The 115,343-nt window shown below is 44.9% G+C and carries 108 protein-coding genes, 14 pseudogenes and 2 riboswitches (1 of these 124 running past the window's edge); of the genes and pseudogenes, 57 read left to right on the top strand and 65 right to left on the bottom strand.

Annotation, left to right across the window (positions count from 1 at the left end):
* The 19 genes and pseudogenes from DW996_RS10575 to DW996_RS10670 form a co-directional block, all read right to left on the bottom strand.
* Positions 1–274 (bottom strand): annotated as a pseudogene (locus tag DW996_RS10575) (sensor histidine kinase); the annotation flags it as partial.
* Positions 271–963, bottom strand: a complete 693-nt coding sequence (locus tag DW996_RS10580; protein ID WP_005361153.1) for a response regulator transcription factor — start codon at positions 961–963, stop codon at positions 271–273. The pseudogene DW996_RS10575 and the gene DW996_RS10580, both read right to left, overlap by 4 nt.
* Before the next feature lie 86 nt (positions 964–1,049).
* On the bottom strand, positions 1,050–3,458 hold the full coding sequence (locus tag DW996_RS10585) for an ABC transporter permease (RefSeq protein ID WP_117686259.1): 2,409 nt from the start codon (positions 3,456–3,458) through the stop codon (positions 1,050–1,052).
* Between the two features lie 847 nt (positions 3,459–4,305).
* Positions 4,306–4,791, bottom strand: a complete 486-nt coding sequence (locus tag DW996_RS10595) for an NUDIX hydrolase (RefSeq protein ID WP_223385983.1) — start codon at positions 4,789–4,791, stop codon at positions 4,306–4,308.
* 2 nt (positions 4,792–4,793) lie between these two features.
* Entirely contained in the window at positions 4,794–5,450 is a 657-nt protein-coding gene (locus DW996_RS10600) for an HAD family hydrolase (RefSeq protein ID WP_005361145.1), read from the bottom strand.
* Entirely contained in the window at positions 5,440–6,081 is a 642-nt protein-coding gene (gene thiE / locus DW996_RS10605; RefSeq protein ID WP_077326105.1) for a thiamine phosphate synthase, read from the bottom strand. The genes DW996_RS10600 and thiE (DW996_RS10605) overlap by 11 nt, the downstream gene beginning before the upstream one ends.
* A gap of 11 nt (positions 6,082–6,092) precedes the next feature.
* Positions 6,093–6,896: a bifunctional hydroxymethylpyrimidine kinase/phosphomethylpyrimidine kinase gene (gene thiD, locus DW996_RS10610; RefSeq protein ID WP_118535719.1), complete on the bottom strand. Its 804-nt coding sequence runs from the start codon at positions 6,894–6,896 to the stop codon at positions 6,093–6,095.
* On the bottom strand, positions 6,893–7,567 hold the full coding sequence (locus tag DW996_RS10615; protein ID WP_118535721.1) for a TenA family protein: 675 nt from the start codon (positions 7,565–7,567) through the stop codon (positions 6,893–6,895). The genes thiD (DW996_RS10610) and DW996_RS10615 overlap by 4 nt, the downstream gene beginning before the upstream one ends.
* A 223-nt stretch (positions 7,568–7,790) precedes the next feature.
* Positions 7,791–7,890: riboswitch (TPP riboswitch) on the bottom strand.
* A 57-nt stretch (positions 7,891–7,947) separates the two neighbouring features.
* Positions 7,948–9,357 carry a relaxase/mobilization nuclease domain-containing protein gene (locus DW996_RS10620; RefSeq protein ID WP_118535723.1) on the bottom strand — a complete coding sequence of 470 codons (1,410 nt, stop codon included), beginning with the start codon at positions 9,355–9,357 and terminating at the stop codon, positions 7,948–7,950.
* Between the two features lie 88 nt (positions 9,358–9,445).
* Positions 9,446–9,736 (bottom strand): CD1845 family protein, encoded by a 291-nt coding sequence (locus DW996_RS10625; RefSeq protein ID WP_117567363.1) that lies wholly within the window; start codon positions 9,734–9,736, stop codon positions 9,446–9,448.
* Positions 9,737–9,821: 85 nt separating this feature from the next.
* On the bottom strand, positions 9,822–10,166 hold the full coding sequence (locus DW996_RS10630; RefSeq protein WP_117468891.1) for a plasmid mobilization protein: 345 nt from the start codon (positions 10,164–10,166) through the stop codon (positions 9,822–9,824).
* Complete coding sequence (locus DW996_RS10635) at positions 10,163–10,861, bottom strand: hypothetical protein (protein WP_118427316.1); 699 nt, start codon at positions 10,859–10,861, stop codon at positions 10,163–10,165. The genes DW996_RS10630 and DW996_RS10635 overlap by 4 nt, the downstream gene beginning before the upstream one ends.
* A complete protein-coding gene (locus DW996_RS10640) occupies positions 10,861–11,781 on the bottom strand; it encodes a DUF4316 domain-containing protein (protein ID WP_117504575.1) in 921 nt (306 codons plus the stop codon). Before DW996_RS10640 ends, DW996_RS10635 begins: the two co-directional genes overlap by 1 nt.
* A gap of 13 nt (positions 11,782–11,794) precedes the next feature.
* Complete coding sequence (locus DW996_RS10645; RefSeq protein ID WP_182438755.1) at positions 11,795–12,388, bottom strand: hypothetical protein; 594 nt, start codon at positions 12,386–12,388, stop codon at positions 11,795–11,797.
* Positions 12,389–12,581: 193 nt separating this feature from the next.
* Positions 12,582–12,950: a cysteine-rich VLP protein gene (locus DW996_RS10650; protein ID WP_117567357.1), complete on the bottom strand. Its 369-nt coding sequence runs from the start codon at positions 12,948–12,950 to the stop codon at positions 12,582–12,584.
* Positions 12,951–12,955: 5 nt separating this feature from the next.
* Positions 12,956–13,339, bottom strand: coding sequence for a hypothetical protein (locus DW996_RS10655; RefSeq protein ID WP_117567355.1), 384 nt, complete (start codon positions 13,337–13,339; stop codon positions 12,956–12,958).
* A complete protein-coding gene (locus DW996_RS10660; protein ID WP_118427312.1) occupies positions 13,336–15,444 on the bottom strand; it encodes a DNA topoisomerase 3 in 2,109 nt (702 codons plus the stop codon). Before DW996_RS10660 ends, DW996_RS10655 begins: the two co-directional genes overlap by 4 nt.
* Positions 15,445–15,447: 3 nt before the next feature.
* Positions 15,448–15,573 carry a DUF3789 domain-containing protein gene (locus tag DW996_RS10665; RefSeq protein ID WP_081017347.1) on the bottom strand — a complete coding sequence of 42 codons (126 nt, stop codon included), beginning with the start codon at positions 15,571–15,573 and terminating at the stop codon, positions 15,448–15,450.
* 65 nt (positions 15,574–15,638) lie between these two features.
* Positions 15,639–16,148 (bottom strand): SLOG family protein, encoded by a 510-nt coding sequence (locus DW996_RS10670; protein WP_117514300.1) that lies wholly within the window; start codon positions 16,146–16,148, stop codon positions 15,639–15,641.
* 149 nt (positions 16,149–16,297) lie between these two features.
* Between DW996_RS10670 and DW996_RS10675 the strand changes: the two genes are divergently transcribed.
* Positions 16,298–16,612: a helix-turn-helix domain-containing protein gene (locus tag DW996_RS10675; RefSeq protein WP_005361112.1), complete on the top strand. Its 315-nt coding sequence runs from the start codon at positions 16,298–16,300 to the stop codon at positions 16,610–16,612.
* Positions 16,613–16,731: 119 nt separating this feature from the next.
* On the opposite strand, the gene DW996_RS10680 is transcribed toward DW996_RS10675, so the two are convergent.
* The 31 genes and pseudogenes from DW996_RS10680 to DW996_RS10825 form a co-directional block, all read right to left on the bottom strand.
* Positions 16,732–17,145: a dUTP diphosphatase gene (locus DW996_RS10680; protein WP_118427310.1), complete on the bottom strand. Its 414-nt coding sequence runs from the start codon at positions 17,143–17,145 to the stop codon at positions 16,732–16,734.
* Complete coding sequence (locus DW996_RS10685) at positions 17,142–17,909, bottom strand: FAD-dependent thymidylate synthase (protein ID WP_256372856.1); 768 nt, start codon at positions 17,907–17,909, stop codon at positions 17,142–17,144. The genes DW996_RS10680 and DW996_RS10685 overlap by 4 nt, the downstream gene beginning before the upstream one ends.
* Positions 17,905–18,222, bottom strand: a complete 318-nt coding sequence (locus tag DW996_RS10690) for a hypothetical protein (RefSeq protein ID WP_029676883.1) — start codon at positions 18,220–18,222, stop codon at positions 17,905–17,907. Before DW996_RS10690 ends, DW996_RS10685 begins: the two co-directional genes overlap by 5 nt.
* Before the next feature lie 83 nt (positions 18,223–18,305).
* Positions 18,306–19,304 (bottom strand): nucleotidyl transferase AbiEii/AbiGii toxin family protein, encoded by a 999-nt coding sequence (locus DW996_RS10695; protein WP_025577928.1) that lies wholly within the window; start codon positions 19,302–19,304, stop codon positions 18,306–18,308.
* Complete coding sequence (locus tag DW996_RS10700; protein WP_025577929.1) at positions 19,301–19,918, bottom strand: DUF6088 family protein; 618 nt, start codon at positions 19,916–19,918, stop codon at positions 19,301–19,303. The genes DW996_RS10695 and DW996_RS10700 overlap by 4 nt, the downstream gene beginning before the upstream one ends.
* A 188-nt stretch (positions 19,919–20,106) precedes the next feature.
* Positions 20,107–20,589, bottom strand: coding sequence for a hypothetical protein (locus tag DW996_RS10705; protein ID WP_071144309.1), 483 nt, complete (start codon positions 20,587–20,589; stop codon positions 20,107–20,109).
* A gap of 62 nt (positions 20,590–20,651) precedes the next feature.
* Complete coding sequence (gene srtB, locus DW996_RS10710; RefSeq protein ID WP_118535725.1) at positions 20,652–25,562, bottom strand: class B sortase; 4,911 nt, start codon at positions 25,560–25,562, stop codon at positions 20,652–20,654.
* Positions 25,563–25,601: 39 nt separating this feature from the next.
* Positions 25,602–26,081, bottom strand: a complete 480-nt coding sequence (locus DW996_RS14480; protein ID WP_330428924.1) for a DUF4366 domain-containing protein — start codon at positions 26,079–26,081, stop codon at positions 25,602–25,604.
* Complete coding sequence (locus DW996_RS14485) at positions 26,078–26,713, bottom strand: hypothetical protein (protein ID WP_330428925.1); 636 nt, start codon at positions 26,711–26,713, stop codon at positions 26,078–26,080. Before DW996_RS14485 ends, DW996_RS14480 begins: the two co-directional genes overlap by 4 nt.
* Complete coding sequence (locus DW996_RS10720) at positions 26,703–26,948, bottom strand: DUF4315 family protein (protein ID WP_025577937.1); 246 nt, start codon at positions 26,946–26,948, stop codon at positions 26,703–26,705. The genes DW996_RS14485 and DW996_RS10720 overlap by 11 nt, the downstream gene beginning before the upstream one ends.
* Positions 26,949–26,966: 18 nt before the next feature.
* Positions 26,967–29,644, bottom strand: a pseudogene (locus DW996_RS10725) (CD1108 family mobile element protein).
* 50 nt (positions 29,645–29,694) lie between these two features.
* A pseudogene (locus DW996_RS10730) lies at positions 29,695–31,952 on the bottom strand (VirB4-like conjugal transfer ATPase, CD1110 family).
* Positions 31,953–32,049: 97 nt separating this feature from the next.
* Entirely contained in the window at positions 32,050–32,484 is a 435-nt protein-coding gene (locus tag DW996_RS10735) for a PrgI family protein (RefSeq protein WP_071144312.1), read from the bottom strand.
* A gap of 36 nt (positions 32,485–32,520) precedes the next feature.
* Positions 32,521–33,261: a hypothetical protein gene (locus DW996_RS10740; protein ID WP_330415222.1), complete on the bottom strand. Its 741-nt coding sequence runs from the start codon at positions 33,259–33,261 to the stop codon at positions 32,521–32,523.
* A gap of 2 nt (positions 33,262–33,263) precedes the next feature.
* Positions 33,264–33,820, bottom strand: a pseudogene (locus tag DW996_RS10745) (MT-A70 family methyltransferase).
* The gene (locus DW996_RS10750) at positions 33,820–34,272 is read right to left on the bottom strand and encodes a SpoVG family protein (RefSeq protein ID WP_117442477.1); all 453 of its coding nucleotides are present in this window, start codon (positions 34,270–34,272) and stop codon (positions 33,820–33,822) included. Before DW996_RS10750 ends, DW996_RS10745 begins: the two are co-directional and overlap by 1 nt.
* A 38-nt stretch (positions 34,273–34,310) precedes the next feature.
* Positions 34,311–35,174 (bottom strand): VirB6/TrbL-like conjugal transfer protein, CD1112 family, encoded by an 864-nt coding sequence (locus DW996_RS10755; protein ID WP_117442478.1) that lies wholly within the window; start codon positions 35,172–35,174, stop codon positions 34,311–34,313.
* 10 nt (positions 35,175–35,184) lie between these two features.
* Positions 35,185–35,400 (bottom strand): Maff2 family mobile element protein, encoded by a 216-nt coding sequence (locus tag DW996_RS10760; protein WP_005361081.1) that lies wholly within the window; start codon positions 35,398–35,400, stop codon positions 35,185–35,187.
* 245 nt (positions 35,401–35,645) lie between these two features.
* Positions 35,646–37,489: pseudogene (locus DW996_RS10765) on the bottom strand (VirD4-like conjugal transfer protein, CD1115 family).
* Positions 37,486–37,956: a PcfB family protein gene (locus tag DW996_RS10770; RefSeq protein WP_029731785.1), complete on the bottom strand. Its 471-nt coding sequence runs from the start codon at positions 37,954–37,956 to the stop codon at positions 37,486–37,488. Before DW996_RS10770 ends, DW996_RS10765 begins: the two are co-directional and overlap by 4 nt.
* A 51-nt stretch (positions 37,957–38,007) precedes the next feature.
* Positions 38,008–38,823 carry a hypothetical protein gene (locus tag DW996_RS10775; RefSeq protein ID WP_117442480.1) on the bottom strand — a complete coding sequence of 272 codons (816 nt, stop codon included), beginning with the start codon at positions 38,821–38,823 and terminating at the stop codon, positions 38,008–38,010.
* A gap of 17 nt (positions 38,824–38,840) precedes the next feature.
* Positions 38,841–39,257 (bottom strand): DUF3846 domain-containing protein, encoded by a 417-nt coding sequence (locus tag DW996_RS10780; RefSeq protein ID WP_064786913.1) that lies wholly within the window; start codon positions 39,255–39,257, stop codon positions 38,841–38,843.
* A complete protein-coding gene (locus tag DW996_RS10785) occupies positions 39,254–40,084 on the bottom strand; it encodes a hypothetical protein (protein WP_118427274.1) in 831 nt (276 codons plus the stop codon). The genes DW996_RS10780 and DW996_RS10785 overlap by 4 nt, the downstream gene beginning before the upstream one ends.
* Positions 40,085–40,102: 18 nt before the next feature.
* Positions 40,103–42,031: an LPD1 domain-containing protein gene (locus DW996_RS10790; RefSeq protein ID WP_223387514.1), complete on the bottom strand. Its 1,929-nt coding sequence runs from the start codon at positions 42,029–42,031 to the stop codon at positions 40,103–40,105.
* Between the two features lie 126 nt (positions 42,032–42,157).
* Entirely contained in the window at positions 42,158–43,060 is a 903-nt protein-coding gene (locus DW996_RS10795) for a hypothetical protein (RefSeq protein ID WP_118427270.1), read from the bottom strand.
* Between the two features lie 31 nt (positions 43,061–43,091).
* Complete coding sequence (locus DW996_RS10800) at positions 43,092–43,862, bottom strand: DUF6674 family protein (RefSeq protein WP_117514319.1); 771 nt, start codon at positions 43,860–43,862, stop codon at positions 43,092–43,094.
* A gap of 3 nt (positions 43,863–43,865) precedes the next feature.
* Positions 43,866–44,147 (bottom strand): helix-turn-helix domain-containing protein, encoded by a 282-nt coding sequence (locus DW996_RS10805; RefSeq protein ID WP_118535727.1) that lies wholly within the window; start codon positions 44,145–44,147, stop codon positions 43,866–43,868.
* A 32-nt stretch (positions 44,148–44,179) separates the two neighbouring features.
* Positions 44,180–44,404 carry a hypothetical protein gene (locus DW996_RS10810; protein ID WP_117514323.1) on the bottom strand — a complete coding sequence of 75 codons (225 nt, stop codon included), beginning with the start codon at positions 44,402–44,404 and terminating at the stop codon, positions 44,180–44,182.
* A gap of 13 nt (positions 44,405–44,417) precedes the next feature.
* Positions 44,418–45,317 (bottom strand): DUF3991 domain-containing protein, encoded by a 900-nt coding sequence (locus DW996_RS10815; RefSeq protein ID WP_243098758.1) that lies wholly within the window; start codon positions 45,315–45,317, stop codon positions 44,418–44,420.
* A 157-nt stretch (positions 45,318–45,474) separates the two neighbouring features.
* Entirely contained in the window at positions 45,475–46,347 is an 873-nt protein-coding gene (locus DW996_RS10820) for a DUF6017 domain-containing protein (RefSeq protein ID WP_117514327.1), read from the bottom strand.
* A gap of 29 nt (positions 46,348–46,376) precedes the next feature.
* Positions 46,377–46,898, bottom strand: coding sequence for a DUF5720 family protein (locus DW996_RS10825; RefSeq protein WP_117514329.1), 522 nt, complete (start codon positions 46,896–46,898; stop codon positions 46,377–46,379).
* Between the two features lie 257 nt (positions 46,899–47,155).
* Here DW996_RS10825 and DW996_RS10830 point away from each other — a divergent pair.
* From DW996_RS10830 to DW996_RS15055, 8 genes and pseudogenes are all read left to right on the top strand, one after another.
* Positions 47,156–47,338, top strand: a pseudogene (locus DW996_RS10830) (site-specific integrase); the annotation flags it as partial.
* A pseudogene (locus DW996_RS10835) lies at positions 47,328–47,662 on the top strand (plasmid mobilization protein). The pseudogenes DW996_RS10830 and DW996_RS10835, both read left to right, overlap by 11 nt.
* Before the next feature lie 180 nt (positions 47,663–47,842).
* The gene (locus DW996_RS10840; RefSeq protein ID WP_330428926.1) at positions 47,843–48,805 is read left to right on the top strand and encodes an AAA family ATPase; all 963 of its coding nucleotides are present in this window, start codon (positions 47,843–47,845) and stop codon (positions 48,803–48,805) included.
* 355 nt (positions 48,806–49,160) lie between these two features.
* A pseudogene (locus DW996_RS10845) lies at positions 49,161–50,299 on the top strand (plasmid recombination protein).
* Between the two features lie 26 nt (positions 50,300–50,325).
* Positions 50,326–50,703: a TnpV protein gene (locus DW996_RS10850; RefSeq protein WP_009247523.1), complete on the top strand. Its 378-nt coding sequence runs from the start codon at positions 50,326–50,328 to the stop codon at positions 50,701–50,703.
* Between the two features lie 453 nt (positions 50,704–51,156).
* Complete coding sequence (locus DW996_RS10855; protein WP_009247522.1) at positions 51,157–52,701, top strand: ATP-binding cassette domain-containing protein; 1,545 nt, start codon at positions 51,157–51,159, stop codon at positions 52,699–52,701.
* An 84-nt stretch (positions 52,702–52,785) separates the two neighbouring features.
* Positions 52,786–53,283, top strand: coding sequence for a nucleotidyltransferase domain-containing protein (locus DW996_RS10860; RefSeq protein WP_009247521.1), 498 nt, complete (start codon positions 52,786–52,788; stop codon positions 53,281–53,283).
* Positions 53,284–53,505: 222 nt separating this feature from the next.
* Positions 53,506–53,574: a hypothetical protein gene (locus DW996_RS15055; RefSeq protein ID WP_442969957.1), complete on the top strand. Its 69-nt coding sequence runs from the start codon at positions 53,506–53,508 to the stop codon at positions 53,572–53,574.
* 231 nt (positions 53,575–53,805) lie between these two features.
* Here the strand turns inward: DW996_RS15055 and DW996_RS10870 are convergent, their stop codons facing one another.
* From DW996_RS10870 to DW996_RS10895, 6 genes and pseudogenes are all read right to left on the bottom strand, one after another.
* Positions 53,806–54,705 (bottom strand): sensor histidine kinase, encoded by a 900-nt coding sequence (locus tag DW996_RS10870; RefSeq protein WP_118535731.1) that lies wholly within the window; start codon positions 54,703–54,705, stop codon positions 53,806–53,808.
* Positions 54,706–54,714: 9 nt separating this feature from the next.
* Complete coding sequence (locus DW996_RS10875) at positions 54,715–55,452, bottom strand: ABC transporter permease (protein ID WP_118535733.1); 738 nt, start codon at positions 55,450–55,452, stop codon at positions 54,715–54,717.
* 14 nt (positions 55,453–55,466) lie between these two features.
* Positions 55,467–56,162: an ABC transporter permease gene (locus tag DW996_RS10880; protein ID WP_118280159.1), complete on the bottom strand. Its 696-nt coding sequence runs from the start codon at positions 56,160–56,162 to the stop codon at positions 55,467–55,469.
* Positions 56,140–57,078 carry an ABC transporter ATP-binding protein gene (locus tag DW996_RS10885; protein ID WP_118535735.1) on the bottom strand — a complete coding sequence of 313 codons (939 nt, stop codon included), beginning with the start codon at positions 57,076–57,078 and terminating at the stop codon, positions 56,140–56,142. Before DW996_RS10885 ends, DW996_RS10880 begins: the two co-directional genes overlap by 23 nt.
* Positions 57,079–57,180: 102 nt before the next feature.
* Positions 57,181–57,867, bottom strand: coding sequence for a response regulator transcription factor (locus DW996_RS10890; protein ID WP_118280157.1), 687 nt, complete (start codon positions 57,865–57,867; stop codon positions 57,181–57,183).
* A 169-nt stretch (positions 57,868–58,036) separates the two neighbouring features.
* Positions 58,037–58,450 (bottom strand): annotated as a pseudogene (locus DW996_RS10895) (conjugal transfer protein); the annotation flags it as partial.
* Between DW996_RS10895 and DW996_RS10900 the strand changes: the two are divergent.
* From DW996_RS10900 to DW996_RS10995, 21 genes and pseudogenes are all read left to right on the top strand, one after another.
* A pseudogene (locus DW996_RS10900) lies at positions 58,442–58,810 on the top strand (hypothetical protein); the annotation flags it as partial. The pseudogenes DW996_RS10895 and DW996_RS10900 overlap by 9 nt on opposite strands.
* A 38-nt stretch (positions 58,811–58,848) precedes the next feature.
* Positions 58,849–59,808: a plasmid recombination protein gene (locus tag DW996_RS13455; protein WP_243098769.1), complete on the top strand. Its 960-nt coding sequence runs from the start codon at positions 58,849–58,851 to the stop codon at positions 59,806–59,808.
* Positions 59,809–59,934: 126 nt separating this feature from the next.
* Positions 59,935–60,147 (top strand): helix-turn-helix domain-containing protein, encoded by a 213-nt coding sequence (locus tag DW996_RS10910; RefSeq protein ID WP_118535737.1) that lies wholly within the window; start codon positions 59,935–59,937, stop codon positions 60,145–60,147.
* A 5-nt stretch (positions 60,148–60,152) separates the two neighbouring features.
* Complete coding sequence (locus tag DW996_RS10915; protein ID WP_118535845.1) at positions 60,153–60,617, top strand: very short patch repair endonuclease; 465 nt, start codon at positions 60,153–60,155, stop codon at positions 60,615–60,617.
* Positions 60,610–61,611, top strand: a complete 1,002-nt coding sequence (locus DW996_RS10920) for a DNA cytosine methyltransferase (RefSeq protein WP_118535739.1) — start codon at positions 60,610–60,612, stop codon at positions 61,609–61,611. Before DW996_RS10915 ends, DW996_RS10920 begins: the two co-directional genes overlap by 8 nt.
* Positions 61,601–62,683: an HpaII family restriction endonuclease gene (locus tag DW996_RS10925; protein ID WP_243098759.1), complete on the top strand. Its 1,083-nt coding sequence runs from the start codon at positions 61,601–61,603 to the stop codon at positions 62,681–62,683. Before DW996_RS10920 ends, DW996_RS10925 begins: the two co-directional genes overlap by 11 nt.
* A gap of 44 nt (positions 62,684–62,727) precedes the next feature.
* Complete coding sequence (locus DW996_RS10930) at positions 62,728–63,903, top strand: FRG domain-containing protein (RefSeq protein ID WP_158575322.1); 1,176 nt, start codon at positions 62,728–62,730, stop codon at positions 63,901–63,903.
* Positions 63,904–63,914: 11 nt separating this feature from the next.
* A complete protein-coding gene (locus DW996_RS10935; RefSeq protein ID WP_118535743.1) occupies positions 63,915–65,132 on the top strand; it encodes a DUF262 domain-containing protein in 1,218 nt (405 codons plus the stop codon).
* Positions 65,133–65,853: 721 nt separating this feature from the next.
* A complete protein-coding gene (locus DW996_RS13460; protein ID WP_243098760.1) occupies positions 65,854–66,066 on the top strand; it encodes an N-terminal phage integrase SAM-like domain-containing protein in 213 nt (70 codons plus the stop codon).
* 65 nt (positions 66,067–66,131) lie between these two features.
* Positions 66,132–66,263: a hypothetical protein gene (locus DW996_RS13660; RefSeq protein ID WP_279220164.1), complete on the top strand. Its 132-nt coding sequence runs from the start codon at positions 66,132–66,134 to the stop codon at positions 66,261–66,263.
* Entirely contained in the window at positions 66,260–67,321 is a 1,062-nt protein-coding gene (locus tag DW996_RS10950; protein ID WP_118535745.1) for an FUSC family protein, read from the top strand. The genes DW996_RS13660 and DW996_RS10950 overlap by 4 nt, the downstream gene beginning before the upstream one ends.
* 107 nt (positions 67,322–67,428) lie before the next feature.
* Positions 67,429–68,469: a hypothetical protein gene (locus tag DW996_RS10955; protein ID WP_243098761.1), complete on the top strand. Its 1,041-nt coding sequence runs from the start codon at positions 67,429–67,431 to the stop codon at positions 68,467–68,469.
* Positions 68,451–68,954, top strand: coding sequence for a hypothetical protein (locus tag DW996_RS13465; RefSeq protein ID WP_243098762.1), 504 nt, complete (start codon positions 68,451–68,453; stop codon positions 68,952–68,954). The genes DW996_RS10955 and DW996_RS13465 overlap by 19 nt, the downstream gene beginning before the upstream one ends.
* Before the next feature lie 396 nt (positions 68,955–69,350).
* A complete protein-coding gene (locus DW996_RS10960) occupies positions 69,351–70,574 on the top strand; it encodes a hypothetical protein (RefSeq protein ID WP_118535747.1) in 1,224 nt (407 codons plus the stop codon).
* 95 nt (positions 70,575–70,669) lie between these two features.
* Positions 70,670–71,884, top strand: a complete 1,215-nt coding sequence (locus DW996_RS10965; protein WP_243098763.1) for a DNA cytosine methyltransferase — start codon at positions 70,670–70,672, stop codon at positions 71,882–71,884.
* Positions 71,885–71,960: 76 nt separating this feature from the next.
* A riboswitch (TPP riboswitch) is annotated at positions 71,961–72,069 on the top strand.
* Between the two features lie 158 nt (positions 72,070–72,227).
* Positions 72,228–72,875, top strand: a complete 648-nt coding sequence (gene thiE / locus DW996_RS10970; protein WP_118280151.1) for a thiamine phosphate synthase — start codon at positions 72,228–72,230, stop codon at positions 72,873–72,875.
* Positions 72,876–72,993: 118 nt separating this feature from the next.
* Positions 72,994–73,797, top strand: coding sequence for a bifunctional hydroxymethylpyrimidine kinase/phosphomethylpyrimidine kinase (gene thiD, locus DW996_RS10975; RefSeq protein ID WP_118535751.1), 804 nt, complete (start codon positions 72,994–72,996; stop codon positions 73,795–73,797).
* On the top strand, positions 73,790–74,974 hold the full coding sequence (gene cytX, locus DW996_RS10980; RefSeq protein ID WP_118280149.1) for a putative hydroxymethylpyrimidine transporter CytX: 1,185 nt from the start codon (positions 73,790–73,792) through the stop codon (positions 74,972–74,974). Before thiD (DW996_RS10975) ends, cytX begins: the two co-directional genes overlap by 8 nt.
* A 47-nt stretch (positions 74,975–75,021) precedes the next feature.
* Entirely contained in the window at positions 75,022–75,534 is a 513-nt protein-coding gene (thiW, locus tag DW996_RS10985; RefSeq protein WP_118535753.1) for an energy coupling factor transporter S component ThiW, read from the top strand.
* 18 nt (positions 75,535–75,552) lie between these two features.
* Positions 75,553–76,344 (top strand): hydroxyethylthiazole kinase, encoded by a 792-nt coding sequence (gene thiM, locus DW996_RS10990; protein WP_118535755.1) that lies wholly within the window; start codon positions 75,553–75,555, stop codon positions 76,342–76,344.
* Between the two features lie 142 nt (positions 76,345–76,486).
* On the top strand, positions 76,487–77,074 hold the full coding sequence (locus DW996_RS10995) for a 50S ribosomal protein L25 (RefSeq protein WP_118535757.1): 588 nt from the start codon (positions 76,487–76,489) through the stop codon (positions 77,072–77,074).
* 61 nt (positions 77,075–77,135) lie between these two features.
* Here the strand turns inward: DW996_RS10995 and DW996_RS11000 are convergent, their stop codons facing one another.
* Positions 77,136–78,035 carry a LysR family transcriptional regulator gene (locus DW996_RS11000; protein WP_118535759.1) on the bottom strand — a complete coding sequence of 300 codons (900 nt, stop codon included), beginning with the start codon at positions 78,033–78,035 and terminating at the stop codon, positions 77,136–77,138.
* A 118-nt stretch (positions 78,036–78,153) separates the two neighbouring features.
* Here DW996_RS11000 and DW996_RS13470 point away from each other — a divergent pair, with 118 nt between their 5' ends.
* The 3 genes and pseudogenes from DW996_RS13470 (at position 78,154) to DW996_RS11015 (ending at position 82,362) form a co-directional block, all read left to right on the top strand.
* On the top strand, positions 78,154–79,578 hold the full coding sequence (locus DW996_RS13470; protein WP_243098764.1) for an SGNH/GDSL hydrolase family protein: 1,425 nt from the start codon (positions 78,154–78,156) through the stop codon (positions 79,576–79,578).
* Between the two features lie 209 nt (positions 79,579–79,787).
* Positions 79,788–80,544, top strand: a pseudogene (locus tag DW996_RS11010) (tRNA threonylcarbamoyladenosine dehydratase).
* Positions 80,545–80,595: 51 nt separating this feature from the next.
* A complete protein-coding gene (locus DW996_RS11015; protein ID WP_118535761.1) occupies positions 80,596–82,362 on the top strand; it encodes a diguanylate cyclase domain-containing protein in 1,767 nt (588 codons plus the stop codon).
* On the opposite strand, the gene DW996_RS11020 is transcribed toward DW996_RS11015, so the two are convergent.
* Positions 82,359–83,069, bottom strand: a complete 711-nt coding sequence (locus DW996_RS11020) for a GDSL-type esterase/lipase family protein (RefSeq protein ID WP_243069478.1) — start codon at positions 83,067–83,069, stop codon at positions 82,359–82,361. The two genes, DW996_RS11015 and DW996_RS11020, sit on opposite strands and share 4 nt — an antisense overlap.
* Positions 83,070–83,088: 19 nt before the next feature.
* Positions 83,089–84,455, bottom strand: a pseudogene (locus DW996_RS11025) (MATE family efflux transporter).
* A gap of 198 nt (positions 84,456–84,653) precedes the next feature.
* Here DW996_RS11025 and cls point away from each other — a divergent pair.
* From cls to DW996_RS11085, 12 genes are all read left to right on the top strand, one after another.
* Positions 84,654–86,264 carry a cardiolipin synthase gene (gene cls, locus DW996_RS11030; RefSeq protein ID WP_118280132.1) on the top strand — a complete coding sequence of 537 codons (1,611 nt, stop codon included), beginning with the start codon at positions 84,654–84,656 and terminating at the stop codon, positions 86,262–86,264.
* A 27-nt stretch (positions 86,265–86,291) separates the two neighbouring features.
* Positions 86,292–89,105, top strand: a complete 2,814-nt coding sequence (locus tag DW996_RS11035; protein WP_118535763.1) for a histidine kinase N-terminal 7TM domain-containing protein — start codon at positions 86,292–86,294, stop codon at positions 89,103–89,105.
* 37 nt (positions 89,106–89,142) lie between these two features.
* Positions 89,143–89,937 (top strand): HAD-IIB family hydrolase, encoded by a 795-nt coding sequence (locus tag DW996_RS11040; RefSeq protein ID WP_118535765.1) that lies wholly within the window; start codon positions 89,143–89,145, stop codon positions 89,935–89,937.
* Positions 89,938–90,007: 70 nt separating this feature from the next.
* Positions 90,008–90,712: a 4Fe-4S binding protein gene (locus DW996_RS11045; RefSeq protein ID WP_118280124.1), complete on the top strand. Its 705-nt coding sequence runs from the start codon at positions 90,008–90,010 to the stop codon at positions 90,710–90,712.
* Between the two features lie 9 nt (positions 90,713–90,721).
* A complete protein-coding gene (locus DW996_RS11050) occupies positions 90,722–91,300 on the top strand; it encodes a M48 family metallopeptidase (RefSeq protein ID WP_330428931.1) in 579 nt (192 codons plus the stop codon).
* 108 nt (positions 91,301–91,408) lie between these two features.
* Positions 91,409–91,951, top strand: coding sequence for a metallophosphoesterase family protein (locus DW996_RS11055; protein WP_330428932.1), 543 nt, complete (start codon positions 91,409–91,411; stop codon positions 91,949–91,951).
* Between the two features lie 36 nt (positions 91,952–91,987).
* Positions 91,988–92,563 (top strand): FKBP-type peptidyl-prolyl cis-trans isomerase, encoded by a 576-nt coding sequence (locus tag DW996_RS14505; protein WP_118280118.1) that lies wholly within the window; start codon positions 91,988–91,990, stop codon positions 92,561–92,563.
* A 14-nt stretch (positions 92,564–92,577) separates the two neighbouring features.
* The gene (locus DW996_RS11065) at positions 92,578–93,603 is read left to right on the top strand and encodes an aldo/keto reductase (protein ID WP_118535767.1); all 1,026 of its coding nucleotides are present in this window, start codon (positions 92,578–92,580) and stop codon (positions 93,601–93,603) included.
* A gap of 3 nt (positions 93,604–93,606) precedes the next feature.
* Entirely contained in the window at positions 93,607–93,834 is a 228-nt protein-coding gene (locus DW996_RS11070; protein ID WP_178010674.1) for a hypothetical protein, read from the top strand.
* 19 nt (positions 93,835–93,853) lie between these two features.
* Complete coding sequence (locus DW996_RS11075) at positions 93,854–94,792, top strand: NYN domain-containing protein (protein ID WP_118280113.1); 939 nt, start codon at positions 93,854–93,856, stop codon at positions 94,790–94,792.
* Positions 94,793–94,843: 51 nt separating this feature from the next.
* Entirely contained in the window at positions 94,844–95,572 is a 729-nt protein-coding gene (locus DW996_RS11080; RefSeq protein WP_243069477.1) for an alpha/beta hydrolase, read from the top strand.
* Positions 95,573–95,614: 42 nt separating this feature from the next.
* Positions 95,615–96,601: a 2-hydroxyacid dehydrogenase gene (locus DW996_RS11085; protein ID WP_118535769.1), complete on the top strand. Its 987-nt coding sequence runs from the start codon at positions 95,615–95,617 to the stop codon at positions 96,599–96,601.
* On the opposite strand, the gene DW996_RS14910 is transcribed toward DW996_RS11085, so the two are convergent.
* Positions 96,582–96,899 carry a helix-turn-helix domain-containing protein gene (locus tag DW996_RS14910; protein WP_334294521.1) on the bottom strand — a complete coding sequence of 106 codons (318 nt, stop codon included), beginning with the start codon at positions 96,897–96,899 and terminating at the stop codon, positions 96,582–96,584. The genes DW996_RS11085 and DW996_RS14910 overlap by 20 nt on opposite strands.
* Before the next feature lie 53 nt (positions 96,900–96,952).
* Positions 96,953–97,246, bottom strand: a pseudogene (locus tag DW996_RS14915) (cyclic nucleotide-binding domain-containing protein); the annotation flags it as partial.
* 106 nt (positions 97,247–97,352) lie between these two features.
* On the opposite strand from DW996_RS14915, the pseudogene hcp reads away from it, so the two are divergent.
* Positions 97,353–98,989, top strand: a pseudogene (gene hcp / locus DW996_RS11095) (hydroxylamine reductase).
* Between the two features lie 27 nt (positions 98,990–99,016).
* Positions 99,017–99,772 (top strand): TraX family protein, encoded by a 756-nt coding sequence (locus tag DW996_RS11100; protein WP_243098765.1) that lies wholly within the window; start codon positions 99,017–99,019, stop codon positions 99,770–99,772.
* Positions 99,773–99,852: 80 nt separating this feature from the next.
* Here DW996_RS11100 and DW996_RS11105 read toward each other — a convergent pair whose 3' ends face one another.
* Positions 99,853–100,707, bottom strand: coding sequence for a hypothetical protein (locus tag DW996_RS11105; RefSeq protein WP_118535771.1), 855 nt, complete (start codon positions 100,705–100,707; stop codon positions 99,853–99,855).
* 190 nt (positions 100,708–100,897) lie between these two features.
* On the opposite strand from DW996_RS11105, the gene DW996_RS11110 reads away from it, so the two are divergent.
* The 7 genes from DW996_RS11110 (at position 100,898) to DW996_RS11140 (ending at position 109,530) form a co-directional block, all read left to right on the top strand.
* Entirely contained in the window at positions 100,898–101,224 is a 327-nt protein-coding gene (locus tag DW996_RS11110) for an ArsR/SmtB family transcription factor (protein WP_334294522.1), read from the top strand.
* A gap of 59 nt (positions 101,225–101,283) precedes the next feature.
* Positions 101,284–101,502 (top strand): cation transporter, encoded by a 219-nt coding sequence (locus DW996_RS11115; protein ID WP_118280100.1) that lies wholly within the window; start codon positions 101,284–101,286, stop codon positions 101,500–101,502.
* 60 nt (positions 101,503–101,562) lie between these two features.
* Positions 101,563–103,440: a heavy metal translocating P-type ATPase gene (locus DW996_RS11120; protein WP_118535775.1), complete on the top strand. Its 1,878-nt coding sequence runs from the start codon at positions 101,563–101,565 to the stop codon at positions 103,438–103,440.
* Between the two features lie 121 nt (positions 103,441–103,561).
* Positions 103,562–105,487: a glycoside hydrolase family 2 protein gene (locus tag DW996_RS11125; RefSeq protein WP_118535777.1), complete on the top strand. Its 1,926-nt coding sequence runs from the start codon at positions 103,562–103,564 to the stop codon at positions 105,485–105,487.
* Between the two features lie 243 nt (positions 105,488–105,730).
* A complete protein-coding gene (locus DW996_RS11130) occupies positions 105,731–107,497 on the top strand; it encodes an ABC transporter ATP-binding protein/permease (RefSeq protein ID WP_199642647.1) in 1,767 nt (588 codons plus the stop codon).
* Complete coding sequence (gene cydC, locus DW996_RS11135; RefSeq protein WP_118535779.1) at positions 107,494–109,152, top strand: thiol reductant ABC exporter subunit CydC; 1,659 nt, start codon at positions 107,494–107,496, stop codon at positions 109,150–109,152. The genes DW996_RS11130 and cydC overlap by 4 nt, the downstream gene beginning before the upstream one ends.
* Positions 109,153–109,161: 9 nt before the next feature.
* Complete coding sequence (locus DW996_RS11140; RefSeq protein ID WP_118280089.1) at positions 109,162–109,530, top strand: nitrous oxide-stimulated promoter family protein; 369 nt, start codon at positions 109,162–109,164, stop codon at positions 109,528–109,530.
* Here DW996_RS11140 and DW996_RS11145 read toward each other — a convergent pair.
* Positions 109,523–110,896: a sodium-dependent transporter gene (locus DW996_RS11145; protein WP_118535781.1), complete on the bottom strand. Its 1,374-nt coding sequence runs from the start codon at positions 110,894–110,896 to the stop codon at positions 109,523–109,525. The two genes, DW996_RS11140 and DW996_RS11145, sit on opposite strands and share 8 nt — an antisense overlap.
* Positions 110,897–111,133: 237 nt before the next feature.
* On the opposite strand from DW996_RS11145, the gene DW996_RS11150 reads away from it, so the two are divergent.
* The gene (locus DW996_RS11150; RefSeq protein WP_158575323.1) at positions 111,134–112,840 is read left to right on the top strand and encodes an EAL domain-containing protein; all 1,707 of its coding nucleotides are present in this window, start codon (positions 111,134–111,136) and stop codon (positions 112,838–112,840) included.
* Here the strand turns inward: DW996_RS11150 and DW996_RS11155 are convergent.
* Positions 112,837–113,436 carry a helix-turn-helix transcriptional regulator gene (locus DW996_RS11155; RefSeq protein WP_118535785.1) on the bottom strand — a complete coding sequence of 200 codons (600 nt, stop codon included), beginning with the start codon at positions 113,434–113,436 and terminating at the stop codon, positions 112,837–112,839. The two genes, DW996_RS11150 and DW996_RS11155, sit on opposite strands and share 4 nt — an antisense overlap.
* A gap of 77 nt (positions 113,437–113,513) precedes the next feature.
* Complete coding sequence (locus tag DW996_RS11160) at positions 113,514–114,137, bottom strand: hypothetical protein (protein ID WP_118535787.1); 624 nt, start codon at positions 114,135–114,137, stop codon at positions 113,514–113,516.
* A 216-nt stretch (positions 114,138–114,353) separates the two neighbouring features.
* On the opposite strand from DW996_RS11160, the gene DW996_RS11165 reads away from it, so the two are divergent.
* The gene (locus DW996_RS11165; protein ID WP_118535789.1) at positions 114,354–115,079 is read left to right on the top strand and encodes a hypothetical protein; all 726 of its coding nucleotides are present in this window, start codon (positions 114,354–114,356) and stop codon (positions 115,077–115,079) included.
* A gap of 255 nt (positions 115,080–115,334) precedes the next feature.
* On the top strand, positions 115,335–115,343 hold the 5' portion of the coding sequence (gene tsaA, locus DW996_RS11170; RefSeq protein WP_243098766.1) for a tRNA (N6-threonylcarbamoyladenosine(37)-N6)-methyltransferase TrmO. The gene runs 693 nt beyond the window's last position; only the first 9 of its 702 coding nucleotides appear in the window; its start codon is at positions 115,335–115,337; its stop codon lies off the right edge, out of view.

Here is a 115,343-nt window from a genome sequence, read left to right on the forward strand (position 1 = left end):
TGTCCTCTGGCCGCTGGGGCGCTTCATTCCCGGCGATCATGTGGTCTAAGGTCTGGCACAGGTCAGCGGTAAACTGCGACAGCCGCTTTCCAAACGCCTGCGTCAGTACGAAAATCCCCACAAGGGCGCACAGCAGCAGCGCCCCGCCTGTCAGCAGCACCGCCGTCTGTTTTGTCACAAAAAACAGGACTATGGTAATCCCGGACATGGAAAGGACAAGCCCCATTGCTACCCGGCCAAACAGCCGCTTTACCGAGAGGTTTTGCAACTTCATTTTGCCTCGCCTCCCGTCCATTGATAGCCCATGCCGTAAACAGTTTTGATGTAGGGCGCGCCGCCGTCGGATTCGATCTTACTCCGAATCCGGCTGATGGAGGTTGTCAGGGTGTGTTCGTCCACAAACTTCTCGTCTATATCCCACAGCTTTTCCAAAAGCTGCCCACGGGTCAGCACTTGCCGGGGATTTTTACGGAACAGGTTCAGCATTTTGTACTCCATCGGGGATAGGGTCAGGGGCTTGCCGTTTAAGGAAGCCGTCTGCTCCGAGAAGTCCAGAAACAGCCGCCCGTCGTCGTAAATGTCCTTGGCCGGTTTGTGGTGTTCCAGCATGGCGAACATGGCTTTGATTTTTCGCTGCAAGGCCCCGATCACAAAGGGCTTTGTGATGTAGTCCACCGCGCCCACCTCATAGCCCCGTATCTGGTCGCTCTCCTGATCGTTAGCGGTCAGGAAAATCACAATGGTGTCCGGGTGCTGGGGCTTTATCAGTTTGCACAGCTCAAAACCGTTGCCGTCCGGCAGGTTGATGTCCAGCAGCACTAAGTCAAATTCCCGCTGGCGTATGGCTTCGGCTGCGGTTCTGGCGTTTAGGGCAGAAGTCACGCCGTAGCCGTCTGCGGTCAGGTTATAGGCCACCATCTTATTCAAAAAACTGTCGTCCTCGACAATTAAAATCTGCTTCATATCCTCACTTCCTTTGCTTCTTGTAGATAGTATAACAGGCAAATGTCCTTTGTTGCAGAAAACACAATTTTCTGATAAAGGAAAATTTACTCCATTGTTTTAATGCGCTCGATCACAGGATGTCTTTTGCTATATCGTACAGAGAAAACGGAGTAAGCGGCCAGTATGAAGAAAAGCGCTACAAAACATATGCTTATTTCTAAAACTGGAAAATGATAAGTCAATGTCCCGAATGTCCCAACCTGATTGAAAACTTTGCAAAGTACAAATCCTGTTAAAGTTCCAATCGTTAAAGTTAAAATAGCCGTACCAGAAACATAATAGAAACATTCTGTTTGCAGCATTTTGGAGAATTGCTTACTGCTCAATCCCACAGACTGTAAAATACCAAATTCCTGCTGTCTTGATATAATGTTTGTCATTAGCGTGTTGATAAGGCTGATTAGTCCAAAAACAGCAATGAAAAATACCAATCCGTATAACGGCATTTTTATGTTATCCATTTCCTCTTGCAGATAAGTAATAATATCGCTGATACTGAAAACTTCTATACCTCCACGATTTTCCGCCAACTGGAAAATCTTATTCTCAACTTCTGTAAGCTGATCTCTTTCCACATCTACAATGCAGGTTATGTTGAAGTTGGAAACATTTTCTTTCATCATAGGTAAGAGTTCCTGCGGAAAATAGAAAGAAGCTGAATCCCCACCGAGATTAGGAGCTTTCCCAATCCCCATTACAGTAAATTCTTCCCATTGTCCATCCGCTGTTTCCACTTTGACTATATCGCCAATTTGAGGAGTGTAATTATAATAGTCGCTTAACAGCTTGGCGGAATTATCTACAATAACTCCTTTTCCGTTGATAAGTTTCTGGCGGTCTGCGGTTCCCTCAATTAGTCCTTGTGAAAAGGCCTCGTACTGATTTTCGGGGATTCCAATTTGGGTAAAGAAATGGCTGTTACCATCCTTGAAAGGAGTGGGAAATTCCATATTTGAAACACAGCCCTGTATAAATTCAATATTCTTTACGCCATCCATATCTGAAATCGTTTCTTCCAAAACTTCATCCAATGGATTTTTCGTTTGAAGTGCATTGATCCCGGCGGGGCGATCTTCCGCATTTGTGTTGGCGGGATCAAGGGAAAGTACAATGTCGCCATTTGCAAATTGCTGTTTTGCCATGCTTTCTACATCAGTTGAATTAAGGTAGGTGGCGGCACACATCAGTAAAACTCCGGCAAATCCCAAAGACAATACGGTTAGTATAGCTTTTTTCTTGTTCCGGGCAAAGCTCATTCGGGCAAGCGAAGATGGCGTAATTTTTCGATGTTCGATCCGCGTTTTTTCTGTCGCCGGTGTATCAGTCGTATTGATTCGCAGCGCCTCAATAGGCGATACCATAGAGGCTTTCTTTACAGGGGTATGGACAGCAATTTTCAAGGCAATTTCTGTAACAAGGGCAATCACAACGGCACATTCCAGTGTAGTCATCCAATGCCAGCCGTCCGGGACGAAACAATAGCCCAAAACACTTCCCAATACAACACCGATAGGAATTGCAGCACAGGATAACAAAAAACTTTCTTTTCGCACGATACGCTTGATCTGAACCGATGTAGCCCCCAGCACACGCAGTCTGCCATATTCATGTGTTTTCCCGATAACAGAAATGTAGAACAGGCTGTAAATAACCAAAGAACAGGCCAGTACAATTAAACTGCTTGCTCCGATAATCACCAATAGCTCCAGCGTGGATTTTTCTTCTGCCAATCCAAAGTAGGTAGAGCTATACATAACATACTGTTCAGGTACACCGCTTTGTTCCGCAATTTCGTTTATCAGCAGTTTCAAAGTTTCGCTGTCCATATTTTCGGTATTTTTCACGCGAACCAAAAGATCGTAACAGTTTGCTTTTTCATACCGGCTATATAAGCCATCCGATACAATGACTTGATAAATACGGGACGCATTACTGCTTTGAATAATGCCGCAAACATGATATGTCTGATTTTTTCCAAAAGGCATATCCAGTGTAACGGTTTGATCCAGTTGAACCGGCAACCCTAAATGCTCCAAATAGGACTGTTCCACAATGATTTCATTTTCTGCCTCCGGCATTTTTCCCAGCAAGTCAGTAACGCCTTTTAGTTCAAGTGCATTTTGATCTCTGTAATACACATCCAAAGTATAGTCATTGATACGGCTCGTTCCCATTGCAGCCTCTTTGCCGACTGCTTCAATCTGGTTGTTATGTTCCAGTTTTTCAAAGACGGTACTGGTACTGTTAATAAAGCTGCCCTGATAGCGTCCTTGCAGATAAAGCCTATTTTCACGGTCTGTTCCGAGATTATATAGTGCTAATACCATCATCAAACTAACTGCAAAAGCAATCGTTATGATAATAAACGCATTGCGTCTTTTATCCGCTTTCATGCTTCGGTCTGCTAATTTTTTTACAATGGCGCTGGTGTCATTCTCAAAAGGCCATGTCATAGTTGTATCACCTCCATATTTGATAAGGCCATTGTAAACCCCAAATGTCCGCGAAATGTTACAGCGGACAAAAAATTTTATTTTTTTGCATTTCTCTGTTATAGCAGTTCAAAATAATAACTCTATTATAGGCAGTTATCAAAGGTTTATCAATGCGGCAACTGTAAACAGATTCTCTGCCAAAGACTCTTAAAACTACTGGCAAGCAATGCAATCTTACGTAAGATTGCGTATTTAGCAGAAATCCCGTTTCCGGAATTCCTGCTAATGCTTGTTGGTGACATATCCCCAAACCCCTGAGATCATTGCCGGTGGCAATGGCTGCGCGTTCCGTTGGAACGCTGAAAACCAAAAGCAGACAAATCTTATTGACGGGATTTTTCTGTGCTGCGCTGCGGTTGTGGTGGGGAAGAAATCTCTAATAGATATTCCACATTGGCCCGAACATTATGAAGTTCTTTCATATCATTTTTGGCCTGCTTATAGGCAGAATAGGCTTTCCGTTTTTGTTCCAGAAGATCGGTGTATTCCTCTCGGAGAGATTTGACAGAGGGGAGCTTTTTGATTCCCAGTTCGTCAAAATGATTCTTCGCTGTCTGGTGCAGTAAGATTTCCGCCTCATGTGCAACACGGAATTAAAAGGCTGAGCGCCAGCGGAAAAGATACCTCCTGTCTACGCATTTAGGGCGTTAAAAGTCCACGGAAATCAAGGGTTTTTCCGCATGGCAGGCAGGCAGGTGGATAAAGTTATCCTGTTCCCCGCAAAACGGGGTTCTAAATGCGGGAAAAATGACAAAAAAGAAGCGCCAGATGCAGAGGCTTTGATACCTCTGCGCCCGGCGCTTTTTCAGCCTATTAGCTGATCTACATAGGTAATTAGAGGGTGCAGATGTTTCAGGCGAAACATCTCAAATAACTTATCTGGATTTACCCATTGAACATCCACAACTTCTGTTTCCTGTAAACGCATTTCTTCAATCTTTATATCCTTATGAAATAGCCAAACATCGTAAAAATCCTGCACATTTTCCCGTCTGCTCTGATAAATCAATTTTTCACTTCCGGGAGTAAGCAGTATTCCTAATTCTTCTTTTACCTCTCGGATTGCTCCTTGTAAACTGGTTTCCCCGGAAAGTACAGAACCACCCGTACATTCCCAATAAAGAGGGTATTGCTTTTTCGGATGCCGCTGTGATAAAAGATACTGCCCCTGCTGGTTGACGATCCATACACTCACAGATAAATGATACAGCCCTTTGGGTATGATTTCTCCACGGCACACTGTTATTCCAGACTTTTCCCGTTTTGCATTATATAAATCCCATTTTTCCATTTTCATACCTCTTTGTGTGGGATCGGTGCTTGCCGAAAATCAAGTAAGTAAATATCCGCAATCCTTTCTATTTCTGTACGCTGATCTGCGGAATACTTATCATAAATCCCGCCTGCTAACATACGGGCTGCCTTTGCGCTTTTAATTGCTGGAAGCACATCATCAAACACAATACAGTGTTCAGGTGCAACCCCTAATTTTCTTGCGGCCAATTCAAAGACATCCGAATATTCTTTTCCCCGCTGAACCTCATCTGTTGAACATAGAGCGTCAAATAATTCTAAAATAGAATTGTTCTTTAAGCATGGAATATAGAGCTTTTCCGGCAACCCCGTAGCAACTGCAAGTTTTATTCCATGTTCTTTTAAGCGCAGAAGATAATCAAGGGCATGGGGCAGCAGACCGACATGGTTACTGTATTCCTCGACCGCCATATTATTCCATTCCTCAATAATTCCCTCTACCGTTTCCTGCAATCCAAAAAGATCAATGGTATATTGTGCGGCTTCCTCAAAACTCCTTGCACATATTTCAGTTACATAATTTTCCGGGACGGGAAGATTTCTCTTTTTCAAAAACTGAATATCTATATGCTCCCATACATCCATTGAATCCAGAATTGTTCCATCTAAATCAAAGATTGCCGCATTAAAATCCATTTTTCTTTTCCTTTCCGCAAAATAAATCTTTCAGTTCCGCAGCAGCAGCTTTTATATCAGACTGCGCTATGATGGCAGATACAACAGCCAGCCCGTCAATTCCCATGGGCTTGAAACGCCCTGCATTTCCCTTATTGATACCGCCAATAACAACTATCGGCAAAGAAACGGCTGCGCGGATTTTCTGTAATTCTTCCATTGATACAGAATCAGCGTCGGTTTTAGTTCCAGTAGGGAACATTGCGCCAACTCCCAAATAATCCGCACCATCCTGTTGTGCCTGTATTGCTTCTACAATGGAAGAAGCAGATACCCCCAACAGCATATTTTCTCCTATTACTTTGCGGACGGCAGCCGCAGGTAAATCATGCTGTCCAATATGTACTCCCGCAGCCTGCACAGCCATTGCAATATCTATTCTGTCGTTTATGATGAGGGGAATATGGTATTTATCCGTAACCTGTTTCACGGCAACAGCCTGATTGTAAAATTCTAATGAGGACAATTCTTTTTCTCGGAGTTGTATCATTGTGCAGCCTCCTAAAATTGCCTGTTCTACCGCTTCTGTCAGGCTATCGCAGCTCATTAGTTGACGATCAGTAACAAGATAAAGTGTATAATCAAAGTTCATTTTGCACCTGCCTATTCTTTAGATAAACCATGCTGATACAATTCGTAGAAATGGTGCGTCGGGCCACAGCCTTTTCCAATCGCAAGAGAGTGTTCGATTGCCATTGTGACATAAGCCTTTGCAGATTCGACTGCAAGCGGAACACTTTTTCCCTTTGCAAGCTGGGAAGCGATTGCAGAAGAAAAGGTACAGTCTGTCCCATGAGTATTTTTCGTATCAATGCGGGATGTTTCAAAATGGTAGAAATTTTCTCCATCAAATAGGACATCAACAGCATTTCCTATATGATGTCCACCCTTGACAACAATCGCCTTACAACCCATGGCATATATTTTTCTTGCGGCAGCCTCCATATCTGAAACTGTGGAAATCTGCATATCCGCTATTTTCTCTGCCTCTGGAATATTTGGAGTAAGTACATCGGCAAGTGGAATTACTGTGTCTATCAAGGTGGAAACCGCCGTAGGATTCATCAATGGGCAGCCATTTTTGGCATACATAACCGGGTCGATTACAACATTTTGGGGCTTATATTGTAATAGTTTCTTTGCCACCGCTTTCATACATTCTGGTGTAGAAAGCATACCGATTTTTACTGCGTCCACTTCAATATCTTCAAATACGGCGTCAATCTGTTTTTCAATCATATCCGGGGTAATATCTTGGATGTCGATAACACGGCTGGTGTTCTCTGCAACAACAGAAACAATAACACTCATTCCAAATACACCGTGAGCAGAAAAAGTTTTCAAATCAGCCTGAATACCTGCACCTCCGCTGCAATCTGATCCGGCAATGGACAATACTTTTTTCATTTTGCATTTTCCTCCATTCTCTCGTTCCGATAGGCCATCTTCCAAAAAGCAAGCTCTAACAAACTTGCTTTTTCAAAAATATCAGCCAGATACTTTTTATTTGCTACTGATAACCCGGCACATTTATGCTCTGCAAAAGCAGACCATTCTTTGCAGCTTTCTGCATATTGTTCATCCGCATGATCTTTGATAAAGTCCCAATATCTTGACTGTCTGCTTGTAGGAACAGCCGCCAATTTGCGGAATATATAGCTGTAACTTAGCATACAGGGAAGAACCGCCATTAAAATTTCTTCATTCTTTCCATGTGACGCAATCTCAAACATGAAATCAATGTAATTTTGATTTTCAGGCAGAGGAGCGATCAGTTCAATATCATTATCCGTCATGCAAAATTGCTTTAGATAATCCAGACGCACTTCTGATTCCGTATCATTTACAAAATTCAGCATGGAATAGTAAAGCTGAATTTCTCTTAATGTATCAGCATGAAAAATTGCCTTGCCGTATATACGGGCATAGTTTTTCAGATAGATACTATCCTGAATCATATATCTCTTGAACTTTTCAAGAGGTAGCTTTCCAGTTTGCACTTCCTGCACAAATGGGGTAGCTGCACATTCTTCCCAAATGGGGATGTTGCGGGTTAAAATGTCTTTCATAAATGCCATGTTTGTTCCTCCTAAAATAAAAAAATAGAGCCTCTAAAACAATTAGAAGCTCTTTCAGACGCAATACGAGCGTAAGAAATTGCTTCCCTACGCCGGTATTAGCCGACAGGTCCAGAGGTCAGGTCTTACCTTTTTCAACTTGTTCAGTTCCCTCGCAAACACATATCATATCTTATTCAATTAAAAAGGACATTCCCAAAACAGAGAATGTCCAAAAAATACGAATCTGTATTCTTTAGCTCCCTGCGTTGGTATTAGCCAACAGGTTCAAACGGTCAGGTTTTAACCTTCTCAACTACAAGGTAGTCCCCCTGCTTGAGTATTATTATAGTTAAGAAGTCCAGGAAAGTCAAGGTCTATAGAATTCAAGTTAGCAAACCTTATTGACGGGATTTTTCTGTGCTGCGCTGCGGTTGTGGTGGGGAAGAAATCTCTAATAGGTATTCCACATTGGCCCGAACATTATGAAGTTCTTTCATATCATTTTTGGCCTGCTTATAGGCAGAATAGGCTTTCCGTTTTTGTTCCAGAAGATCGGTGTATTCCTCCCGGAGAGATTTGACAGAGGGGAGCTTTTTGATTCCCAGCTCGTCAAAATGATTCTTTGCCGCCTGGTGCAGCAGAATTTCAGCTTCATGTTCTGTTCGGAATTTTTTGCTGTACCCGGCTTTGCGATATTCTACATAGACAGCCCGCGTTTTCGCATAGTTTACGATCTGTTTTTGCAGCTCGGCATTGGCGTTCATTTTTGACTCCAGATCTTTGATCTGAACGGATAAGGTATTGAAATTAGTGGTAGTGGCGTTGGCTTTTTCCAGAAGATCCTCATAACCCATATCGCCATGTTCTTTTAAGTAGAGCACTGCCTGAGAAAGCTGCTTTAGGTTGAACACTTTTGCCCAGCGCTCATAACCAGGGCCCTTGCCGGAACGGATTGCAACTTCAATATCAACCAGCAATCCAACTTTGGAAACCGTTTTTTTAGAAAAGGCATGGCGGGGTTTTACTGTCCGTGTACCGGCAATCCGTTCTTTGATGGCTTGTTCTGTATAATCGCCTTTGAGCGTATCGCATCGGGTATAATTTTCTTGTCCCGGAACTCGGAACCGAAGATGTTTTCTTTCACGGTTGACTTCCAGCCCAGCAGTTTCCAGCTTCTGTAGAAGTTCCTCAAAATCTTTTGGCTTTTCCTCTAATGCAGCATCAATAGCAATGCGTATCTGCTCCTGAAAGGAAGGCTGCTTTTTATTTCCCAGCCATGTGCCATAATGCTCCCGGCTGGGTTTCGGATTTTCTACAATCGAAAGTCCATGCTCCAAACACAGCTTGTCATTCATTCGCCGGATTGCCCAGGTAGAACCCCAGAAGTTGCGAAATTTTTTCTGACAGTCCAGTGTAGTAGAGTTGATAATGATGTGATTATGGACATGGTGCTTATCCACATGGGTGCAGACAACAAAGGCATGGTTTCCTTTTGTGAGCTTCAGTGCCAGCTCCCTGCCGATCTGATTAGCTTCTTCTGGCGTAACTTCGCCGGGCTTAAATGCCTGACGGAGATGGTAGGCGATCACATCATCTGCACCCTGATTTCTGCCGGTCAGATTTGCATACTGTCGTTTGGACAGAAGAAACTCTGCATCAGCAAGCCGGGTATCACACTCATAGCCATAAATGAATTTTCCCAAATCGGTTTTCTGCGGATTTTCTACATAATCAATAATATCTGCAATCGCAGTAGAAATATCCCGGCCTTTTCCTATGTGCAGCGGCATCAGTCTTGTGGTCGCCATTTTCGTCACCTCCTTAACTTAATTTCAATCAGAGAAGTTATAATTGCAGAAAAAGAGCGGGGCTGCCTATGCGCCCCGCCAAATCTGCTTAACCAAATATAAAATCCTTTAAGGCACTGTTTGTCCCACCAATGATCCCTACCAGCCATGCAGCCGCCAGAGGCAGACCGTATGGACTGATAAGAAAGGCGATCATAAGCCAGGCAAGACCCGGCAAAAATCCTGCGACAAAGAACAGCACCAATGCTGCCAAAAAGATGATCCCGGAAAGAATCCCAAGTACCGCACCGGAAAGGACCACCAAAAATTTACATACCAGATAAAGAATTCCCGTAACCAGCATAAAAGGAAGTGCCAGTAATTTACCTATCAAACGCATACGCTTTGCCTCCTTTCAGAAGGGTATCTGCCCTTATAAAAATTTTACCGTGACGGCAAAAAGAAAGCAACGGCTTTCCGGATGTTTATGAAATGTTTGCAAATCCCCGGATCAGTTTGTCCATGCCATCCCAAAGGCTGTCCAGACGGGTGCGGATGTCCTCTATATCTGCGGCATAAATATTGCCGGTCTCATTGGCCCGTCTGGTATATTGGTTTAAGTTATTGGAACAAATGCGGAGAAGCCGGATCATTTCTTGAATGTCTCCCATATCAAGGTGAATGATGTAACCGTCTACGGCCATCTTTCGCAGATATGCCGACAGATTGGTAATGCCAAGTTCCGCCATGCGTTCTTTTACCAGTTCGGCCTCCGCTTCGGACATGACAAATTCGACGCGGACAGATTTTTTGTTATGCCTGCCCTTCATCGTTCCAACCCTCTTTTATGAGATGAGACCTCCTGTGTTGAAACCACCGTCTTTGCTCTTTTGAGTTTTTCCCGCAAGGTGGTCTTTTCCAGCTTATCAAGATATTCCTCCAGATTTCCGGCTGTTGCATGATAGCTGCGTTTGAAGCGTTCCCGTTTTAGGATCATCATCAACTCCGGCTCATTTTCTGGCAGATACGTCATTGTTTTAGGTGCTCCATGCTCTGGCATAAGCCGGTTCATAAGCTGTCTCCGTTCCTGATAGGGAATCGTGATAATATTTCCATCCTCAAATGCAACGGCTACATTTCCGATTGGACAGGTCAGTTTTTTCATCCGTTCCACATGTTCTCTGTAATTTAGCGGATAGAGATCGCCAAATATTTTTCCGTCCCTGACTTCTTTCAAAGAGATAGCATAAGCCAAAACGGGATCATTTGTATGTTCCTGGTAAAACCGCCACACTTTGTTTTCATGGCTGCCCTCCAGATAAACTTCCCGTTCACGCAGGGTATAGGTTCCGCAGGGGCGTGACATCCAAAGAAGCTGTTTATCCTCTGAACGGTCTGACACAGCCAGTTTTGAGATCAGTTCTTTATCCAGGTCAAAGTCCTCTTTATAATGTTGGGTATGAAGATCTACGATACGGGAAAGAGCACCCAGAAGATCTACATCCTCAAATCTTACCCCAGCCATCAGCGTTCCCTTTCCGGCACCGGAGGGATCATCTGCCTTGCTTCATGCTCCGGTTTATCTGCTTTCAGACGGTCCATCAAGGACGGCTTTGCTTCCGGCACCAGCTCCCGGATTTCTTCATCCGTCTGTCCATCTGTCAGATCCGGACGCACAAGAGGTTCGTTGTTCAGCCTGCCATCCAGCATATTGTAGTTGCCGGTTTGTCCTTCCTCATAAAGTTCCGCATTGCGAAGATAACTTTCTGGCGCTTGAAATGGCTGTCCGGCAAACAGGATTTCTCTTTGTGTGGTAAACTGTGCAAGGACGCCATTTTGCAGTCTCGCAAATTCTTCATACTGGCGCAGGGTAAGCCCTCGTTCCAGCATTTCCGTCTGGGTATGCGCCCAGCCTTCTCCATAAAGAAAATAATACATGTCGGGCTGATCACAGACAAAGCACAGGGAACCATCCTGATTGTCATAGTAAGATGGCTGCATATCCTGACAATGGCAGCGTTCCTCACGCCCCAAATACACACGGTTGTCCGCACCCAGCATAGCGACCATGCCTGCGTAATTACTATGAACCGCAGAGCGGATTTCTACCAGCGGATCTGTTTGAGAAGGAATCTGTCTGCCCGGAATCTCATTTTGTTTTTCCGATGCATCATTTCTTGGTGTCACTTCTTCATGGCTGCGTGCATCCAGCTCCGGTTGAGATGTTCCTTTCCGAACAGCACCGGGTTCCGGTTCTTTTTCTTTCACATAGTATCGGACATTTGCTGTCGTATGCTCGTTGGCTTCCTTTGCATAGTTTTCAGCATCGGCTTTGCTATCAAATTCCAACGGTTTTCCATTTTCCTTGCACCAGCTTTGTGCCGGTCCGAAAATAGAAGTGCTGCTTCGTACCGCCCATACACCATAGGTCAGTTTCTTTTCCATTCCGCATCCCTCCTTATCGTTCCTGCTGTTTGGAAGTTTGCTGCTTTTTTACCGGGTCTGCCGGTTTTGTTGCTTTTAGCTGCTGACGGAGAGAATTCTTATGCTCCGGTTCGGAATCTGTGATGTTGACATATTCGCCAATGATACAGAGCGCTTCTCCATAACTGCCGGAAGCAAATACCCGATCAGACATTTCTTTTGCCTGTTCTTTCAGACCATGCTCCCGCAAAGTACGGGAAGCAATACCCAGCAGATTAAAAATGTTCCCATCTGCTCCGATCAGTGGACAATCCGGTTTATCTGCCAACGCTTCCGGTGTTTCTATAAATCCGCCTAAATAATTCGGCACAAAGTCCGACAGCCATGTGCCGCCATAGACTTCATGGGTCTGTAAACGCCACAGGGCAAGTTTTCCTATATCCAGTTTCACATCATCAAACGGGTAAAGCAAACAGGTCAGTTCTCCGTGCTGAAAAGCAAACACATTCTCAAACTGACTGCCATCTTTCAATATGCCTGCCTGTGTCAGCATTTCATTGATTCCGTCTACCCATTCTGTCAGATCCCCGCCACAGCCCTGTAAAATCAGTCCTTCCTTATCCGGCATGCGGCGAAGATCCTCCGCAGTAATCGTGTTGATATTCAAAAAAATCGCCTCCTATCGTTTTTGTTAAAATATATGTTTTGTCCGCAACTTAACCTCATTTCAAAGCACTGGAGTATTCTTATACAGCGCCCTTGAAAACAGGTGCAAAAAGCCCTTGAAAATCAAGGACTTTTGGGGCTAAGTTGCGTACATATCATAGTTGGTTTTGCCGCTTCCGGCGTTTGCGTTCCCGCTCGGATTTCCGTCTTGCATAGATCCGGCAGGCATCAGAACAATATGCCTGGCTGGTTATAGGAAGATACACTTTTCCACACACAGGGCATATTTTCTGTCTCATGGAGGTGTCCTCGCCGGTAATGGCTGATTCCAGTGCTGCATCCACCGGCAGCACCGCTTTTTCAAAGTACCTGCAATAAGCACCGGTCCACCATTTATTCAGCATATAGCAAGGACTGTCCAAAGGAAGGCAGATCTTATCCTGAGAGTCATAGTTGGCGCAAAGCTCCGTAACCAGCTTTCGGATCGCAGCCCGCTCCGAGCGGTTCAATTCTCTCTCTGCCATAACGCCTACCTTTCCGGGGCACTTCTTTGCCGGCCGCTGGAAAATCCGGTTATATCAGTAACATTCCTGGACTGTGAAAGGGCATCGGCAATAGAGTTCCGCTTTTTCTGTTTTGGTTCATGGTAAATAAAAAGTTCGTTTTTCCCCGGCACATACAACAAACCATTTTCTTCGCACCGGAAAATGTCACATTCTTTGTCGGTTGCGACGGTATAAAAGTCTTTGTAATCATAAGGTGCTTTTTGCCGATCCTGATAGGTACACAACCCTAAGTTGAAGTCACTTGCCAGCCGTTTCGATATGACGAAAAAGTCGCCTTCTTTTTTGTGAAATTTTCGTATGGGCGTGAAGTGATAACCGCCATATTCAAAGGTTTTTCGGTCACTCATTTACGCCTGCCTTTCTTTACGGGAAATTCCAGCTTGAAATTCACATATTTACCGCCGGTATCATCCAGGATCACTTCCGCATCATAGGTCTTTCCTGTTTTTTCACTGTAAAGCCCGGACATAGAAATACGGCCCTCTTTCAAAAGAGCCGCTGCCACAGACTTTGTGATGGACTTTTTCTTGCTGGAAAAGAAACGGTTATCTTTCCAAAGAGCAAAAGAACATTCCCTGTTGTCGCAGAAAAAACCTTTCTTTCCTTCATATACCGGGGCTCCGCAGCGAGGACATACCCCCACGGCTTCATGTGCAGTTTCTCTGGAAGAAGGGAACAGATCCGCAAAACGTTTCTCCGGGGCGGTATGTTCTTTTACCAGCGTCCGGCTCATATCTGCAATCTGATCCATAAAAGATGTTGCCGACAGTTCGCCATGTTCCACTTGTTTCAGCATAGATTCCCATTCTGCAGTTAAAATGGGAGATTTGATATTGTCCGGCAGGACTGCGATCAGGTTCCTTCCTTTTTCCGTAGAAATGAGCTGCTTTTTCTTTCTCTGTACAAATCCGGCAGAAACCAGCTTTTCCAGTGTTGCCGCACGGGTAGCCGGAGTACCCAATCCTTTACGCTTGGCATCGTCCGGCATATCTTCCGCACCGGCCGTCTCCATAGCGGACAGCAGCGTGTCCTCCGTATAATGTTTCGGCGGTGAAGTTTTCCCTTCACGGAGACTTGCTGACACAGTTTCAAAAGTCTGTCCTTCCTTCAGCACAGGGAGAGCGGCATCTTCATTTTCTCTGTGTTCCGTTTCACTCTGCCTGATACTCATACGGTGAATCCGTTCCACCTCTTTCCAGCCGGACTGTAAGATGGTCTTTCCTTTTGCCGTAAAAGTATATCCCTGGCAGTCTAACATAGCGGTGACCGCTTCAAACCGGTTTGCCTGCGTTGTGGCACAAAGCAGTCTGACGGCAAGCAGGGTAAGCACATCCCGCTCCCCGGAAGGAAGCTCCGACAGGTCTGTCCGTGCAATCTCCACAGTTGGGATGATGGCATGGTGGTCGGTCACTTTGCTGTCGTCTGTTACCCGGTCAATGTCCGGCTCTCCGGCGCAGCCTTTTCCAAAGGGCATATTGTCACGCAGCCATAGGATCAGGGAAGCGGCGGTTGCCTGCATGTCCTTCGTCAAATACTGGCTGTCCGTTCTCGGATAGGTTGCCAGCTTCTTTTCATAGAGAGATTGCACATAATCAAGGGTCTGTTGAGCCGTATAGCCATAAATACGGTTACATTCCCTTTGCAGAGTTGTAAGGTCATAAAGGCGGGGAGGCTGTATAGTTTTTACCTGCTTTTCCACAGAACGCACAAAAGCGGAGTTGTGGTCACAGTCCATACGGATTTTTTCAGCCTCGGATCGTTCCGTCATTTTTTCGCCGGAAGCAGTAAAACCTCCGCAGGTGATTTCCGGCACATAAAAAGGCTTACTGATGAAGGATTCAATATCCGACTCACGCTGTACCAAAAGTGCCAGTGTCGGTGACATAACACGGCCGACATTTAGGGTGACACCATACAGGACAGAAAAAAGCCGGGTGGCATTGATCCCGATCAGCCAGTCGGCTCCTGCCCGGCAGACCGCCGCATCATAGAGTTTATCGTAATCACTGCCGGGACGGAGATGGTCAAAACCCTCACGGATCGCCGCATCCTCCATACTGGAAATCCAAAGGCGTTCCATAGGCTTATTACATCCGGCATATTCATAGACCAGACGGAAGATCAGTTCTCCTTCTCGTCCGGCATCCGTAGCGCATACCACGGAATCCACCCGTTTGTCCTTCATCAATCGGCACAAAAGGGCAAGCTGCGTTTTCTTATCCTTTGGCACTTCATATTTCCAGTTTTCCGGTAGGATCGGAAGATCCTCATACCGCCATTTGGCGTACTGTTCTTTGTAAGCCTCCGGCTGTGCCAGTTCCAAAAGATGTCCCACGCACCAGCTCACCAGATAGCCGGAACCTTCGAGATAACCGTCTTTTCTTTCCGTTGCGCCTAATACTGCTGCCAGTGACATAGCAACAGAGGGCTTTTCTGCAATCACAAGTTTCAATTTTTATTCCTCCTTCATAGTTTCAAATTCTTTATCCGCAAGTTTTCCGGTTTGCATAAGACACATCAACATAACGCCGGAAGCCATTCCTCCGGCAAAGGTAAGGAAATGTGAAATCAGGTTCCACATAAGCATTCCTCCTAAAAATGGGTAAAGAAAAACGCCCACTTCAAAGTGAGCGCATCAACAGGTATCTATTTTGTTTTTGGTTTCAAGTGATCCGGCAGGACGATTTCTCCAACTGGGATTTCCCGCAGTTCCTTCTTCATCCGGTGGGTAAAGCGGATCGTCTTTGCTATACCTCCGGTTTCCCGTCCGTCATATACAGCGATCACTCGGTCGGAGTGTTCCACCATATAACGATTTCTGTGGGAGTAGACGCTTGGGAGATATTTTTCCTGTATCACAACAACATCCGCACAAGCCTCCAGCAGTTCACGGGTTCTTGTTTTCTTATTTAGGCTGTCCAGACGCTTGCGGTAAGGGATCACTGCGATCAGCTCCAGTGCCGGGGTGGTCTGCTTTCTTTCCAGCACCAGCTCCACAAAATACTGGTCTACGCCATCTGCAAAACCGCTCATAAAACAGGTGAACCCATCTGTAACAGCAGCATCGATCTCATGTGCCAAGGCTGTTTTTATTTTGTTGATCTCATTCTGCGGTAAATCCCTGTGTCCGGTAACACAGCAAGTTTTTCCTTTCATCGGTCATCCCTCCATCTGATAGGTAAAATTCTTCACTTTTCATATAGTAATAGATTTAATTTAGCAAGTCAACGATAATACCCTTTTTCCTTTTGCGGATAATAAAGGGGCGTGAGGTACAATCTATTACAGAATGGGAGGTGAAGGCGATGTATGAAGATTTTGTCCCGGAACGATTAGCGAAACTGCGGACACAAAAAGGAGTTTCCGCACGCGATATGTCTTTATCGTTAGGTCAGGCAAACAACTACATCAATAATATTGAGAATAAAAAGTCACTTCCCGCTATGCAGTCTTTTTTCTACATCTGCGAATATCTGGGTGTGACACCGCAGGAATTCTTTGATGAAGGAAATACCTACCCGGAAACCTTAAAGGAATTCATTGCAGAGGCAAGACAGCTTGATCCTCAATCCATGCAATATATCCTCGGTATTATGAAAGAACTCAATAGCAGAAAGTAAGCGGTCACGGTAAAGGCCGCTTTTTTCGTGACTTTCTTTATTATATTTTATAATGTTCTCGAAATGTCCGCTCCCTATACCGATAAGTATTCAAAAACTGTTCTCCAAACAGCCTTTTTCTATTCGCCGGTACTGCCAAAGCTGCCGGTTCCTCGTTCTGTTCCCAGATCGGTTACAAAATCCGCAATGACGATCGGCGTGATCACAAGCTGCCCGATACGGGCTCCCTTAAAAAGAGACTGCGCCTGATTGCTTACATTGCTGATGATCGCATGGATCTCTCCACAATAGCCGGAATCCACAGGCGGCAGTTCACAGACCAGACCTTTTACCGCCATGCTGGTACGGGGAAAGATATATCCCGCATATCCATCCGGTATTTCCAGTCCAAAACCCAAAGGAATTTTGGCGATTTCTCCGGGCTGTAAGGTACAGTCATAGGGCAGATAAACATCCGCTCCGGCATCATTGCCATGCGGACGGTAAGGACGCTGGTGCTCCGGCACGCCAAAGTCGATCAGTTTTATTTTCATCGGCAGTCTCCTTCCCAAAGAGCAGGATAATCTTTTTCCAAAATATCCTCTGGCGTCATATTTGCCTGCAGTTTTCGTCCGCAGGTCATTTTCCCTTCCAGACATCGATCCATCTGACAAAAAGGCCCGGTCAGTGATGGGGCAAACAAAGCAGGGCTTAGTTCATAAAGTTCTTTCCAGACCTTTAGCAGCACGATCCTTGTTTCATCTGTATTTCTCCGGCATACCCGCTGGCTGATGATATGTTTCCACTGATAAGGGGTGGCGCTGATGAGCAGTACATTCCGCAATCCCTGGGGCGTGGCATAGCCGGCCGCATCGTGCCCGCTTCCGGCAGTGCACAGGGCTTCATAACATTTCATGCTTTCATTACAGCTTTTTAAGTACAGTTCCCGTACCACTGCCGGAGCCGTCATAATAGAATACGGGACAGCGAAATCCGCCTGTCCCGTATAGTTGCTGTACTGCAGCGATGCACTCATAAATTTTACTTCGTTCTGGTGGCGGGTGATCTGCGCCAGAAAACGCCTGCTGGCGCCGACAATGGCTACCGTGATCACCGCAAATTTCTGGATGGTAGGATGGGGAAGCGCCCCCATAGCCGCTACTGTCTGAACGCTGAATGATTTTTCGTAGAGCTCCATCAGGTCGTCCATTGAGGCAATCTTATGTCCCTGCTGGGTAAGCCTTGCCGCAAAGACCATGTTTTTTTCTGCTTCCGCTACCGCCTGGCAGTTCAAAATTTTTACTTCAATCTGTTTAATTGGTATGTCCCTCCTTTACAATCGCTTTCAGTAAGAACAGATAGTTAAGACTGTCTGTGATCTTTTCGTCCCATGTGTCCATCGGATAAACCACTTCTTCGGCAAAGCACATATCGTATAGAGAAACAATATGCTTTGCCAGCATACCGGCAAGGGCACGCTGGGGCGTTGTGTGCTGTAAAGCTGCCGCTGCCTTAAATGCACCCAGCCGGTCCGGGTCATCCCCGGTGTATTCTTTGGTTTTCCGTTTCAAGGTATCAGCACAGAGCCGCACCTGTTCGTCAAAAACGGCATTGACTTCATTTTGCGTAATATAGCATCCCTCCTTTGAAAACAAGAAACCGGCTATTCTAAAGCATCTTAGAATAGTCGGCAAATAAATGGATATGTAATTGTTTATAGTGTATTGATCTCTTTTTCCAGTTCCTGGACCGCTGCTATGACTGTCTCAAATGTCGGAACATCCCCATACAACATATCCTGCATAGAGTTATAGTCCGCTTCCAATGCTGCAAACCGATATTCCGGCGGGAGTAATTTTAATGTGCCCGGCACAGCCTCCGGGTACTTCGCCCATGATCTGGGATAGAATTTCATTTTGAAATCTACAACTTTCTTCAGGAGATCCAGCCTGGAAAAAGCAGCTTCTTTAACCGGTGTTGCAGCCATGCGGTAGAGATCATAATAATGTCTGGAATATCGCTGCGGCATTTCCAAATGTTCCGGTCTGTTCGCTTCATGGTGCAGGATTGTGGCTTTTTCCCAGAAGGTCCGTTCCGGGGCAACGGTAAGGATTGCGGTTTCTTTTTGCTCAAAAATCTTCGGATAATATTTTGCCGCGTAAGGTTCGATCTGCGCTGTTTTTGCAGGAGTCCACGCTGCCAGCGCACCAATCTCTAAACGGATCACCTGTAAGGTCGCCGTATTTGTAAAAAGGTGCGGATAGGCGAAAATGACCGTCTGTTTATCCTTTTCATCTATGTAGACATTTGCTTCACAACCGATTTCCTGGGATAAGCCGGCTTTGACTGCCGGGCAGAATGTTTCGGACAGAAATACCTCCGCACGCGCATTGGCTTCTTTGTTAAAAGCATCCTGTTTTGTATTGGAACGTTTCTCCCATGGTTCATCTTTGCCATATCCCAATACACGCCAGTCCAGAATCAAATCAATATCTTCTGAAAACCGGCTGATCAGGTGAAAGGCTTTTGAAAGGCTGGTACCTCCCTTAAAGGTGATGGACTCTTTCCATGGTGAGCGGTGAAATAAATAATCCAGCGTAAAACATACCCAAAAGTCTTTTTCTACGATGGCATCATTCAGTCCCATTTTATCTGCTGTATTTCTGAACAGCTCCCTGCGGTCGTTATCTGAAAGTCTTGCTATATTTCTCATTGTACCTTTTCACCTCCACAAATCTGTCGTATCGTATCGTAAACCCAATCCGTAGACTCTGTTGCTTCCTTCAAACAAGCCTGTTTATCCTTGTCTGTCAGTTTTTCGGAAAGCATCTGTATGACTTCTGGCGTAACATTCGATTTGCCAAGCGTTTTTAATGCCTGTATAACCAAACTTGTCATATAGGACAATCCGGTAATCTCCTTATTGGTCCGGTGCTTAAATTCCAGCTTTGTAGAGTTCCACTCGTAGGTCTTATATGGACCATCGCTGATATAGGACCATACTGCTGTTACCTGTGTTGAAAGACCTAACAGGTTCAATGCTGTATTCCCACATGGGGCAATCGTCCAGTGATAACTTCGTGCCAATGCGTTCGCCACCGCTTCCGGGTCTGCCGCCACATATTCATCCAGAAGTTTGCTATATTTTGGTTTTTCATAAACACCTTTCAAAATGCGGCGAAGCATACCTGCCTGTGTAAGCCGGTTTAAGTTCCGTCTTATGGTTTCCGTATCGGCAATATCCGCAAAATCAGAACTGATGAAAATAGTTCCTTCCGCCGCTGCTTTTATCTGCTCCTGAATCTGTTTGGAATAGCCATTTGCCATATTGCTCACCTCCTTTTGTCCCGAATATTATATATTATTCGGGACAAATTTTCAATAGGCTTCAAGAGTTTTAGCAATAGTATTCCACATAGAACAGAATTTATACATCAGTTTCAAATTCTATATCAGGAGATGGGAACTATCGTATTCTTATTTTGTCCCGAATATTGTGTATTATTCGGGACATTTTAAGCACTCGGCAGGTAGATCCAGTCGTGCATCAGGCACACGCTGGGTTCGTCCTCCCTTGGAACCAGACGGTAGGTACATTCCCCATAGACCGTGCGTTTGTCCTCGATCTCCATGCCATAGGCTTTATAAAAGCGGTATTCCAGATTGGAGATGATACAGCGCAGGGTTTGCAGAGCCTCCCTCTGAGCTGATACGATCAGGTCACGGTCAATGCTGCGCTTCAAAAACAGCAGCGACTTGTAAAGCTGTACCTCTGTGCGGTAAGGGCGGCAGTCTTTCGTTTCCAGCCATCCGCAAAAAGCGACCGGTCCGCTCTGGATCACACTGCGGTCCGGGTGATAATACTCGTAGCAGTCCAGGTTTGCCGTATTCAGAAGATAGAGCATTTCCCGGACTTCATTTTCCGGCATGTCGTAAAACCGCAAAAGTGAGCGGTAAAGATGGACATAGCCGGGAATGGAAATCATGGTATTTACCATAAAATAAAATCCTCCTTGTAAACAGCAGGTGCGGGAGCTTTTGCCCCCGCACCGTCTAAAATCTATATTTCGTTATCTACTTTCACGAGTTTTCCCATGACAAGGAAGCGTCCTGTGCCGCCCGGCGTACAGGTAGAAAGGGTCAGTACCTTATCGCTGCAGGTCACAGTCACATCACTTTCCACCGCAGAACGTTCCTTCATAGCTGTAAGCCAGGTAGTATAAGCACCGTCATCCTTCCAGGAAAGCTGCCAGGGAGAAGTTTCACTGCCGGATTCTTCCGGCTTTGCTGCAAAAGCCGCAAAGATCTCCATGACATAATCCCCCTTCGGAGTAACGAGATACATCTGCCTGTGAGCATCAAAGTAACTTTGTTCATCGTACCGGTTCAGCAGCGCAAACATGGAACCATCCCGCATATTATGACCATAAATGATCGTATTGCGGTCTGAAAAATCTGCCCGGTTTTCATAATCGGCAAACAGGCAGCCAACCTTGTTATAGGTTCCGTCATAAAGATGGTTCAGGTAATATTCGTTGTTGTCGGTCTGCGTTACCGGATAATTGAGCACCGTATCAGGAAGGGAAAGCCATCCGATGATGTCCGGTCCATTTTCACGGAGCGTTTCAAAGTCTACCGAAGGCAGGACAATATCGGCATCGTCCCGTTTTGGTTCTGTCGGATCGGGTGCCGACTCCGGGGAAGCTGTCTGCTCCGGTACTTCCACATATCCGGCAAGATCTCGATAGGCATCTTTACTCTCAGCATACTGGTTCAAGTCACGGAACACCAAAAAACCGCTGCCAAGAGCCACCAGAACGCAGAGTGAAAGGACAGAAACCCCGACAGCCGTTCTTTTCGGGGAAGTCCTGCTGTATTTTCCCTTTTTGAAATAATACACAGCAAATACGCTGCCGCCGATCAGTACGGCTGCCAGCAGTCCGCCATACAGGAAAATATACGGATCATCCCCGGTCTGCGGTACCGGCTTTTGAGGGGTGGAAGGATTGGAGGGAACAGAAGGCTTTTCCGGGTTCTTTGGGTTATCCGGCTTTTCCGGTTTTTCATTAAAGAACTGGACTGTAGATGTCTGATCTGCCTTAATCTCCACCGTGGCGGCATCAGGAATGATGTAATCCTTGCTTGCCCGGTTTGCAACTTCTGTTACGGTATAAATACCGACACGAAGGCCCTTAACTTCAATCACGCCGGATTTTGGAGTGGTGAATGTCTCGCAGTAGGAGCCGTCCGCACTCTTAACCTCGATGGCAAAACCATCTTTGCGCCCGTCGCTGGAATCCTTTGTGATCTTTAAGTTGCCGCGGTAAGCCTCATTGGTAAATCCGTGCCCGGCTTCTCCATTTTCCACAACTGCGACCTGTCCATCTTCTGTGATGGAAAAATAGTAAGCGTTTGAGTCAGGCTGATAGCCCTCCGGCGCTTTGCTTTCTTTGATAAAGTAGCCGCCAGCCAGAAGGTTTTCCGCCGTATGATAGCCTGCATCGGTTTCTTTCAGCGTACCGATCTTTTGATCGTCAGGATCATATTCCTGGTTGGCGTTGAAATCCGCATACAGGTCGAACACTGCACCGGGCAGGAAGCGCAGGAAAGAATTCTTGTCTTTCTTATCCTCCTTTTCCACAGGGGACGGTTCCTCCACAGCTTCGGTTTTAGTTACCTGCACACTGCCGCGGATCAGGGTGTTTTCCACACGGATCTCGATATGCTGTCCGTCTGCACCGATATATACATGGTGCTGCTGCGGGCTTACCGTATAAAGGTCAGGGGCAGAGATCTCCTTGACGATCCAGTGTCCGTAAGGAATGTTCTCAAAGGAAAAACTGCCGTCTTTTCCGGTAATAGCAGTAAGCAGCGCATTTTCTTCAGTAAATTCTTCGGTATCAGGTCTAAACAGACCCATGAGCGCACCGGCAAGCGTGACATCCTCGCCGCCTTCCGGGTTTTCCCCGACTTTTACACCGTCTACACGCCCACGGAGAAGTTCATTGGAAACAGCCTCGCCTTCATTGACAAGGATCTGTACCAGGGCGGTTTCCTGACCAGCATACTCAAAGACAACCGGATATTCCTGATTCGAAAGGATATAGGCGCCGTTGGTTGTGCGTTCCTTGACATAATAGCTGCCAAAAGGCAGGTCGGAAGCGAAGGAAGCGCTGTAACCGCCGGATTCCTCAGACGAAACAGAGACCACTTCCAGAAGTCCACCTGCCGGGATTACGCTGCCATCTGCCGCCGTCAGGTCTGCGGAAGCATAAAGTCCAAAGGAAATATCCTTATATTCCTCGTTCATGCCAAGACCGAACAGGTCATCGGTCTCCATTGCCTTGAAAAGTGTGACATCCACTTTCTGGCGTTCGTCATAAAGACCGGCCGCTGTCTGTGTAACCTCTACGGTCTCACCCGCATAGGTCAGTTCCACATATTCCGGTTGAGGATTCAACACACAGCCGGAAGGCGCCTGACGTTCCTCCAGACGATAACGGCCAAGATAGAGAGACCCGCTTTTCGCTGTGCCGTCCTCGCCGGTCGTAAGTGTTTCCACAACCGTATCTTTTTCTGCCCGCAAGGTACCGTCACCGGTATAAATATCTTCATCTGCGATCACATCATAGACCGCTCCGGGAAGTCCGGCAACCTCATATACCGGTTGGTACAGTCCGTCGTTTTCCTGGACAGAAGCAAATACTTCTCCGGTCTTTGTGATGGTAAGCTGGCCTTTCTGCGGCATATTGTACTGAGTGACCGTCACAACCGCCTCGCTGCCGTCAATGGTAAACGGTACCGGCTGATCGGAAAGCACATAGCCATAAGGGGCAGCCACCTCATAAAGTTCATAATCCCCGGCGGCCAAAGGCTCCGGCAGCATCAGCCAGCCCTCGTCAGAAACATAGAAGGTATCCAGTGTTTCCGGGTTCGGATAGTAGACGGTCTGGGTGATAAATTCCCCGGTGGAAAGATCCTTGATCTGAAAACCGGTTCCGGTCACAGGGATAATCTTTCCGGTCTCTGCGTCACATTTTTCAACTTTCAGACGGGCTGTGATGGTGCGGTTGTTCAGGATATAGCTGTAAGTCTTTCCGTCAGAGGAAATGAATACCGTAAAGTCCGGGACAAAGGCTTTGCCTTCCTCGCCTGCGATCTGATGGACCGTATAATGTCCATAAGGAAGCGGTTTACTGGAAGCAAAACCATCCGCATCCGTGGTAAGAAGGTCACGTTCACTTTCCTTTGCCGCGTCATAGCTCCCGGCTGCCTTTAAGTAAACTTCAAAGACTGCGCCTGCTTCCGGGCGTTCGATGATACCAGCATTGGGATCGTCGGTATTTTCGCCCTCAGGCACATCCGGGTCCAGGTCATCGGTGTGCTTGACAAGCTGGATATTTCCGTAAATAACCGTTTCCGTCACCTGATTTTCTGTGGTATTGAGTTCCACTTCATACAGGGAAGGGGATGCACCCACTTCATAAATGGTTTCATTCAGAAGATACCCGGTGCTCGGTTCGATTTCCCGGATCGTCCAGCCATCCCCGCATACATAATAGCGGGTCATAAAGCTGCCATCCGGTCCGGTAGTATAAGTGTCGATCAGTTCGCCATCACGGAAGATCCCATAGGCCGCCCCTGCAAGCGTGGCATCCCCCTGAGCATTTCCGGTGTCAGCATCACTCTTTACCACATGGACGCGAAATTTCTTCAGAATATTGCTGAAATGTACCGAAGAAGTCTGCCCGCTTTCAATGGTCACGTACTGTGCGGAAGGGGTCACATAGCGGTCCACCGGAAGTTCTTTTACCAGATAGGTTCCCGGCAGGAGCTTCTTTTCAATCTGGCCGTTTTCTCCGGTCGTAACTTCCTCATTGACTTCATTTCCCAAAATGTCCGTACCGGAGATATGGAAGGTGATACCGGAAACAATGCCGTCCTCACTGGTCTTGACAAGTTTTGCGGTACCGTAAGTTTCCGTTTTGAATTTTACAAAGAAGGAAACCGGATCGCTGGCGCCGGTCATCATGGTCTGGTAGCCGGGTCTGCCCCAGATCAGCATGTCGTTTGCCACCGGGATATTCTTTCGGAATTCAAACAGCACCGGGTCCATCATCATCTGCCTGCTGGTAAAGGTGTATTCATTTCCGTTTCTTGTCACAGAAACGCCGCTGCCTTTCAAAGCCTCCAGATCGATCTTCAAGTTATTGGTATCTGTGACCGTCAGGGTATAGACCTTTTTTTCTACATCCCATTTCAGTTCCAGTTCCGGTGCTTCGCTTTTCTTAGAAGAAGTAAAGGAAGGTACTGTGGAATGGGAAGCGACCTGTGCAAGAATCCAGTCATAGGCTTTTTCTGCCGGTCGTCCGGCGATCACGCTGAAATACTGGTCGGCGTCTGCGTGGCCGTTTCCGTGGCGGCTGTACGGATCGCTTCTAAGTTGCTGCTGGTATTCCCAAAGGATGATCTGGGTTGCCATCTTATAGTCATCCTCGTTGATTCCGGAAACAGGGAGCGCCGCACCGGGTTTCCAGCCATAGATCGCAGTCAGGGTGATCCCCCTCCTTGCCTCGGCAGGAAGCAGGTTCAGGTATTGGCTGTTGGTCCCGCTTTCCGAAACATAGGTATTTTCCGAAGTATGGTAAGGAATCCCGCTCTCCACACAGTAAACCTGGTGGCTGATCCCGTCAGAATCCGTCAGCATATAGTGCCGGTAAGCATTGCCCCCGGAACTGGTGTGTACATCGATGGTTCCGTCTGCATGGTAGGCAAGATAGGTGTAAGGCGCCGGGGCACGGTAGTGGTTCCCATCAGAGCCCACATACTGGTCGCCCAGCCAGGAGCTTGCCGTCTGTCCGACAGACATGGCAAAAGCCTGAGCCGGAAGAAGCCCCAAAATGCTTGCCATACAAAGCAAAAACGCCAACAGCTTGCGAAAGCCGCGGCGTCTGGTTATGATATGTTCCATGAAAAAATCCTCACTTTCATAAAATCTAAAAGGACGGCCTTATTTGCTGTCCTTGTCGTCAAAATCATCCTCGGAAAGATATTCCGGTTCCCCGTATGCCTCATCCGGGTCAAAGCCTTCGCCATAACCGTCATCCTCAAATTCCGCATCGTCCTCGGCCTGCTGTTTCGGACGCACGATTTTTACATAGTAACCGATCCCGCCGACCGCAAGTAAGGCAGCAAGGATAAACAGGATCGTGCCGACGCTGCCGGTTTCTTTCTTCGGCTTTTCCGGTTCTGCCGGTTTTTCAGTTTCCGCCGGCTTTTCTTTTCCTTTGCAGCCATTTAAGTCATTTTTGCAGACCGGACAGCCGGTATTAACCTTTCCTGCCTCACATTTTTCTGTGCAGTTACAGCTTTCTTCCTGGGGGATCATGCTCATGCTGCCATTGTTCTTTTCTGCAAGTGCCATCAGGTCGGACTCTGTGACGCCGTTTAAGAAGTAGACATTGTTATCTTCCCGTTTCCCGTCGATCACCAGATAAAAGACATTGCCCGCGTCCGTAGTGATGGTGTAAACTGTTTTTCCCCATCCGTACCGCTGATGTTGTCCTGTACCGTTCCGGTGCCTTCCGGGGTAAATGCACCTTCCGGGATCGCAGAAGTATTTTCCTGCTGTCCGGTACTGTTATCTGAACCGGAAGAATTTCCGCCGCCGGAAGGGGTTGCAGCGTTTGAGCCGGAAGGTTTTTCTTCCTTAGGCGGTTTTGTCTGTGTACCGGACGGACTCTGGGGTGCTGTCGTAGCAGGTTTCTTTTCAGGAGCCGGTTCTTTGTAATACGGATTATCCAGCTTTACCACATCAGAACGGTTGCCGGCATAATCTTTTGCGTATATGCTTACCTGTTTTTCTGTTCCGGCATAATCTTTCAGTGCGACCGACGCTTTCCCGTCGGTGAGGGAGTTGATACGGTTTTCATCAACAAAGACCGCCTCCACGCCGGATAGATCGTCACTGCTTTCTATTTTCAGGGCATCGCCCTCCATGGAAGCAGTCAGCGTTGGCGGTGTGGTGTCTTTGGAACCGCCGGCATGAGCCGTTACAGGTAATGCGCTGACACTTACAAGAAGCGTAAGCGCCAGCAGCAGGGAAAGTTTTTTAAGCCTCATGCACATCCTCCTTCTCCTGCGGTAAAACAGTTTCCGAAGGGGCTGCCTGCTGTGATTTCAAAAAATCCGCAAGCTGCTGGGGCGTCAGTTTGAAACTGCGCGCCACCGCTACATAATCGGTATTTTCCAGCTCTGTTTTCTGTTCCTCCAGTTTATGGAGCTTTGCCTGCATTTCCGCAATCTTTGTTTTGGTCTTTTCAATTTCCTTTTCCAGTTTTTCAATTTTAGGATTCAATTTATTACCTCCAATCTGTTAAGGCAGACGCCCAAATGTATAAAAATGCTGCTGCCAGTAGCTTGTATTGATGTTTGCATAAGAAATCGGGTCTCCACAGTGGATCATCATTCCATTTCCCACATAGATCCCTACATGGCTTGCGCCGCTGGTGTTGTAGGTCCCCTGGAAGAAGATCAGGTCGCCCGGTTTTGCATCCGCACTTGATACCGGCGTACATACACCTAAAAGACCATCCGCGGTCAGCCTTCCAAAATTCCAGCCAACGCCGCAGTTGTTGATTACCCAGGACACATAGCCGGAACAGTCAAAGGAAGTGGAAGGCTTGCGCCTCCCCATACATACGGATAGCCAAGATATTTTTCCGCCTCGGCCATCATTGCGGCAAACTGTTCATCTGCAAGGGCTTCCGGTGGAATGTCATAATCGAAGTAGTTTCCTGTGCCGCCTGAACCAACTTCCGGCAGGTGCCGTTCGCTGGTATCGCCGGTATCGGCAAAATACAGGGGATTCAAATACTGGCCGTCAACCAGGACTTCTAAGTGCAGGTGGGCCCCGGTAGAATTTCCGGTATTCCCGACCTTTGCAATCACATCCCCGGCTTTGACCTCCTGCCCGGCAGAAACAAGGATCTGGGAACAGTGCCCGTATTTGGTCGTCAGGGTATGTTCTTCGTATGCCTCGCCTTCAATAGCGACACACAAGCCATAACCGCCGGCATTTCCCGCAAGGGTGACCGTTCCGTCATGCCCGGCAAGGATCTCTGTGCCCTCCGGCATCCCGATGTCCACACCGGTGTGATAGTTCTTTTCCCCGCTGATGGGATGTACCCGATAGCCGTAGTAGCTGGTCACATAAGGAAGCCAGTTGGTGCCAAAGACATTTTTGACATACTGGCGGTTTCCTTTTGTCTGCAGCAGGATCTCGCAGATCTCTTTCTGGTCTGCGTTCATCCGGGAAACGACCAGGTTTTCCAGAGGTGTGACTGTGAGCTTGACATTTAAGATGCGCCATTCATAAGGCACTTCCTCCTGGGTTTCTTCCCCGGTTTCCGGGTCAACGGAAGTTTCTGTGCGATAACGGATCTCGGTTTCTTCTGAAAAGGACAGGGTATATTGTTCCTGAAAAAGCTGCCGCAGCACGCTTTCCACTTCATCGTAAGTAAATCCCTGATAAGCAGAAGTCAGATACCCCATCAGCACATACGGGTCATGCTCGATCGCGCCCAGGTTATACCGGTATTCGTCATAGCCGGGGCGGTCTGATTCCACCCGGTCTATTTCCATTTGCAGATCTGTTTCCCACTCGGTATAGGTAAGCTCCGCCTGATTGATGTCCTGATCGTCTGCAAGATAGGTAGAAGCAGCCAGACTTCCCAGACCGCCGGTTCCGATATTGGAGAATGTAGAAAACAGGGACATGATCAGGAAAATTACCAAAAGGAGAAGCAGGAGAACAAGGCAGATCACAGGGTGCTGTTTGACCGCATGGACAATACCGACGCTGACCCTCTCTGTTGCGACTGCGGCATTTTTGGCCTGTTTCCCGGCTTCACGGGCAGCCTTGGCATACTGCCTTTTCAGTTTTTGTTTCTGCCACATCCGGGCAATCGCATGTTTCTTCAACTCCGGGTGGTCGCTAAGAGCCTGCCGGTGGGCAAGTCTTGCGTTTGCCTTTGCTGATTTTTGCTGTAATTTCGCTGCCTTTCGGTAGGGGGCAGTTTTATGCCGGTGATATGCCGTGCGAAGCCCCGCCTCGCCCACAAGTTCAGAGCGGTGGGCTGCCTTGATCCCCACATTTTCATCCTCTGCCTCATAAATCTTTTTATGAGCGTAACCAATGGCAGTATTGGCGCCCGCCTTGACCGGACGCAGAGGTACAGGTCCTTTTACATGGGCCTTTTGGGATTTAACCTCCTTTTCAAATTTTAAGTGTTTTTTGGCTTTTCCGGTCTCCGGGTCGGAAACCGTCTCCATGCGCAGTTTCTTCCGGGCTGGCAGACGGTCTTGTGCCTGCTCTGCTTTTTGTGCAGTCCGTTCCGCCCTCCGTCTTGCATGGGTGAGCTTTTTATCCTTTGGCTCCGGCGGCAGTTCATCCGCAGTAAATTCCAGTTTGGATGTTTTCGGCGGTTCGCTATCCATACCCTTTTCCTTCTGCGCTGCCTGTTCCTCCGCCTGTGCCGCTTCCTGAAAACGCTGCTGATATTTGTTCCCATGCTGGTGTGTTCGGTAACGGTGTTCCTGACCGGATCTGTCTGTGCCGTTCGGTGGGGCTGAGCCTTCGGAAGAAGGAGCATATTTTCCGGTATCATGGTCTGTCACATCCTCTGTTACAAAAGAACGCCTGGAAGCCTCCTGCCGGAAATTGCTTCGCACGTTGTCCTGTATCGGGGGCGCTGTCCTGGTAGCATCCGGTGTCTCAAAGTGTTCCGAAAAACCATCCAAAGCGGTTGCATACGCTTCGCCCTGTTCCAGCAAGGACGCCGGTGTTTCCGGTGACAGATGGGAAAATTCCGTCTGTACAGGGATGTCCTGCCTGTGTGTCTTGCCGTTGACAGAAGAAGGGGTGTCCCGTGCCCTGCGCAGGTCAAAATTCTGTTCGGTCTGCCTGGCTGCCGGTTGATCCTCCCCGTGGGAATCACGCACCGGCATCCGGGTATCTTTGCGCCTCCTTTGAAATTCCCTGTCGTGTGCCATTGTTCTCACCTCCGATCCATTTTAATTTTTGTCTCACGCTTTGGTCCCCGCTACTTCATCCGGTCTTGTGGTAAGCACGCTGTACAAGAGTGTGTCCTTCGGGAAGTGGTCCACAAAAGGATGATCACATTTCCAAAGAACAAAAGCCCCTCGCCGGGACCGGAATGGGTCACATACGAAAGCTGGTGCGGGGAGATTCCCAACTGCTTTGCCAAAATCTGACGGTCTCCCTGGGCCTGGTTGAGCATATAGATAAAGTCCGAGTTCTCAAAAATATTTTCGATCTCACGGGAAGCCAGAAGGTCCTTGACATTCTGCGTTAAACCTGATGGGATTCCGCCCCATTTACGGAAGCGTTTCCAGATCTCCACGCTGAAACTTCCTGTCTGCCCTTTCAAAAGAAGATGGAATTCGTCGATATAGAACCAGGTTGTTTTATGTTTGGAGCGATTGGCCGTGACACGGTTCCACACCGCATCCTGCATGATCAAAAGCCCGATTTCCTTTAAGGCTTTTCCCAGTGACTTAAGCTGGAAACACAGTACCCGGTGTTTATCCATCTGGATATTGGAACGGTGGTTGAACACGTTAAGGGAACCATTGACATAGATTTCCAGCGCCGTTGCGATATTCTGTGCCTCCGGTTCAGACTGTTTCAAAAGCAGCTCGTAAAGATCACCTAAGATCGGCATATTTTCCGGGCACGGGTCCTGCAGGTATTCCCGGTACACCAGTCTGGTACAACGGTCGATGATCGTCCTTTCAATGGGGGAAAGTCCTTCTTTGCCGCCGATGATAAGGTCACACAGCGACAGGATAAAATCACTTTTCAAAGTGATCGGGTTTTCATCATCGGAATAGTCCAGATTGATGTCCATCGGGTTGATGTAGTTCGTGGAAGTAGGGGAAATATCAATGACCTGCCCCTGGGAACCGAACTGCTGTACCAGCGGCCCATACTCATTTTCCGGGTCGGCGATAATGATGTCGTCCTCCGTCAGAAGGAACACATTGACGATCTCACGCTTGGCAGAGAAAGATTTGCCGCTTCCTGGGGTACCGAGAAACAGCCCATTGGGGTTTTTCAGCGTTTTTCTGTTCGCCATAATCAGGTTATTGGAAAGGGCGTTCAGGCCGTAATACAATGCCTCGCCCTCCTGGAACAGTTCACAGGTGGTAAACGGTACAAAGATCGCTGTGCTGCTAGTCGTAAGCCCGCGCTCAATCTCAATCTGGTTCGTACCAAGAGCAAGCGAGGACATAAGCCCCTGTTCCTGCTGGTAATCCAGCCGTTTAAGGCACAGTTGTATTTCTGTGCCACACCCGAAGCGGCAAAAATATCATTGAACAGCTTCTGACGTTTGGCAGCGATATTTTCCACCAGTACCGTCACAAGGAACATGCGCTCATTGCGGCTCTGTAAATCCTGCAAAAGATTTTTGGCTTCTTCTCCATAGGTGGCAAGGTCGGTGGGAATGATGTCCATGTCATACCCAGATCGGACCGCTTTCTTTTGTTCCTCAATGGTCATTTTCTGCAGGTCCGACATTTTACGCTTGATGTTTCGGATCGCCTGCGCCTGGTCGATAGACTGGATATGCAGGTTGACGGTCACGGCGTCGTTTAAGTCAAGAAGATCCGCTAAAAGCCGGTCGGTAAGCTCCGGCGCCAAAATCTGCAAAAAGGAGACAGCACCGGAATGATCGCCTACCCGGAATGTCTTTCCATCCTTTGAAAAAGACAGCCCGGATGGGGAAATGAAGTCTTTGGTAGAAAGACCGGTCTTAGGCAGATCCGACCACTGGAAATGAAACTTTTCCTGACCGTCCGGGTGAAGCTGGCTGTGAAGAAGCTCCAGACGTTCCAGTCCGTTTAAGGATCTTGCCTGGACTCCAAGGGTCTTGAAATTTGCCAGCACATCCGTTTCAATGCGTTCCAGACGCATTTTCGCAGTACGCAGGTCATCTGCCTCGATCCCAAAGGTAATGTATTTACGTTTGGTGAGACCGTTATTTCCTTTCTGCAACTGGTTCTTTAACATATCCCCGTATTCCCTGCGGATTCCGTCATACTCGTCGCCGCGGGGAGGGATGTCAATGCTTCTGGTAAAATCCTGCATATTGGCCCGCTGGTTGATAAAGGTAAGCTGCACATGGATCGAGGCGTCGAAGTAATTTAAGAAATCGCAGTAACCCTCGAAGATCTGTGCTTTATCATCTGCCTGTGCAAGCTGATAGTTAATATCAAAAAACTGCACCGTTTTGGTGTAAAGGGTATCAGTCAGCCGGCAGATCCCATCCCGGTACATTTCACGGTAGGGAATGCTCTGCTGGACCGTCTGCGGGGCATCTGCTTTCAGCCCGGCAAAAAAGCCGCCTTTTTTAGACGGCTTGGAACGGGCAGACTTAGTTTTGCCCTGCTTTGCATCGGCTCTGGTCTTTTTGGCCTGCCTGATGTTTTTTTGCAGACGCTTTTCCTGAGCTTCCTGCTGCTTGTTTTTTGGCAATCTTTGTAACCTCCTTCTTTGACATAGATTTATACAGGTTATCCGTCCTGTATGGACGGTCCTTCGGCCAGAGCTTATAACGGAGCCGGTTCTTCAAAATCTTTTCTGCCGGCTGCCCGTCACGCTCATACATGGCGAAGAAGAAAAAGGGCATCATCAGCCCGATCATCAAAAGTACAGCCGCCGAGTTCCCGATCGCCCCGCGGGTAAAGAAATACACCGGAAGGCCGACAAGCCCGGCAAGGCTGAAACAAATAAGCTGGCGCTTCGTCAGATTGAAGGCCAGCTTGGTCTTAACTTTGGTTAAATCCTTTGGTACAGGTACATAAGGCATCTATACACCTCCCATCGTAATATAGTTTCCGGTCCATTAGCGTGCACCAAAATCGCGTACCGCTTTCTCCGCAGCCGGACATTCCCGCACTTCCTGAGCCGCATTTTGCAGCCGTGCCAGGACAGAAACAGCCGGCTCTCTCTGACACAGGTATTCCTGGCTGTCTCGGATTCCGGCAATATTTTCCCGAATATCCATATCCACGTCGAACACATCTGAAACCGGCATAAGCCAACGGTCTGCAAAGTATTTCAAAGGATTCTCAAGCGCCAGCACATCATCCAGCATTTCATCCCTGAACTCAAACTTTGTTGTCAGATAGGAATACGCCTCCTGCATGGCTGTAATTTCAGCAGCTTTTTCAATTAAGGATTCCTTATCTCTTGACATAAGGCTTTCCCTGTAAGCAAAGTAATTCTGTCCCAGCCGTTTCATCAGGAGCGTATATTTGTCCTGTGCGGAAGGTTCGCTTGTGAAATGTTCAAATTTTTGCGCTGCATCAATTTCTTTGAGAAGATCGCAGATCGGGAAACTGTGTTCATGGTTATTTTCTTCCCAACACCATCGGGCTACATCCAACGGGTCCTGAAAAGAAAGAAGCGCCTCTACTTCCGCCGGAGTAAATACATGCTCAACCTTCAGATAATAGTGGAGTTCCGAAAGTCCCTGTAACTCGTAAATACTGCCGATGTTCTGTGCATCCAGCATATCCGCATGAACCTTCAAACACTCGTCCAGCCGTTCCATAAGCAGCCGCTTTGCATCTTGTTCTATCAAAATCACCCCTTTCGCTCCGGTATAGTCAGCGTACAGTTCACTTCATTGCCCCATACATCCCAGCCGGGTGTCTTTTGTCTTGCAAACAGTTCCACTCTGGCTGATCGCCCATGAGTTTTACGATCTTATCCCGCACCTCGTCCGGTTTCTTGCTGTGCTGCTCAATATGGGAGATCACAAACTGATGGATTCCCGCACATTGGCGTTTCGGACGGCCTCTGGTTGCCAGCAGGCAGACCTCCGCGTTTGAGCGGGTCCAAAAGCCCATGCCATAAAACCAGCTATCCGCTTTCCGGTTCTGTTTGAGCCATAGAAAAGCCAGCGTTTTATATTTGAATCCCCAGACATCGATCACCCGGAAGGCTTCATTGAGCTGCGGGAAGGTCGCCCACAGAAAAAGGGCACTGTCTTTTGCGGCAAGTTCCGATACCGGCAGGGCACAGATTTCTTCAATGCTCATTGTGGGGTAATGGTTTTCCGCAACGCCGCTTCCATGTTTCCTGTCATAATGCCAGGGCGGATCGGCATAGATAATGCCGTACTGTTTCGTTTCCGGCATTAGCGAGCCTGCTCATTCTTAGATGTGGCCGGTTTGGCCGGCTGTTCTTTGACCTTACCGGCATTTTCTTTCAATGCACCGGTCAGGGAAGGTTTTTCCGCTGCTCCCTTTGTCGCTTCAAGAGTTGCCTGCAAATTTTCAATAGCCTGCCCGTACCCATCGATTAAGGCATCGTTGAGCTGCTTGCGGAACTCTGCCGTAACCGGCCAGCAGACATCTTTCCAGTTGCCTCCCTTATCCTGGGTTGCGGGCATATTGACATACAGCCCCTTTTCACTGGAACAGATACGGAAGCCGTCAATCTTAAAGCATCCGCCAATCGTAACATTGGCAAACGCCAGCAGGTTTCCCATTGGGGCAATCGGACGCACGCGGACATCCAGCTTCATGCCGTTTGCCATTTCCGGCGTCTGTGTCTCCGGCGCCATTTTTTCTGTATTGGTTTTACTCATATATAAAATCCTCCTTTTTAGAATTGGTTTTGTTCATGCTATCTTGCATTAAATATGGATTTGGATAACGAACCTGTCTTAAACAGGGCAAAAGCCAGCAGTACCGTATAACCCGCCGTTCCCCAGATCGCGCCGTGCACGTCGCCGGACGATGGGATAGACTGGACCAGCACTGCATAAATGGCAACACAGATCAGGATCAAAAACCCCTGAAAGCCCAGGGCAAAAAGGGAACGCAGATACCCGGTTCCCATTTGTCCCCATTCCCGGTTTGCCATTGTGGAAAACGGGATCGGTGCAAGGCTCACGGTTAAATAAATCTCGATCATACGGCCATATACAATGACAAAGATCACGATGGACAGTACCCACATACACAGATTGATGATGTTGGTTTCCAGCCACAGTCCAATCAGTTCCCACATTCCCATTGCTTCAAGCTGGGTTTTCAGATCAGACAACGCCGCCTGCACATCCAGGTTCCCGTTTATGACACCGGCACTTTGCGACACCACATTTTGGGCCACATCAAAGACCGCCATCACAATCGTAAAACAGTTGGTGAGCAGGTAAGTGGCAACAAAAGTCTTGAAAATCCACTTGAAGATGTTGAATGTATCGAATTCGTGCATGTTGTTCTTTTCGAGAATCATCTGGATCAGTTCATACACCAGAACAAAGGTCAGGATCATGCCCGCAATGGGAATGACGACGGTTTCTGAAAGATTCTGAATCATGGAAAACACGCCGCCATTCCAGCCCTGCGGGGTCTGTCCTACCTGATTTGCCACATCCGCAACCTGATTGTTGACGGAGTTGAAAATACTGGTGTACTGTCCGGTGATCGCATCGATCAGGCCCTCTTTAATCCAGTCTGTTATCCATTCAAACAGACTGCCCATAAGTCAGCCCTTAACCGAACAGGCCGGAAAGCAGCGGGATCAGCGTTGCACCAACCAGAGCGATACCTCCGCCTGCCATAAGCTGCTTGATCCCCTGGGATTTTGCACCTGGGTTATCATTTCCGTAACCTTCGAGAAGGTTTACAACACCCCATGCGCCCAGACCTGCGCCCAGGGCGATCACAAGGATCTTCAAAGTATCAATCGCGCTTGCAAAAAATGCCATAATGTTCCTCCTTTAATTTCAGAAATTTTAATTTGTGATATGGCCGTATCAGGCCGGAAACAAAAAAAGCCGCCGCACTGTTTTTAGAAAAAAATCTGTTTCAAACAGCACGGCGGCATGGGGCAGGAAAAATCCTGCGGTTATTTACTTTTCAGGGAGAATCACGAATCCTCAAAATATCCTCCTTTCATCGTGACAAAAACAAAGCCTGCCAGGGCGTCATGCTTTGACAGGCAGGAACAACTCTATAAAGTCTGGGAAGCCAGATCTTCGGCTGTGACTTCATAATTACGGTATCGTTCACCGGGACGCATCGGCATCCGGGTAGAAAGAAACTTTTCGATATTAAAAGCGTTCTTCTCATTAAAATCGGAAAGCAGTTTGTAATTTGGGTGTTTGGTTATATCGTATTTCCGGGAGAGGAACGGCCGCACACCCCTGATCTGCAGCAGACATTTGCCCCCGTCCATAACTGCCAGTTCATCCACCGACATCAGGTCCTTTCCCAGCTTTTGAAAATTTTGTCCGTGGGATTCCTGATTTCCCTTTGTGACACTGGTGTTATACAGATCAATAGTCTCTTTCCCTAATAGGGAGTTCCAGCTTTTTAAGGTAGTTTCTTCTTTGCCTCCTAAGAAAAGAGAGGCGTCACAGTTACCGATGATGGTGTCCATGTTGTCTTTATACAGGGCTTTGAGCTGGCTTTGCGCCTGCAGCACCAAGCAGGCAGAGATCTCACGGCTTCGGATGGTCGCCATAAGACGCTCCAGGTTCGGGATCTGCCCGATATTTGCCGCCTCGTCGATCAGGCAGCGCACATGGATGGGAAGCCTGCCCCCATATACATCATCCGCCCGCTCGCATAAGCGGTTAAACAAAATGGAATAGATCAGACTGATCAAAAATGCAAAGGTTCCGTCCGTATCACTCATAATAAGGAAAAGAGCGGTCCGTTCATCCCCCAGCATATCCAGATCCAGCTCGTCATACATGGTAATTTCCCTGACTTCTTTAATGTCAAAAGGAGCCAGTCTGGAAGCACAGGAAATAAGGATCGACTTCGCTGTTTTTCCGGCAGCGAGCTTATATTTTTATATTGACGCAGGGCAAAATGATCCGGGTCTTTCTGTTCCAGAGCGTCAAAGAGAAGGTCAACGGCATTTTTGAATGACTCGTCATCCTCACGGACCTCCATTGCGTTCAGCATTTCTACCAGTGTGGCAAAATTCTGTTCGTTTACCGGAGCTTCATAGTAGATATATCCGATCAGTGCCGTATAAAGCAAGGTTTCTGCTTTGACCCAGAAATCGTCTCCGGCTTTTCCTTCGCCTTTGGTATTGGCGATCAGGGTAGTGACGATCTTCAGAATATCTTTCTCGGAATGAATGTAGGCGAATGGGTTAAAGTGCATACTTTTCTGAAAATTGATCGTATTGAATACCCGTATTTTATAGGGCTCATAGATAATCTTTCCTTTTTCATTACGCATAGGCTTTCCGTCCTTGTCCAGCTTTGGTGTGCCTCGCTGCAACATCTTTCCGCATTCCACAAGGACTGTACCTTTCGGATCGGTGACGACGTAGGAACTGTGCATTTGCATCAGATTGGGCTTGATGAAAAAGCGCGTTTTTCCCGAACCTGATCCTCCGACTACCAGTACATTTTTATTTCTTGCATTGGCCGGATTTTTGGGCCGTCCGTTTAACATCAGTCCTTCACTTTGGGTAAGAATGATATTGTTTTCCGGCTTTGGGTCCATAAATGGGGCAATATCGGCTTTATTTCCCCATCTTGCAGAACCATATTCCACATTTTTGCGGTATTTCTTAGCGTCTTTCCCTCTAAGATAGACTGCCAGCCGCATAATGGCTGCACCGCATAAACCAATCAGCCAGTCCATTGCCGCTCCCGGCCACATACTCTGAAACGCAAGGGCAAAGCCTTCGGACAGTCCTAACAGCTTTTGGGAAGCGTCTGCTCCGGGAGCCAGACGCACCGCCTCGCCCAGCTTGGCAAATACCAGAAGGAACAGAATATAAGGCAGATGGAGAATGACCTGTTTTTTCAGTGTTTCTGCATCAATCTTCATCGTTCCGGTCCTCCGTGTTCTTTGTTCTTTACACGGTCACGGCCAAGCGACTGCGCCAGTTCTTTGAACTTATGAAGCTGTGTAAGCAGCGACGGTCTGGTGCTGCGTGTAAGGTCTTTCTTCGTATATTCCTTAAAAGCTGCCGTCAGTGCATCCGCCTGGTTTGCCTTGAAATATACCGTCCATTTTGGGGGATCGGTCCCAAGTTCCTTTTCTATATGGTAGCGTACCTGATGTTTCCTGGCATACCGTTCAAAAGAGCGGATTCGCCCTGAAACTTCAATGGTATTGGCTCCGGGGTCTTTATAAGTCAGCCGCTTCATGCTGTTGCGCCCGACTTTTGGCATTGTGCGTTCCTGTTCCATCTTTTGGAGTACCGCAGCAATAGCCGCACGCAGTACCCGCCCTGACAGTTTTGCTGCCTGTATAGAAACAGAAACCGTTCGTTGTTCGAGATCTTCCTGCAAGAGCATCCTCCTTTCTGATAAAATCGGTATTTATAATATGGAAATAACTTTTTACCGGCTTTCCCCAAGAACCTGCTGTCGGGAAGCGTGTTCAAAGGCTTTTGCTGCCTGATCGACCTGAATTTTAGCATGTTTCAAAAGCGTCTTGATGATCGTAGCCGGGCGTTCCTGTTCCTCCAGATGATCGACCATCCCTTTGCACTCATCCGGGAGGTATTCCGCCATATCTTTCAACACATCGGAAAAGTTACCCATAAAGCCCCAGCAGCTATCCGACAGCTCCCCGTTTTTATAAAGCTCAAACCCATAACATTCGCCATGCAGATAGGAATCGTAAGCGGCGACTTCACTGCGCATCAGTGCGTCCGCTTTCTGCCGGATGGCGCCGGTCATCTTGTCAGCGTCAAATTCCTTTAGGGCATCTTCTTTGGAAACATAGATCCAGCCGACCTGTCCGCTGTCCCATTCTGCATGAGGGGCCCTGCCTGAGAAACTTTCTGTACTCATGGCAAGACCTGAGTGGTCGTAGAGATAGAGGGGGAGCATCAGATACTTTTCCGAAATTACTTTCTGCATTGCTTCATCGATCGCCCGTTCCTCTGTCTTTGGTCCATGCCGGAAACGGCTGCTTACAATGTTTACCATCCGTTCATAGCGTTTCATGCCGGCTTCATCATGTCCTACGGTATCTAAATACATTTCCCGCAGGAAGTCGTCTTTGTCCATATAGTTGTGATGGTCGCCCAGCGCATAGCGGGGATGGAAGCATACCATCGTCCCAAAATGTTCATCTACCTCACGGGGAGAGATCAGAATATCGTCCGGCTGCACCATAAGGGCATAAGGTTCATTTACTGCCATTAACATAATTGGCTCCTTTCTTTCTACAAATCCGGGCCGGAATGGTGCATCATCGGTTTTTCCCGGTGTTCATTGGTTGCAGGCTGCTTGACTGCAATGATCTCGCCGGCAATCCTTGCAAATTTTTCAGGGTACTTGAACTGCTCCCCGTATTTCTCCATCAAGTCCGGGGAAAGGTCTGTAAAATCTTCCTCGCCAAGACCAACGATCAGAAAATTCCCGGACACAATATCATAAACGTGGCCGTCATCATCAAAGAGAGCCCGGTTCAGAGGCAGTCCCATCAGCTTGCCTTCATCATTGCAGATCAGAGCCACCGGGTCCTCATACGGATAGACCGCCTGAATGTCTCCACCCACTGCCGCCTGCAAAGATTTCAGACCGCTTTCAATCTCCGCAGCATAAGGGGACTTGCCCGGCTCTACCATTAACACTTTCATAACTGTATATCCTCCTTCTTTTTCATTGCCATACCGGGAGCGGCTGGCGTTTTTTCCTGGGTTTTTGCCACAGAGAGCTTCCCCAGGACGGAAGGCTTCTCCTGGTTTTGGGGCGTAAAAATACCGCCCTCCGAAACCTCGGCGGCGGCATGTTCCGTTTTGGTCTGTTCCAGTCCTTCAACCGTATAACCAGGTAAGAGAGTGCCATGAACCATAAAATGACGCTCATATTCTTTCGGAATTGGCGGGGAAATTTCCGTGAATAAATGGGAATAGGCTTTCTTCCGCCCGTCCAGGTATTTTATGGCTGCATTCTTATCTGTATATCGTTTCTGGTTTTGTCCGGCAATCTTTTCTCCATATCCCTGCTTCGGGGAATGAATACGGACTTCCCATGTCACATACCAGGCAACCGGAATACTCTGTTTTGTTTCCCTGTCATATTTCGTATCTTCCCAAATACTGCAGGTCATCTGATAGACCCGGTTGCTGATTTTCTGATCCGCCCTCCAGTTATCGGTGTCTTTCCACTGATTGCCGGTATGTTCAATCTCAGGTGTACGAAGATATTCCAAAGCCCGGTTGATCGTCTGTGTTGCCGCTGCCTGCTGTTCCCACTGTTTTGCGGCAGCCACCACGATTTCATAGGCTTTCTGCTCCCCGTCGATACTTCCCTGGCGCATGGCTTCCAGGCTATCTGTTCCCATTGTGATCAGTGTAGAAATATCCACATTTTCACAAACTACGCTGTGCTCAATTTTAAGCTCCAATCCCGGCGTCAAGTGGTCGCCATACCGGTAGGCATGATAATCTTTATTTTCTTCCAAAATGCTGTTCACCTCCTGCTATATTTCCGGCTCGTGGTTTTTTCTGGAAAACGTCTGTGCCGGTGATTTTTTATCTGCCGGCCTGTTTGCCGCAAGCTGATCCATCACGGAAGGACGGCCGACGCCGAACATGGATAGCTGCCCGTCCGCCGCCTCACGAAGTTCAGAAACAGAGAGGGGAAGCGTTACATCGGCATGGGTCAATAGCTGTTCCCGTTTCAAATCCTGAATGATCTCGTCAAAAACAGCGTTGATTGCACGGCGTTCTTCCCCCACAGGGAAGGCTTTCAATACCTCCATTTCTCCGTCTTTACCGGAAACCAGGGTAAGGGCACAGTCGGCATGGCCTGCCAGATAATCCGATGTGTAGGGCAGTTTGTCCTTGATATAACAGGCAAAGGCTCTGGCTGTCATTTCCACATTGCTGTCCCAATAACCGCCGTCTTTTTCACATTCTTTTCCCATGCGTACCGAATTACGGTAAAAATCAGTTTCCGTCCGTCCAATCTGCGGAGCTTCCTGCGCCTGCATCCCGGAAAGCATACGCTCAAAAATTTCCAGCCGTTCCCGTTCACTTTTGGGAATTACCCGGCCGGTAACATTCTTCTTAAATGCGCTGATCTGTTCCACAGAGCCGGGTTCGCCGGACAAAAATGCTTCCCGCAAGACTGCGTAGGTTTCCATCTGTTCCTCATTGCCATACCGTTTCAGGGAGGCAAGAACCGAGGAATCCAGCCAGCTTGCCGCATTTTTCCGGGTGCGTTCTGTTTGTGCTTCCGTGCGCTTTGCTGCCTGTTCCGGTGTTTCCGGTTTATACTTCATGGTGTCAATGAGTTTTTGGAACGGCGCATAGAGGTGGGGCTGTTCTGACAGCATCCCTTTTGCTCCCATCTTTGTACCAAGATAATCGTCAAGTCCATGCCACCATTCATGTGCCAGGGAACCGGCCCCGTGCATTTTTGTAAGATTGATGACTGTACGCAAAGGTTCATAATGAGCTGCAGCATTGCCACTGCCTCTTGCACCAAAAGCGATAGCAAGTGTTCCCTGATAAGCAATATCTTTATCGCTGATCTTAAGGGCTGACGCCAGATCCTTTAGTGCTTCAAATCCCATGTTAAGGGAGGTCTGCCGGTCGTTCTGGTTCATCCAGTTTCCAAACTCACCGCCGCGGAACCCAAAGGTATCAAGATAATGCTGTCCGGTGATCTCCACGCCATTCCGATAATCCGGTCCGGTACGTTTGACATGGGCAAGCTGTGGAGGGACAAAACGGATCTTTCCGTTTTTGTTCCTGCCTTTGGCAAGTTCCTGCACCCATTTCAGGGCAGCTTCTTTGGTCTCAAAATTGGTCCGCAGGATCGAATAGCCTTTTGTCACATAGTAGGTACCGGGTTTCCAGTCCCCATTTTTAGAATAGGTCTGTTTCCCGTCGTTGAAGTGGATCGCATAACCTTTCGGTATTTTCTGCTCTTTGGAAACACAAAACTGTTCCTTTTTTGCTTTCTGAGCAAAGTTGCGCTCAAAATATTCAGCCGAGCGGATCAGCATGGTATTGGACAATTTGTTTGTGATCACGGGATTGTCCTGTCCCTTTTTCGTTGCCCGGTAATGGATTCCGCTTCCCCAGCCCTGTACCTTTTCTAAGTATCCATTGTCAGCGAAAAAGCGGTCATAGGCTCTTATGGCATCCTCCACAGTACGGACATCTGAAAGCACTGTCTGCAATTCCCGGACTGTTTTTATATATTCCTTTTGTCTCGCGGTCCGTTTTTCCGGGGTGTCATCCGTGCGGTAATACTGAGGGGAAGCGTTTAAGCCGTCCCTCGCTTTTTTGATAAAATAGACCACGCCAAGAGGAATCCCTTCCTCCAGCATGGCTGCATAGTCCGGCTTTTTCCAGACATTATCCTTTTTCACAAATTTTTCGGCTTCGCGCTCATTCATGGCTTCCAGATCATCCGCATACAGCCCGCGGTCTTTCCACAGGTCTTTTTTCGCACCGCCGATCTTTTCGCCGAAATCTTCATGCACTCCTGCCAATCTTCATCACCTCCAGTCTGTGTAGAATTCTTATCGCTCCGGGGCAGGGCGGCGTTCTTCGTTTTTGAGAAGTTGTGGGAGGTTTCCTGTGAGCCGGTCAGTTTCCCTGCGGATCAGTTTGTCCAGAGCGCCTAAATCCTCCGGTGCAATGGCAAACTCCCGGTAATTTTCATACCACAGGCCCGTAGAGACTGCCGCAATGGGCGCAATTTTCTCCGAACCGGATGGAAGAAGGCGATACACAGGGGCTTCGTCATAAAGAAGCATCTGTTTTGCCGTTCCCTGTGGTATGCGGTACTTATCCATATCCGGGTTCTGGGCTGCCTCCATATATTGCATATTCAGGCGTTCTTCTAAATCCTGGGGCATATAACGAAATGCCTGATCCATCCACTGTCTGAACATCGTGGAATAGTGGTACTGCCATTCCGTAACTTGATTCGGGGCATAAGAAAATCCCCAACTTTTCAGAGCATCTTTTTCGTAAAGCTCCATTTCAGTCCATTCTTTCAGGCTGACCGTAGCCGCTGAACCATCTTTGCGTTCGACATTGACGCCGCAGGGATAGAGGATATTTCTTTTTATATCCTGCCGCAGCGTGTCTAAATCCATCATCAGGACATCTCCGTACAAGTGACCGCCCTCTCTGCGATCCGTATGAAACAGGAAAACCCTCGCTCCGATAAACTCCGTTGTTGAGATCATTTGATGAAGATCCGCCGTAGAACAATAAGCAAACAAAGCGTCGGAAAGCCACATGTGATTTTTCTCCATGATGGCAATGGAATCAGCCCCGGTATTTGTCGCCAGAGAACGCATATTAAATTCGCATTCCCTAAGAAAATCTCCGGCAAAAATATGGAGCTCATACGCAAAGATGGATAAGTCTGTATCACGGATCAAATGAATCTGCGGTAGTGGTTCCTGATTCAATCAAATTCCTCCTTTCATGTGAACCTGACAATTACCGGCTTTCCTTATCATGGGAAGATGCCGGCTGCTTTTTTGCCGGTTCCGTTTTTGCTGCCTGTTCCCGCATTGCTTCCAAAACAGAAGGGCGCCTTTCCGCAGTCTGTTCCAACCGGGCAAGGGTATTAAGTGCCCACTCCGCATTACGGTTAATGGAGGATATAAGAGCGCCCTCCACTTTGAAAGCACCTTTGAACACCCTGGCAATCTTTCCATTTTCTTTTGCGTCTGTCTCCGCAGGTTTTCCTTGAATAGCACGGCCCATATTTTTGAGATGCCGCTCCATTTCGTGATATTCCGTACTGAAAGCGTCAATTCTGGCAACAGCCCTGTTGTTGGCCTGCATACTTTTTTCTGCTGCACTTTGAATGGACTCCAACACCGGTCTGACATGTAAAAACTGTGTGATCCCATTCAAAGCAACAGTACCTCGTTCCCTGAAATCGGCAAGGATATTCCTGCACCCGTTTATGATCTGGCCTTTGAGTTCGGAAAGACGGTGACGCATAACGGAAATATTCATCTCCATAGCTTTACAGCTCTTTTGGAGAGTATCTTTCAGGGAATGGTTCTGTAATCCCTGCATTTCCTGACGCACTGCCTTTAGTTCCTCGGTTGCCTCCAAAAGACGCTGCTCCATCCCGGTCACATGCTCGATTAGCTTGGCAAATTCTTCATATCCCGGTGTATTGTTGTCTTTTAGGAGAGCAAGCAGCTCTTTGACCTGCTCATTTTCCGCAATCGGCTGGCTATCTGTCTCCGTCATTCATCAATCCCTCCCATCTGCCGGTAGCTGCCCTCTGGCAATCTTGCCAACAATCTCCGGACCGGTTTCATAAATCTGCATGAGGCGTTTTGCTGTGCCGCAGGGCTGTGCAGCTCCGCTGGTCCAAAGACGCACTGTGAATGGGGCAACATTCATCAAAAGCGCAAAGCCCTTTTCGTTCATGTCCAGCTTTTTCATCAGCGATTTAACCATATCGGGGCCGTAGTCTGGACACCGGGAAGCCTCGGCAATCATCTGCAAAGCGGTATTTTCAATTTTTTTCATTTTCAAATCCTCCTGTTATTTGTTTTCCAGCCCTATGCCGGGGCAAAGCCGATCTGGTTGTGTTTCATCCTTTTGGCAAAGTCCGGCATCGAATAATTTACCCCGTCAATTTCTGCATGGGTGTCATCCAGACGATGGCAAACAGCAAAATGCCTGTCCCCGTTTCCATAGAACAGGCAAAGTAAACCATTGTCAGGAATAGAAAACAGCGCTTTTCCGGCGCTGTCTGTAAAGCAGATCTGTTGAGATCCATTCATGTTGAAATCCTCCCTAAATTGAAACAGCCGCCTCTTTTGGGCGGCGTTGGTGCTGGCTGGTTTGCAGTTGTTCCCGAACCTCCAGCAATTTTTCATTGTAATCTTTTCCCATCCGGGGAGGGTTGACACTTACCCGGATATGACGGAAACGTTTATCCTCGTGGAGCATGGTCTTGATTTTCCGGGCATTGACAAATCCGGCAAGATCGTGGTCCATATAAAGGGTAACACGCCGGATCTCCGGGTGGCGTTCCAGAAAAGAAGTCAGCGCCACATGGGAAGTACCTCCCAAAGACAAGCGGTAACCATTCCATTTCCATCCCTCCAGCTCTTGAAGCGTTGCATGGGAAAGCGCATCAATAGGAGCTTCAAAGACTGCCACATGCCGGCTACCCGGACTTTGCGGGGGATAACAAAAGTTATATCCTTTGTCGCTGCCATAGACATCCTTTTTGAGATTGCCGCCGATACTGCGCATACAGGCGAACTTCGCTTTCCCGGAATCATCTTTCCCTACAAATACACAAACCGGTTCTCCATGATACCGGGCTTCGTAAAAAATCCCGGCTTGTAAACACTGGCGAATGACTTCTGAGCTGATTCCCCGTTTCTGCAAATAGGAGACCGCAGCGGTCGCGCAACGTCTGGCCCAGGGGAGAGAGAATGCTTTCTTTTCCGGTTCTTTTGATACCTGTATTTCTGCCGTACTTCGGTAAGCCGGTGTATGTCGGATTTCGCCACCTACCAGAGCATGAACCGCATCCACAAGACCATATCCCCGAATCTGGATCAGGTAGTCCAGCGCATTGATACTCTGTCCACGGCTGTTCCAGTACCAGTACCTTTTCCCGGTCACATATACCAGACTGTCATGTTCCTTATGCCGGAAATTAGGTCCATCCCGTTTCAGCACACCGGTTCATGGAACTGCAGGTAAGTAAACAGATCAGCTTCCCGCGCTGCCTGAATCTGTTCTTTGGTTACGCCGGGCATTGTACCGGCACAGTGATTCTTTTCATCGTGCTTTGCCTCCTTCCTGTGATGGAATGAAAAAAGACACCCAAAGGTGCCTAACAGCCGTACAGATCGTGATTGACCTCGGCACGGTAATAGCTGTCCATTGTAGCCGGGGCATTATACAGCGCCGCCAGCAGATATGCTTTGATATTTCCAACCTTCGTCGTGTTCTTGTCGATACAGTCAAAGACATACTCTAAGTGACCGGAATTGATCTTCAGGAACCGGCTCTTGACGATCTCCCGCGGAAAATCATCTCCGGCGATGCGTATGTAAGGGCGTTTCGACAAAATCACTTCAAGCATAAGTTCAAGGGTTTCGTCCAGACGTTCCCTGCCATACCGTAAGACCAGTAAGTCATATTCGATATTTTCTTTGATGATTTCACGATAGGCTTCTATCAGCTCTATCCGATCCATCCCATCCGTGCGGCTTGCCGCTTCCGGCTCTGCCGGATAGATTGATGGATAAGTTATTGATTTATCTTTTTTTGATTTTTTTGTTTTTAATGGATTAGTATTTAATTGTACCGGATTTGCCTGTTCAGGTTCCGCCTGTTTAGGTTTTGCCTGTTCAGGTTTTACCTGTCTTGGATTTTCCCGTTTAGGTGAAAGCCCTGTGTTTTCGGTGCTTACAGGCTGCTCATGGATCGTATATTCAATGTCTCCCAACTGCCCGTTATCATAGCGGAGGCGCTGCCTGGTGAGATAACCATGCCGCTCCAGTTCCTTCAGGGCAGTAGTGATAGAATCCACACCGTCCTTGCAGATATGGGCGAGTCCTTTCGTGGTATAATCCCAATCTTCCGGCAGCGACAACATAAGTGATAAAAGCCCCTTTGCCTTTAAGGACAACTCCGTATTGCGCAGATGGTGATTGCTCATTATCGTAAAGTCCTTTGTTTTCTCTACACGGAATACTGCCATTGTATCGCCTCCTTTCTTCGACTATTCCGTTACAAGGCATGATCCCTGTGGTCATAATGGAGATGACCGCCAGAGACCTTCGCATGGTTTTTCAGTTTCACTTCGCCCCGTTCCTGGCTCTCTAAAAATTTCTGATAGCCGGCATCTGTAAGGAACAAGCGCATCTTATCGCCTTTGTCGCCAACAGGGGAATCGTAAGACAATACATCAAAAATGATCATGTGCCTTACCTCCGGGTCAAAACGTTCAAGCGCCATGATGTCATGCCCCTTCAATTTTTCTGCACCTGATTGTTGTCTGGCCTCGGCGATCTTTTCTCCAATCGTCCGGGCTGGATAGGGCAGACGGTAATTCTTCTGAATATCTTTTACCAAGTCCATGCACTCTGCATTTGACAGAACACGAAGTTTTGCCATAAGACCTTCTGCCGCCTCCCGCTGTTCGGAATTATTTGAATACCGCACGGTCATATAAAGTTCATTCAGGATCTTTGTCTGATAATCGCCCTCAACCTGAAAGAGCAGCTTTTTTTCCATTTCGTTTAATTCCATGGGGATCTCCTTTCTCTCGAAAATGAGTATGAAAAAAGGGCGTCCACCTATAAAAGTGAAACGCCCACGGCAACCAGCGGTCAGACATAAAGCCGGACCGCTGGCACTATTAAATTTTGTCGTTAATAAAACAGCCTCCTTTTTTCTTTATAGTTTTCGTCAATTTTCAACTTGGAAAAGGAATTGAATAAAAGACGACAAACGCTCAAACCCCTTGAAAATAAAGGCTTTTTCTGTTTGTCGTTATTATACCGTAACGGCACAGCCACATTTCACTCTTGATTGATATGGGCTTTTCTGCGGTGGCGATTGCTGACCGAGTTGGTCACGAAAGTATTGATATTACTTATCAGTACGCACACCTCTTTCCGTCAAAGCAGATTGAGATGGCAGAAAAATTAGATGATTTAGGGAAAGGAGATTTTGAAAATGTCAGCTAAGAACAGAGATAACAAAAATCGTTGGAGGAATATCACAGTAGGGTTTCGAGTATCGCCCGAAGAAAACGAACTCATTAACAGAGCTGTAGCTCTATCAGGATTGCCAAAACAGGAGTATTGTTACCGCCGTTGCTTAAATCAGGATGTGGTGGTACAGGGCAATCCGAGAGTGTATAAGGCGTTGAAAACGGAATTTGCCACAGCCTTGCGGAACTGAAAAGGATTGAAGCAGGAAAAGGTGTGGATGATGAACTGCTGAGTGTAATAGAACTGATTTCCATTATTCTCGGCGGTTTGAAAGGAGAGGATGCGAATGGAGAATAAAAAAGAAATGACTATTCCAAATGTATCTGCGGCAACAGATGCGGAACAGCACTTTCCAAATGTACTGACAATAGTATAGTCAATCAGGATACGGATTTCAAGGGGTACGAGCAATCTTTTGAAGAAATGCAAAGGGAAATACTCAGACAGTTAGACCCTTCCTATCTGAAAACAGTATCAATGACAACGCTGTATGATACGGTGTTTGAGGTTCAGACACCACTTATCGACGGTCTGCTCCAAAGGGGAACTTACCTTTTCGTAGGTTCCCCGAAAGTGGGAAAGAGCTTTATGATGGCACAGCTTGCCTATCATATCAGCACAGGCACACCGCTTTGGGAGTATAAGGTGCGTAAGGCAACGGTGCTTTATTTTGCCCTTGAAGATGATTACCCACGTTTGCAGAAGCGATTGTTTCAGATGTTCGGTGCAAAGGAGACAGGCAATCTGTATTTCGCAACGGAATGTAAAACGGTCAATGGCGGACTGGAAGAACAGATAAGAGGGTTTATGAGGGAACACCCAGACACAGGCTTGATTATCATAGACACCTTAAAGCGTGTGCGTGAAGCAGGCGGAGCAGATTACAGCTACGCAAGTGATTATGATGTTGTGGCAAGGCTGAAAGCGTTGGCAGACAGTTACAAGGTTTCAATGCTTATTGTTCATCATACACGCAAACAAAAATCGGAAGATATATTCGATATGATTTCAGGCACGAATGGTCTGATGGGTGCGGCAGACGGTGCATTTGTTCTCAGTAAGGACAAGCGTACTTCCAACAATGCCACACTTGATGTTGCTGGCAGAGACCAGCAGGATATGAAAATCCATCTTGTAAGGGACAGCGAGCGATTGGTGTGGAACTTTGCAAAATCGGAAACGGAGATGTGGAAAGAACCGCCCGAACCTCTGCTTGAGAAGATAGCGGATACGCTCTTTTCGGAAAGTGACAGATGGGAAGGAACTGCTTCGGAACTTTGCGAAAGGCTTGCGGTGGATATAAAGCCGAATGTACTTTCTTTAAGGCTCAGTATCAACGCAAGCAGGCTGTTTCGTGATTACGGTATCCGTTATCAGAACAGCCGCACACACGACGGAAGAAAGGTTTCACTTTGGAAAGAAACCGAGCAGACGGCGTGACAAACGGTGTCAAAGGTGTCAATGTTTTTGAGAGCAGCACGCTGTGAAAAACATTGTCACCATCGTCACACTTTGACACCGGATAAAGTTTAGGGGAGTGTGCAGAGAGTGCCTTTTCAAAGGCGGCTCTTTGGTCTCGCCTGCTGGCTCGGTCGGTTCGCAGGCGTGTGTGCCACCGGCACACGCTCACCCCTCGGAGAGCCTTCGGAGAACGCAAAACCTGTTTACAGGTCGCATTTTTGATGGGTGTACCCGTCAAAGTGCTTTTTGCGTTACTTTTGACAAAAGTAACAAAACCTGAGAATGTTGAAATTTACAGATGGGAGATGAAAAAATGCAGAGAACGATAAGTGCAATGGTCGGTAAAGGCTCGGTCAATCACAATAGCCGAAAGTTCCGAGCAGAAAATGTAGACGGAACTCGTACTCATCTCAATATCGACTACTGCAATGAAAATATAAAGACAGTTTATCACGAATTGTTTGATGAAGCATTGGAAAGATACAATGCCAAGCAGATAAGGTCAGACCGAAAGATAAAAGATTATTATGAAAAAATCCGAAGTTCCAAGCAGGAAAAACCGTTCCACGAAATCATTTTACAGGTGGGCGGTAAGGGAAATATGAACGCCGATACGGAAAACGGAGAACTGGCAAAGCAGATTTTAGATGAATACTATCAGGGTTTTCAGGAGCGAAATCCACAGCTTCGGGTGTTCTCGGCTCATCTGCATATGGATGAAGCTACACCACATCTGCACATAGATTTTGTACCTTTTACCACAGGCAGCAAGCGTGGACTTGATACAAGAGTGTCACTAAAGCAGGCTCTTGCAACGCAAGGTTTTAAGGGCGGCAGTCGTGGCGATACGGAGTGGTCGCAATGGATACAGTCCGAAAAAGAACAGCTTGCGGCGGTGATGGAACGTTATGGGATTGAGTGGGAACATTTAGGCACACACGAAAAACATCTTTCTGTTTTGGATTATAAAAAGCAGGAAAGAGAAAAAGAAGTGGCGGCATTAGGTGCGAAAATCGAGCAGAAACAGATTGAATTTGATGTGTTGTCGGAACGAGTATTGAACTATGATAAGGCAAAAGACGAGCTGTCAAATCTTGAAATAGAGCTTGATACTGCACCGAAATATCAGTTGCCAGAACCAGAGAAATTTATGACTGCAAAGGCATATAAACCAAAATGGCAGAGCCGGTTGTAAGGAAATTGAAGCAACTTGTCAAAACGGTGCTTGCCCGCTGCTTTGAGGGGTGGGACAACTATCATAGGCTGAATACAGCGAATGCACAGTTATACCGCACCAATCAGCGTTTGGAGAAAGTCAATGAAAGATTGACCGAAGAAAACAAAATCCTAAAAGCAGAAAATAAAGATTACAGCCTGCTCCGTAAGGTTTTTGGTCGCAAACAGATAGATGATTTGTTGGAGCAGGCAAGAACAGTTAAAGGTCGCAAGCGTGATAATACACGATCACGATAGACAAAAATCACAGGAGGAAAAGGAAAATGACAAAGACAATTTTTGAAGAAATGGGCGGAACTTATAGACAGGTGGGTGATTATTTATTGCCGAACATCACAGTACCAGCCGAAGAAGAAATAGAGCCGATTGGTTTATGGGGGAAACGACATGCAAGGCATTTAAAGGAACACTATAAAGTGTTATATATGAACCTGCTGACAAGCGGAAAGCTGCATAGTTATCTTGCAGAAGTCGATAAGCAAGCAGAGGATATGTTTCTTCGACTGGTAAAGGAATATGCCGACAGACAAGATGTGACGGAACAATTAAAGAAAGATAATCCCTACGAATGGATTGGAAGAATGAATAATATTCAGGCTTGTGTGAGGGAAGTTGTAGGAACGGAGTTGATTTACACATAAGCGTTTTACGGTATGGTGCTCCTGCGTTTGCTGGAGTGCTGTGGTTGTGGTTGTAAAGAGGTTGTGAAAGATTGAATTTCGTAATGGTTGGATGTATAATTAGGAAGTGAAAATTTTAATTTGCACTTCCATAAGGTGAAATGTATTGACACAAAAAATACAGTATGATAGTATTGCCATTAGAAGAAAGAAAGGCACATTTTGTGTAAGGTGAGGAAATGATTAATAGATAATTTGATTTAAGTAAGACACATATAGTTATTGAGCCTGTAGAGAATAGGTTTGTTTTGTGTACGCTTAAGTTGGATTATCGCAAGAGGCATTTCCTTTGTTTTCCTTTTGGAAAAGAAATAAGGGGCTATTTAGCGAGTCTATTTTTGCGTATGCAAAAAAGACTCGTTTTTGTGTGTTCAAAATAATAATTGGCTCAGACTTCGAAAAGGAGAAACTTTAATGTTGCAGATAAAAAAATTAAATTTAACACATAAAAAAGACCTGAGAATAATTCTTAATGATTTCAACCTTGTGCTAAATGATGGAGATAAGGCAGTTATTATTGGAGAAGAGGGAAATGGGAAATCGACATTAATGAAGTGGATATACAATCCGTCGCTTGTAGAAAACTATATAGAAGCAGATGGGGAAAGGATAATGGGACACGAACGTCTTGGTTATCTTCCGCAGGAGATGCTCGATGAAGATAAGGAAAAAACAATATACGAATATTTTTCTGAAGAGGAAATATTCTGGGAGAAAACGCCTAAAGAATTGTCTGTTATTGCGGGAAAATTTGGAATGAAAAATGATTTTTTCTACAGTAACCAGACAATGGGTAGTCTTTCAGGAGGCGAAAAAGTCAAGACACAACTTATGAGGCTTTTCATTCGCGATGTTTCTGTGCTGTTGTTGGACGAACCTTCCAATGACATCGACATTGCGACGCTTACATTACTGGAAAAAATCATAAATGACTGGAAGCACATTGTGCTTTTTATTTCACACGATGAAACGCTGATAGAGCGTACTGCCAACATGGTGATACATATCGAGCAGATTATACGAAAAACAAAGGCGAGATATACCGTGGCAAAGCTTCCCTATAGACGCTATGTGGAAGAACGGCTTCATAAATTTGAAATCCAAAAACAGCGGGCACTGAGTGACCGTAGGGAGAAAAAGATTCGCGATGAAAAATATCAAAGAGTTATGCAGAGTGTACAAGGTGCATTAAGAAGTTGTACCAGACAAGCACCGTCTGTTGCCAAAAACTTAAAGGACAAAATGCATACGGTTAAGGCAATGGAACGAAGATTTGAAAAAGAAGATGAAAATATGACTCAGATGCCGGAACAGGAAGAAGCAATCTTTGTCAAATTAGGGGATGAAAACTCACACATTCCCGCAGGAAAAACGGTCATAGAATATGAACTTTCAAAGCTTGTGACTCCGGATGGCAAAAGAATTTTAGCAGAAGGAATTCATTTAAAAATAAAAGGTTCAGAAAAAATCTGTATGATAGGAGCCAACGGGGCAGGAAAAACGACTCTTCTAAAAAAGATAGCGGAAGAACTCCTAAATCGGAATGACATTAAAGCAGAATATATGCCTCAAACTTATGAAGACCTGCTGGATTTGGATGTTACACCGGTTGATTACCTTGATAAAACAGGAGATAAAGAAGAGCGTACAAGAATTAGAACATACCTTGGTTCACTTAAATACACACCAGATGAAATGGAGCATCCGATTCGGGAGTTATCAGGCGGACAAAAGGCGAAAGTGCTTCTCTTGAGGATGAGCTTAAGTGGTGCAAATGTTCTTATTCTGGATGAACCGACAAGAAATTTTTCACCATTGTCCGGTCCGGTAATAAGAAAAATGCTCCGAGAATTTCCGGGGGCTGTCATTAGCATTTCTCACGATAGAAAGTATATTGAAGAGGTGTGCGATAAAATATATCAGCTAAATCCTAATGGATTACAGCTAATTGGTGATTGATAACAAAAAGGATGAAAGACTGACAAATTTCAGGCTTTTAGTGAGTTGGAAAGCATACAAAGATTTGAATTTGGAGGATAGATTATGGTACGTACAGAAGATGCATGTGAAATTATAAAATATGCTTTGCAAAACGAAATTAAAGTATATTTAGATGGCGGATGGGGTGTTGATGCACTTCTTAAAAGAGAATCAAGAATACACAATGATATTGATTTGTTTGTTGAACTGAAACATTATCATGATTATATTTATGTGATTAAGCAGCATGGATTTGAGGAAGTAAATACTGATTATACAACGGATGGTCATACTGTCTGGAAAGATGATAAACAAAGAATCATTGATTTACATTGTTTTGAATTTACAGATGACGGAATTGTTTATGAGGGAGATATATTTCCATCAAAAACTTTTTCCGGTATTGGAAAAGTTGGAGATATAACTGTTTCTTGTATTGAACCATTGAGTCAGGTAATGCTTCATTTGGGATATGAACACGATAAAAATGATGTGCATGATGTGATGCTGTTGTGTGAAACATTTCAAATAGCAATACCAGATGAATATAAGGAAAAGTAAAATTTCAGTTTTGTGTTGAATCTCTAAGCAAAATAGCTTATAATTTGACATGCTACATATAGTTATTATCCACAGTTATCGAGTAGGTGTTATCAATGCCGATAACAAAATGATAACATTAGCTCGTATAGGCAGGATAATATGGATATATCAAATAATCAAAAGAACGAGAAACATTACAGAGAATAATTCCTAAACAAAAAGCGTTAGTCTTTGTAGAGTTTGAATGAATTAAAAATCATTCAAGGTACGATTGACGGTATCTTGAACAGCAGAGAGAATAAGAAGTGATTTGCTTCTTGCTTTCTCTGTTTTCCTATACAGATTCTTCAACATTTATTTGTTGATCTGCTCCGCAGACAACAAATAAGAGCCGACTATCCTTATTTCTTTATCGTAAATTTACTTGTTACACAGTAATGAAAAAAGCCAATAGTTTGTAACTGAACTTTACAAACTATTGACTTTACATTTTGATGTCCACTCTTCAATGAATTATCATACGAATATATCTTCAATACTTTATAATTCAAGAGTAATAATAAGGCTATTGGCATGTACTTTTGCAACAATATTTCCGCCAAGAATGGCAACAAGTGTTTTTACTACCGCAAGTCCCAATCCTGTACTTGCATTATGTCTTGATTTATCGCCTGTATAAAAACGGTCAAAAAGTCGATTGCAATCAATTTCTGAACTGTCACTCATTGGATTTTCAATGGTAAATATAATATTATTATTTTCTTTCTCCATAAGTGTTATTTTTATCGTTCCAACAGAATACTTAATTGCATTTGTCAACAGATTTTGTAAAATTCGTTCTACCATATTTTTATCAGAATATACGTATATTGAATAATCTGGGAGATTTATTTCGGGTAAAATATTCTCCTTTTCTAATGCAACGGCATTTTCCGTAATTAAATTTATTAACATATTAGATATATTAAACTTTTCTTTTTCTGGAACTGTCTGCTGTTCCTCCAAAATAGAAAGGTCATAGAATGTCTCTACCAATTCTTTCATTTTTTCGGCTTTGCTAAAAATCACTTTTACGCGCTGTGCTTGACTGGATTCCCAATTTTCTTTTTGCAATAATTGTAAATGACCAAGAATGACTGTAAGAGGTGTACGCAAATCATGTGATATATTAGCAACAGATTCTTTTAAATACTCTTCATTGCGTAATACGCCTGCAACAGCCTGTCGTTGTCTGATATTATATTGATTCAATATACCAGCCAGTCTTTCTAAATCTTTATCAATCAACGAAATGTCTAACATCTGCTGTGAATTTCCAGAATTCAATTCATTAACTTGATCCGCAAGATTACGGATTTGTTTTTTTAATTGAATATATCGAAATAGCAGTATTACTAAAAATATTGTTATGATAATTAAAATCCATTCTATGTTAGACATTTTCTCCACCTATTTAAAATCACATTTACAAAATTTTATCCACGAAAGCAATACCAATATACCAGACCATATACATCCTACTAAAATAGCTATCGGTTGAAAAAAGGTTTTCATGCTGACAACGATTCTGATTTGATAAGTAGGTAAAAAACCGACTGGTAATCTCAACATCATTCCATAGCCAAGATATAAGCTAAGACCAAAAATAATAATTGCTGTAACCGAGGTTGCTTTTACAGCATCCTGTAAATAGCAACAAATAAGTATTGCAATTAGAAATATCGCACTATTAAGCAGACAAGAATAAATGATTGCTTTTATAATATTGTAAAAAAACATTCCCACGTCTACAACACCAAAGCGTCCAAATTCCCTTATGCACCCTGAAACTGGATAGACAAGAGCCATAAGATTAAAAGCAATTAAATACGATATTATTTTACTTGTAAAAATTTGTTTTCTGGAATGTCCAGCACTGACCTCTAAGTTTATTGTTCTCTTAGAAAATTCCTGTCCTAAAATCAATGCAAGTATAGCCGACATGATGATAAGAAGAAACGTAGAATCATACACCATTCCATTAAAAATATCAGCAAGAGAAGAAGCAATTTCTTCTGTCGATCCCATGATCTCTGTAACATAAGTATCTGCTGTAAAAAATCCTAAAATAAATATTCCAATCATACTACACCAGTAAATAGAATTATGTAACAACTGATATTTTTCCAGTTTTAATAATTTATCCATAAAAACACCTCCGGTTATTTCAAGTCTGTATGTAAAAAAGCACTACCTGCAATGAAATATAAAATAAAATTCCATAAAAGATCTACAAACAAGCAAAAGTTTGTCGAATAGACCTTTTGCAATGAAATTAACCTAAGTTGTCCCATTGGTATTATTCTGCTGATTATTTGTGCAGATTCACTGTTCAGCAAAAAAATCATAACAAAAAATAAAACCATTGAAACTGTCAGTGTTTTCCCCATATCACGAAAAATAAAAGCAAAAAACATCGGTAATGCACACAGTGTTATCATGGCAAACAGAGTTAGTAAAACCATAGTATATGTGCTATCATTCCAAAAAAGTTTTTCTCCAATATAAAATTGACTAATAATTCCATGTACAAATAATGGAAATACCAGAATGATAATACAACCTATTTGAGATACAATTAACTTTACTCTAAATATAGAACTTCTTTTATGTCCGGCAGTAATATAAGTATTTAAAGTTCTTCCACTAAAATCACTTCCAATGAACAATGCTATAAACACTATACTCAAAAAATAGAGTAACGGAATATTGTATAATGATGCCATAATTAAGTTTGAAGAGCGTTCTTTACTATCTAACAGCAATATGCTACTTAAAAGGAGATTGAATATTCCAATTCCCCAAAAATACCAACTGTGAAACAACTTATATAACTCAGTTTTTAGGAGATTTGACATCTTTTGTTCCTCCTATTTTGCTCAAAAAATAGTCCTCCAAAGTATCGCCAGATACAGAAAGTCCTGTTACAAGAATGTGCGATTCTGCCAAAGCAGACGCAACTGTCTCTAAATCATTCAAATAATCATACAAACGAATTATGCCATCTGGCATTAGTTTAAAGTTATCTGTATGAAGATTCTCTTCCAAAACCAGAACCGTTTTCTGAACATCTGTTGTTTTAATTGCTATATGTCGTTTACACCGTTCATTTAATTCATAATCAGAAATCTCTTCTATAATTTTTCCATGGTCAATCAGAATAAATTCTGATGCTGTTTGATACAATTCTTCTAAGATATGGCTTGAAACCAAAATGGTCATACCATATTCTTTATTCAAAATTTTTAATAAATTTCTGATTTCTACAATTCCAGCAGGGTCAAGGCCATTGACAGGCTCGTCTAAAATCAATAGTTCTGGCGTATTTAAAAGTGCAATCGCTATCCCCAATCGTTGACGCATACCTAATGAAAAATTGCGGACACTCTTTTTACCTGTATCTTGCAATCCAACCATATCTAATGTCCTTTTAATAACTGATTTATCTGGTATGCCTCGTTGAATACGCTGTACTTCCATATTTTGATAGGCAGTCATTGACGGGAATAGAGCAGGCATTTCAATCATACTTCCAATTCGTTTACGCTGTTTCTGCAATTCTTCTGTTCCAGAATTTCCCCATAAAGAAAGTGTACCACTTGTTGGAAACGCAAGCCCTGTGACTAATCTTAAAAAAGTAGTCTTACCTGCTCCGTTTTGACCAATAAATCCATAAATTTTTCCTTTTTTTATTTGTAAATTTATGTGGTCTAATGCTAATGTTTGTTTATATTCTTTGGTTAAAGACTTTGCTTCTAAAATAATTGAACTCATATCCCAAACCTCCTTTACTTAAACCAGTATAACGGGCAATTTTAAAGAATTTCTTAAATCGTTAATGAGAAAAGTTAAAAAAATAATAAAGCTAAGGAACGTTTAATCCTTAGCTTTATGTAGGCGGTAGCCAATGCCCCAAACAGTATCAATAAATTCTGTATCAGAGCATATCGCTTTTAATTTATTGCGTAAATTACTGATATGAACATTAAGTGTATTATCTTCAGCAATATATTCTGTATCCCAAACACTTTGAAAAAGATTCGATTTTGAAAATACTTTATCTGGATATTTCATCAACAATTCTAAAATGCCAAATTCTTTAGCGGTTAAGGATAATTCTATTCCATTCAAAAATGCTGTATTTTTCTCTAGGTCTAAAGTCAGATTGTTATGTTGCAAACATTCTGTCTGGCTATTTTGAAATTGTACTCGTCGCAGATTACTTTCAATTCTGGCAAGCACTTCTTCCATATCAAAAGGTTTTGTGATATAATCGTCTGCTCCCAGACGAAGCAAGTCGATTTTATTTTGTGTAGTTTCTTTCGCTGAAATAATAATAACAGGTATCGTAAATTTCTTGCGTACATCAGATAAAATAATATCACCACTCCGATAAGGAAGCATAATATCAAGTATAATCAAATCAATGTTTTCTTTATTCAAAAAATCCAGAACATGAAGTCCATCATATTGGCAATGCACAGCATATCCTTTTTCTTTTAGAAAATCAGCCAATAACGCATTTATTTCTAAATCATCTTCAATAATCAATATTTGATTCATTAGCCTACCTCATTCCTGCAATGCTACTTTCCCATTATACATTTAAGGTTGTATTTCCTCAATACCATTGCAACCAATCATATGAGAGGGATTCTTATTTTGTCAATCTAATTGTAAGCAGAATAGTATAGATTGGATAAACAATTACCATACTATTCTGCTGTAACATTTATTCTACAATCTTCCAGTTATCGTTCTTATGAAGCACAAGCTCATACTGTGAGATTTGCGTCATTTTCGACTTGTTATCCAGATACTTTACGGACACGCTAACTTTGAGGGTGTCGCCGTCTTTGGTAAAGACAGGGTTTACCAGTTCCGAAAATACATAGTCGCCGGATATAGGAGCAATCACACCGTCTTTGACATAGTAGGCAAGTTCCTTTTCCGTAGCTGTCGGATAGAGTTTAAAGAATGTTTCCAAGAAAGCGGTAGCGTCCTTAACTGTGTCGGAACTGACACTGACATCGGCTTCCTGTACTTTCGGTTCATACTTTGATTTCTGTACCGACGGAGCAAGGGTAGGATTCCGGGTAATGACCATTGCACCGTCCTTATCTACATGAACGGTCACGGTATGGGTTCAATTGATTTCTTTGCAGTAGCAAGGAGCGTAATGCTTGTCGGCAGAATAGAGGGACAGTCTGATATGAGGGCTGTTGTACAGATAAAAAATCACCTTGCACCATTTGGACATCCTAAAGAATTTGAACTTACGCAGGATGGATTTCGCTGGAGTGGTGATTATGAGATTACAGCTGATGAAGTGCTTGGAGGTATAGTACCCAAAGCAAGTAAACTTGAGATAGCAAAGCAGTTTCTAAGGGATCGTTCCAGGGCAAATGTAATGATTCTTAGTACAGAAATCATTGAACAGGCGGTACAGGAAGGGATTTCTAAACGTACACTTGAGGCAGCTAAGAAAGAACTTAAAATAGATTAGAAGAATATAATAAAAAGCAGACACGACCAGACCGCCGGATAGAAGATTATTTTGAACATGTCGCTGGCAAGGAGCAGGATATGGCAGTAGAAATAATCATTCAGATAGGCGACAGGGAGTTCTGGAAACAGTATGATGATATGAAATCATGTATAAAACTGTCATACGAGATAATATTGGACGAACTAAAAAAGAAACTTCCGCAGTTTGTAGTGGCAAATGCAGTAGTTCATCTTGATGAGGACAGTCCACATATGCATATAGTGGGAGTACCTGTGGCAGATGGTTATAAAAAGGGACTTCGTAAGCAGGTGTCAAAGAGAAAAGTATTTACGAAAGAAGTCTTGTCAAGAGTGCTGCAGGACGAGCTAAGGGAGGTCGCTAATAAAGGGGTTAATGATTGGTTTGGAGAACAGATAAAGGAAAAGTCAAAAGGTCGGAATCATGATCTGACCGTTGCGGAATATAAGGTGGCACAGGAGAGCAGAAAACTTGAAGAGATTCAGCAACAAAACAATGAAGAACAGTCGAAAAATACTAAGCTTAGAAGCAGTAATGCAAGTATATCATATCAGATAACTACACTTGAGAAGAGTCATAACAGGAATATTGATATGATAGCCGCTGACGAGGATAGACTTGAGAAAGTCAGATATAACATTGATGCAGCAGAGAATGAGTATGTTAAATATGCGGATATGATTACGGATAAAAAGAATAAGCTGGAAGAACTTTATTCTAAAGAAAATGAACTGATAGAGCGTACCAAAATTGCTGAGAATGTATATGATATGTTTCGTCAGGGTGGTGATGACGACGTAAGGGAGAAACTTATTGATGTTATGTATGAGAATCAGAGGCTGCAGGAGGAAAATAAGTCGTTAAGGGAGTTGTTGGAGAAGGCTTATGAATTTATGAAACAGTTTGTGATTGATGGGGTTAATCTGTTGGAGAGGTTTTTGGAGAGTGTAGGGAATGTGATGGAAAGACTAAGGTGATTTTATAAAATGAGCAAAACAAACAATAAAATATGAGAACTCATAAATAATTAAAATAACCATTGATTTATCTACTGCGGCGTGGTAATATATATACGAACGTATGTTTCGACTTCGGAGGAAAACATGAGAATAAGTTATAAAAAATTATGGAAACTGTTGATAGACAGAGATATGTTAAAAAAGGATCTTGCAGAAAAAGCTGGGATAAGTAATGCATCAATTGCCAAATTGGGAAGAAATGAAAATGTTAATACTGATATATTACTTAAGATATGTGTAGCACTTGAGTGCGATATGGAAGACATACTCGAAATTGTCCCTGACGAATCGGAGTGAATAAATTGGATAGACTGACTAAAGAACAACGTCATAAAAATATGAAAAATATTAAATCGAAGGATACTTCCATTGAGTTAAGACTTCGAAAGGAACTGTGGAAACGAGGATATAGGTATCGCAAAAATTATGCAGAATTACCAGGAAAACCTGACATTGTTCTCACTAAATATAAGATAGTTATATTTTGTGATAGTGAATTTTTTCATGGTAAAGACTGGGAGGTTTTAAAACCACAGTTGGAGAAGGGAAATAATGCAGACTTTTGGATTAATAAAATATCTAAAAATCAACAGCACGATGATGAAATAAATAAACAACTTCAATTTCTGGGTTGGACTGTTATACGCTTTTGGGGAAAAGATATCATAAAGAAGACCGATGAGTGTGTACAGGTAATAGAAGAAACTATATTTGAACAGAAATATAATGATTACGATATTGAAACAGAGGAGATTTCACATGTATAAATCAATAGACTTATTTGCTGGCATAGGTGGAATTAGAAAAGGATTTGATAGAGCATTTGGAGAAAATATAAATACAGTATTCGTAAGTGAATGGGACGAATATGCACAGAAAACATATAAATTGAATTATCATGATGGATTTGACATTGCAGGTGATATAACACAAATAGATGAAAAAGAAATACCTGAGTTCGATATTTGTTTAGCGGGTTTTCCGTGCCAGGCATTTTCACTTGCAGGAAAACGTATGGGATTCGATGACGATTATAAGGGAATGTGCAGAGGAACTTTATTTCAGGATGTTGTTAGAATATGCGAATATCATAAACCTAAAGTTATTTTTTGTGAAAATGTTAAAGGATTAACTATACATGACGGTGGACGTACCTTTAAGGTTATAAAAAAAGCTTTTGAACAGATTGGCTATACAGTATATGATAAGGTTTTGAATAGTAAAGATTTTGGTGTGCCTCAGAATAGGGAAAGAATATATATTGTTGCATTTCGAAATAACATTGATAGTAGTGAGTTTCATTTCCCTGAACCTACAAATTCCAATACTTGTATCAGAGATATAATAGAAGAACATGAAGTAAGTGTAAAATATTATCTTTCAACCGTATATATTGAAACACTTAAAAGACATAAAGCTCGTCATGAAGCTAGAGGAAATGGCTTTGGTTATGAAATAAGAGATCTTGACGGAAAAGCAGGAGCAATTGTGTGTGGAGGAATGGGAAGAGAAAGAAATTTAATTGTTGATAAGCGATTGACAAATTTTACTCCAATTACTCATATAAAGGGAGAAGTAAATAGAGAAGGAATAAGAAAGATGACGCCAAGAGAATGGGCAAGACTTCAAGGGTTCCCAGATGATTTTAAGCTTGAACTGGCAGATACACATTTGTATAAACAACTTGGCAACAGTGTAACGGTTAATGTTATTGAAGAAATAGCAAAAGAAATAAGGAAGGTGTTGGAAAATGACAACTAAAGATTCAAAAATGTCTGGAAATAAAGGCGAATGGTCAGAATTATATGCATTTATGAAATTGCTCAGTCAGGGAAGAGTATATGCAGCAAATGAAAAAGTAGAAAAAATTGAAGATGTATACTATCCAATTCTCAAGATAATGCGAGAGGAAACCAGGGGCGAGATTATTGATTATATTATTGGTGATAATCAAATAAATGTAGAAATGCACGCTAATAGAATATTGTCAATTGATAGAAAAGAAATGGGAAATCAGGCAGATAGGCTGTTAAGCGAAATTGCTACACATAGCGGAAGTTTTGAACTTGAAGATGTGGCTAAATTTGCTAATGGTATAAAGGTAACAAAGATAAAGGCTCCATCTACTGATACTACCGATATTTCTATGCAAATTGAAGATATACATACAAACTATATTAGAAATGTTGGCTTTTCGATTAAATCAGAAATTGGAAATGCACCTACATTATTGAATGCAGGTTTAACGACCAATTTTATTTATAAAGTGACTGGCATATCGTCAGCTCAGGCGAATGAAATTAATGCTATAGATACCAGAACAAAGATTAAAGATAAAATGTCCAAAATAGCCGAGTATGGTGGAAACATTGAGTATTGTGGAATGAATCATGATGGATTTAAGAGAAATTTAATTATGGTAGACAGTAGCATGCCGGAAATCATCGGCAATATGCTGTTATATTTTTATACTGAAGATGTGAAGGAATGTGATAAGTTAGTGGACATGCTTGGAGATAGGGATCCGTTGGAATATGGAGATGCTATGATGTACACATATAAATTTAAAAAGTTCTTATGTTCCTGTGCTTTGGGAATGAAACCCGCAAAGCCTTGGGATGGATTGGATGAAGCAAATGGTGGATATATCATTGTAAAAGCAGACGGAGAGATTCTTGCTTATCATATTTATAACAGAAATTTCTTTGAGCAGTATTTGCTGGATAATACCATTCTTGAACGTGCATCTACAAGTAGGCATGATTATATGAGTTTGTACGAGGAAAATGGTGAGATGTTTATTAAGCTGAACTTGCAGATAAGGTTTAGATAGGAGTGGATAAAGATAAAAATGAAGTACTATTGGAGGAATTACCTGTGATACTGGAAGAATTATTTAAAATAATATATAAAATTATAGATGACACGGATGATGTTGAAGAGATTATTAAAAATGAAGCGGTGAAAGATGTTGATTTAACAGAGTTGATACAGATAACGGATCAACAAATTGCCGAGTACATTAATGAAAAAATATGTGATAAAGAAAAGAACGATTTGGTTTTTAAAGTGTTTCAAAAACTAAAAATAAATCAATCTATTGAAGAAATAACTGATGAAGTTGAAAATGAGGAAAAAGAACAAAGGAAAAGGGCAGTTCTTGCTTTATTTGAAAAAATTATAGAACCAGATGAAATTGAAATTACGGATAAGGATGTATGCATTAAGTATAATTTTGGAGAAAATAGTAAATTAAAAAACAAAATTGATGAAATAGATAAATGGAACAGGGATAATGTAGTAGAGACCGTGTCAAGAGAATTAAAAGTGCCAATAGATAATATAATTTTAGTTGATAATGTAAGCAGTTATATTGATTTTATTAGTAATTTTGATGAAAATAACTATGTCTCAAGAGGACAGAAAGATTGCAAATTTAAACTAGAACCATCGCTACATAGAATATATAATGATAGTTTTCAACTGCATTCATCACAATACGAATCTGCATTTAAGCAGCGTATATTGTATTATGATGAAACAACAGAAAAAAAGAATGCTGAAGAGTTAAGAGCATATGGGCAGCACTATGGTTTACCGACCAATTATTTAGACTTTACAGAAGCACATTTGATTTCGTTACTTTTTGCAGTTGAAGATTTTGAATATACCGATAATCATTCCATTGTATACTTTGTGGATGCATTATCGTATAATCGTGACAATGTTAAAGCTGAAAGAAAATTGGTAGACTTTTCTGATGATGAAATGAAGGCATCTTTGGAAAGAGAGTATTCAGATAAATCATATTTTATTAGGGTTGGAAATTGCAATGAACGGATACATTTTCAGAAAGGCTGTTTTTTAAGGGTCGAACATAGGGATACTCTTGATAGAATGTTTGAAAAGTATACAAAGATTGCAATAATAGATAAAGATTGCAAAGAGAATATTTTAAAAGAGTTATTTAAATTGGGTATAACTTTTGAGAATATTTATCCTGATAAGGATAATATGGTGAGAACAATAAAATTTATAAAAGAACATATGTAAGGAGAGAAAAAATGCAGTTACCATTAGATGTTGAATATACAAGACCTTTAATATCTATTCAGGATATGGTGAATTTCATAGATAAAGGTGAAAGATACTTAAAGAGGGCTAGTGAGGAATTAAATGAGGAGGAAGAACTGGAATTTTTGCAAGGTATTATTTTGAGTCCAGATTATCAAAGGGAATATCGTTCAAAAGCAAAAGAGGAAAGTTCAATAATTGAATCAATCATTGTGGGAATTCCAATTCCTGAAATTTTTCTTGTAAGAACTGGTAGCAATGGAATACAGTTGAGGCATGTTATGGATGGTCAGCATAGATTGACAGCTATATATAGATTTGTAAAGGATAAATTTGCATTAACTGAACTTGAACTATTGAAAGATAATGAGGATTTTAAGAATAAGAAATTTTCGCAGTTGAGTAAAGAAATAAAGTTTAGAATTTTAAGCAGTCATTTGTCTGTTCTTGAGTTTGAAGCATTTTCCAATGATGATATGGAGATTGAACTTTTTAAGAGATATAATCGCAATACTAAACCTTTGGAAAAACATGAAATTTCAATGGCAACTTTTTACTCAAAAACAAGTTTATATATAACAAATTTCCTTAACCATAATATTGAAAACCAAGATAAGGATATGGTGTCAAAAAAACTGATAAAAATATATAATGTTACAACTGATAGAAAGAATAAGCAGCGAAACCATCAGGAGTTATGTATTATATTTAGTATAATTAATGATGGTCCAAATGTCATATATAAAGATGGTGTGGAAATAGCGGATAAGTATTTAGAAGTGCAGGCAAATGCATATAAGGATGGAGAAAATAGCAACCTTCAGCAGATTAAGAATAAATTTAATCAGTTTAATATGTTTATTATAAAACTATCTGAATTTATAGAATATCCATTTTCGAGTGCAATATTTAAAGGAGAAGACAAGAGATCGGTTAAATTTCATACAGGAGTATCAATGGTACTGGCAACGATTTTTTACTATTTTGATATAGATATGAATAGCCCGTTTTTGTTGGAAGAAGTACAGGATATAATTTTGAATAGCCCGCTTGGGGATGAGACATACAATGCATCAAGTACAAATATGAGAAATGTTATGAATTATTTATATATTAAAAACAAAGTATTTGATAAAGAGTACAAATCAATGAGATATAAGGGAAATATTTCTTCAGATATCATTCAAGTTTTAAATAAAAATGAGTAATAATATTCACAAGAAGAAAATTGTATATGTGATACCCATATGATACCTAAATTTTTGAAAACATAAAATAATTGTGATAAAAGGTGTAATAATCGCCATTAAAAACTTTAAAAATCAAGCCTTCACAGGGATAATAAGTTTCTCTGCGGGGAGTTTGAATAACGGACAGAAATACCGAAAAAGCCTGTAAATAAAGGATTTGCGGGACTTCTGAATTGCCCGGTGGAGTGCAAATGGAGTTAAAATTTATTTTTTCTCTTGCTTTTATTCCGGACAATGACGAGATTTTTGCAAAATCATCTAATTTCAGAAAGATATAATTAGTGGAAATTAAAGAACAGTTTGTTTTAAAGGAAGTATTTTCCGTTGGAGCAAACTGTTTTTTTTATACCCTTTTTCAATGAACTCCGGATACCAGCTACATTATGGAAGCAACCGTAAAAAAGATAATTTTGCAAAATCCGAAACAGGATGTCCTGTTTTGCACCTGTCAGTACAGAGTATATGAAAAGATAAATATTCAAAATACAGGAGGTACTGAGTATGCAGAATAAACTTTTTTAAAGGCGGCTGATATATGTGAACTTCTGGAAGTAAAACAGACATCGGCTTATGAAATCATTGGTAACCTGAACAAAGAACTGGAAGAACAGGCATATCTGACACTTAGGGGAAAGGTTCCAACAAAATTGGTAATTTCCTGGAGATTTACTATAAAGATATGGAGGTTCGACTTAGGGAAAGTACCATGAGCATGAAAAGGTACATTATCGAACTTGAAATCAGACCATACTTTGAAAAGAGGGTCTTGAGTGAGATTTCAGTAGCTGATATTCGTGCATGGCAGAATGTGTTGTTGACCTATAAGGATAAAGAAGGAAATCATCTGCAGCCAATTACGAATAAATATTGTGATGAACTGGGACTTCAATAATGTCTGCAGAGTATAGCAAAAATCCTAAGAACATCAGCAGAGACCAGTGGGAAAAGGAAATGTCGATGAATTATTATATGGTTCAAGGCGGCAGAAAGAAGCGATATCCGCAGGCGCTTGATTTCCCACTTGCAAATAAATCAAATTTGCAGTACAATTCTCTTCGCTTTACAAAAGATAGGAGAGAAAATGCATGACTTTTTATCAAGAATTACAATTAAGTTCTGTTGGCTCAAAACAATTGATTCATAGCACGACAGATAAAAAAGAAAAACGACGCCATATCTTGATATACAATTTCAAGGTATATTTGGTCATGGCGTTTTGTGTTGCCGTGGTGACACTTTATAGCATGTTGGCAGGAAACGAGAACAGTGTGGTGGGGGTGACAGTTTTACTGGCGCTTTTGGTTTTGCGTCAGGCGGATTTTGGAATCAGGACGACGCATGGCCTGCTTTCCATCATGGGGATATTTGCGATTCTCATGGCGGGGCCTAGACTGGCAAATGTTTTACCGGCATTTGGCGACTTTGCGGTCAACACGATCAGTATTTTCCTGCTGATGATATTGGGCTGTCACAATGTGATTATGTACAATCATTCCACTTTCGTTTTGGGCTATTTGCTTTTATATGGCTATGATGTCACTGGGCATGCGTATCAGATGCGTCTGCTTGGCTTGTTTATCGGAATGGTCATTTGCATGGCTGTTTTTTACAAAAATCAAAAAAATCGCCCTTATCGGAGAACTTTTTTTGACCTTTTCCGGGAGTTTGATGTGCATTCGGCCAGAAGTCGTTGGTATATCAAATTAACACTGATCGTATCAAGTGCTATGTTTATCGTAAATATACTTGGCTTGCCGCGCGCCATGTGGGCAGGAATTGCCTGCATGTCGGTCAGTTTGCCGTTTACACAGGAATGTCTGCCTAGGGCTAAGGATAGAGGTCTGTTTAATATTGTAGGTTGTGTGCTTTTTATTGCCTTGTATCTGATTTTGCCGGAATCTATGTACAGTTTGATTGGTATTATCGGTGGTATTGGCGTCGGATATTCTGCCGGCTACAAATGGCAGACGGCTTTTAACACCTTTGGAGCACTGGCAATTGCATCCTCTTTATTTGGTATGCCGATGGCGGTGGCTCTGCGTATTGGTATCAATGTGCTGGCATCTCTATATACGGTTGTTATCAATAAGTGTTTGGATTGGTTACATACGCGTAGAACTGCACAAAAAAGTTTTTTATATGAATAAATTTTATAAAATTGGTAATATTTTTTGCCTATTTTCGATATTTGATATACACAAGACAAAAAACGTGCTAGGATAAAAGCATAAATATTGGAAAGGAAGGTAATAAAATGGCAGAATTTGTAACATTGGCACCGGAAAAACTGAGTGCTCTGCGTGAGATGAATCCATGTCTCATGTCTTATAATATTGAATTTGCGGAAGTGACGGGTGGAACTTTCTGGAAGGCATACACACCGGAGCAGATCGCGGGAATAGAGCCTTTTCAGGTAGGAAAAGGCGAAAATATCACAGATATGTATAAGGATCTGATGCAGGTCTATGCACCGATCAACCTCTATGATGAGAAATTGCGCAAACTGGCAAAGGAACTGGGAACGGCATGGGTGCGTGTGTCCGGTACCTGGGCGACCAAGACTTATTATGATTTTGATGGAACCTGCAATGGCAAGGTGCCGGAAGGTTATCTGAATGTGCTGACCAAGGACCAGTGGATTGGTGTGCTTGACTTTGTTAAGGCGATCGGAGCAAAACTCATGATCTCCGTGGCAAACTGTCCGGGATTGCATAGCGCCGATCAGCCGTGGCATCCGGCAGAGGCAGAGAAGATCTTTGCACTGAGTAAGGAATACGGCGTACCGATCGATGGAGCAGAGTTTGCAAATGAACCGAACATGATGGAGGAGACCGGTTTTCCACATGGCTATACAGCCGCAGATTACAGACGCGATCAGGATCTTTTCTTCGTTTGGCTGCGCAAGAATTATCCGGATTGCCTTTGCATCGGACCGAGCAGCGTTGGTGATGGCCTTGATTTTATGGGCAGTGAAGATAGTGCAAGTGGTGGCGGGGTAGAACAGCTTACCAAGGAAAATGTTTCAACTGAGGAACTTTTAAAGGGTACCAAAGAGCCTTTGGATGTATTTAGTTATCATTACTATAATGGTGTATCTGATCGTTTGGCATCTGTTATGCCAAGTGCTCATTGGGCTCCGGAAAAGGCAAACAGTGAGGAGTATCTTTATGTGCCGATTCATTGTGCCAAGGTATATGCTCCAATCCGTGATAAATATGCAGCAGATACAGAAATGTGGGTAACCGAGTCCGGCGACGCAGGCGGCGGTGGAGATACATGGGCATCTACCTATTAGATGTTCTTAGAACCTTAAACGAATTGGCGGGATTTTCCACGGTTAGTAATGGTGTGATTTTCCATAATACACTGGCAGCATCTGATTACGGATTTTTGGCTCGTGAAGTCTTTGATCCACGTCCAAATTATTTTGCGGTGCTCTTGTGGAATCGCCTGATGGGAACAACCTGTTATGATACAAAGGAGCCGGTTCGTGAGGGGGCACATGTTTACGCGCATTCTCGCAAGGACGGCAAGCCGGGATTTGTTTATCTTGTGATCAACAACTCACTGACAGAGACAACCGAGGTAGAACTTCCAAAGGAAGCAGAAAGATATACTCTGGCAGGCCAGGATGGCAATATGCGTGCGACCATTATGACACTCAATGACAAGCCACTTGTCTTGGGAGAGGATAATGCATTGCCAGATTTAAGTCCGGTTGTTCAGCCTGCAGGTCAGGTGGAACTTGCACCGGGAACTTGTACATTCTTTGTTTTATAATCATTAGAGATAATCGAATAGAGACTAGAAGAAAGGCGTTGTCGAAAGGCAGCGCCTTTTATGGTACAACAGAAAATCCATTTTATGGCATAGCAAACAGTAAGAAACTATAGTAAGATATAACATATATTTCATAGAATTGTGCTATATGTAAGCCCATAGTTTTAAAATTGGGAGGAAACGATCATGTTAAAAAAACTGGGGAAAAAGAATTTTTTACAGAAGAAATCCTAGTTATGCCAGCAAGGCTAAGGAAGTTTATGCCAATGCACAGCTTTACTTTATCGAAAACGGAGCCCACGGATTTAAGCGGAAGCATGATGCGATCGCTATGGGGTATTTAGATGCTTTTGTGGGATAGACAGGGAAAGCATTCTTGAAAAGAGGGGGACAACGATGGCTTTTTTAGTAGAACAAGTGAATACAGATGGAACGATTGTCTGCGATTATGATCAGACACTTTCGGTGCGGGCTCTATATGAACGCATTGCGACATATTTTCCGGGAATTTATAGAGATGAAGACGGAATCATCTGTGGTGTGTATCAGGGACGTAAATATTCCATTCGTGCCAAAAATGTTTCCTATCTGGGCAATCCACATCCGGTTTTTAAAAAGAGAATACAGATAGCAAATGATCTGAAAGAATTTTACCAGGCATCTCTTGCCAAAGGATATCGGCCTATTTTGTTAGGGGTATACACCTATAAGCAAACAGTATTATTCTGTGCCTTTCGGATTGAGGATTTCATATACAAAAAAGCCCACAACTCCTCTGCACATGTGTATAGCAGTGACCTGTCCGATGCAGCAGAGCATGATTATTTTCAAAAAACAGATTATTTTGGCAATCAGATCACTGTCTTTTCGCCAAAAGGAGTTGAAGTTTTCCTAAGGGAACTATTTGAAAATACAGGGCAGACCTGGGGTACACCCGACCTATTTTCTGTGGATGTTTCTAATCCTATGCCGCAGCATATTGTGCAGGAGATTTTGACATTTTTTCAAGATGTTAACAAAGAATGGCGCGGAATAGACTGCTACCGACAGATGATCGCTGCCAATTATCGCAACAAATATCAACCGGAATGGGCTGGATTTTATCTGGAATTTTTGTTTGAACAATATCTTGTGGGGCATCAACTACAAGATGATATCCGCTATGCACAGGATAAGTCAAAAAACGGTATTGATTTAGACCTATATTTTCCAACCATAGGTTGCTATGGAGACTTAAAGACCCACAGCATAGAATCTCGCGGTGTGCAGGGCAACGATTGGGATACTGTGTTTTCACTGATCGACGGCAATCCCAGAGGACACCTCTATTATCTGGTTTGTGAACACGAGACGATCAAAGATAGGGTGTGCAATTATGAAGTGACAGAATACTGGAATCGCGCACTACACAAAGAAAATCTGCGTAGTTATGGCGGACGGATGAAGAATCAGGTGACGCTGGCAGATTTTTATCTGCTGGATATCAATGACGGTAATAAACAGTTCTTGTCACAGTTTAAACAGGGCATCAACAGTAATGGAAAACCGAGAGCGCCCAAGATCATGGTCGAGCGTGATCAATTTAAAAATTTTGCGATAGCGGAAATGCCCTTGTTATAAAAATTTTTAATCATATCAAAAAAGTCTAGCTTTCCAAAGGCGGCTATGATAGAATAGATATGTTTGAGCGCAATAAATCAGAAGGAAACGATATTTTGGAAAAACGAGACAAGGGTACATACAATTTCAAATTTATAGATCTTTTCTCCGGAATTGGGGGCTTTCATCAGGCGATGACGCAACTTGGTGGAGAGTGTGTGCTTGCATCAGAAATCGATGCCAATTGTAATCAGGTATATAAGCAGAATTATCACATGGATTCTGCTGTAAATGTACGAGATCTGAATGAAAAAACAGACATACCGGATCATGATGTACTATGTGCAGGATTTCCGTGCCAGGCATTTAGCAAGGCCGGAAAACAGGCAGGCTTGAAAGACCAGACAAGAGGTACCCTATTTTTTGAAATTGAACGTATTTTACGTGAAAAGAAACCGGAGTATATAGTGTTAGAAAATGTACGAAATCTTGTCAGTCACGATCACCATAATACCTGGCGCATTATTCATGCCGTGCTTCAGGATTGTGGATATCGTTTGACGGAGGCACCGCTGATCGTTAGTCCACATCAGTTTGGAATACCACAATTGCGAGAGCGCGTGATCATCTTGGGAAAATATGATCCCAAGCATGTAGATGAGCCGCTGGATATTCAGATATCGGGAGGTTACAAAAAAGAAGATAACAGCATTTATGAAATTTTAGATGAGCAGAAAGTAGAGGACAAGTATTACATATCTGCGTATGAGAAGTATGTACTGTCTGCATGGGATGAGTTTTATCAGGGAATTGATTTAAAAGTGATCGGTTTTCCCATCTGGGCAGATTATTTCAAATACAAGGCAGTTCCACAAGAGTATCCGGCATGGAAACAGAATTTTGTAAAGAAAAACATGGAACTCTATCAACGCAATCAAGTCTTTATTGACGCGTGGCTGGAAAAATATAACAACTTACAGGATTTTGTTCCGACGCATCATAAGATGGAATGGCAGGCTGGAACGGCCATTTCCACCCTTTGGGAGGGCATTATACAGATGCGACCATCAGGCATTCGCGTGAAAGCACCAACGTGTTTCCCTGCACTCGTTGCCATGGTACAGATCCCGATTATTGGCAGATACAAGAGACGATTAACGGTGGAGGAGGCAGGGCGTTTGCAAAGTTTTCCGAATCCGGTTCGAACGCCGGAGGCAGGAGAAGGATTTATATGCGATAGCAGTGATCAACAGGCATATAAACAATTTGGCAATAGTGTCAATGTGGAAGTGATGCGGCGTTGTACCCAGGAACTTTTTGACCGCTACTAAATTGCAATAAAATTTTCTTGCATAATTTGTCATAACGACTATAATAAAGATGTTGTCCGAAAGAATGACATCTTTATTTTATAAAAAGGGGAGCTTGCAAGTAGGCAGGCTGAGAGTAAGCGAGTTGCTTTGACCCATAACCTGATTTGGATAATGCCAACGTAGGGAGATAGAGAGTTGCAGAAATGATTATTTCGCACAGAAATCCATCGTTGGTTTCTGTGCGTTTTTTGTATAAATAAGAAAATCCTACGAAATTGCTTATGATAAAAAAGGCAATTTGTGCTGGAGATACGCACGCGCGCGAGCATGAAGCAGGTCACAGGCGCGCGAAGGAGAATACATGGAATTTAGACGAGAACAATTAAAAGTATATGCGATTACAGACCGCAGCTGGCTGGGCGAACAGACACTTGCACAAGCGGTGGAAAGTGCTCTGGCAGGCGGTGCAACAATGGTACAACTTCGTGAGAAACACTTAGACGAAGAGACTTTTATTGGGGAAGCAAAGGAATTGCTTTTGCTCTGCCATCGATATCATGTGCCGCTGATCATTAACGATAATGTAAAAGTAGCAAAGTTGGTCGGGGCGGATGGTGTGCATGTGGGACAGTCCGATATGGAAATATCCAAAGTCAGAGAGATTTTGGGAGAAAACGCCGTGATTGGTGTGACTGCAAAGACAGTGGAACAGGCAAAAGCAGCGGAGGCGGCTGGCGCTACCTATTTGGGCAGTGGAGCAGTCTTTGGTACGAGTACAAAATCAGATGCCAAGCCAATGTCCTTCGAACTGTTTCGACAGATTTGCGAAAGCGTAAGTATTCCGGTGGTCGCGATCGGTGGCATCTGCGGAGAGAACTTACCACAACTGACAGGTCAGAAAATGGCAGGCATTGCTGTGGTCAGCGGAATTTTTGCCAGCGATGATATCGAGGCGGAGACAAGAAAACTGCGTCAAAAGATGGATGACATCTTAGAAAAACACATATAATTTCTCCGGCCTTTTAAAAGACCGGTAAGTTATAGATAGATTTACAGCGGCAGATTGGGGGCACCACCTTAGGTCGCTATACAAAATTAATGCACGATTCGTACAAGGAGGAATGTATATGTACACAGCATTAACAATCGCTGGAAGTGATTCCAGTGGAGGCGCCGGCATCCAGGCAGATATTAAGACGATGACAGCAAATGGCGTATATGCCATGAGCGCCATCACGGCTTTGACTGCCCAGAATACAACCGGCGTAACAAGTATTATGGAGGCAACTCCACAGTTTTTGGCAGAGGAGCTGGATTGTATTTTCACAGATATTTATCCAGACGCTATTAAAACAGGGATGGTAGCATCAACGGAACTGATTGAGGTTATTGCGGATAAGTTAACCGCCTATGAAGCTAAAAATATTGTTGTAGATCCCGTGATGGTAGCGACAAGCGGCGCACGCTTGATCAGTGAGGATGCGATTAGCACATTGAAAAGTAAATTATTACCTCTTGCAAAGGTTATCACACCGAATATTCCAGAGGCGGAAGTATTATCCGAAATGCAGATTAAAAGTGAAGCAGATATGGAAAAAGCTGCGGAAATCATTTGCGACCGTTTGGGATGTAGTGTTCTTCTAAAAGGTGGCCATCAGTTAAACGATGCCAATGATCTTTTATGGCAAAAAGATGAGCAGGCAACCTGGTTTATGGGAAAGAGAATTGATAATCCAAATACCCATGGAACAGGATGTACATTATCATCTGCCATTGCCAGCAATTTGGCGAAGGGATACGATCTAAAGACATCCGTAAAATATGCCAAGAATTATATTTCCGGAGCGCTTGCTGCCGGTTTGAATCTTGGAAAGGGAAGCGGCCCGATGAATCACGCATTTGCAATCAAAGGAGAATACATAGATGAATGAAAATAGAACTTCCGTTTTTTCAAATGGATTGATATGGTTTGGTGCAGGGGTATCTCTGGCTGAAATTTTGACAGGTACTTATTTTGCTCCATTAGGTTTTGGTAAAGCTATGGCAGCTATTTTATTAGGTCATTTCATCGGTGGTCTTATGATGTTTGCTGCTGGTATGATTGGCGCAAAAGAAAGACGTAGTGCCATGGAAACAGTAAAAATGAGTTTTGGTGAAAAAGGAAGTTTATTGTTTGCCATTCTTAACGTTTTGCAGTTGATTGGATGGACATCAATTATGATTTATGATGGTGCGCTTGCAGCAGATGGTTTGCTGCATACAGGACTCTGGATATGGGCTTTGGTGATTGGTGCGTTGATTATTCTTTGGATTGTAATCGGTCTTACGAATTTAGGTAAGCTCAATACGATTGCAATGACAGCACTTTTCATTTTGTCACTGATTCTGTTTAAGGTAATTTTCTTTGGTACTGCAGTAGCAGGTCCGATTGTGGATGATGGAAGCCTGACCTTTGGCGCTGCAGTGGAATTGGCAGTAGCTATGCCGCTTTCCTGGTTACCGCTTATCAGCGATTATACAAGAGAAGCAGAAAAGCCATTTGCAGCAACACTCGTTAGTGTACTTACCTACAGTGTTGTCAGCATTTTTATGTATATGATTGGTATGGGAGCAGCGATTTTTACAGGAGAATATGATATTGCCCAGATTATGGTAAAAACAGGACTTGGCGTTGTTGGCCTTTTGATTATCGTATTCTCAACCGTGACAACGACCTTTTTGGATGCGTATTCTGCAGGTGTTTCATCCGTATCTATTTCTTCTAAAATAAAGGAAAAATGGGCAGCTGTGGTTGTAACCATCATTGGAACGGTTGCAGCGATGCTTTATCCAATGGATAACATTACAAACTTTTTGTATTTGATTGGTTCTGTATTTGCGCCGATGATTGCTGTGCAAATTGCAGATTATTTCATCTTGAAAAAGGCGGATGCAGCAGAAAAAGAATTTCAGTGGACCAATCTGTTGATTTGGCTTATTGGTTTTATAGCGTATCGTTTGCTGATGCATGTGGATACACCGGTGGGAAATACGTTGCCTGATATGGCAATTACAATCGTTCTCTGCCTGATTGTAGGAAAATTTGCAAGTAAGGGAAAAGAAAACTAGGGGACACATGTTTTTCGTGATGTCTCCGGAAAGAAAGAGAGAGTATCATGAAAAAAGTAAATCTGAAGAAATTAACTATCACAGCACTTATGGCAGCAGTTGCCGTGGTTGGAAGCTTATTTTCCTTCCCGGTATTTGGGTCTAAATGTGCACCGGTACAGCATCTGGTCAACATTTTATGCGTTGTTACCGTAGGTCCATGGTGGGCATTGGCACAGGCTTTTATCGCGTCGCTCATTCGTAATCTGGTTGGTCTGGGAAGTCCGCTTGCCTTCCCGGGCAGTATGTGTGGCGCACTTTTGGGCGGTCTTTTGTATAAATATGGCAAAAAACTACCCTTTGCCTATATTGGTGAAGTGGTAGGAACGGGTATTTTGGGAGGCATGCTCTCTTATCCGATAGCGTATCTTGTTATGGGAAATAAGGCGGCAGCACTCTTTACCTTTGTAGTTCCATTTTTGATTAGCACATGTGGTGGAACCTTGATTGCGATTGTTATTACGGCTTCTTTAAAAAAGACAGGCGTTTTAGGACGTATGCAGGCGAGTCTGGAAGAATAAGTTTTGTGTGGAGATTGTATGGAAAGCGATGCAGAGATTAGAACATATTTAAACAGAATAAAGACCTTGCATCCGGTTATTCACTGCATTACAAATACGGTGACCATGAACGACTGTGCCAATCTGGCTCTGGCCCTAGGGGCATCGCCGACCATGGCACATCACGAGAAAGAAGTGGAAGAGATCGCGGCGGGCGCAGATGCGCTTGTCTGCAATCTGGGCGCGACCGAATGTCTGGATGCCATGTTCTTAGCCGGAGAAAAGGCACATGATCTGGCACATCCGATCGTGTTGGATCCGGTTGGTGTGGCAGGTTCTTCTTATCGCAGAAAAAAATGCATGGATCTGATCCGCCATATAGAGCCGACCTGTATCCGGGGAAACTATTCTGAAATGCTGGCTTTGATGGAACAGCATAATATGGCGGCTGGTGTGGATGCGGTAGATAAAAGTATGGATCCGCAGAGGTTAAAGCAACTGGCGGAGGAGTTGGATTGTATTCTGGTCGCATCTGGTCCTACCGATTGGATCACGGATGGAAAGCGGATAGAGTCTTGTGAGCGCGGGCATGCTATGATGTCTTATATCACAGGGAGTGGTTGTATGTCCACGGTAGCAATTGCTACTTTTTTGACGGCGGATCTATCGGTGGAAAGTGTGGCTGCTTCCTGTGCCTTTATGGGAAAAGCCGGGGAGATTGCGGCAGACGGCACAAAAAAAGTGCATGGTGGTAGCATGACTTTTCATGATCTTTTCTTAGATCAGGTGTCTTTGCAGGGCATTCTATGGAAAGATAATACGCAGTTGTAGAATATGAAATTTCCTCTTGCATTTTAAAAATAAAAGGACTATAACAGTTTGTGGAACGAAGAGAAACGAAAGGCCATTTGTTTTAATGACATTCCGCAAACATCCCTCTGTTCTTAGATTTGTAGCATGGAGGAAAAGACAAATGAATACTTTAAAAGCGCAAAGAAGAGAAACAACGGAGAAAGCAAAGAGACTGAGAAGAGAAGGCTATGTGACCGGTAATCTGTTTGGAAAACAGATCGAGGGTTCTGTACTTCTGAAGATTGAGAAGAAGGAAGCCGAGAGGATCATGCGTGAGTGCATGAAAGGTAGCCAGATCATGCTGGATGTTGAGGGCAAGGAGTATGATGTCCTCATCAAGGAAATGGATTATGATTCCATGAAACGTAGCATCGTAGAGATGGATTTTCAGGCATTGGTTAAGGGTGAAAAGGTACATTCCGTAGCCGAGATTGTTCTTCATAACAAGGATAAAGTCATTGAGGGAGCCTTGGAACAACTCCTTGAGGAAGTATCTTACAAGGCAACACCAGAGCATTTGGTAGACAAGATCGACGTGGATTGCGCTACCTTACATCTGGGCGATACCATCACAGTCGGCGATCTGGATATTGCCAAGAATAAGGATGTTGAGGTCATGACCCATCTGGATAGCGTAGTTGTCACGGTACTTGCACCAAACAACGCAGATATTCCAAGTGATGAGGATGCCGAGGAAACAGCCGAATAATACCTATAAAAAGAACGAAATCCGCCGGGGAATTTATCCTCGGCGGATTTTTTGTCTTTGGCTATAACGCGGCAAAATATGTGTGCAGATAATCTGCAAATTCCTGAGCCAAGGCTGATAGATAGGGCTGGCGGTAGAGACAAATATGACGGTAGATTTTTGCATTCGGGAGAGGTGCAAGTATCAGGTTATTTGCGGTATAGGCAGGACGCCAACTCTTTTTTGGTACCAGAGTGAAATAACGTCCCTGACTGACAAGTTCGCATTGGACATAGGAGTTGTTGACATCGCTGGATGATTGTAGGGGGCGCAGGATATAACGCTTCCATAGGTCATCTAACAGATCGCCCATGCGGCTTTCTGGCGATGGCAGAATGCAGGGATAATGATAGAGTATGGAGCGTGGTATGGCTGTCTCCCGGGCAAAAGGATGCGATGCGGCGTAGGCAATGCAGATCTCCTCACTCATGAGTATATCGCCCACTGGCTTTTGCAAGGACTCTGTATCAGAGGAAGGTGTTGTTAGTTGTGGATAGGCATCCAAAACGAGATCCAGATGATCCTGCATACAGTCCAGAGGATAGCCGGTGTGAACCGTGATGTTGGCATCCGGACGCTTTTCATAGAAACCACCAAGAATATCGGAGAGCAACTGGGAACAGACGCTGACACCAAAGGAGATATGCTTGTCATCTGTCTGGTTGTTTGACGCAAGTGCCGCGCGGGCGCCATCGTAATTGGCAAGAATCTGCTTGGCATAGGTTTGAAAAATTCGTCCATTTTCATTTAAAATGATGTGTTTTCCCTGACGGTCAAACAGTGGATAGTGTAATTCTTCCTCCAATTCCTGAATAGTTTTGGAAAGTGCCGGCTGGGCGATAAATAAATTTCTGGCAGCCGATGAAATGTTTTCTGTTTTGCAGACTTCTATAAAATACTGTAATTTCTTTTCTGTAATCATAAGAAACCTCCCAATAATCTATACATAATATATTATAACATATGAGATTTTTATATTGGAATATTTATATATAAAAGAATTATACTGAATGCATCATGAAGATTGGGAGGTATTTTACATGAAAAAGAAAATGGCAATGCTTCTGGCCCTGACGCTTAGTCTCGGATGCATAGGGACAGCGTGTGGCAGCAGCAAGAAAGCAGATGCTGACACAAAAAAAGAGAATACGAAAACAGTGACAGCAGATGAGGTCAGCGAGGAGGAGACACTGCTCAGTGGAAGTCACATTGCAGTGGTTGGCTCTACACTTACAGTTGGAAATGGCAAGACATCCTACACCGATTATCTGGAAAAGAAAAATGGAATGACCGTGGATGTGTTCGCCAAGAAAGATGCGACCTTGACCGGTGATGGGGAACAATCCTATAAGGCACAGTTGGATGCCATGGATAAGGATGCGACATGGGATATGATCTTAGTAGAAATTCCACCGACAGAGACAGACAAAAAAGCAGAAGTAGGAGAATTATCAGAGAGTGAGGATCGAGATACTTATGATCTGGAAACGCTGACAGGTGCCTATCAGTATATCGTATCTTATTGCTGGGAGACCTGGAAGGCACCGGTTGTTTTTGTTACAGGCATTCAGGAGGGAAAAAAAGATAACATCTATGATATGCGTCAGGCTGTCTGGCCGGTCAAATATGGCATGGATCATGCATATGTCATGGATCTATGGGAAAAACTGGATTATAAGGATAAGAACATCAGTACATACAAGCAGAAAGACGGAACGCTTAGTGATGCCGGTTACATGAACTGGTATGGTCCGGCACTGCAGACGGAATTGATTGCAAAATATGGAGAAGTGGCATCGGAAAAGATCAATGAATTGCCGCAGTATGATCCGGCAAATGTGGAAGCATTTGCAGATTCTCCGTTAAAGGGGAAAAAGATCATCTTCTTAGGTTCTTCGGTTACTTTTGGAAGCAACAGTAATGAGGTTTCCTTTGTGGAATATTTGGCTGCCAGAGATGGTATTGCATATGTCAAAGAAGCGGTTAGTGGAACCACGCTTGTAGACAATGGAGAGACTTCTTATATTGCCCGCATGAAGGCAAATATTCCGGATCAGAAGGCGGATCTCTTTATCTGTCAATTGTCTACCAACGATGCAACGACAGGACAGCCAATGGGCGAGATCTCAGACTCTAAGAACATGGATGATTTTGATACGACAACGGTTGCCGGAGCCATGGAATATATCATCGCATACGCAGACCAGCATTACGGTTGTCCGGTCATGTTCTATACCGGCACAAAGTATGACAGTGAGCAGTATGGTGAAATGGTGGAATTGACCAAGAAACTGCAGGAAAAATGGGGCATTGGCATCATTGATATGTGGGATGATCTGGATGCAGACATACCGGAATATCATTATTATATGGCAAATGGCATTCATCCAAACCGTGCCGGCTATCTGGACTGGTGGACACCATTCTTTGAACAGGAAATTGAAAAATATCTGGACTTGAACTAAGACAGACACAGGGACGCTCCTATGCAGTAGGGGCGTCTCTTTTTGCTTGGAGCAACCTAGAGTGGGGCTGGTGCAGATGGGATAAGCAGGCACCCAAGCCAAAGGGGACAGTCCATATGGCAAAAGGAATGTCCCTTGTGGCTTGTGCATCTGCGGCTTCCATGCTACAATAATCCCCAAGAAAAATGGTAGGAAATGAGGAAGATCACATGTTGACACAGTTTTCAAGAACGGAGTTATTGTTAGGCAAGGAAGGTATGGAACGCCTGAAAAATGCCAGAGTGGCTGTCTTTGGCGTGGGCGGCGTAGGTGGATATGTGTGCGAAGCCTTGGTACGAAGCGGTGTAGGGAGTTTTGATCTGATCGACGATGATAAGGTCTGTCTGACCAATCTCAACCGTCAGATCATCGCAACGCGTTCTACAGTCGGCAAATACAAGGTCGATGTGATGAAAGAGCGTATGCTGGACATCAACCCAGATGTACAAGTGGAGACTTACAAGTGCTTCTTTTTGCCGGAAAATGCAGATGACTTTCCTTTTGCAGAATATGATTATGTAGTGGATGCCGTAGACACGGTGACGGCAAAGATTGAACTGGTCATGAAATGTCAGTCTATGGGCGTGCCGATCATCAGCAGCATGGGGGCTGGCAATAAACTGGATGCCAGTGCTTTTCAGGTGGCAGACATCTATAAGACCAAGATGTGTCCGCTGGCAAAGGTCATGCGCCGTGAGTTGAAGAAGCGGGGCGTCAAGAAATTAAAGGTCGTTTATTCGGAGGAAAAACCAACGAGACCGATCGAGGACATGGCGATCAGTTGCCAGACGCATTGTATCTGCCGCCGGGGCAGCCCACAAATGTACGGAGCGCCGTGATATTCCGGGCAGTGTGGCATTTGTGCCATCGGTTGCCGGTCTTATTGTGGCAGGAGAAGTCGTCAAAGATCTGGTCTATACGAAATAACATAAAAATATAAGGCTTTTCAGTACATTGCGTTAAAGGAGCAAAAATGCTATGAGAAGGAAGATTGGAACATGGAAATGGATATTGCCGGTTTGCGTGACGGCTTTGGGGCTCGTTGTTCTGGCAGGAGTAGTACACTTTAGTATAGAGAAAAATCATAAACAGGTACGGACGGTCACCGAACTGAATGCTATGAATTATGCAGAGCGCATGGCCAGCGACCTCAACCATGGAATCGGCATCACAGAATCCATACAGGCGATTATTGTCAGTGACAATGGACGGATTGACAACTTTGATGAGATCGCTGCAGACTTGATCGATGATACGATTCAAAGTATCCAGATTGCGCCGGATGGTGTCGTAACAGATATTTATCCTGCAGCGGGCAATGAGGCCGGCAAGATCGATCTGATCCATGATGAGCAAAGAGGAGAGATTTCTCGCTATAGCCGGGATCATGACCTGACCATCATGCAAGGACCTTTTTCACTCCAACAGGGTGGCATGGGCATTGCGATCCGTAATCCGGTTTACCTGAAAAATGATGCAGGGCAGGAGTATTTCTGGGGCTTTACCATAGCCATCATCCGCGTGCCGGATATTTTTGCTAATTCCGTACAGGCACTTAACAACTTTGGATATGATTACCGCCTGTCTAAGACAGAATCACCGCTTACATCCCAATATCAGGAGATTTCTGCCTCCGCAGAGGACATGACAGATCCGGTTTCCTATGAATTTGAACTTTGCGGATGCTCATTTAAATTAGAAGTGATGCCAAAAGAAGGCTGGAATCGAGGAGACAATGTAGGACGGATTCTTATTGTCGGTATACTGATCATTATCCTTTTGTCTGGCTTGACTGGATCCGTATTAATCCTGGAAGAAGATAGACAGCAATTGGAAGAATTATCTACGACAGATGCCTTAACAGGTCTTTATAACCGCAATGGTTTTGAAAAGTGTTTTTGGGAATATCGCAGGAAAAATCCAAACCAGTCATGCGTTGGTATACAGTTAGATATCGATGATTTCAAGATGATTAACGATATTTATGGTCATGTGGTAGGAGATCAGGCATTACAGAATCTGGCGCAGAGCATGCGGACTGCTTTTCCTGCCAATGCCATTTACGGCAGAAATGGTGGTGACGAGTTTACGCTGATTTTGACCGGGGCGACCTGTGATGATGTCAAAGAGCAGATAGAAGCCTTTACCGCCAGCGACCGATCTTTTATGTATAAGGGTAGGAAATACTACTTTCATATTTCTGTAGGCTATGCGGAGTATCCGGCGGATACAGAGGAGGCTGACCGGCTGCTGGGACTTGCGGATATGGCGCTTTATGAGGGAAAACTTTGTGGAAAAGCCAAGAGTATGCGGTATCAGAAAGATTTTGATCCAAACCGGAGAAACCGTCTGGGATTTGCCCTTAGTGACATTACCCAGCACTTGCCTGGAGCATTTTTGATCTACAAGGCAGATCCGGAAAATGACCAGATTCTATTTGCCAATCAGGAACTGGTTACTTATGCAGGCTGTAAGGATCTGGATGAATTCATGCAGTATTCAAAGCATAGTTTCCGCAATCTGATTCGCTCCGACGAGCAGGAGGCTGTTGAGAAAAGCATCTGGCAGCAGATTCAGTCCCAAGCCGCCGGAACGAATGATTTTGTGCAATTCCATTTTGTCAAGAAAGATGGCAGTACACACCCGGTATTGGATCATGGGCGTATCGTGGAAAGCAACTATTACGGCAATGTCTTTTATGTACTCATTATGGATTGTCAGTTGTTAGATGAGCATTACAATTAAATATATGGTTTGATATTGTTGAATACGACTTCATATGCGTTGGCAAACATATGGAGTCCTTCTTTTGTAAAATCCTTTTTCAGATAGCCCTCGGCATCACAAAGCCCATCGTTGGCATTGATAAAATGATAGTCGTATTTGGCGGCAAGGGTAGCCATTTTTTCATTGATCATGTCAAGGTTTTCTCGGGTGCGTGTGGCTAAGAGGTGCCGGACGACCTCGTTATCAGCAACCGTCGGATTGGTCGGATAGTAAGCCATCATGTAGACCTGACATTCGGGAAGCCTTTCTTTTATCTGCTGCAGGATGTGTTCATAATTGCTAAGAAGATGAACAGCCCAGTCCTGACCGTCTTCGCGAGGACGCATGTCGTTTGTCCCGATGTTGATAAAAAGTTTTGATGGGGCGAGGTCAAAAAGTACGGTGTCAATTTCAGCGATGAAATCATCTGTGGTATAGCCGCCGATACCGCGGTTATAGATGATCTTGTCAATGCCATGATTCCGGGCAATCTCTGTGATGGGAAATTGTTCCATCAGAGAAGAACCGGTAAAAAGGATCTGCCCTTTGACGGCATTCTCGTTTAGGATGCGGAAATTTTTGACTTTTTCTGCCTGCTCCTGCTTGGAACGCATTTGCATGATGCTGCCAATCTCTTTCATAATCTCCATCATTTTTGGGTCTTTTTGTAATTCTTTTAAGTCCATTGTAGATATCCTCCATTTATTATTTGTTTTTTTGTATACGTTTTAATTCCGGTAAGACGGTGCAAAGCATGGTGATAAAGCAAAGGCTTCCACCGAGGACATTGGATACCGGTTCGGCTAAAAAGACACCGTCTGTGCCCATGCCGAGAACGAAAGGCATCAGATAGGTCAGAGGGACAACGATAAAAACTTTTCGAAGCAGGGAAAAAAATATGGCCTGTTTCTTTTTATTTAAGGATTTGAAAATGGTCTGACCGATGTATTGCAAATCCATAAAAATAAAGGCTGCAAAGTATTGTTTTAAGGCTGGAACAGAGTCACTGATCAGGCTGGCATCGGAACTAAAGACCTGTATGAGGGTATGGGGAATCAGAATAATGACAGCCCACATAACAGCGGTATAAGCAAATACCAGAAGACTCATGATGCTGCCGGCTTTCTTGACACGCGTCGGACGTCTGGCACCATAGTTGTAACTGATGATGGGGGATGAACCCTCGGTCAGTGCATAGATTGGCGTTTCGACCAACTGTCTTACACTAGATACGATCGTCATGACAGAGATATAAATATCACCGCCGGTCATGGAAAGGACATGGTTGCAGCAGATGGTCACCAGGCTGTTGGTCAACTGCATGATAAAACCGGCAGTTCCAAGACTGACGATATTTTTGGCATGCCCTAAGGAGACAGAAAATTCTTCCTTTTTAAGCAGGCGAACCTGTAACTCAGATCTTCTAGTTAAAAAATAAAGGACAAAGGCAGCAGACAGAGTCTGTGAGATGACGGTTGCAATTGCAGCACCACATACGCCAAGGCCAAATGCGAAGATGAAAAGTGGATCTAAGAGCAGATTGGCAAGGGCACCGATGGCGACGGAGAGCATGCCCATGGTGGAATAGCCCTGGGCATTGATAAAGGGGTTCATACCCACAGCTATCATGGATGGCAGGGTACCTATCAGGTAGAGCATGAGGTAGGGATAGGCAAATACCAGTGCTTTTTCGGAGGCTCCAAAAAGGATGAGAAGGGGATGGGCAAAGAGCATGCCAATCGCCATGAGCAAAATCGCGGCTATGCACAGCATGGTAAAGGATGTGTTCATAATCTGGTTGGCCCTTGTATCCTCTTTTTTTCCTCTGTGGATGGAAAAATCGGGGCACCGCCGCTGCCGAACAGATTCGCGAAGGCACTGATAATAACAATCAAAGGAAAACAAAGTCCTACTGCGCCGAGTGCTGCCGTTCCCACTTGGGGAATGCGGGCGATATAGACACGGTCTACGATGTTATATAAGAGGTTTAAAATCTGGGCGATAAGCATTGGCAGTGCGGCAGCCAGAATATTTTTGCCGACACCACCATTTTCAAAATCAATTTGTTTCATTGTGATATCATTTCCTTCTTTTTCTGCATTCAAGTATAACAATCTGTCTTATATATGTAAAATACAGATTACATATTATTTATAACCGAAAGACTATATAGAAAAACGAGAAGATCTGCCTGTGTTGAATATCCATCGGCGATGCATTATAATAGAAAGACTAGATTTGGAGTGCTTTACATTAGGAAAGGAGCAGGCATGAAAATACGGACCTATGAGAAAAAAGCACATGTGAAAAACGGCATTGCAAGACTCTTTTTCTCTGTACTTGCGATCGCCTTAGAGATCGCTTTTATCGTGGTGGTCTTTACCAGGCTCAATGATTACGCGGAAGGTATCAACATTGCCACGCGTATTCTGGCGGTGGTGCTGGTCGTATGCATTTACGCGCAGGATCGGACAAGCAGTATGAAGACCCCTTGGATCATGCTCATCCTTGCCTTTCCGATTTTTGGCATCATCATGTATCTTCTGGTCGGTCTGAATGGTCACACCTATAAGATGCGGCAGCGTTACGATGCCGTGGATGCCATCGTTCTTCCCATGCTGGATCAGGGACCGGGGGCAGACCATGTGAAGTCCTCCATGGAGGAACTGCGGGATAAGAATGAACAACTTGCTAGTATATCCTATTATTTGCAGGAAAAGAGCGGATTTCCGGTCTATGCGGATTGTCCCATTACCTATTATGATGAGGCTTACAAGGGATTTGAGGCACAAAAAGAAGCCTTAAAAAAGGCAAAGCACTTTATCTTTATGGAGTATTTTGCCATCGAGCAGGCAGAAGCATGGAATCAGGTAGAGAAAATTTTAGTAGAGCGGGTCAAGGCCGGCGTGGAAGTCCGCGTCTTTTATGACGATATCGGAAGTATCGCCTTTATCAACGGGGATTTTGCCAAGCACCTCAATGCCCTTGGCATCCAGTGCCGTATCTTTAACCCTTTTATGCCGGGGTTGAATTTCTTTTTAAATAACAGGGACCACAGAAAGATCATGGTCATCGATGGACTGGTGGGCTTTACCGGCGGTTACAATATGGCAAACGAATACTTTAATCTGACCCATCCCTACGGTTATTGGAAGGACACAGGCGTGCAGATCACAGGGCTGGCAGTGCGGAGCCTGACGGCAACTTTTCTGGAAAACTGGAACGCGGTCAAGGGCAACGATATCGATGATGCCGATTTTGGCAAATATCTGGAGCAGCCTTATGCGGATCCGCATGCCATGGCAGAGGAGATCGGAGAGACCGGGCAAAGCCGGGCTTATGTGCAGCCTTATGCAGACCGCCCTATGGATAATGAGCATGTGGGCGAGGAAGTCTACATCAGCCTGATCAATAAGGCAACGCGGTATTGCTGGTTTGTCACGCCGTATCTCATCCTGACTGATGAGATGGTGCACGCCATCCGTCTGGCAAAAAAGCGTGGCGTGGATGTGCGCATCATCACACCGGCGATCCCGGACAAACGTATTGTCTATGCCGTGACGCGGTCTTACTATCATTGCCTGGCAAAGCACGGTGTCCGTATCTATGAATATACGCCGGGCTTCTGTCATGCCAAGATGTGCGTGGTGGATGACGTGGTAGCCACCTGCGGCACGATCAATCTGGACTACCGCAGTCTCTATCATCATTTTGAAAATGGCTGTCTCTATGCCTATGGTCCGGCAGTCCAAGAGACCAGACAGGATATGGAAGCCATGATGAGGGAAAGTCTTGAAGTTACAGAAAAATACAATACCGGGCGCAGTCAGGGCATGCGGTTTATCCAGATGCTCCTGCGTCTGATCGCACCACTTTTATAAACAGAAGAGGAGTTTACAAAAGAGAGTATGAGTCAGGGAATTTTAATTTTTCAAGCGATCGTAACGATCGCCTGTATCGCTTTTGTCTTGGCGGCAGGGATCCAAAAGTCCAACCGTCTGTCTAAATTGATGCTGATCGTGGCGTTTTTATGCCTGATCGAAAATGCGGCATATCTGATGGAGATACAGGCGGATTCGATCAGTGCGATTCTGCTGATCATGAACTTGCGATATATCGGTGTGGCATTTATTGATACTTTCTTTTTACTCTTTTGTATGCGCTATACCCACAAAAAGATACCCAAGCACCTGGTCGGTGTCATGCTCGTTGTGGACATTCTTGTCATGATCAGTGCATGGACCAGTCAGTATCATTCGCTTTTTTACCGGGACATTTATTATGTGACCGCCGGCAGTCTGACCTATCTGCACAGAGTCTACGGACCGGTCATCTATTTTAACTCGGTCTATGAGACAGTGCAGATCTTTGCCTGTGCCTATCTGGCGCTTAAGGGCTGGCGTGAGGCAAAGGATGAAAAATACCGTCGCAGTTGTAAGATGCTCTTTTTCTGTGTCCTTTTGCCTTTCGTGGTCGTTCCCATCCGTCTTTCGGGACTGGATCGGGGCTACGAACTCATTCCATCTTTGACCGCGGTGGGGATGATCTTATTCTTTTCTTCTGCCATGGTGCAGGATATGTTTGATATTGCTCGTGTGGCACACAACAATATCTTTGAAAATATGCATGAACCTATCATCATTGTGGATGGGAACTACGGCTTTGTAGAGGCAAACATCAAGGCAAAAAAACTTTTTCCATCTTTAGCCGATCAGCGGCAGGGACAACTTTTAACTGAGACAAAACTTTTGTCTTATCTGCGTACCGGGATTGCCAATAAGATGTATTTGGGCGATCAGGTCTATGATGTGCATATCGACCAGATTTATGAGGAAGATGTGCTCATGGGCTATTCTATCCTTCTGATGGATCTGACGGATGAGGAAAGGCAGATGAAGCGGATCCAGTCCCTGGTGACAGCCGCCAACGAAGCCAATCAGGCAAAGAGTGATTTCATCGCCAGCATGTCACACGAACTGCGTACTCCGATCAATTCCATCATGGGTATGAACGAAATGATCCTGCGAGAGGCGAAAGATCCGCAGATCCTGCAATATGGCAAAGACGTGGAGAGTGCAGCAAATATGCTGCTGAGCCTGGTCAATGATATTTTGGATTCGTCCAAGTTATCGACCGGCAAACTCAATATCCTGCCGGTACATTATGATCTGGGCAATATGATATCCGATCTTTATCAGATGCTGTCGCCTCATGCCAAGAAGAAAAATCTGACTTTTCAGGTCGTTGTCGATCCGACCCTGCCGCGTGCCTATATCGGGGATGATATTCGTATCCGTCAGGTTCTGATCAACCTTTTGACCAATGCGATCAAGTACACCGCCCAGGGCAGCGTGACCTTTTATGTGGAGTCGGTACAGACGACAGACAGTAGTGATCTGGGCGTACGTTTTTCCATCAAAGATACCGGAAATGGCATCAAACCGGAAAAGATCCCACAGATCTATGAACGCTTTAACCGCGTGGAAGAAACGGCAGTCCGTCATATCGAAGGCAGTGGCCTGGGACTGAGTATTTCTTCCTCTCTCCTACAACTGATGGGCAGTAAACTGGATGTCTGGAGCCAGGAGGGCGTCGGCAGTGACTTTTCATTTGTTCTCTACCAGCCGGTAGCGGATCCAACACCGATCGGGGAATTTGCGCAGATGGTAGCGCAGAATGTGGCATATGAGGAGTTTGCCTCCGGTTTTGTGGCACCGAAAGCCAAGATTCTTCTGGTCGATGACAACGAGATGAATCGGCGTGTTTTTGTGGAACTTTTAAAGGAGAGCCGGATCCAGATCACGGAGGCGGATAGTGGTGCAGAGTGTCTGCGTCTGACAAAAGAACATGCATATGACCTGATCTTTTTGGATCACATGATGCCGGAAATGGATGGGATCGAGACGCGGCGTAATATGCTTTCGGATGAGGGCAATCTCTGTCGGCAGGTGCCGATCGTCATGCTGACCGCTAATGTGACTGCGGGGGCAAGGGAAAAGTATCTGGCAGAGGGCTTCTGTGACTTTTTGCCAAAGCCTATTCTCTACGATCAACTGGAAAAGATGCTCCTTACTTACCTGCCAAAAGATCTGGTGAAAAAGGGGCAAAAGGATGACAAAGATCAGGCGCAGGCAGACATGGAACTGCCGCAGATCGAGGAGTTTGATGCGGAATATGCCATGCTGATCTGGAAGAGTCCGTCGCGTTATCGTACCGGTTTGCAGGAATTTGCCCGTGATCTTGCAAGGGCGCAGGAAAAGTTGACGACTCTTTTTGACACGACCTGGACGGATGAGACAAAAGAGGACTACAGACGCTGTATCCATACCTTAAAGGGCACGGCGGCGACCGTGGGTGCCCTGCTTTTGTCAAAAACAGCCCGCCTGATCGAGATAGCTCTGGCTGACGGTCGGATAGATCAGGTGCAGACCCTGCATCCTATACTCATGGAGCAGATCGAAGATGCCGGAAAGCACCTGGCAGATTATTTCAAGGATCACAAGGATACGACGGCGGAGACCAAGGAAAATCTCTTGGAGATGATGCAGTCTGCACTGGAAAACCAGGACCTGCAGGCGGTGGATTTCCTCTATCAGCAGTTGCAGGATAGAGCGTGGAGCGTGGACGCGGCATCGGTACTGACGACGCTGGGACAGGATCTGTCGGAATTTTCCTGGGAGTCTGCGACGCGCAAGGTGGAAATCCTGCGGACTTTCTGCTAAGATAGGTAAGCGAAAAAGAGAAAAGGATAGATTAGAAATGAAGCAAAAGGTAAAACTGATTGCATCGGATCTGGACGGCACGCTTTTACAGAATTATATGCCGGATTGTTCCGAGGAGGCGATCGAACTGATCACGGCACTGACGAAAAAGGGCGTGATCTTTGTGCCTGCCAGCGGCAGACAGTATTTTAACTTACATAACATGTTCCAAAAGGTGGATGGAGATGTCATGTATCTCTGTGAAAACGGTGCCTTGGTCTTTTACCAGGACAAGGTTCTCCTAAAGCGGGAGTTTGACCGAGCGTTAGCCTTGGAACTTTGCCATATGGTCATTGATGATCCAAAGTGTGAAGTATTGATCTCCGGGGAGTGCACCTGCTATGTGGTGCCAAAGACAGAGGACTATGTGGATTATCTGAGAAATCACATCAAGAACGATGTGACCGTGATCGGGGCACCGGAGGAGATCACAGAGCCGATCATCAAGGTATCTTACTTTACCCCAAAGGACTACCGGGATCAGGTGACGGCATACTTTACCAAAAAGATCGCCGGAAGATGCCAACTCATGGTATCGGGTAATGAGTGGGCGGACTTTGCACCACTTGGAGCCAATAAGGGTACGGCACTCGAAGCCATCGGTCAGCAGATGGGGATCGCACCGGAAGAAATGGTGGCTTTCGGTGACAACGAAAATGACCGTTCTATGTTGGAATTTGTGGGACAGCCTTATCTGATGCAAAAATGTAATCCGACCATGGAGGATGTCAAGGCGAACCACTGCGACCGCGTGGAAGATGTTTTGCGTCAGATTTTAAATGAAATGTTGTAGATACAACATATTTTTTAGACAAAATGTCTTATGATCTAGTCATCTTAGGAAAAGTAAAGGAGCATAGATCATGAGAAGAAAGATTGTTCATATTGAAGAAGAAAAATGTAATGGATGTGGCGCATGTGCGACAGCCTGCCACGAGGGAGCCATTGAGATCGTAAACGGCAAGGCAAAACTCATCAAAGACGACTATTGCGACGGACTTGGCGACTGTCTGCCGCATTGTCCGATGGATGCCATCCATATCATTGAAAGAGAAGCGGCAGATTACGACGAAGTCGCTGTCAAGGCACGCATGGAAGCAGCCCAAGAACAACCAAAGCCATTTGTATGCCCGGGCAGCATGGCAAAAGCCATTGCACATGAGGATGCGCCGGAAGTGGCGGCAGCGACAAAGGCTGCGAGTGTCAGCCGTCTTGCTAACTGGCCGGTACAGATCAAACTGGCGCCGCCACAGGCACCATATTTTGACGGTGCCCGTCTTTTGATCGCGGCAGACTGTACGGCATATGCTTATGCATCCTTCCATGAAGAATTTATCAAGGGGCATGTGACCCTGATCGGCTGTCCAAAGTTGGATGCGATCGATTACAGTGAAAAATTAACGGAGATCATCAAGGCAAATGACATTAAGAGCGTGACGATCGTGCGCATGGAAGTACCGTGTTGTGGCGGGCTGGAGTATGCAGCCAAGACCGCCTTACAGAACAGCGGCAAGTTCCTTCCATGGCAGGTTGTGACCATCTCCATTGATGGCAGGATCCTTGATTAAGGAAAAATGTTGACAGAATTGATTATTGCCTTAGAAAATGAAGAAATCGAGGTCGAGATCGTAAGATCCAAGCGGCGGAGCATGGCACTCCAGATCCGGACGGATGGATCCGTCTTAGCGCGGGTACCTATGCGTGTTTCAGACAGGACCATCCGCCGCTTTGTGACCTCGCATGCCAGGTGGATCGAGGAAAACCGCAGCCAGATGTTTGCAAGAAGACAGTATCTGGCAGAAAATCCTTACGACATCCCGGAATGGGAGAGCCTGACGGCATCCGACAAAAAAATAGCCAAGCAAAAGATAATAGAGCGCGTAGACTACTATGCAGATTGCATGGGGATAGACTACGGCTCTATTTCTATGCGTAATCAAAAGAGCAGGTGGGGAAGCTGCAGCAGTAAGGGAAATCTCAACTTTAACTACCGGCTGGCTTATCTGCCGCAGGAACTTTTGGACTATGTCGTGGTGCATGAACTGGCGCACCGCCGTCATATGGATCACTCCAAGACTTTCTGGCAGGAGGTCGAGACCTATTATCCAAATTATAAGGAATGTCGGCGGACATTAAATGATATCATGTTAGCATAAGGAGAGACAGATGCGGTATTACATTGCAGATTGCCATTTTTCCATGAAGCACTCAACCGGGAAATGGATCACAGGGGCTTTGCCTCCGTGGAGGAAATGAATGAATATATGATAAAAAGATGGAATGAAAAGGTCAGAAACCGCGACGAGGTCGTGATCTTAGGAGATCTTTCCATGGGAAATGCCGAGCAGACCAATGCCCTTTTAGACCGTTTGCAGGGCAAACTGTTCCTGATCGTCGGCAATCATGACAACCGCTATCTGCGGAGCAAAATCTTCCACAAGGAGCGTTTTGGCTGGATCTATCCCTATGCGGAACTCCATGATGACGGGCGCAAGGTCGTCCTTTCCCATTATCCCATCGCCTGTTATAACGGGCAGTATTTAAAAAATAAAAAGGGAGAGCCGCGGACCTATATGCTCTACGGGCATGTGCATGACAGTCATGACGAGCGCCTGATCGAGCAGTATCAGCAGATGGTGGAAAAGACCCGGATCCCGGATCATGATGGTGGAACGCAGGCCCTTTCTTCCCACATGATAAATTGTTTTTGCATGTATTCGGACTACCAGCCCCTCAGTCTGGACGAGTGGATCGCGCTGACAAAGCAGCGACTTATCCGTTGCCAGAATGTGGAAGATTCATTATAATATAAGAGTTATCATCTAAGGAGGTAATCATACGCAATGAAGAAAGAAAATAAGAAAATGGCACAGGAGAGAAGAGCCGCAGAACGTAAAAAACAGGCAACCATGCGTCTGGTGAGAAATACCCTCATCATTGCGCTTATCGTTGCATTTTTTGTCGGCATGATCGTCTATGGCGTGATCGATAGCCGTAAGCAAAAGGCTGCCGAGGCAGAGGATGCCCAGCAGCAGGCGACAGATACGTCCAGCCAGGAGTCCACCACACAGGATTCTTCAGATACGACGAAAGAGACATTGCTGACAGATACCAGTCTGGAAGTAAAGGAAGGCGATACGGTCAATATCGATTATTCCGGCAGTATTGACGGTTATGTTTTCCAGGGAGGAACCGCAGAGGGACAGGATCTGACGATCGGATCTAATACTTTTATCGATGACTTTGAGGAGCAGTTGGAAGGTCATAAGGTAGGAGAGACCGTTGAGGTCAATGTCACATTCCCGGAAAATTATGGACGTTCTTATACAGACGATAATGGCGAGACCAAGAGTTTCAATGGGGCTGAGGCAGTCTTTACCGTCAAGATCAACGGCATTTACGGACAAGCAGAAGAATAAGGGAGGAAAAGCAAATGAGAAACATTACATTAGGAAGTACAGGGATCACAGTGCCGCAGAACGCTTTTGGGGCACTGCCGATCCAGCGTATCAGTGCTGAGGATGCAGCGGGACTTTTGAAAAAGGCATACGAAGGCGGCATGCGCTTTTTTGACACGGCAAGAGCCTACAGCGACAGCGAGGAAAAAATGGGCTTAGGTCTTTCAGATGTCAGAGAAAATATTTACATTGCCTCAAAGACGGCAGCCAAGACACCGGAAGGATTCTGGAAAGACCTTGAGACCACACTTCATAATTTAAAGACCGATTATCTGGATATCTATCAGTTCCATTGTGCAGACCGGGTTTTTGCACCGGGGGATGGCACAGGCATGTACGAAGCCATGCTTGAGGCAAAAGCCCAGGGTAAGATCCGTCATATTGGTATCACAGCGCACAAGATCGGCATTGCCGAGGACATCATCGAATCCGGTCTTTATGAGACCTTGCAGTTCCCATTTTCCTATCTGTCTGCGGACAGGGAACTGGCATTGGTGGAGAACTGCCGCAAGCACAACATGGGCTTTATTGCCATGAAGGGACTGGCTGGCGGACTTATCAACAATTCCACCGCAGCCATGGCATATATGACACAGTTTGACAATGTCCTTCCGATCTGGGGAATCCAAAAAGAGAGCGAGTTGGATGAATGGCTTGCCTTTATGGATCAGACACCGGAAATGACCGATGAGATCCGTGCCTTTATTGCCAAGGAATGTCAGGAACTGACCGGCGATTTCTGTCGTGGCTGTGGCTACTGTATGCCGTGCCCGGCAGGTATCATGATCAACCAGTGTGCACGTATGTCTCTCATGCTCCGCCGTGCGCCGTCAGCCGACTGGCTGACCGAGGAAATGCAGGCAGAAATGAAGAAGATCGAGGGCTGCTTAGAGTGTGGCGCCTGCAAAAAGAAGTGTCCGTATGAACTGGATACACCGACATTACTAAAGAAAAATTACGAGGACTACAAGCGTGTGCTTGCAGGGGAAGTAGAGGTATAAGAGATGATCAATCCGGGAACTATGATGAAACTCATGAATGCAAAGAACACATTTACAAACAATCATCCAAAGTTTGTAAAGTTCTTGCAGGTGGTATTTTCTTCCCGCGTGGAGGAAGGAACTGTTTTTGAGATTACCGTGACTAAGCCGGGAGAGGAACCGATCACGACAAATTTTAAGGTATTGCAGTCGGATCTGGAATTGATGGAGAGCCTGAAAGATTTACAGTAACAGGCAGGTGGAGTATAAAATGGAAGAAAAACGTCTGGCACTTTTGATCGATGCGGAGAACGCGAGTTCCAAGTATATTGATGCCATTATCAGTGAATTAAAAAAATATGGTGTGATCACCTATCAGAGAATGTATGGAGATTTTACCAGTCCAAATCTTGCAGACTGGCACAAAAAGGCATTGAAGCATGCCATTGTGCCAATCCAGCAGCCGCGCTATTCGTCCGGCAAAAACGCATCGGATATCATGCTGGTGATCGATGCCATGGATATCTTGTATCAGGACAAGACGGATGGATTTTGTATCGTGACTTCGGACAGTGATTTTACAAGACTGGTCAACCGCCTGCGTGAAGAGGGTATGTTTGTGATCGGCATGGGCAAATCCGACGCGTCAAAGACCTTTATTGCAGCCTGCAATGAATACAAGTTCTTGGATAAGATCGTGGATGAGGAGGTCAAGGAGACTTCCAAGGCAAAGAGCCACAAAGAAAGTAATCACGACAGCAAGGGCGATTCTATCACACCGATCGGAGAAATTAAATCAGCAATTAACGAATTGATCCAGCAGAGCGAGAACAATGGCGAGCATGCCAATCTGGGATCCACCAAGAGCAATCTGCAAAGACTCTTCCCGGATTTTGATGAGCGAAATTACGGCTACAGTTCCATGCGTACCTTTATTGAGGAAGCGACCAAGTTCGAGACCATGCAAAAAGGTACTGCCATCTGCATCCTGCGCAGCAGTGACCATGGCAAGGATATCGAAAAAGAAGTAGAGAAATTTGTACAGAAGGCGGCAGCCAGCACGGTGGAACTGGGAACACTTGGCAGGATGATCGCGACTGAATACCCGGATTTCAAATACAAGGATTACGGTTATGCCAGACTTTCCAAGTATGTCAGCAGTGTTCCGGGCGTGCAGATCGAGAACAATCTCGTGACTGCCATCCTGTAAAGACAGGTATAGATTTTTCTGGTTTTCAAAAAATAAAGATAGGACAGCAATATGAAAAACACAAGTCAGCGTAAAAAATTAAAAATAGAGATCACCATTGTCATCATTATTTCCCTGATCACGGGGATCATGGCTTATCTCAACCAGTATTATCACGCCGAGGGCGTAGAGGACGCACTGGAATCGGACGTGGAAGTTACCGTGACCAAGACGGAGGACGGCTATTTTTTTGATGGCAAGGGTACGGAGAGTGCCATGGTCTTTTATCCGGGAGCCAAGGTGGAGGAAATCTCCTACGCACCGCTCATGAAGCAGTTGGCGGCAAATGGCTTGGATTGCTATCTGGTCACTATGCCTGGTAATCTGGCGATTTTTGGCATGAATAAGGCAACGGATGTCATGACAGCCTATAAGTATAAGCATTGGTATATCGGCGGTCATTCGCTGGGCGGAGCCATGGCGGCATCCTATGCAGCAGATCACGCGGACGAACTGGACGGTCTCCTTCTTCTGGCGGCCTATTCGACCAAGGATCTTTCCGACAGCGATCTTGCGGTCGTGTCTTTGGTCGGCAGCGAAGATGGTGTCATCAACCGGGATAAACTGGCAAAGTATGCGGACAATCTGCCAAAGGATACGACGGTTGATATTCAGTTTGCCGGTGGCAATCACGCCTACTATGGCAATTACGGAGAGCAGGACGGCGATGGCAAAGCCGGTATCTCACGCGAGGAAGAGCAGGCGACGGTAGTGGATGCCGTGGTAGAAGCCTGGCTGTAAGAGTTACATAGACCGGATCTATGAAGGAAAGGATAAAATTAAATGAAGATATTATTTTATGATGCAAAGAAATATGATATCGATTCTTTTGATAAGGAACTGGCAGATTATGCATCCATAGAGATCGAGTATCTGGATGCCGATATCAATGTGAGAACAGCGGCTTTAGCAAAGGGCTATGATGCCGTCTGTGCTTTTGTCAGTTCCGATTTATCTGCACCGGTTCTGGAAGTTTTGCACGAGGAAGGCGTAGGTCTGATCCTATTACGCTGTGCCGGTTTCAATAATGTGGATCTGGAAAAGGCAAAGGAACTGGGACTCACTGTCCTTCGCGTACCGGGCTATTCCCCGGAAGCCGTGGCAGAGCATGCAATGACACTGGCTATGAGTGTCAACCGACGCATTCATAAAGAATATATCAAGGTGCGGGAGAACAATTTCAGTCTGGAAGGACTCATGGGGATCAACTTTTACGGCAAGACCGCAGGTATTATCGGTACGGGAAAGATTGGTGCCGCTATGGCGCGCATTTGCCGGGGATTTGGTATGCGGGTGATCGCCTATGACAAATACCCGAACCCATCTTTGGATTTTATCGAGTATAAAGAATTAGAAGAAGTTTTCCGGGAGGGTGACCTGATCTCTTTGCATTGTCCGCTCACGATCGACAACTATCATATGATCAATGCCAAGACCATTTCTCTGATGAAGGATCAGGTGGTACTGGTCAATACTTCCCGCGGGGAACTGGTCGATACGGATGATCTGATTGCCGGGATTCGTGCCCACAAGTTTCATGGCGTGGGACTGGATGTTTACGAGGAGGAGTCCGGCAATGTTTTTGAAAACCGTGAGGCAGACATCATGGAACATTCCGTTACGGCAAGGCTTTTGTCTTTCCCGAATGTGATCGTCACCTCACATCAGGCATTCTTTACCGAGGAGGCAATGGAAGCCATCAGCCACACTACCTTAGAGAATGCGCTGGGCTACGAAAAGGGAGAGATCCCTACAGGCAATCAGGTGTAAGTTTAAAATGATTTTTTTTGGAACTCAGGATGCCCTCGCGCTGCATCTTGCTGAGTTCGTTGGAGAGGGCGCTGCGGTCGACCCCCAGATAATCTGCCAGTTGTTGGCGGTCAAAGGGGATGTCGAACTCGTAGTTGCCCTCTTTTTGTGCAAAAAAGACAGATAGGACAAGAGCCTGCCGCGGATGGTCTTGGGCGAGGTGTGGAGGATGTGGCGGGACATATGCAGGTTCTTTTGTGAGGAAATGGCAAGCAGATTGCCTAAGAGGGCGCGGTGGCTGTAGCAGGACTTCTGACAGGGATTTAGGATAGCCCGGGTCTGTAAGAAAAGGACTTCTGTCGGTTCATTTGCAACGATATCGACCATGAGGATCTCCTCCGGTGTCAGGGCATAGGACTCGGCAAAGATCGCGCCTGCCCCCAGGCGGTCCATTACGGTGCGATTGCCCCAGAGGTCATTGTTTTCGATGGTGATATTGCCGGAGAGGACCAGACCGATGGCAGAGACCGTCTGTCCGGCACGCAGGATCAGACTGCCTTTTTCATATTGTCTGGTCTGTACGGAAAAACAGGTCAGCATCTTTTCCAGTTCATCCACGGAAATGCCGCGGAATAATCTTGTATTTGCTAAAAATTGGTAATTCATTTTTTCTCCTTTTGTTGTTATGACAACATAATTGTTTCGATAGCCATATTATAATGAGCCTGTCAGTGAAAAACAAGACAAATAAGCAAGATAAAGGAGAAGAAAAATGGAAAATAAGATGTTTTGCTATCAATGTCAGGAAACAGCAGGATGCAAGGGATGCAGTGTGCGCGGTGTCTGCGGTAAGACACCGGAAGTGGCTGCATTGCAGGATCTTTTGATATATGTGACCAAGGGATGTGCTGCCCTTACAACAGCGCTGCGCAGTGAGGGCAAAGAGGTTTCTTATGAGGTCAACCATCGTATTACCTTAAATCTTTTTACAACCATCACCAATGCCAATTTTGATGGGGCACAGATAACAAAGCGGATCGCAGATACCTTGGTCTGCAAGGAAGAACTTTTACAGCAGTTAGAGGACAAAAGGGAATTGCCGGAGGCAGCCCTTTGGACGGCGGAGCCGTCGGCTTATATGGAAAAGGCAAAAAGTGTCGGCGTTTTGGCAACGCAGGATGAGGATATTCGGTCTCTGCGCGAGTTGATCACCTATGGGCTCAAGGGTCTGTCCGCCTATTCCAAGCATGCCAATGTACTGCTGGCAGATGACGCAGAACTGGATGCCTTTTTACAGCGGGCACTGGCAGCAACCTTAGATGACACCTTATCCGTGAATGATCTGGTGGCGCTGGCATTGGAGACAGGCAAGTATGGCGTGAAGGGTATGGCACTTTTGGATGGAGCCAACACGCAAGCCTATGGCAATCCGGAGATCACAAAGGTCAACATCGGCGTGGGTAAGCGCCCGGGCATTCTGGTATCCGGACACGATCTGCGGGACCTGGAAATGCTTCTGGAGCAGACCAAGGACAGCGGCGTAGATGTATATACCCATTCAGAAATGTTACCGGCACATTATTATCCGGCGTTCAAAAAGTACAAGCATTTTGTCGGCAATTACGGAAATGCATGGTGGAAACAGACGGAAGAATTTGCGTCTTTCCATGGTCCGATACTGATGACGACCAACTGTATCGTACCGCCAAAGGATTCCTATAAAGACCGTCTCTTTACCACGGGGGCATCCGGCTATCCGGGCTGCAAACATATTGAGGGAGAAATTGGTCAGGAAAAAGACTTTAGTCAGATCATCGCATTAGCCAAGACATGCCGGCCACCGGAGGAGATCGAACAGGGGCAGATCATCGGCGGTTTTGCACATGCCAGGTATTTGCCCTGGCAGACCAGATCGTAGAAGCCGTAAAGAGTGGCGCGATCAAGAAATTCGTTGTCATGGCAGGCTGCGACGGCAGAGCCAAGTCCCGGTCTTACTATGCGGATTTTGCAAAGGCATTGCCACAGGATACGGTCATCCTGACAGCAGGCTGTGCCAAGTATAAATACAATAAATTAAATCTGGGTTCTATAGGAGATATCCCGCGTGTCCTGGATGCAGGGCAGTGTAACGATTCCTATTCGCTGGCGGTCATCGCTATGAAATTGCAGGAGATCTTTGGACTGGAAGACATCAATGAACTGCCAATCGTCTATAACATTTCCTGGTATGAGCAGAAAGCAGTTATTGTCTTGTTGGCGCTCTTAGCCCTTGGTGTAAAAAACATCCACCTGGGACCGACCCTGCCGGCATTCTTATCACCGAATGTGACAAAGGTTCTGGTAGACAACTTCGGGATTGCAGGCATTGGCAGCGTGGAGGAGGATATGAAGATCTTCTTTGGTGAATAAATCTTTACAGAAAGGAAGTGGCTTGTTATGATATTCTGGTGTCAGGTTCTGGCACCGGAAGGAGAACAAGCCATGCTTTCTTTAAACCGAAATCAGATCAAATATATTGTGATCCTAGCCATGCTCATCGATCACATTGCCTGGGCTTTTGTACCGCTTGCCTCCTGGCAGGGGCAGATCATGCATATGATCGGTCGGCTGACAGGTCCGACCATGGCATATTTTATTGCCGAGGGCTATGTGCATACACGAAGCGTAAAGAAGTATGCCAAGAGACTTGCCATTTTTGCGGTCATTTCCTGGATCCCCTTTACTTTTTTTGAGTATGGACATTTACCTATTTATAAATTAAATGGAAATTATACATTTGAATTTTCGCCGGGCGTTATCTACACCCTCTTTCTAGCCCTGCTTGCAATCTGGGTTTGGGATAAGGGAACGATGATGGAGGCACAGAAAAAAGCCATCATTGCCTTTCTTTGTATCTTGTCCATTTGGGGAGACTGGCCCATCTTTGATATCCTTTATACCATGTGTTTCTTTTGCTATCGGAAGGATGAAAAGAAGAAGTGGTCGACTTATACCCTGCTCTCTGTCTGTAGTTTTGTCTTTGGGGGATTTGGTATCTGGGGTGTTTATCAACTGGGTGTCCTTTTGGTGCCCCTGCTCCTGCATTATACTTATAATGGAAAGGCGGGCAGTAAGAAGCCCATACATAAGTGGTTCTTTTATGTATTCTATCCCCTGCACCTGCTCGTGCTGGGACTTTTAAAAATTTTATAAAGTAAGATCACATAGAAAGCCCTCGTGCGCAGGATACGCGCGGGGGCTTTTCTTTTATTTCATTGAGAAGTTTGGAAAACTTAAACTGTTCCTGTGATGGTCAGGGTTGCGGAACCCGGAACAATGGAGATGGCACCGGTCGCAGCATCCTGTGTATAGGAAGCGGCAGGTACGGTGATGATGCCGGCGGTCGATACAAACTGTCCGGTGGTGGCATCGTAGGTGTACTCGGTACCTTCCGTCCAGGCAGTGCCATTGAAGGCGACCGTGATCGGATTTAAGATCGGGTCAAAACGGTCGGAGACGATCAGGGCATCGGCTTCATCCGCTGCGGTGTTGCCGTAGTTCTGAATGATAAAGGTATAAGTCAGTTGTCCGTTTTCGGAGACAGTCGTCGGTGTTAAGGATTTACTGATGCGGAGCACCGGCTTACTGTAAGCATTGACTGTAGCACTTGCCGTGATCGGATTGGCGATATTGTTGGCATTGATGGTCGCCGTGTTGGTGATGCTACTTTCCTGTGCCAGTGGAGCATAATCGTTGGTCTTGGCCTGATAGATGACGGTGACATTGCCTTTTGCCGGAACAGACAGACCGGAAATGGTCAGAGGAGGACCGGCGGTCACCGTTGGTGTCGGCTGTAAGACACCGCCAACATAATAGCGGACGGTGCCTACCACATAGTCCATAGGCACCAGTGTTAAGGTGTTTAAGGTATAGGCACCCAGATTATCGGAGATCGTCACTCCGGTCATGGTGGTATTGCCTGAGTTTAAAATGTTGACGACATAGGTCAGGGTATCATCCTGCTGATACTCGGTCTGTACGGCGGTCTTTGTGGCAGAGAGCACTTCGACCAGTTCACCGGTCGTGATATTGGATGTGGTCGTGTTGCCGTTGTAGGACAAGGTCGCCTGGTTATAAAAAGTTGCCATAGTTGATATTCTTTCTTTTTTTATTATTCTATGTGGCGTGGAAAAAAAGGTACAGAAAATTCATTGGATATATTGACAATGCATGAACATATGAATATAATTACATATGAACAGATGATAAAGAGAAAAAATACAAAAGATAAAGATAAAGAAGGGAGGATTTCAGGTGGCAGAGCAGAAGTCAGAATTTTTGGCAGCACACGAAGAACTGGTAGAACAGGTACTCCAAAACCAGCCGGAGGATGAATACCTGTATGATCTGGCAGAACTTTTCAAGGTCTTTGGCGATTCGACCAGGATTAAGATCTTATATGCCTTGTTTGAAAGTGAACTTTGTGTCAGTGATATCGCACAGATCTTAAATCTGAACCAATCCGCGGTCAGTCACCAGCTCCGCATTTTAAAGGATGCCAAGTTGGTCAAGTTCAAACGGAGCGGCAAGAGTATCTTTTACTCGCTGGATGATGATCATGTGCGCACGATCCTATCCATGGGCATGGATCACGTAGAGGAGTAAATACAGATAGATCACCATCTTGTATGATAAAGAATAAAAAAGAAAAGGAGAACATAATTATGAAAAAGACATATGATGTAGAGGTTGATTGCGCAAACTGTGCAGCAAAGATGGAGGAAGCCGTAAAGAATACAGAGGGCGTAAAGAATGCAACTTTGAGTTTCATGACCTTAAAGTTAAAGGTTGAATTTGAAGAAGGCGCAGATGTGGACGCTGTTATGCAGCAGGCATACAAGAACTGCAAAGTCGTAGAAGACGATTGCGAGATCTTTTTATAAGAAGAACCGCGTTTCGGGGCTGTGCCACGGAGGCGGTGGGAGTCGTAAAGGAGAAGATAGATGAGTAAAAAACAGCAAAAAGTACTGAAACGCATTGTTGTTGCCCTGATTTTATTAATAGCAGTATCCATTCTGGATGCTTTGGTAGAGATGCCGTGGATCCTTCGTCTGGCATTGTATCTGGTGCCATATCTGGTAATCGGCTATGACATTTTAAAAAAAGCGGGAAAAGGTATCCTAAAGAGACAGGTCTTTGACGAGAATTTTTTGATGGCAGTGGCGACCATTGGAGCGGTCTGCTTGGGAGAGTTCAAGGAAGGCGCTGCGGTTATGCTCTTTTACCAGATCGGCGAACTCTTCCAGAGCGTAGCCGTAGGAAAGAGCCGCAAGAATATTGCAGCCCTTATGGATATCCGACCGGATTATGCCAATATGATGGTGGACGGCAAACTGGAAAAGGTCGATCCGGATGATGTGGAGATCGGTTCCGAGATTATTATCAACCCGGGAGAAAAAGTGCCGATCGACGGTGTGATCACAGAGGGGAATACGACCTTAAATACCAGCGCGCTTACGGGAGAAAGCCTGCCGAGAGACGCATCCTGCGGCGATGAGATCATCAGTGGATGCATCAATATGACCGGTATGATCAAGGTAAAGACGACCAAGGAGTTTGGAGATTCTACCGTATCCAAGATCTTAGATCTGGTGGAAAATTCAGCCATGAAGAAATCCAGATCCGAGAACTTTATCACAAAGTTTGCCAAGTATTACACACCGGCAGTCTGTTACGGTGCTCTGGCGCTTGCTATTTTACCGCCGATCGTGCGCCTGTTTATGGGAAGTAGTCCGATGTGGGGCGAGTGGATCATCCGAGCTTTGACTTTCCTGGTAATCTCTTGTCCGTGTGCTTTGGTTATTTCCATTCCGCTATCATTCTTCGGAGGTATCGGTTGTGCCTCCAGCAATGGTATTCTGGTCAAGGGATCCAATTATCTGGAAGCATTGTCTGCAACCAAGTATATTGTCTTTGACAAGACAGGAACGTTGACCAAGGGAGTATTTGAGGTGACCGCCTCTTACCCGGAAAATGGATTTGATAAAGAAACCTTACTTGGTATGGCTGCCTATGCCGAAAGTTCATCTTCCCATCCGATCAGCCTGAGTTTGAAAAAGGCATATGGACAGGAACTGGATCTTTCCCGTGTCTCTGACATTGAGGAGATCGCCGGACATGGTGTGTGTGCCCGGGTGGACGGCAAGAAGGTCTATGTTGGAAACATGCGCCTGATGCAGCGTGAAAATCTGACGGTTACGACCGAGCACAAAGAGGGAACGGTCTGCTATGTTGCCGTGGATGGCACCTATGCAGGATGTATCGTGATCTCCGATGTGGTAAAACCGACCACGAAGGATGCGATCGCCGGACTGAAGAAGAACGGCATCAAAAAGACCATTATGCTTACCGGGGATGCCAATGAGACGGCACAGCGTGTGGCAGCAGAGATTGGTATTGATGAAGTCCACAGTGAACTGCTTCCGGCAGATAAGGTCGCACAGGTCGAGCACATTTTAAATGCCAAGGGAGAAAAGGAAAACTTAGCCTTTGTCGGTGACGGCATCAACGATGCACCGGTATTATCCCGCGCAGACATTGGTATTGCCATGGGAGCCATGGGATCGGATGCAGCGATCGAGGCAGCCGATGTGGTCCTTATGGACGATGATCCGGCAAAGATCGCGCTGGCTATGAAGATCTCTGTACGAACCTTAAAGATCGTGCGGGAAAACATTGTCTTTGCACTTGCGGTTAAGGCAGTCTGTCTGATCTTGGGAGCACTTGGTATTGCCAATATGTGGGTAGCCATTTTCGCCGATGTCGGTGTCATGGTGCTGGCAGTCCTGAATGCCACAAGAGCCTTGAAGATAAGAGCATAATAAGAATTTAAAAGGAAGGACTCTGCTGTGTCGCAGGGTTCTTTTTTCTTGGCTGGATAAACAGTGAAAAGACCGCAAAGGTGTGATACAATGAGCCCAAAGGTGAAAAGAAGGTGTGCGTATGAAGCAGTTATATACAAGTTGGGGAGAAAAATTAAAAGAGGAGATGAAAGTGGGCAAGGAAGATCTTGCAGTACTTACAGAATATCCGCGCCCATCCATGATGCGCGATTCTTATGAGAATCTCAATGGTTGGTGGGATTATGCCATCACAAAACAGTTGGATGGGGAGAAAATCCCGGATATTTATAATGGGAAAATCCTTGTGCCATACTCACCGGAAGCTGCACTCTCCGGTGTGGAGCATCAGTTGCAACCGGATGAATATCTCTGGTATCATAGAGAACTTGTACTGGATAGAAAAAAACTGGATCAAGGGATGCGTCTGCTCTTACATTTTGGTGCGGTGGATCAGACAGCATATGTCTATGTGGACGGAAAAGAAGTGATGACACATGTTGGCGGATATCTCCCATTTACCCTTGACCTGACACCATATGCAAGGGAGAGTCGGGCGGACGCACTGGATCTTGTCGTGAAGGTGAAGGATGTCAGCGACACTTCTTATCATGCGAGGGGAAAGCAAAAGTTACAGCGTGGCGGTATGTATTACACGGCCCAAAGTGGTATCTGGCAGACGGTCTGGATGGAATATGTACCGGCGCTTGCAATCGCAGAAGTAAATGTGGTGGCAGATAGTGATCATGGAAAAGTGTGTTTTACTATTCTTGCACAGGGAAAAAATGAAACGAATGAATTAACAGATATTTGTGAAAATTTCATGACAAATGCAGGCTTACCTGTAACGATACGGATTTTTGCATCATCTCATGCGCGAGCAAATATTGAAACACCGCATGCTAAAATACAGGAAATAAGTGGAAAAACAGTCATAGCAGAGTACAAGGATAGCACCATCATAAGAAAAAAGGTGGAAAGTTCGGATAATCCGGAAAATTCTAATCTATATCTGGAAGATATTGTGCTGGAGATACCGGAAGCAGACCGCAAGTTCTGGAGCGTGGAAACACCTTATTTATATGATTATGAAATCTTGCTGGGGGAGGATGTTATTTACGGCTACTTTGCACTGCGCACGTTCACAAAGGAAAAAGATAAAGATGGAATCTGGCGCATCTGTTTAAATCATCATCCGATATTTATGGAAGGTGTTTTGGATCAGGGCTATTGGCCGGATGGACTCATGACACCGCCTGCGGATGCGGCATATATTTTTGATATCATGGGAATGAAGGAGACCGGATTTCATATGATCCGTAAGCATATCAAGATTGAACCGGAGCGATTTTATTTCCATTGTGACAGGCTGGGGATGATCGTATGGCAGGATATGGTAAATGGCGGTAGGTCTTACAAGGATTGGTATGTTACATATCTGGCTACCGTACTTTCGTTTTTACAGATCAAAAGCAATGACAGGCATCGAAAACTGCTTTCGCGTGAGGACGAGGCTGGACAACGTGAATGGCAGCAGGAGATGTTAGAGACGATCGCCTTATTAAAGAAACACCCCTGCATCAGTACTTGGGTGATCTTTAACGAGGGATGGGGACAATTTTCAACAAAAGATATGGTTACACTTGCAAGGCGGGCGGATGACAGCAGGCTGATCGATGCGGCAAGCGGCTGGTATGATCAGGGCTGTGGAGATATGAACTCTTTTCACAATTACTTTTTTCCACTGGTCATTCCACGTGACCCAAAAAAGAATGAGCGTGTGGCTGTATTGTCAGAGTATGGAGGTTATTCCTATGGCATCCCGGAACATACCACAACAGAAGCTATCTATGGATATGGAACTTATAAAGATACGGAGAGCCTTAAGGCGGCATATGAAAAGCGGCGTCAGGAGGCGATGAGATTGATTCCGCAGGGGTTGTGTGCAAGTGTCTACACACAGGTATCTGATATCGAGGACGAGGTCAATGGTATCTATACCTATGATCGGAAAGTGAAGAAAATATAATAATCATGCAATACTATTTTAAGGTGTAAGTCGAAAATGACTTACATCTTTTTTGATTACAGAAACTCTGCATTTCTGATGGTAAGAAGAAAAATCCAATGGCAGGAAGAAAAAACCAGTGGAAAAATCAAGCAAAATGTGGTAAGTTAAAACGAACTCATGTTATGAATGAAAAACCACGGTACACATCAACTAATCAAAACGAAAGTATATTTCATAGCTACAGGGAAGGAGAACATACATATGATGATGAACAAACGGCTCATCGCCATGGTGGGCGAGAGCAAAAAATACATAGCCGGCAATGTCATCTTTCAGTGGCTTGGCATGCTTGCCAACATACTGATGATGTATAGCATTACCGGATTTTTAGGAACTTTACTGCCGGACAGCGGCAGGGGAGGCGACTTTTACCAGAACATCAAAAGACTGGTCTTGGTTGTTGCATTCTGTATCCCGGCACGTTTCCTTTGCACCCTTCTTTCCAACCGCATGAGTTTTCTTTCGGCAAAGACCGTAAAAAAGACCCTGCGACAAAAGATCTATGAGAAACTCCTGGCACTGGGTTCTTCCTATCAAAAATACGTTGCCAGTTCCGAAGTCGTACAGATCGCCGTGGAGGGAGTAGACCAGTTGGAGACTTACTTTGGTGCCTACCTGCCGCAGTTCTTTTATGCCATGTTGGCACCCCTGACTTTGTTTATTGTCCTTTGCTTTGTCAATGTGCCGGCAGCGATCCTACTCTTGGTCTGCGTGCCTATGATTCCGATGGCGATCGTCTTTGTCCAGAAGTGGGCAAAGAAACTTTTGTCAAAATACTGGGGACAATATACGGCTTTGGGCGACACCTTTTTGGAAGACCTGCAAGGGCTTACGACCTTGAAAATCTATCAGGCAGATGGCTATAAGAGTGAAAAGATGGACGAGGAAGCCGAAAAGTTCCGAAAGATCACCATGAAGGTCCTGACCATGCAGTTAAATTCCATTACCATTATGGATATTGTTGCTTATGGCGGTGCGGCACTTGGCATGATCGTTGCTATCCTTCAGTATCGCGCAGGTCATACCGATCTTACCGGCACACTTTTTATCATCCTGCTTTCGGCTGACTTCTTTATTCCTATGCGCCAACTGGGAAGTTTTTTCCATGTTGCCATGAATGGTATGGCAGCCAGTGACAAGATCTTTGCCCTTTTGGATGTCAAAAAGGAAGAGACAGGGGAGATCGCAGATGAGGTACCACAAACAAACGATCTTTGTATGCAGGACCTGTCTTTTTCCTATGATGAGAGCCGTCAGATCTTAGTCCATATCAACCTGTCAGTAAAATCCGGGCAGTTTGTTGCCCTGGTCGGAGTCAGCGGCTGCGGAAAATCAACGATCGCATCCTTATTTATGGGAAGAAATACGGCTGACCAGGGGCAGATCACCTTGGGAGGCCTGCCATTGGCAGCCATTCCGGAAGATGTGCGTATGCAGAAGATCACCTATGTCAGCCACGATGCCTACCTCTTTAAGGGAAGCGTGCGCGATAATCTTTTGATGGCAAAGGAAGACGCCACGGAAGGGGAAATGTGGAAGGTCTTAGAGCAGACCAAACTGGCAGACTTTTTACGGCAAGAGGAGGGGCTGGATACCAAATTACTGGAAAAGGCATCCAACTTGTCCGGCGGACAGCGGCAGCGCCTGGCATTGGCGCGTGCTCTCTTGCATGACAGCCTGATCTATATTTTTGATGAGGCAACCTCCAATATTGATGTCGAGAGTGAAAATGATATCATGGAGCAGATCATTGCTTTGGCTAAGACAAAGACCGTGCTTCTGATCTCCCACCGTTTGGCAAATGTGGTCGGAGCAGATCAGATCTATGTATTGGAAAAAGGTCAGATCGTTGAAGTGGGGCAGCATGAAAGCCTTTTGCAAGAGCAAAAAACTTACGCGTCACTCTGGCAGGCGCAGCAGGAATTGGAAAATTATGGAAAGTCTGAGAAAGGAGGAGCACAGGCATGAAAAAGAGATCGAATTTAGAGATCATGGCAAAACTGATCGGCATGGTACGTCCGCTTCTGGGCTATATGCTCCTTGCCATTACATTAGGTCTGATCGGACATTTACTGGCATCCTTTATCACTATTTTTGCCGGTTATGCGGCATTGAAGGTTTGGGGATTTCCAATCGCCCACTCCTTTGCTTTCTTCTTTGTCTGCATGGTGGTCTTTGCCATCGCCAGAGGATTTGCCCGCTATACGGAGCAGTCCTGCAACCATTACATTGCATTCAAACTCTTAGCACTGATCCGCGCAAAAGCATTTGCAGCCCTGCGCAGGCTCTGCCCGGCAAAACTTGAGGGCAGGGACAAGGGAGATCTGATATCCGTCATTACTTCAGATATTGAACTTTTGGAAGTTTTTTACGCACACACGATCTCGCCGATCGCGATCGCTACGATCTACTCGGTCATCCTGAGTCTTTTCATCGGACATATCCACTGGGGCTTGGGATTACTGGCATTGGCGGCATATGTGACCGTGGGCGTCATCGTACCGGTCATTGCTTCCAAAACGAGTGGCGATCTGGGATTGGAGTTCCGCAATCAGTCAGGTAGTCTGAGTGCATTTGTGCTGGATTCTTTGCGCGGTCTGCCGGAGACCATGCAGTATGGCAATGGCAAAAAACGTATGCAGCAGATGAATGAGCGCACCGATCGGATGAATGACTGTCAGGAAAAAATGAAGCGTGTGACTGGGCTTAATATGGCGGTGACCAATACGGCAATCCTGGTCTTTGACTTCCTTATGCTGCTTAGCGCATCTTATTTATATAAAGAAGGGATCATTGCCTTTGACGGGATCGTGATCGCGACTCTGGCACTTATGTCCTCCTTTGGACCGGTGGTGGCACTGGCAAATCTGGGAACGACCTTACAGAATACCTTTGCCTCAGGCAACCGTGTCTTAGACATTTTAGAGGAAGAACCACAGGTCGCTGAGATCACAGGTGCAGACCAGACAACTTACGGACAGGTGACGATCGAGGATGTGACCTTTGCATATGAAAAGGAGACGATCTTAGATGGAGTGTCTTTGGATGTGCCAAAGCAGGGCATTCTTGGTATTGTCGGAAAGAGCGGCAGCGGTAAATCAACCCTCTTAAAACTTTTGATGCGTTTCTGGGATGTTGATTCAGGAAAACTTGCAATCGCAGACCGGGAGATCGGAAAGATCAATACGGAAGATCTGCGCCGGATGCAGGGCTATATGATCCAGGAGACCCATCTTTTCTGTGACTCTATCGCAGAAAATATCCGCATTGCAAAACTGGATGCGACCAGAGAGGAGATCGAGGAAGCCTGCAAAAAAGCCTCCATCCATGACTTTATCCTGTCCTTACCGCAGGGCTATGACACACCGGTGGGCGAGTTGGGTGATACCTTATCCGGCGGAGAGCGTCAGCGTATCGGGCTGGCGCGTGCCTTTTTACACGACGCGCCGATGATGCTTTTGGATGAGCCGACCAGCAATCTGGATTCCTTGAATGAAAGTGTCATTTTGCGTTCTTTGCGCGAGGAGCGAGGAGATAAACTGATCCTCTTGGTCTCACACAGGGATTCTACCATGCGCATTGCCGATCAGGTCTATCAAATGAAGGAAGGACGCGTCAGTTAGGAGAAGATGATGGAAGAAAATTTGACCAGTCAGGAACTTATAGAAAAAAGAGAACGGGAAAAAACTATGGTTTCGGATATGATCCGTGTCTACTGCAAGGGAAATCATGCGGCTTATGATAAGAAAAACAAGTGTCTCTGCAAAGAGTGTCAGGCACTGGACGATTATGCGAGAATGCGCAGTGACAAGTGTCCTTTTATGGAGACAAAGACTTTTTGTTCCAACTGCAAGGTGCATTGCTACAAGCCCGAGATGCGCCAGCGCATCAAAGAAGTGATGCGCTATAGCGGACCGCGGATGCTCTTTGTGCATCCCGTCGCCTGCATCCGCCATCTCGTAGAGACGCGGCGGGAGAAAAAGCGACTGGAAACTACATAGAGATCCAGCCAAAAGCATTGGCAATGGATGAAATGAGGATGATGATGGCAAAGATCGGACAGAGATACTTGATCATAAACTGGAAGATCTTTTTACGACGGAATGGTTTTCCTCCGTCTGTCACTTCATCCTCTATTTTTTGTGTGCCGACCACCCGGGAGACAAGCAGACAGGTCGCAAGGGCAGCCAGCGGCATCATGACTGAGTTTGTCAGGAAGTCAAAGAAATCCAAAAACTGCATGCCGATCAGGGTTACATTTGCCAGTGGACCATAGCCCAGAGAGGAAAGAGTGCCGAGCGCGATCATGATGATACCGACGATAACGGTCGCCTTTTTCCTTCTCCAGCCAAGTTCGTCCTCAAAGGTGGAAACCGCACTTTCCGTCAGTGCGATGGAACTTGTCATAGCGGCAAAGAGTACCAGCACAAAGAAAAGGATGCCGACGCCCGTGCCAAGCCCCATGCTGTCAAAGACTTTCGGGATCGTGATGAACATGAGGGACGGACCTGCCTGTAAGGTGTCCGGATCTCCGCCAGAAAAAGCAAAGACCGCCGGAATGATCATCAGACCAGCCATAATGGCGATCGCTGTGTCAAAGATCTCTACATTCTTGGTAGAGTCCTCGATGGAGACATCCTTTTTCATGTAAGAACCAAAGGTCACTAAGATGCCCATGGCGATCGACAGGGAATAAAACATCTGTCCCATGGCGGCAACGACGGTCATCCAGGAGAAGTTTTCCGGGTTTGGCACCAGAAAATATTTGACACCGGCAAGGGCACCTGGTCTGGTTACAGAATAGATGGTAATAATGACGGACAGTACGACCAGGATGGGCATCATGATCTTGGATACGCGTTCAATGCCGTTTCGTACGCCCGCAAAGATGATGCCAAGCGTCAGCAGGGCAAAGACCAGAAAACAGAGTTCTGTGGATGCCCCGTCAGAGATAAAGGTGCTGAAATAGCCGTCCTGAGCGAGTGCAGAACCCTTTCCAGAGAGATAGCCAATGAGATATTTGAGTACCCAGCCGCCAATGACGGAGTAGTAAGGTACGATCAGGATGGGTATGATGGCGTTGAGCCAGCCGCCGACAGACAGCCATTTGGATCTGCCGAAGGAATGGTAGGCTCCGACCGGACTTTTCTTGGTCATACGACCGAGTGATGTCTCTGCCATGATCATGGTATAACCAAAGGTCAGGGCAAGGATGATATAGATCAATAGAAAAATACCGCCGCCGTATTTGGCAGCAAGGTATGGAAAACGCCAGATATTTCCAAGCCCGACAGAAGCACCGGCTGCAGACAGGACAAAGCCGATCTTACCGGAAAAGGAACTGCGCTTTTTGTTTGGATCATGCATGATAAAATTTCCCCCTCAAGATTATTTCCTATTAAATGCATTTGGGCATACATAATGGAGGAAGTTTAGCATAAATACTGAAAATTTGCAATGCCGTATAGAAAATAAAGGTTGTCTTGCAAGATGAGGAGTATTACAATATGGATATGTGACGAGGTTCGAGAGCAGACAGATGGGCGTCGCCTTTCGTATAGGAAAAATAGCATATGACGGGATATATTTCCCCAGGGGATGAAGATGGAGAAACAAGAGACAGCCAAGACGATAGCAGGACATGATGTGAAACGGGTACATGAGAAAATTTCAGATTATCTTGTCAGAAGTGAGTATGACTATATTTGTGTCATCAACACCCAGACAGGGATGCTTTATGTAGATACAGATGAATTGCATGCAGATTGGGACTGGACAGGCGAGGAGCATGACTATTATGATGCGCGCGCCCTTTTGGTAGAGACTTTTTTGGATGATAACGACGGTAAGGACTTTATGCACTGCTCGGAGATCCCATACATCGTAAAGCAGTTGGAAGAACAAAAAGTTTACAGTTTTATGTTCCATTTTAGTACACCGGAACACAACCGCCACAAGAAACAATGGAAGTTTTCTTATCTGGATCAGGAAGATGGTTTGATCCTTACGACCTTAAAGGATGTGACAAAACTCCTAGAACAGGATCATCTGACCGGAGAGTTGAACCGATATGGCTTTATCCGAAAGGCAAGAACTGTTCTGCGGGAGCCTGCCGTAGACCATGATCTTGCCATTATGTATATCAACCTCAAGGGCTTCAAGGCAATCAATGAGTTGTTCGGTACGGAGGGCGGAGATCTGGCACTGCGTGAGGTCGTGCGTGTCATTCACAGATCTAACCTGCATCCTTATGCTGTGGGACGTATCGAGGCAGATCATTTTGTCTGTCTGGTGGATCCAGCCAATATCAATTATGAACACTTAAAGCAATTCTTACATCAGACCCTGGTATTTGATCAGAGATCCTTAGATGTTTACGGTGTCTGCGGTATCTATATGATACCTGCGGAGGAGCGTTTGGACAGTGTCAGCAATATGTGTGATCGCGCCCGCATGGCAAAGGATTATATCGAGGATGAATATGTAAAGCCATATGCTATTTTTGATCAAAAGATGGGCAGTTCTTATATGGAGAGAAACGATGCACTGCGGGATATCAGCAATGCTCTGGAAAAACATGAGTTTCAGGTTTATTACCAGCCGGTCTATGATGCCTTTTCCGGTGAGATAGCATCCGCCGAGGCGCTGGTGCGCTGGAAAAAGGCAGATGAAGAAATGGTATCGCCGGGCATCTTTGTACCTGCCTTAGAGGACAGCGGACGTATCTCCCAGATGGATCTTTTCGTGGAACGCAGTGTGCTTTCCTTTATGGAGGAACGCTACAAAAAGGGACAGTTTATCGTGCCGGTTTCCATGAATATGTCCCAGATGGATTTCTTTGATAAAGATATGATGGCATCGGTTCTTCTGGATGTTTCCAATACCGACCTGCCGATGGATTATACACGTTTTGAGGTGACGGAGACGGCATACTCGACCGTTGCCAGCAACAACCGCAATGTGCTTTTGGATATGAAGCGGATCGGCGTCAAGTTCTATTTGGATGACTTTGGCAGTGGCTACTCGTCCTTTAGTACCATCCGTGATTATGATTTTGATGTTGTCAAATTAGATATGGGATTTGTGCAAAAGATCGGTACGACGACAAAGGCAAATGCTGTCATTCAAGCCATTATCGACATGGCACATGCCATCGGTTCCAAAGTCGTAGCCGAAGGGGCAGAGACCAAGGAACAGGTGGATGCTTTGCGGGAGATGGGATGCGATTATATTCAGGGCTTCTATTTCTCCAAGCCTTTGCCGCAGGAGGAATTTGAGGCGCTCTTAAATGCCCAGTACAGAGAGGACTAGCCGTGATACTGGGAAGGGGATACCCCATATTCTTTTTGAAAAAGATTTGAGAAATAAGATTGCGAACAAAAATGCAGTGCTTCTGCTACCTGGGTCACATTCATGTGCTCGGTAGTCAGGAGCACTTTTGCTGCCGCTAGTTTTTCTTTTTGGACATACTGGTTGACCGTGATGCCCAGTTCTTCCTTGAATTTGTGGGACAGATAATAGTCGCTGTAACCGGTAAAGTGTGACAGGTCTTTGATTGTGATCTTGTCGCGGATATGCAGGTTGATGTAGTCAATGCAGGCGCGGATGGGCGCAGAGATATCCTCGTTTTGCTTGGCATCGTGCACACGGGTGATGTAGTCGGCAAAGATGGTGTCGTTGATATAGCGGATATCATTTACATTTGCACAGTTGTCGATGGCGAGGGTGTAGGTATCCATCAAAGAATAGGAGATGGAGGCAGACAGACCGCCCCGGATGGCTGCGCGGCTGCAGAGGGTCAAAAGGGAGATGGATCCGTACTTGCAGCGCTGCAGATCATTTTCCAACTGGATCTTGATGCCGTTGGAGAACTTTCCACCTTCCTTGATCAGGTCTAAAAGTCCCATATTTCCCTGCTCGACTGCAGCGACCAGTTGCTGCTCAAAACCGGAAACCCCGGCATGGTCGCGGGACAGATCTTCGTTTAATTTATAAGAAGTCTGCTGTAAGTGGCGGATGGAGGCATCGTTGCCTTATAATCTTCTAAGGCTTGCATAAATGCCTTGGTGGCTATGTTGGTCTCCGGGACGGCAGCCGTCTTTTTGGTATGGTAAAAGTTCTTGCGCCGGATGGCAGGAAAATCCAGACATTCATCGCAGATGGCATTGTGGAGCATGAGCAGGTATTGCTCAAAGATATTAATGGGGATGATGGGATAGTCCTTGAACTGCTCGTACATATATTTACGGGCGGACACGGAAAGATCATGGATCTCCAGATCATCCAGCAGGCGTTTTAGAGACCGGTCATTGGCAAAGGTCGGTCCCAGTAAAAGGACACGGTCGGTTCTTTTATCCTCTTTGGAAAATACACAGCCTATGATAATGCCCAGATCGTCTGAAAATTCATAGGGAGGGCAGACATCTTCTTTGGCATATGCGATCAGAAAGTCTTTCATACCATTTAAAGAAATGAGCCGGTCCATAAACTCTGCCTGTCCATCATGATTCGAAAGCAGTTCCATGGCAGGGGAATACTCCCAGAACTGCAGGGGATAGCATGTGGATAAGATTTTTATGGTCATCTCACAGGTCTCTTTAGAAAACATACTGACATACTCCTTATTTGCTTTGTTTGTATCCAGTATAACGCAAAAATATTAAATTTCTATAAAAATCACGAAAAAAATAATATAAACATGAATTTTTGTACGAACCAAATCGGAAATTCGTACTACTGTATAGTTAAACGAAGGGGACGAAGTATTCGTTTCAACAATATTTACATCATCGGTTATACTGTAAATAACGTAGCAGGTTCTGTTATGGCATCCGTTCTTACCAACGATCCTAAGCAGCGTCCGATGTTTAACTTTGTATTTACCATTTTTTCTTATGGTGTACCGATCCTTTTGAGCAATGTCGTAACATTCAACATCTTGCCAAAATATGACAATCAGTACAATATGCCAATGTTAAAGGAAATGACTTTGTTTTACATCGCAGTTTCTTTTGTCTGCTGTATTGTTTCCATGATTGGTATCGCAAGAGCAGATAACGATGAGGTTTGGAAAGAGGCGAGTGCTAAGGTATCCGGAAAGCAGGAGAAGATTGGTCTTAAACAGATGTGGGAAGTGCTTTCCAAAAACAAGGATGTTGTATGTATCATCTTAGGACCAAGCGGTATGCGTGAGATCGGAACCACAGGCTCTTGGGCATTCCTTCTTTGGGTAGCATGTACGGTTGGTATGACCGCAGGCAGAATGCTTCTTTCCGTTGCAGCAGGAACCATGCGTGCAGATGTTACGGATGGTGAGGAACATCGTTCCGGCAACTTCATGCCATCTGTTATCGCAGGCGTTTACTCTTTGTTCGATAAGGGTATGTCATCTATCTGTGCTATGATAGCAACCGCAGCAATTTCTTTGATCGGTTATGTCAACACAGTACACAGATGGGGGATGAGGTTACAAGTGGTGTATTCTGGATGGGGATCGGACTGTCATTTGTCCTTCCGATCATTGGATTCCTCTGCAATATTTTTGCCATGAAGAACTACACGCTGGATGTGGAAACGCTCGCACAGGTGCAGGCAGACAATCAGGCCAAACGTGATGCGGCAGCAGAACAGTTACATCAGGCAGAATCATAAAGTGTAATTGGTCTTACATAAAAATGACGAGGGAGGTCGGCAAAGATGCTGACCTCTATTTTTTTATCTGCGCTTGTGTTATACTCGGGCTTGAACGTTTGAAGAAGTATCTCGGACAAGAGAATGTACTATAAACAAGAGGAGAGAAAAAGTCATGGAAGAG

Source organism: Roseburia sp. AM51-8, assembly GCF_003478275.1.
GTDB classification, from domain to species: Bacteria; Bacillota; Clostridia; order Lachnospirales; family Lachnospiraceae; genus Pararoseburia; species Pararoseburia lenta.

Coding starts and splice junctions, on each gene's coding strand:
- DW996_RS10805 (WP_118535727.1), bottom strand. CDS start 44,147: ATGAAAAAAATTGAAAATACCGCTTTGCAGATGATTGCCGAGGCTTCC.
- DW996_RS10775 (WP_117442480.1), bottom strand. CDS start 38,823: ATGTTAATGGCAGTAAATGAACCTTATGCCCTTATGGTGCAGCCGGAC.
- DW996_RS10760 (WP_005361081.1), bottom strand. CDS start 35,400: ATGGCATTTTTTGCAAGCGCGATTGATACTTTGAAGATCCTTGTGATC.
- DW996_RS10675 (WP_005361112.1), top strand. CDS start 16,298: ATGTATGAAGATTTTGTCCCGGAACGATTAGCGAAACTGCGGACACAA.
- DW996_RS11055 (WP_330428932.1), top strand. CDS start 91,409: ATGATAAAAAGATGGAATGAAAAGGTCAGAAACCGCGACGAGGTCGTG.
- cytX (WP_118280149.1), top strand. CDS start 73,790: ATGAATGAAAATAGAACTTCCGTTTTTTCAAATGGATTGATATGGTTT.
- DW996_RS10635 (WP_118427316.1), bottom strand. CDS start 10,861: ATGGCTGGGGTAAGATTTGAGGATGTAGATCTTCTGGGTGCTCTTTCC.
- DW996_RS11130 (WP_199642647.1), top strand. CDS start 105,731: ATGATGATGAACAAACGGCTCATCGCCATGGTGGGCGAGAGCAAAAAA.
- DW996_RS10625 (WP_117567363.1), bottom strand. CDS start 9,736: ATGCGTTTGATAGGTAAATTACTGGCACTTCCTTTTATGCTGGTTACG.
- DW996_RS11075 (WP_118280113.1), top strand. CDS start 93,854: ATGGAAGAAAAACGTCTGGCACTTTTGATCGATGCGGAGAACGCGAGT.
- DW996_RS11000 (WP_118535759.1), bottom strand. CDS start 78,035: ATGATTACAGAAAAGAAATTACAGTATTTTATAGAAGTCTGCAAAACA.
- DW996_RS14505 (WP_118280118.1), top strand. CDS start 91,988: ATGAAGAAAGAAAATAAGAAAATGGCACAGGAGAGAAGAGCCGCAGAA.
- DW996_RS10925 (WP_243098759.1), top strand. CDS start 61,601: ATGACAACTAAAGATTCAAAAATGTCTGGAAATAAAGGCGAATGGTCA.
- DW996_RS11040 (WP_118535765.1), top strand. CDS start 89,143: ATGAAGCAAAAGGTAAAACTGATTGCATCGGATCTGGACGGCACGCTT.
- DW996_RS13660 (WP_279220164.1), top strand. CDS start 66,132: ATGAATTATTATATGGTTCAAGGCGGCAGAAAGAAGCGATATCCGCAG.
- DW996_RS11145 (WP_118535781.1), bottom strand. CDS start 110,896: ATGCATGATCCAAACAAAAAGCGCAGTTCCTTTTCCGGTAAGATCGGC.
- DW996_RS10700 (WP_025577929.1), bottom strand. CDS start 19,918: ATGGCAAATGGCTATTCCAAACAGATTCAGGAGCAGATAAAAGCAGCG.
- DW996_RS11155 (WP_118535785.1), bottom strand. CDS start 113,436: ATGGGACTTTTAGACCTGATCAAGGAAGGTGGAAAGTTCTCCAACGGC.
- DW996_RS10960 (WP_118535747.1), top strand. CDS start 69,351: ATGGCTTTTTTAGTAGAACAAGTGAATACAGATGGAACGATTGTCTGC.
- DW996_RS10870 (WP_118535731.1), bottom strand. CDS start 54,705: ATGTCTAACATAGAATGGATTTTAATTATCATAACAATATTTTTAGTA.
- thiE (WP_118280151.1), top strand. CDS start 72,228: ATGGAATTTAGACGAGAACAATTAAAAGTATATGCGATTACAGACCGC.
- DW996_RS10855 (WP_009247522.1), top strand. CDS start 51,157: ATGTTGCAGATAAAAAAATTAAATTTAACACATAAAAAAGACCTGAGA.
- DW996_RS10755 (WP_117442478.1), bottom strand. CDS start 35,174: ATGGGCAGTCTGTTTGAATGGATAACAGACTGGATTAAAGAGGGCCTG.
- DW996_RS11115 (WP_118280100.1), top strand. CDS start 101,284: ATGAAAAAGACATATGATGTAGAGGTTGATTGCGCAAACTGTGCAGCA.
- DW996_RS10705 (WP_071144309.1), bottom strand. CDS start 20,589: ATGGTAAATACCATGATTTCCATTCCCGGCTATGTCCATCTTTACCGC.
- DW996_RS10810 (WP_117514323.1), bottom strand. CDS start 44,404: ATGAATGGATCTCAACAGATCTGCTTTACAGACAGCGCCGGAAAAGCG.
- DW996_RS10620 (WP_118535723.1), bottom strand. CDS start 9,357: ATGGCGACCACAAGACTGATGCCGCTGCACATAGGAAAAGGCCGGGAT.
- DW996_RS10840 (WP_330428926.1), top strand. CDS start 47,843: ATGACAACGCTGTATGATACGGTGTTTGAGGTTCAGACACCACTTATC.
- DW996_RS10860 (WP_009247521.1), top strand. CDS start 52,786: ATGGTACGTACAGAAGATGCATGTGAAATTATAAAATATGCTTTGCAA.
- DW996_RS11015 (WP_118535761.1), top strand. CDS start 80,596: ATGAGAAGGAAGATTGGAACATGGAAATGGATATTGCCGGTTTGCGTG.
- DW996_RS10595 (WP_223385983.1), bottom strand. CDS start 4,791: ATGGAAAAATGGGATTTATATAATGCAAAACGGGAAAAGTCTGGAATA.
- DW996_RS11070 (WP_178010674.1), top strand. CDS start 93,607: ATGATCAATCCGGGAACTATGATGAAACTCATGAATGCAAAGAACACA.
- DW996_RS11100 (WP_243098765.1), top strand. CDS start 99,017: ATGATATTCTGGTGTCAGGTTCTGGCACCGGAAGGAGAACAAGCCATG.
- DW996_RS10670 (WP_117514300.1), bottom strand. CDS start 16,148: ATGAAAGGAAAAACTTGCTGTGTTACCGGACACAGGGATTTACCGCAG.
- DW996_RS10640 (WP_117504575.1), bottom strand. CDS start 11,781: ATGGAAAAGAAACTGACCTATGGTGTATGGGCGGTACGAAGCAGCACT.
- DW996_RS11120 (WP_118535775.1), top strand. CDS start 101,563: ATGAGTAAAAAACAGCAAAAAGTACTGAAACGCATTGTTGTTGCCCTG.
- DW996_RS10955 (WP_243098761.1), top strand. CDS start 67,429: ATGGCAGAATTTGTAACATTGGCACCGGAAAAACTGAGTGCTCTGCGT.
- DW996_RS10935 (WP_118535743.1), top strand. CDS start 63,915: ATGCAGTTACCATTAGATGTTGAATATACAAGACCTTTAATATCTATT.
- DW996_RS10780 (WP_064786913.1), bottom strand. CDS start 39,257: ATGAAAGTGTTAATGGTAGAGCCGGGCAAGTCCCCTTATGCTGCGGAG.
- DW996_RS10695 (WP_025577928.1), bottom strand. CDS start 19,304: ATGAGAAATATAGCAAGACTTTCAGATAACGACCGCAGGGAGCTGTTC.
- DW996_RS10750 (WP_117442477.1), bottom strand. CDS start 34,272: ATGAGTAAAACCAATACAGAAAAAATGGCGCCGGAGACACAGACGCCG.
- DW996_RS10995 (WP_118535757.1), top strand. CDS start 76,487: ATGAATACTTTAAAAGCGCAAAGAAGAGAAACAACGGAGAAAGCAAAG.
- DW996_RS10890 (WP_118280157.1), bottom strand. CDS start 57,867: ATGAATCAAATATTGATTATTGAAGATGATTTAGAAATAAATGCGTTA.
- DW996_RS10645 (WP_182438755.1), bottom strand. CDS start 12,388: ATGCCGGATAAGGAAGGACTGATTTTACAGGGCTGTGGCGGGGATCTG.
- DW996_RS13470 (WP_243098764.1), top strand. CDS start 78,154: ATGAAAAAGAAAATGGCAATGCTTCTGGCCCTGACGCTTAGTCTCGGA.
- DW996_RS14485 (WP_330428925.1), bottom strand. CDS start 26,713: ATGAGGCTTAAAAAACTTTCCCTGCTGCTGGCGCTTACGCTTCTTGTA.
- DW996_RS10630 (WP_117468891.1), bottom strand. CDS start 10,166: ATGAAGGGCAGGCATAACAAAAAATCTGTCCGCGTCGAATTTGTCATG.
- DW996_RS10580 (WP_005361153.1), bottom strand. CDS start 963: ATGAAGCAGATTTTAATTGTCGAGGACGACAGTTTTTTGAATAAGATG.
- DW996_RS10665 (WP_081017347.1), bottom strand. CDS start 15,573: ATGTGGAACCTGATTTCACATTTCCTTACCTTTGCCGGAGGAATGGCT.
- DW996_RS11140 (WP_118280089.1), top strand. CDS start 109,162: ATGGAAGAAAATTTGACCAGTCAGGAACTTATAGAAAAAAGAGAACGG.
- thiE (WP_077326105.1), bottom strand. CDS start 6,081: ATGAACTTTGATTATACACTTTATCTTGTTACTGATCGTCAACTAATG.
- cls (WP_118280132.1), top strand. CDS start 84,654: ATGAAAATACGGACCTATGAGAAAAAAGCACATGTGAAAAACGGCATT.
- cydC (WP_118535779.1), top strand. CDS start 107,494: ATGAAAAAGAGATCGAATTTAGAGATCATGGCAAAACTGATCGGCATG.
- DW996_RS13460 (WP_243098760.1), top strand. CDS start 65,854: ATGGAGGTTCGACTTAGGGAAAGTACCATGAGCATGAAAAGGTACATT.
- DW996_RS10950 (WP_118535745.1), top strand. CDS start 66,260: ATGACTTTTTATCAAGAATTACAATTAAGTTCTGTTGGCTCAAAACAA.
- DW996_RS11085 (WP_118535769.1), top strand. CDS start 95,615: ATGAAGATATTATTTTATGATGCAAAGAAATATGATATCGATTCTTTT.
- DW996_RS10650 (WP_117567357.1), bottom strand. CDS start 12,950: ATGGCAGAGAGAGAATTGAACCGCTCGGAGCGGGCTGCGATCCGAAAG.
- DW996_RS11065 (WP_118535767.1), top strand. CDS start 92,578: ATGAGAAACATTACATTAGGAAGTACAGGGATCACAGTGCCGCAGAAC.
- DW996_RS10885 (WP_118535735.1), bottom strand. CDS start 57,078: ATGAGTTCAATTATTTTAGAAGCAAAGTCTTTAACCAAAGAATATAAA.
- DW996_RS10735 (WP_071144312.1), bottom strand. CDS start 32,484: ATGCCTTATGTACCTGTACCAAAGGATTTAACCAAAGTTAAGACCAAG.
- DW996_RS11125 (WP_118535777.1), top strand. CDS start 103,562: ATGAAGCAGTTATATACAAGTTGGGGAGAAAAATTAAAAGAGGAGATG.
- DW996_RS11020 (WP_243069478.1), bottom strand. CDS start 83,069: ATGGACTTAAAAGAATTACAAAAAGACCCAAAAATGATGGAGATTATG.
- thiD (WP_118535719.1), bottom strand. CDS start 6,896: ATGAAAAAAGTATTGTCCATTGCCGGATCAGATTGCAGCGGAGGTGCA.
- DW996_RS11045 (WP_118280124.1), top strand. CDS start 90,008: ATGAGAAGAAAGATTGTTCATATTGAAGAAGAAAAATGTAATGGATGT.
- DW996_RS10680 (WP_118427310.1), bottom strand. CDS start 17,145: ATGAAAATAAAACTGATCGACTTTGGCGTGCCGGAGCACCAGCGTCCT.
- DW996_RS10920 (WP_118535739.1), top strand. CDS start 60,610: ATGTATAAATCAATAGACTTATTTGCTGGCATAGGTGGAATTAGAAAA.
- thiD (WP_118535751.1), top strand. CDS start 72,994: ATGTACACAGCATTAACAATCGCTGGAAGTGATTCCAGTGGAGGCGCC.
- DW996_RS10820 (WP_117514327.1), bottom strand. CDS start 46,347: ATGGCAGTATTCCGTGTAGAGAAAACAAAGGACTTTACGATAATGAGC.
- DW996_RS11150 (WP_158575323.1), top strand. CDS start 111,134: ATGGAGAAACAAGAGACAGCCAAGACGATAGCAGGACATGATGTGAAA.
- DW996_RS10585 (WP_117686259.1), bottom strand. CDS start 3,458: ATGACATGGCCTTTTGAGAATGACACCAGCGCCATTGTAAAAAAATTA.
- DW996_RS10825 (WP_117514329.1), bottom strand. CDS start 46,898: ATGGAATTAAACGAAATGGAAAAAAAGCTGCTCTTTCAGGTTGAGGGC.
- thiW (WP_118535753.1), top strand. CDS start 75,022: ATGAAAAAAGTAAATCTGAAGAAATTAACTATCACAGCACTTATGGCA.
- DW996_RS10655 (WP_117567355.1), bottom strand. CDS start 13,339: ATGAGTGACCGAAAAACCTTTGAATATGGCGGTTATCACTTCACGCCC.
- DW996_RS11080 (WP_243069477.1), top strand. CDS start 94,844: ATGAAAAACACAAGTCAGCGTAAAAAATTAAAAATAGAGATCACCATT.
- DW996_RS10600 (WP_005361145.1), bottom strand. CDS start 5,450: ATGGATTTTAATGCGGCAATCTTTGATTTAGATGGAACAATTCTGGAT.
- srtB (WP_118535725.1), bottom strand. CDS start 25,562: ATGGAACATATCATAACCAGACGCCGCGGCTTTCGCAAGCTGTTGGCG.
- DW996_RS10615 (WP_118535721.1), bottom strand. CDS start 7,567: ATGGCATTTATGAAAGACATTTTAACCCGCAACATCCCCATTTGGGAA.
- DW996_RS11035 (WP_118535763.1), top strand. CDS start 86,292: ATGAGTCAGGGAATTTTAATTTTTCAAGCGATCGTAACGATCGCCTGT.
- DW996_RS10800 (WP_117514319.1), bottom strand. CDS start 43,862: ATGACGGAGACAGATAGCCAGCCGATTGCGGAAAATGAGCAGGTCAAA.
- DW996_RS10910 (WP_118535737.1), top strand. CDS start 59,935: ATGAGAATAAGTTATAAAAAATTATGGAAACTGTTGATAGACAGAGAT.
- DW996_RS10850 (WP_009247523.1), top strand. CDS start 50,326: ATGACAAAGACAATTTTTGAAGAAATGGGCGGAACTTATAGACAGGTG.
- DW996_RS10880 (WP_118280159.1), bottom strand. CDS start 56,162: ATGTCAAATCTCCTAAAAACTGAGTTATATAAGTTGTTTCACAGTTGG.
- DW996_RS10790 (WP_223387514.1), bottom strand. CDS start 42,031: ATGAATGAGCGCGAAGCCGAAAAATTTGTGAAAAAGGATAATGTCTGG.
- DW996_RS11165 (WP_118535789.1), top strand. CDS start 114,354: ATGGCATCCGTTCTTACCAACGATCCTAAGCAGCGTCCGATGTTTAAC.
- DW996_RS11160 (WP_118535787.1), bottom strand. CDS start 114,137: ATGTTTTCTAAAGAGACCTGTGAGATGACCATAAAAATCTTATCCACA.
- DW996_RS10875 (WP_118535733.1), bottom strand. CDS start 55,452: ATGGATAAATTATTAAAACTGGAAAAATATCAGTTGTTACATAATTCT.
- DW996_RS11105 (WP_118535771.1), bottom strand. CDS start 100,707: ATGGCAACTTTTTATAACCAGGCGACCTTGTCCTACAACGGCAACACG.
- thiM (WP_118535755.1), top strand. CDS start 75,553: ATGGAAAGCGATGCAGAGATTAGAACATATTTAAACAGAATAAAGACC.
- DW996_RS13465 (WP_243098762.1), top strand. CDS start 68,451: ATGGGCATCTACCTATTAGATGTTCTTAGAACCTTAAACGAATTGGCG.